At 45.8% G+C, this 115,343-nt stretch carries 104 protein-coding genes and 1 tRNA gene (2 of these 105 running past the window's edge); 52 read left to right on the top strand and 53 right to left on the bottom strand.

Translation table 11 applies throughout. The annotated features are described in order from the left end of the window. From FRZ54_RS04490 to FRZ54_RS04480, 3 genes are all read left to right on the top strand, one after another. A protein-coding gene (locus FRZ54_RS04490) for a sugar kinase (protein WP_147030449.1) crosses the window boundary here: on the top strand, positions 1-942 show its 3' portion. Its footprint begins 96 nt before the window's first position; only the last 942 of its 1,038 coding nucleotides appear in the window; the start codon falls outside the window, past its left edge; the stop codon is at positions 940-942. Between the two features lie 92 nt (positions 943-1,034). Next, positions 1,035-1,700: a beta/alpha barrel domain-containing protein gene (locus FRZ54_RS04485; RefSeq protein WP_147030448.1), complete on the top strand. Its 666-nt coding sequence runs from the start codon at positions 1,035-1,037 to the stop codon at positions 1,698-1,700. After that, on the top strand, positions 1,697-2,995 hold the full coding sequence (locus FRZ54_RS04480; RefSeq protein ID WP_147030447.1) for an MFS transporter: 1,299 nt from the start codon (positions 1,697-1,699) through the stop codon (positions 2,993-2,995). Before FRZ54_RS04485 ends, FRZ54_RS04480 begins: the two co-directional genes overlap by 4 nt. Here the strand turns inward: FRZ54_RS04480 and FRZ54_RS04475 are convergent. Beyond that, complete coding sequence (locus tag FRZ54_RS04475) at positions 2,992-3,468, bottom strand: OsmC family protein (RefSeq protein ID WP_147030446.1); 477 nt, start codon at positions 3,466-3,468, stop codon at positions 2,992-2,994. The genes FRZ54_RS04480 and FRZ54_RS04475 overlap by 4 nt on opposite strands. Before the next feature lie 134 nt (positions 3,469-3,602). Here FRZ54_RS04475 and FRZ54_RS04470 point away from each other — a divergent pair, with 134 nt between their 5' ends. From FRZ54_RS04470 to FRZ54_RS04415, 12 genes are all read left to right on the top strand, one after another. After that, the gene (locus tag FRZ54_RS04470) at positions 3,603-6,590 is read left to right on the top strand and encodes a ligand-binding sensor domain-containing protein (RefSeq protein WP_147030445.1); all 2,988 of its coding nucleotides are present in this window, start codon (positions 3,603-3,605) and stop codon (positions 6,588-6,590) included. Positions 6,591-6,602: 12 nt separating this feature from the next. Further along, the gene (locus FRZ54_RS04465; RefSeq protein WP_147030444.1) at positions 6,603-7,229 is read left to right on the top strand and encodes a response regulator; all 627 of its coding nucleotides are present in this window, start codon (positions 6,603-6,605) and stop codon (positions 7,227-7,229) included. 20 nt (positions 7,230-7,249) lie between these two features. Then, on the top strand, positions 7,250-8,422 hold the full coding sequence (locus tag FRZ54_RS04460; protein WP_147030443.1) for a serine hydrolase domain-containing protein: 1,173 nt from the start codon (positions 7,250-7,252) through the stop codon (positions 8,420-8,422). Between the two features lie 103 nt (positions 8,423-8,525). Next, the gene (locus FRZ54_RS04455) at positions 8,526-9,395 is read left to right on the top strand and encodes a helix-turn-helix transcriptional regulator (RefSeq protein WP_147030442.1); all 870 of its coding nucleotides are present in this window, start codon (positions 8,526-8,528) and stop codon (positions 9,393-9,395) included. A gap of 82 nt (positions 9,396-9,477) precedes the next feature. Then, positions 9,478-9,549, top strand: a tRNA-Glu gene (locus tag FRZ54_RS04450). Between the two features lie 132 nt (positions 9,550-9,681). After that, positions 9,682-11,028, top strand: coding sequence for a sigma-54-dependent transcriptional regulator (locus FRZ54_RS04445; protein WP_147030441.1), 1,347 nt, complete (start codon positions 9,682-9,684; stop codon positions 11,026-11,028). 263 nt (positions 11,029-11,291) lie between these two features. Beyond that, complete coding sequence (kdpF, locus tag FRZ54_RS24935) at positions 11,292-11,369, top strand: K(+)-transporting ATPase subunit F (protein WP_147034412.1); 78 nt, start codon at positions 11,292-11,294, stop codon at positions 11,367-11,369. Positions 11,370-11,381: 12 nt separating this feature from the next. Next, positions 11,382-13,082, top strand: a complete 1,701-nt coding sequence (kdpA, locus tag FRZ54_RS04435; RefSeq protein ID WP_147030440.1) for a potassium-transporting ATPase subunit KdpA — start codon at positions 11,382-11,384, stop codon at positions 13,080-13,082. A 54-nt stretch (positions 13,083-13,136) separates the two neighbouring features. After that, a complete protein-coding gene (gene kdpB, locus FRZ54_RS04430) occupies positions 13,137-15,167 on the top strand; it encodes a potassium-transporting ATPase subunit KdpB (protein WP_147030439.1) in 2,031 nt (676 codons plus the stop codon). A gap of 19 nt (positions 15,168-15,186) precedes the next feature. Further along, a complete protein-coding gene (locus FRZ54_RS04425) occupies positions 15,187-15,753 on the top strand; it encodes a K(+)-transporting ATPase subunit C (protein ID WP_147030438.1) in 567 nt (188 codons plus the stop codon). Positions 15,754-15,846: 93 nt separating this feature from the next. Then, a complete protein-coding gene (locus FRZ54_RS04420) occupies positions 15,847-16,995 on the top strand; it encodes a sensor protein KdpD (protein WP_394348461.1) in 1,149 nt (382 codons plus the stop codon). After that, complete coding sequence (locus FRZ54_RS04415; protein WP_147030436.1) at positions 16,992-18,704, top strand: HAMP domain-containing sensor histidine kinase; 1,713 nt, start codon at positions 16,992-16,994, stop codon at positions 18,702-18,704. Before FRZ54_RS04420 ends, FRZ54_RS04415 begins: the two co-directional genes overlap by 4 nt. Before the next feature lie 30 nt (positions 18,705-18,734). Here the strand turns inward: FRZ54_RS04415 and FRZ54_RS04410 are convergent, their stop codons facing one another. Then, positions 18,735-19,859 carry an acyltransferase family protein gene (locus FRZ54_RS04410; protein WP_147030435.1) on the bottom strand — a complete coding sequence of 375 codons (1,125 nt, stop codon included), beginning with the start codon at positions 19,857-19,859 and terminating at the stop codon, positions 18,735-18,737. Between the two features lie 164 nt (positions 19,860-20,023). Here FRZ54_RS04410 and FRZ54_RS04405 point away from each other — a divergent pair, with 164 nt between their 5' ends. Beyond that, the gene (locus FRZ54_RS04405) at positions 20,024-21,316 is read left to right on the top strand and encodes an MFS transporter (RefSeq protein WP_147030434.1); all 1,293 of its coding nucleotides are present in this window, start codon (positions 20,024-20,026) and stop codon (positions 21,314-21,316) included. Between the two features lie 104 nt (positions 21,317-21,420). After that, the gene (locus FRZ54_RS04400) at positions 21,421-22,743 is read left to right on the top strand and encodes a TIGR00341 family protein (protein ID WP_147030433.1); all 1,323 of its coding nucleotides are present in this window, start codon (positions 21,421-21,423) and stop codon (positions 22,741-22,743) included. 21 nt (positions 22,744-22,764) lie between these two features. On the opposite strand, the gene FRZ54_RS04395 is transcribed toward FRZ54_RS04400, so the two are convergent. Further along, positions 22,765-23,535 (bottom strand): M90 family metallopeptidase, encoded by a 771-nt coding sequence (locus tag FRZ54_RS04395; protein WP_147030432.1) that lies wholly within the window; start codon positions 23,533-23,535, stop codon positions 22,765-22,767. A gap of 186 nt (positions 23,536-23,721) precedes the next feature. Here FRZ54_RS04395 and FRZ54_RS04390 point away from each other — a divergent pair, with 186 nt between their 5' ends. Continuing rightward, on the top strand, positions 23,722-24,987 hold the full coding sequence (locus tag FRZ54_RS04390; protein ID WP_147030431.1) for an NAD(P)/FAD-dependent oxidoreductase: 1,266 nt from the start codon (positions 23,722-23,724) through the stop codon (positions 24,985-24,987). A gap of 10 nt (positions 24,988-24,997) precedes the next feature. Here the strand turns inward: FRZ54_RS04390 and FRZ54_RS04385 are convergent, their stop codons facing one another. Genes FRZ54_RS04385 through FRZ54_RS04370 form a run of 4 tightly spaced genes read right to left on the bottom strand, consistent with a single transcriptional unit; the run spans position 24,998 to position 29,397 of the window. After that, on the bottom strand, positions 24,998-26,254 hold the full coding sequence (locus FRZ54_RS04385) for a serine hydrolase domain-containing protein (protein ID WP_147030430.1): 1,257 nt from the start codon (positions 26,252-26,254) through the stop codon (positions 24,998-25,000). Positions 26,255-26,257: 3 nt separating this feature from the next. Continuing rightward, positions 26,258-26,740 (bottom strand): GNAT family N-acetyltransferase, encoded by a 483-nt coding sequence (locus FRZ54_RS04380; protein WP_147030429.1) that lies wholly within the window; start codon positions 26,738-26,740, stop codon positions 26,258-26,260. Further along, positions 26,730-28,190, bottom strand: coding sequence for a sodium:solute symporter (locus FRZ54_RS04375; protein ID WP_147030428.1), 1,461 nt, complete (start codon positions 28,188-28,190; stop codon positions 26,730-26,732). Before FRZ54_RS04375 ends, FRZ54_RS04380 begins: the two co-directional genes overlap by 11 nt. Before the next feature lie 58 nt (positions 28,191-28,248). Next, entirely contained in the window at positions 28,249-29,397 is a 1,149-nt protein-coding gene (locus FRZ54_RS04370; RefSeq protein WP_147030427.1) for a histidine decarboxylase, read from the bottom strand. 165 nt (positions 29,398-29,562) lie between these two features. Here FRZ54_RS04370 and FRZ54_RS04365 point away from each other — a divergent pair, with 165 nt between their 5' ends. Beyond that, entirely contained in the window at positions 29,563-30,207 is a 645-nt protein-coding gene (locus FRZ54_RS04365) for an START domain-containing protein (RefSeq protein WP_147030426.1), read from the top strand. 9 nt (positions 30,208-30,216) lie between these two features. Here the strand turns inward: FRZ54_RS04365 and FRZ54_RS04360 are convergent, their stop codons facing one another. Then, a complete protein-coding gene (locus tag FRZ54_RS04360) occupies positions 30,217-32,172 on the bottom strand; it encodes a sensor histidine kinase (RefSeq protein WP_147030425.1) in 1,956 nt (651 codons plus the stop codon). 378 nt (positions 32,173-32,550) lie between these two features. Here FRZ54_RS04360 and FRZ54_RS04355 point away from each other — a divergent pair, with 378 nt between their 5' ends. Next, entirely contained in the window at positions 32,551-32,919 is a 369-nt protein-coding gene (locus FRZ54_RS04355) for a response regulator (RefSeq protein WP_147030424.1), read from the top strand. A 23-nt stretch (positions 32,920-32,942) separates the two neighbouring features. On the opposite strand, the gene FRZ54_RS04350 is transcribed toward FRZ54_RS04355, so the two are convergent. Next, positions 32,943-33,719 (bottom strand): NUDIX hydrolase, encoded by a 777-nt coding sequence (locus FRZ54_RS04350; protein ID WP_147030423.1) that lies wholly within the window; start codon positions 33,717-33,719, stop codon positions 32,943-32,945. A gap of 154 nt (positions 33,720-33,873) precedes the next feature. On the opposite strand from FRZ54_RS04350, the gene FRZ54_RS04345 reads away from it, so the two are divergent. From FRZ54_RS04345 to FRZ54_RS04335, 3 genes are all read left to right on the top strand, one after another. Continuing rightward, positions 33,874-35,820, top strand: a complete 1,947-nt coding sequence (locus FRZ54_RS04345) for a glycoside hydrolase family 3 protein (RefSeq protein WP_228462620.1) — start codon at positions 33,874-33,876, stop codon at positions 35,818-35,820. A gap of 52 nt (positions 35,821-35,872) precedes the next feature. Next, the gene (locus FRZ54_RS04340) at positions 35,873-36,247 is read left to right on the top strand and encodes a hypothetical protein (protein WP_147030422.1); all 375 of its coding nucleotides are present in this window, start codon (positions 35,873-35,875) and stop codon (positions 36,245-36,247) included. Between the two features lie 165 nt (positions 36,248-36,412). After that, positions 36,413-36,862 (top strand): pyridoxamine 5'-phosphate oxidase family protein, encoded by a 450-nt coding sequence (locus FRZ54_RS04335; protein WP_147030421.1) that lies wholly within the window; start codon positions 36,413-36,415, stop codon positions 36,860-36,862. Between the two features lie 106 nt (positions 36,863-36,968). On the opposite strand, the gene FRZ54_RS04330 is transcribed toward FRZ54_RS04335, so the two are convergent. Further along, complete coding sequence (locus FRZ54_RS04330; RefSeq protein WP_147030420.1) at positions 36,969-37,577, bottom strand: GIN domain-containing protein; 609 nt, start codon at positions 37,575-37,577, stop codon at positions 36,969-36,971. Between the two features lie 336 nt (positions 37,578-37,913). Between FRZ54_RS04330 and FRZ54_RS04325 the strand changes: the two genes are divergently transcribed. After that, positions 37,914-38,990, top strand: a complete 1,077-nt coding sequence (locus FRZ54_RS04325) for a Vgb family protein (protein WP_228462619.1) — start codon at positions 37,914-37,916, stop codon at positions 38,988-38,990. Positions 38,991-39,172: 182 nt separating this feature from the next. Here the strand turns inward: FRZ54_RS04325 and FRZ54_RS04320 are convergent, their stop codons facing one another. Beyond that, a complete protein-coding gene (locus FRZ54_RS04320; protein ID WP_147030419.1) occupies positions 39,173-40,678 on the bottom strand; it encodes a lipase maturation factor family protein in 1,506 nt (501 codons plus the stop codon). Between the two features lie 154 nt (positions 40,679-40,832). Between FRZ54_RS04320 and FRZ54_RS04315 the strand changes: the two genes are divergently transcribed. After that, entirely contained in the window at positions 40,833-41,276 is a 444-nt protein-coding gene (locus FRZ54_RS04315) for a DUF1569 domain-containing protein (protein ID WP_147030418.1), read from the top strand. Between the two features lie 3 nt (positions 41,277-41,279). Here the strand turns inward: FRZ54_RS04315 and FRZ54_RS04310 are convergent, their stop codons facing one another. Continuing rightward, positions 41,280-41,702: a TIGR03067 domain-containing protein gene (locus tag FRZ54_RS04310; RefSeq protein WP_147030417.1), complete on the bottom strand. Its 423-nt coding sequence runs from the start codon at positions 41,700-41,702 to the stop codon at positions 41,280-41,282. 194 nt (positions 41,703-41,896) lie between these two features. Between FRZ54_RS04310 and FRZ54_RS04305 the strand changes: the two genes are divergently transcribed. Beyond that, positions 41,897-43,159: a PQQ-dependent sugar dehydrogenase gene (locus tag FRZ54_RS04305; protein WP_147030416.1), complete on the top strand. Its 1,263-nt coding sequence runs from the start codon at positions 41,897-41,899 to the stop codon at positions 43,157-43,159. Between the two features lie 13 nt (positions 43,160-43,172). On the opposite strand, the gene FRZ54_RS04300 is transcribed toward FRZ54_RS04305, so the two are convergent. From FRZ54_RS04300 to FRZ54_RS04290, 3 genes are all read right to left on the bottom strand, one after another. Next, complete coding sequence (locus FRZ54_RS04300) at positions 43,173-44,486, bottom strand: BamA/TamA family outer membrane protein (RefSeq protein ID WP_147030415.1); 1,314 nt, start codon at positions 44,484-44,486, stop codon at positions 43,173-43,175. A 193-nt stretch (positions 44,487-44,679) separates the two neighbouring features. After that, positions 44,680-45,219, bottom strand: a complete 540-nt coding sequence (locus FRZ54_RS04295) for a right-handed parallel beta-helix repeat-containing protein (RefSeq protein ID WP_147030414.1) — start codon at positions 45,217-45,219, stop codon at positions 44,680-44,682. Positions 45,220-45,415: 196 nt separating this feature from the next. Then, positions 45,416-47,041 (bottom strand): GH35 family beta-galactosidase, encoded by a 1,626-nt coding sequence (locus tag FRZ54_RS04290; protein WP_147030413.1) that lies wholly within the window; start codon positions 47,039-47,041, stop codon positions 45,416-45,418. Between the two features lie 178 nt (positions 47,042-47,219). Here FRZ54_RS04290 and FRZ54_RS04285 point away from each other — a divergent pair, with 178 nt between their 5' ends. Continuing rightward, positions 47,220-47,750 (top strand): DinB family protein, encoded by a 531-nt coding sequence (locus tag FRZ54_RS04285; RefSeq protein WP_147030412.1) that lies wholly within the window; start codon positions 47,220-47,222, stop codon positions 47,748-47,750. Between the two features lie 16 nt (positions 47,751-47,766). Here FRZ54_RS04285 and FRZ54_RS04280 read toward each other — a convergent pair whose 3' ends face one another. The 3 genes from FRZ54_RS04280 to FRZ54_RS04270 form a co-directional block, all read right to left on the bottom strand. Then, positions 47,767-48,387, bottom strand: a complete 621-nt coding sequence (locus tag FRZ54_RS04280; RefSeq protein WP_147030411.1) for a hypothetical protein — start codon at positions 48,385-48,387, stop codon at positions 47,767-47,769. Positions 48,388-48,579: 192 nt separating this feature from the next. After that, entirely contained in the window at positions 48,580-49,179 is a 600-nt protein-coding gene (locus FRZ54_RS04275; protein ID WP_147030410.1) for a hypothetical protein, read from the bottom strand. Positions 49,180-49,445: 266 nt separating this feature from the next. Further along, positions 49,446-51,233 (bottom strand): glycoside hydrolase family 2 protein, encoded by a 1,788-nt coding sequence (locus tag FRZ54_RS04270; protein ID WP_228462618.1) that lies wholly within the window; start codon positions 51,231-51,233, stop codon positions 49,446-49,448. A 100-nt stretch (positions 51,234-51,333) separates the two neighbouring features. Here FRZ54_RS04270 and xth point away from each other — a divergent pair, with 100 nt between their 5' ends. Continuing rightward, positions 51,334-52,107, top strand: coding sequence for an exodeoxyribonuclease III (gene xth, locus FRZ54_RS04265; RefSeq protein ID WP_147030409.1), 774 nt, complete (start codon positions 51,334-51,336; stop codon positions 52,105-52,107). On the opposite strand, the gene FRZ54_RS04260 is transcribed toward xth, so the two are convergent. Further along, on the bottom strand, positions 52,104-52,793 hold the full coding sequence (locus tag FRZ54_RS04260) for a GNAT family N-acetyltransferase (protein WP_147030408.1): 690 nt from the start codon (positions 52,791-52,793) through the stop codon (positions 52,104-52,106). The two genes, xth and FRZ54_RS04260, sit on opposite strands and share 4 nt — an antisense overlap. Positions 52,794-53,026: 233 nt before the next feature. Between FRZ54_RS04260 and FRZ54_RS04255 the strand changes: the two genes are divergently transcribed. Continuing rightward, positions 53,027-53,866: a universal stress protein gene (locus tag FRZ54_RS04255; protein ID WP_147030407.1), complete on the top strand. Its 840-nt coding sequence runs from the start codon at positions 53,027-53,029 to the stop codon at positions 53,864-53,866. Positions 53,867-54,019: 153 nt separating this feature from the next. Next, positions 54,020-54,643, top strand: a complete 624-nt coding sequence (locus FRZ54_RS04250) for a response regulator transcription factor (RefSeq protein ID WP_147030406.1) — start codon at positions 54,020-54,022, stop codon at positions 54,641-54,643. Positions 54,644-55,036: 393 nt separating this feature from the next. On the opposite strand, the gene FRZ54_RS04245 is transcribed toward FRZ54_RS04250, so the two are convergent. Together FRZ54_RS04245 and FRZ54_RS04240 are read right to left on the bottom strand one after the other, a co-directional pair. After that, entirely contained in the window at positions 55,037-55,927 is an 891-nt protein-coding gene (locus FRZ54_RS04245; RefSeq protein WP_147030405.1) for a helix-turn-helix domain-containing protein, read from the bottom strand. A 79-nt stretch (positions 55,928-56,006) separates the two neighbouring features. Continuing rightward, the gene (locus FRZ54_RS04240) at positions 56,007-56,825 is read right to left on the bottom strand and encodes an SDR family NAD(P)-dependent oxidoreductase (protein WP_147030404.1); all 819 of its coding nucleotides are present in this window, start codon (positions 56,823-56,825) and stop codon (positions 56,007-56,009) included. A 181-nt stretch (positions 56,826-57,006) separates the two neighbouring features. On the opposite strand from FRZ54_RS04240, the gene FRZ54_RS04235 reads away from it, so the two are divergent. Then, positions 57,007-57,843 carry a 3-keto-disaccharide hydrolase gene (locus FRZ54_RS04235; protein WP_147030403.1) on the top strand — a complete coding sequence of 279 codons (837 nt, stop codon included), beginning with the start codon at positions 57,007-57,009 and terminating at the stop codon, positions 57,841-57,843. Between the two features lie 3 nt (positions 57,844-57,846). Here FRZ54_RS04235 and tsaA read toward each other — a convergent pair whose 3' ends face one another. The 5 genes from tsaA to pafA form a co-directional block, all read right to left on the bottom strand. After that, positions 57,847-58,251, bottom strand: coding sequence for a tRNA (N6-threonylcarbamoyladenosine(37)-N6)-methyltransferase TrmO (tsaA, locus tag FRZ54_RS04230; RefSeq protein ID WP_147030402.1), 405 nt, complete (start codon positions 58,249-58,251; stop codon positions 57,847-57,849). A gap of 118 nt (positions 58,252-58,369) precedes the next feature. Next, positions 58,370-59,524 carry a DUF6515 family protein gene (locus FRZ54_RS04225; RefSeq protein ID WP_147030401.1) on the bottom strand — a complete coding sequence of 385 codons (1,155 nt, stop codon included), beginning with the start codon at positions 59,522-59,524 and terminating at the stop codon, positions 58,370-58,372. A 270-nt stretch (positions 59,525-59,794) separates the two neighbouring features. After that, positions 59,795-60,364, bottom strand: coding sequence for a thiamine diphosphokinase (locus FRZ54_RS04220; protein ID WP_147030400.1), 570 nt, complete (start codon positions 60,362-60,364; stop codon positions 59,795-59,797). Positions 60,365-60,471: 107 nt separating this feature from the next. Continuing rightward, complete coding sequence (locus FRZ54_RS04215) at positions 60,472-61,095, bottom strand: thiamine phosphate synthase (RefSeq protein ID WP_147030399.1); 624 nt, start codon at positions 61,093-61,095, stop codon at positions 60,472-60,474. 82 nt (positions 61,096-61,177) lie between these two features. Continuing rightward, entirely contained in the window at positions 61,178-62,878 is a 1,701-nt protein-coding gene (gene pafA, locus FRZ54_RS04210) for an alkaline phosphatase PafA (protein WP_147030398.1), read from the bottom strand. A gap of 143 nt (positions 62,879-63,021) precedes the next feature. On the opposite strand from pafA, the gene FRZ54_RS04205 reads away from it, so the two are divergent. Next, on the top strand, positions 63,022-64,029 hold the full coding sequence (locus FRZ54_RS04205; RefSeq protein ID WP_147030397.1) for a dipeptide epimerase: 1,008 nt from the start codon (positions 63,022-63,024) through the stop codon (positions 64,027-64,029). Positions 64,030-64,044: 15 nt separating this feature from the next. Here the strand turns inward: FRZ54_RS04205 and FRZ54_RS04200 are convergent, their stop codons facing one another. The 6 genes from FRZ54_RS04200 to FRZ54_RS04180 are packed head-to-tail and all read right to left on the bottom strand — an operon-like array spanning position 64,045 to position 66,190. Continuing rightward, the gene (locus FRZ54_RS04200) at positions 64,045-64,356 is read right to left on the bottom strand and encodes a hypothetical protein (protein ID WP_147030396.1); all 312 of its coding nucleotides are present in this window, start codon (positions 64,354-64,356) and stop codon (positions 64,045-64,047) included. Between the two features lie 11 nt (positions 64,357-64,367). Next, positions 64,368-64,526: a hypothetical protein gene (locus FRZ54_RS24330; protein WP_187359740.1), complete on the bottom strand. Its 159-nt coding sequence runs from the start codon at positions 64,524-64,526 to the stop codon at positions 64,368-64,370. 2 nt (positions 64,527-64,528) lie between these two features. Beyond that, positions 64,529-64,756, bottom strand: coding sequence for a hypothetical protein (locus FRZ54_RS04195; RefSeq protein ID WP_147030395.1), 228 nt, complete (start codon positions 64,754-64,756; stop codon positions 64,529-64,531). 7 nt (positions 64,757-64,763) lie between these two features. Further along, positions 64,764-65,669 carry a prohibitin family protein gene (locus FRZ54_RS04190; protein ID WP_147030394.1) on the bottom strand — a complete coding sequence of 302 codons (906 nt, stop codon included), beginning with the start codon at positions 65,667-65,669 and terminating at the stop codon, positions 64,764-64,766. Between the two features lie 11 nt (positions 65,670-65,680). Next, a complete protein-coding gene (locus FRZ54_RS04185) occupies positions 65,681-65,869 on the bottom strand; it encodes a DUF6358 family protein (RefSeq protein ID WP_147030393.1) in 189 nt (62 codons plus the stop codon). A gap of 3 nt (positions 65,870-65,872) precedes the next feature. Then, the gene (locus tag FRZ54_RS04180; RefSeq protein ID WP_147030392.1) at positions 65,873-66,190 is read right to left on the bottom strand and encodes a rhodanese-like domain-containing protein; all 318 of its coding nucleotides are present in this window, start codon (positions 66,188-66,190) and stop codon (positions 65,873-65,875) included. Positions 66,191-66,487: 297 nt separating this feature from the next. On the opposite strand from FRZ54_RS04180, the gene FRZ54_RS04175 reads away from it, so the two are divergent. From FRZ54_RS04175 to FRZ54_RS04160, 4 genes are all read left to right on the top strand, one after another. Beyond that, on the top strand, positions 66,488-67,606 hold the full coding sequence (locus tag FRZ54_RS04175; protein WP_147030391.1) for a DUF4407 domain-containing protein: 1,119 nt from the start codon (positions 66,488-66,490) through the stop codon (positions 67,604-67,606). A 127-nt stretch (positions 67,607-67,733) separates the two neighbouring features. Continuing rightward, complete coding sequence (locus FRZ54_RS04170) at positions 67,734-69,611, top strand: M61 family metallopeptidase (protein ID WP_147030390.1); 1,878 nt, start codon at positions 67,734-67,736, stop codon at positions 69,609-69,611. Then, the gene (locus tag FRZ54_RS04165) at positions 69,608-70,909 is read left to right on the top strand and encodes a M20/M25/M40 family metallo-hydrolase (RefSeq protein ID WP_147030389.1); all 1,302 of its coding nucleotides are present in this window, start codon (positions 69,608-69,610) and stop codon (positions 70,907-70,909) included. Before FRZ54_RS04170 ends, FRZ54_RS04165 begins: the two co-directional genes overlap by 4 nt. Before the next feature lie 103 nt (positions 70,910-71,012). Next, entirely contained in the window at positions 71,013-71,456 is a 444-nt protein-coding gene (locus FRZ54_RS04160; protein ID WP_147030388.1) for a hypothetical protein, read from the top strand. A 16-nt stretch (positions 71,457-71,472) separates the two neighbouring features. On the opposite strand, the gene FRZ54_RS04155 is transcribed toward FRZ54_RS04160, so the two are convergent. Both FRZ54_RS04155 and FRZ54_RS04150 read right to left on the bottom strand, forming a co-directional pair. After that, positions 71,473-71,967 (bottom strand): GNAT family N-acetyltransferase, encoded by a 495-nt coding sequence (locus tag FRZ54_RS04155; protein WP_147030387.1) that lies wholly within the window; start codon positions 71,965-71,967, stop codon positions 71,473-71,475. 53 nt (positions 71,968-72,020) lie between these two features. Next, entirely contained in the window at positions 72,021-73,301 is a 1,281-nt protein-coding gene (locus FRZ54_RS04150) for a replication-associated recombination protein A (protein ID WP_147030386.1), read from the bottom strand. 66 nt (positions 73,302-73,367) lie between these two features. Between FRZ54_RS04150 and FRZ54_RS04145 the strand changes: the two genes are divergently transcribed. Next, entirely contained in the window at positions 73,368-74,018 is a 651-nt protein-coding gene (locus FRZ54_RS04145) for a DNA-3-methyladenine glycosylase family protein (RefSeq protein ID WP_147030385.1), read from the top strand. Between the two features lie 26 nt (positions 74,019-74,044). Here the strand turns inward: FRZ54_RS04145 and cphA are convergent, their stop codons facing one another. Continuing rightward, positions 74,045-76,672 (bottom strand): cyanophycin synthetase, encoded by a 2,628-nt coding sequence (gene cphA, locus FRZ54_RS04140; protein ID WP_147030384.1) that lies wholly within the window; start codon positions 76,670-76,672, stop codon positions 74,045-74,047. A 199-nt stretch (positions 76,673-76,871) separates the two neighbouring features. Here cphA and FRZ54_RS04135 point away from each other — a divergent pair, with 199 nt between their 5' ends. The 8 genes from FRZ54_RS04135 (at position 76,872) to FRZ54_RS04100 (ending at position 87,538) form a co-directional block, all read left to right on the top strand. Next, positions 76,872-77,792: a cyanophycinase gene (locus tag FRZ54_RS04135; RefSeq protein WP_147030383.1), complete on the top strand. Its 921-nt coding sequence runs from the start codon at positions 76,872-76,874 to the stop codon at positions 77,790-77,792. 59 nt (positions 77,793-77,851) lie between these two features. Beyond that, a complete protein-coding gene (locus FRZ54_RS04130) occupies positions 77,852-78,694 on the top strand; it encodes an isoaspartyl peptidase/L-asparaginase (RefSeq protein ID WP_147030382.1) in 843 nt (280 codons plus the stop codon). Between the two features lie 198 nt (positions 78,695-78,892). Continuing rightward, positions 78,893-79,510, top strand: coding sequence for a tetratricopeptide repeat protein (locus tag FRZ54_RS04125; protein ID WP_147030381.1), 618 nt, complete (start codon positions 78,893-78,895; stop codon positions 79,508-79,510). Positions 79,511-79,685: 175 nt separating this feature from the next. Next, positions 79,686-81,836: a carboxy terminal-processing peptidase gene (locus FRZ54_RS04120; RefSeq protein ID WP_147030380.1), complete on the top strand. Its 2,151-nt coding sequence runs from the start codon at positions 79,686-79,688 to the stop codon at positions 81,834-81,836. A gap of 88 nt (positions 81,837-81,924) precedes the next feature. After that, on the top strand, positions 81,925-82,968 hold the full coding sequence (locus FRZ54_RS04115) for a ligase-associated DNA damage response exonuclease (RefSeq protein ID WP_147030379.1): 1,044 nt from the start codon (positions 81,925-81,927) through the stop codon (positions 82,966-82,968). Continuing rightward, positions 82,965-84,581, top strand: a complete 1,617-nt coding sequence (locus tag FRZ54_RS04110; protein WP_147030378.1) for an ATP-dependent DNA ligase — start codon at positions 82,965-82,967, stop codon at positions 84,579-84,581. The genes FRZ54_RS04115 and FRZ54_RS04110 overlap by 4 nt, the downstream gene beginning before the upstream one ends. A gap of 65 nt (positions 84,582-84,646) precedes the next feature. Continuing rightward, positions 84,647-86,761 carry a prolyl oligopeptidase family serine peptidase gene (locus FRZ54_RS04105; protein ID WP_147030377.1) on the top strand — a complete coding sequence of 705 codons (2,115 nt, stop codon included), beginning with the start codon at positions 84,647-84,649 and terminating at the stop codon, positions 86,759-86,761. Then, positions 86,762-87,538, top strand: coding sequence for a GDSL-type esterase/lipase family protein (locus FRZ54_RS04100; RefSeq protein WP_228462617.1), 777 nt, complete (start codon positions 86,762-86,764; stop codon positions 87,536-87,538). Positions 87,539-87,581: 43 nt separating this feature from the next. On the opposite strand, the gene FRZ54_RS04095 is transcribed toward FRZ54_RS04100, so the two are convergent. The 5 genes from FRZ54_RS04095 to thrA all read right to left on the bottom strand — a co-directional run bounded on the left by FRZ54_RS04095 (position 87,582) and on the right by thrA (position 94,837). Next, positions 87,582-88,085 carry a hypothetical protein gene (locus FRZ54_RS04095; protein ID WP_147030376.1) on the bottom strand — a complete coding sequence of 168 codons (504 nt, stop codon included), beginning with the start codon at positions 88,083-88,085 and terminating at the stop codon, positions 87,582-87,584. Positions 88,086-88,197: 112 nt separating this feature from the next. Then, positions 88,198-89,931 carry a S41 family peptidase gene (locus FRZ54_RS04090; protein ID WP_147030375.1) on the bottom strand — a complete coding sequence of 578 codons (1,734 nt, stop codon included), beginning with the start codon at positions 89,929-89,931 and terminating at the stop codon, positions 88,198-88,200. Between the two features lie 126 nt (positions 89,932-90,057). After that, positions 90,058-91,368, bottom strand: coding sequence for a threonine synthase (gene thrC, locus FRZ54_RS04085; protein ID WP_147030374.1), 1,311 nt, complete (start codon positions 91,366-91,368; stop codon positions 90,058-90,060). An 81-nt stretch (positions 91,369-91,449) separates the two neighbouring features. Then, positions 91,450-92,385, bottom strand: coding sequence for a homoserine kinase (locus tag FRZ54_RS04080; protein WP_147030373.1), 936 nt, complete (start codon positions 92,383-92,385; stop codon positions 91,450-91,452). 1 nt (position 92,386) lies between these two features. After that, a complete protein-coding gene (thrA, locus tag FRZ54_RS04075) occupies positions 92,387-94,837 on the bottom strand; it encodes a bifunctional aspartate kinase/homoserine dehydrogenase I (protein WP_147030372.1) in 2,451 nt (816 codons plus the stop codon). Between the two features lie 278 nt (positions 94,838-95,115). Between thrA and rsgA the strand changes: the two genes are divergently transcribed. The 3 genes from rsgA (at position 95,116) to FRZ54_RS04060 (ending at position 96,960) form a co-directional block, all read left to right on the top strand. Continuing rightward, on the top strand, positions 95,116-96,036 hold the full coding sequence (rsgA, locus tag FRZ54_RS04070) for a ribosome small subunit-dependent GTPase A (RefSeq protein WP_147030371.1): 921 nt from the start codon (positions 95,116-95,118) through the stop codon (positions 96,034-96,036). Between the two features lie 66 nt (positions 96,037-96,102). Continuing rightward, a complete protein-coding gene (gene dtd / locus FRZ54_RS04065) occupies positions 96,103-96,561 on the top strand; it encodes a D-aminoacyl-tRNA deacylase (protein WP_147030370.1) in 459 nt (152 codons plus the stop codon). A gap of 72 nt (positions 96,562-96,633) precedes the next feature. Beyond that, entirely contained in the window at positions 96,634-96,960 is a 327-nt protein-coding gene (locus tag FRZ54_RS04060) for a nucleotide pyrophosphohydrolase (RefSeq protein ID WP_147030369.1), read from the top strand. Here FRZ54_RS04060 and FRZ54_RS04055 read toward each other — a convergent pair whose 3' ends face one another. The 3 genes from FRZ54_RS04055 to FRZ54_RS04045 all read right to left on the bottom strand — a co-directional run bounded on the left by FRZ54_RS04055 (position 96,961) and on the right by FRZ54_RS04045 (position 99,840). Continuing rightward, positions 96,961-97,677 (bottom strand): 2-phosphosulfolactate phosphatase, encoded by a 717-nt coding sequence (locus FRZ54_RS04055; protein WP_147030368.1) that lies wholly within the window; start codon positions 97,675-97,677, stop codon positions 96,961-96,963. It lies immediately after the preceding gene. A gap of 69 nt (positions 97,678-97,746) precedes the next feature. Then, positions 97,747-98,826, bottom strand: a complete 1,080-nt coding sequence (gcvT, locus tag FRZ54_RS04050) for a glycine cleavage system aminomethyltransferase GcvT (protein ID WP_147030367.1) — start codon at positions 98,824-98,826, stop codon at positions 97,747-97,749. A 90-nt stretch (positions 98,827-98,916) separates the two neighbouring features. Then, the gene (locus FRZ54_RS04045; RefSeq protein ID WP_147030366.1) at positions 98,917-99,840 is read right to left on the bottom strand and encodes a glycoside hydrolase family 16 protein; all 924 of its coding nucleotides are present in this window, start codon (positions 99,838-99,840) and stop codon (positions 98,917-98,919) included. A gap of 184 nt (positions 99,841-100,024) precedes the next feature. Between FRZ54_RS04045 and FRZ54_RS04040 the strand changes: the two genes are divergently transcribed. Next, positions 100,025-100,219, top strand: a complete 195-nt coding sequence (locus tag FRZ54_RS04040; RefSeq protein WP_147030365.1) for a hypothetical protein — start codon at positions 100,025-100,027, stop codon at positions 100,217-100,219. 240 nt (positions 100,220-100,459) lie between these two features. Here FRZ54_RS04040 and FRZ54_RS04035 read toward each other — a convergent pair whose 3' ends face one another. The 7 genes from FRZ54_RS04035 to FRZ54_RS04005 all read right to left on the bottom strand — a co-directional run bounded on the left by FRZ54_RS04035 (position 100,460) and on the right by FRZ54_RS04005 (position 108,173). Further along, the gene (locus FRZ54_RS04035) at positions 100,460-101,656 is read right to left on the bottom strand and encodes a glycosyltransferase family 4 protein (protein ID WP_147030364.1); all 1,197 of its coding nucleotides are present in this window, start codon (positions 101,654-101,656) and stop codon (positions 100,460-100,462) included. 58 nt (positions 101,657-101,714) lie between these two features. Continuing rightward, positions 101,715-102,311 (bottom strand): ribonuclease HII, encoded by a 597-nt coding sequence (locus tag FRZ54_RS04030; protein ID WP_147030363.1) that lies wholly within the window; start codon positions 102,309-102,311, stop codon positions 101,715-101,717. A 60-nt stretch (positions 102,312-102,371) separates the two neighbouring features. Further along, a complete protein-coding gene (locus FRZ54_RS04025) occupies positions 102,372-103,610 on the bottom strand; it encodes a PP2C family protein-serine/threonine phosphatase (RefSeq protein ID WP_147030362.1) in 1,239 nt (412 codons plus the stop codon). A 39-nt stretch (positions 103,611-103,649) separates the two neighbouring features. Beyond that, positions 103,650-104,861, bottom strand: coding sequence for an ABC transporter permease (locus FRZ54_RS04020; protein WP_147030361.1), 1,212 nt, complete (start codon positions 104,859-104,861; stop codon positions 103,650-103,652). A 90-nt stretch (positions 104,862-104,951) separates the two neighbouring features. Beyond that, positions 104,952-106,082, bottom strand: coding sequence for a glycosyltransferase family 2 protein (locus tag FRZ54_RS04015; RefSeq protein WP_147030360.1), 1,131 nt, complete (start codon positions 106,080-106,082; stop codon positions 104,952-104,954). Continuing rightward, positions 106,066-107,037, bottom strand: coding sequence for a hypothetical protein (locus tag FRZ54_RS04010; RefSeq protein WP_147030359.1), 972 nt, complete (start codon positions 107,035-107,037; stop codon positions 106,066-106,068). The genes FRZ54_RS04015 and FRZ54_RS04010 overlap by 17 nt, the downstream gene beginning before the upstream one ends. Before the next feature lie 290 nt (positions 107,038-107,327). Further along, positions 107,328-108,173 (bottom strand): dienelactone hydrolase family protein, encoded by an 846-nt coding sequence (locus tag FRZ54_RS04005; protein WP_147030358.1) that lies wholly within the window; start codon positions 108,171-108,173, stop codon positions 107,328-107,330. A gap of 124 nt (positions 108,174-108,297) precedes the next feature. On the opposite strand from FRZ54_RS04005, the gene FRZ54_RS04000 reads away from it, so the two are divergent. Beyond that, entirely contained in the window at positions 108,298-108,978 is a 681-nt protein-coding gene (locus FRZ54_RS04000) for a hypothetical protein (RefSeq protein WP_147030357.1), read from the top strand. Between the two features lie 2 nt (positions 108,979-108,980). On the opposite strand, the gene FRZ54_RS03995 is transcribed toward FRZ54_RS04000, so the two are convergent. From FRZ54_RS03995 to dapF, 3 genes are all read right to left on the bottom strand, one after another. Next, positions 108,981-111,875: a DEAD/DEAH box helicase gene (locus tag FRZ54_RS03995; protein WP_147030356.1), complete on the bottom strand. Its 2,895-nt coding sequence runs from the start codon at positions 111,873-111,875 to the stop codon at positions 108,981-108,983. 105 nt (positions 111,876-111,980) lie between these two features. After that, positions 111,981-112,514 (bottom strand): O-acetyl-ADP-ribose deacetylase, encoded by a 534-nt coding sequence (locus tag FRZ54_RS03990; RefSeq protein WP_147030355.1) that lies wholly within the window; start codon positions 112,512-112,514, stop codon positions 111,981-111,983. Positions 112,515-112,573: 59 nt separating this feature from the next. Next, positions 112,574-113,359: a diaminopimelate epimerase gene (dapF, locus tag FRZ54_RS03985; RefSeq protein ID WP_147030354.1), complete on the bottom strand. Its 786-nt coding sequence runs from the start codon at positions 113,357-113,359 to the stop codon at positions 112,574-112,576. 200 nt (positions 113,360-113,559) lie between these two features. On the opposite strand from dapF, the gene FRZ54_RS03980 reads away from it, so the two are divergent. After that, positions 113,560-115,125: a Do family serine endopeptidase gene (locus FRZ54_RS03980; RefSeq protein WP_187359739.1), complete on the top strand. Its 1,566-nt coding sequence runs from the start codon at positions 113,560-113,562 to the stop codon at positions 115,123-115,125. Between the two features lie 150 nt (positions 115,126-115,275). Next, positions 115,276-115,343, top strand: partial view of a DUF2911 domain-containing protein gene (locus FRZ54_RS03975; RefSeq protein WP_147030352.1) — the 5' end (the start) only. It continues 778 nt past the right edge of the window; only the first 68 of its 846 coding nucleotides appear in the window; the start codon lies at positions 115,276-115,278; its stop codon lies beyond the right edge, outside the window.

Below are 115,343 nucleotides of genomic sequence, written 5' to 3'. Positions count from 1 at the left end.
CTGAAGGATAACCAGCTCCCGTTTTTTATAGCAGGGGCCGAATTGAATGCGGCTACTGCGTTAGCTTTATGGGATGTACCGACCAGGTATGTTACTGCGTTGCCGGATAATGGCATGGCCAGGCAGATCGTCCGGTTTGTGGAGCAACAGGGTATCAAAATGTCGGTGAACTACCGGGGTAGCCGGATAGGCCTGTATTTTTTAACGAAAGGAAAGGACCTGAAGAACGATGCCCTGATATACGACCGTGCCCATTCTGCGTTTTCGGAACTGAAACCCGGTATGATCGATTGGGAGAAGGAATTTGAAGGGGTAAGCTGGTTCGACTTCAGTGCGATATGCCCCGCCATCAGCCATAATATTGCCGATGTTTGCGAGGAGGCTTTGCGGATAGCCTCACAAAAAAACATTACCATCTCGGTCGACCTGAACTACCGGTCCAAACTTTGGAAATATGGAAAGGGGGCAGCCGAGATTATGCCCCGGCTGGTACAATACTGCGACCTGGTGATGGGCAACGTTTGGGCCGTGGAAGCTTTGCTGGGCATCCGTGTTGCTCCGGATATACATGAATCGGGACAGCGAAGCATTTACCTGAAGGAAGCGCTTAAAACATCCGAGGAAATTATCAAACAATACCCCAGGTGTAAGGCTGTTGCCAATACCTTCCGGTTTGACAGTGAAGGTGAGGTAGACTATTATGCGGCGCTTTATACCGGCGGCGAATTTTACAGCTCAAAAGAATACAGCGCATCACATATCATCAATAAAGTTGGCAGTGGCGATTGCTTTATGGCAGGCTTGATATATGGGTTTTACCAGCATTGGGACCCGGAACAAACGCTTGAGTATGCCACTGCGGCGGCGTTTGAAAAGCTATTTATAGAGAGTGATGTTACTAATAGAACAGTTAATGATATAATGAAAAAGTTAGGTGGTTGATCGGGTTGTCCCGATAGTTATCGGGAGGTTTATTAAGTTAAAGGCTAACTCAATCAACTTGATCCAACTCAGTCAACTTAATCAACGCAAAAATGAAAAATAAACAGGCAGTACTCGGCAGCATTATCAAACAGGGTATGCTCCCCTTGTTTTTTTACGAGGATGGGGAAGTTAGTCTCCAGATCGTGCGCACTTTGTATAAGGCAGGCGTGCGGGTAATGGAATATACCAATCGCGCGAAGGAGGCTTTTGAAAATTTCAAAATGCTAAAAGCGGCGGTCGATAAAGAGATGCCTGATTTCTATTTCGGTATAGGTACCATAAAAACCAAAGCAGATGCTATAAAATACATTGAAGCAGGCGCTGATTTTATCGTGGCCCCCACCATTAACCCCGAGGTTGGCGAAGTAGCCAACCGGCACGGCGGTTTGTGGATACCCGGCTGTATGACGCCGACCGAGATCCACCTGGCGCAGGAACACGGCGCGGCTCTTATCAAAATATTCCCTGCCAATGTACTTGGGCCGGGTTTTGTATCGGCGGTAACGGATGTTTTCAGGGGGCAATTGTTTATGCCGACCGGCGGTGTGGAGTTGAATAAAGAGAACATCAGCGGCTGGTTTAAAGCAGGCGTTTGCGCAGTGGGTATGGGCAGCAAACTTATCACCAGGCAGATATTGCAAAATAAATTGTACGACCAGTTATACGCCGATACGGTAACGGCTTTGGCACTGGTTCAATCATCCAGGCAGCTATGAATGAAAAACCAGGGAACTACCGATGGGTCATATGCGCACTGATCTTCTTCGCTACGACGATCAACTACCTCGACAGGGCCGTTATCAGCCTGCTGAAGTCGGACCTGACCAGGGATTTCCATTGGAACGACGGGGACTACGCCAATATCGAGATCGCCTTTAAGGTGGCCTACTCTATCGGGTTGCTATTTGCCGGGCGATTGATAGATAAGCTGGGAACGAAAATGGGTTATTTTTTCTCCACCTTTTTATGGAGCGTTTCGGCGGTTTTTCATGCTTTGGCAAACAGCACTTTGGGGTTTGGGATAGTACGTTTCGCTTTAGGTTTAAGCGAAGCAGGTAATTTCCCTGCAGCTATCAAAACAGTGGCCGAATGGTTCCCTAAAAAGGACAGGGCACTAGCAACAGGTATATTCAATACCGGTGCAGGCGTTGGCGCTATTGTCGCCCCGCTTACGGTACCGTTTATTGCTGTGGCCTGGGGCTGGCGCTGGGCATTCATTATCACGGGTTCGATCGGGTTTGTCTGGCTTGCTTTATGGTTATGGCTTTATGAGATACCGGCTCGCCAGAAGCGTGTTACGCAAGCAGAACTGGATTATATTAACAGCGATGCGGATGAAAAAGCCAATGCCGACAAGCTGAATCAAAAAATATCATGGGCCAAACTGCTCAGTTACAAACAGACCTGGGCATTTTCTATCGGAAAATTCCTGACCGATCCTATCTGGTGGTTCTATCTTTTCTGGCTGCCCGACTTTTTGGAAAGCCAATACGGACTGAAAATGACGGGCGTTGCGGCACCCGTTGCCTTAGTTTACCTGATGGCCACGGTTGGCAGTATCTACGGAGGTTACCTGCCCAAAAGCCTGATCGAGAAAAAATGGCCGGTGTTCAAAGCGCGAAAAACGTCCATGCTCATTTATGCCTTCGCGGTGGTGCCTATTATCTTCGCCCAAATACTGGGCAGCATTAACATGTGGCTGGCGGTTATCATCATTGGTTTGGCTGCGTCTGCCCACCAGGCCTGGAGCGCCAATATTTTCACTACCGTGTCGGATATGTTCCCCAAAAGAACTGTCGGTTCGGTAACGGGTATTGGCGGGATGTTTGGTTCCGTCGGCAGCGTGTTTTTGGTGTTATTCGTGCAGAAAAATATGTTCGTGTATTACCGCGCCATACACCATATCGAGATAGCGTATTACATCATGTTTTTTGTTTGTGGTGGCGCTTATTTACTGGCATGGTGCATTATGCACTTTTTGGTGCCGAAGATGAAGCCAGTGGATATTTAATCACCCTCTACTACACAAGTCGGCGTGTGCTTTACCGGAAAATTAACCGAATTGGCAATAAAACACAGTTGACTCGCTTTGTGATGCAATTCATTCGCTTTGGCTACCATAGCGGCATCTTTTACGGTAACTACAGGGTTCAGCACTACCTCGGTAAAATGCCCGCCGCCACCGGGCGTTTCGGCCATGGTGCCCGTTGCATGGTCAATATAACCGGTTACCACCACGCCGTTCATCACGCAAACATGAAGGTACGACAACATGTGGCAGGTAGATAAGGCACTTACCAAAAACTCTTCGGGATTATACCTCGTTTTATCGCCACGGAACGCAGGGTCGGATGAACCAGGAATTTCGATCTTGTTTTCAGCCCGGATGATGTGGTTTCGGTCGTAGGCGCGGTAATCGCTGGTGCCTGTGCCCCGGTTTCCTGTCCAGGTTATGGTTAAATTATAGGTGTGCGATCTTTCCATTTGCAATTTTAGCGATATTTTAACTTACTTAGTTCAGCATCAACTGATGAATCACCCTTAAAGGGTGACATTTTTGTTCATTAAATAAACGTAATTTGATATTGGATTTAAAAAAACGGGCCGTAAACCAATACATGTTAAAAATATTGAGGGGAAATTGTTACCGGGATAAAGCATCGGGTGTCCTGCGCCTGTCTTGCCTGATCGCTTTTATCCTGGCGAATACGGTTTGCTTTGCTCAAAAATATACCTTCACCCATTACGATATCCAGGATGGCCTCATCCAGTCGCAGGTGAACGATCTTACCCTCGATCAGCAGCACCGGCTTTGGATAGCCACGCTCGGTGGCGCATGCCGCTTCGATGGTAAGGAGTTCATATCTTTTTCCCGGCAAAACGGTATGCCTACAAATTTTGTAAACGTGGTTCTTTCTGCCAGGAACAACGATGTTTGGTTCGGTACGCAAAGCGGGCTCGTCAGAATGACCGGCAGGAAAATGACCGTTATCAAACTGCCGGGCAACCAGGAAAACAAGCGGGTCAGAAATATTGTGCAGGATGGCAATGGGAAGGTATGGGCCATTATCGGCGGACGCCTGTTCAGCATAGCCGGCGATAAAGCCCAACAGCATTGGGTACAGGATACTATCAGGAGGCTGTTGACCACCATTGCGGTTGATAAGACGGGGCGATTGTATGCCTCCGTTTACCGCAAAGGTCTTTTCCTGCTTGATGGCGGTAAATGGACCAATATTACTGATTACCCTGCGGACGACAAATCCTTCGTTGTATCGAAAATAGTTTTTGACCGGGCAATTGAGCACAAGATATACCTGCAAACTTATACCACGCTGTTTACTGTAGAGGATGGTGAACTAATGCCTTTTGAAAGTAAAGCGATATCATCCATTAAATCGTACTTGTTATGTTTAACCCAGGACGTTAATAACAACTTCTGGATCGGAACCAGCAGCGGAGTTTACTTCCTTGAGAACCACCAGCTGATACATTTCACCGCGCAGAACGGGTTGTCGGACAACGCCGTTTCCGATATTTACAACGACGCTGATAATAACCTTTGGTTTGCCACCCAGGGCAATGGGCTTTATAAATATGAGGGCGACTGGTTTATTACGTTTGACAGGTCGCAGGGCATGCCTTTTAACGAAGTGGTGATGGGTATCGTCAAAGATAAAAAGGGCGGGGTCCTGTTAGGTATCGACGGAGGCGGGCTGATGCGCTATGACGGTAAAAAATTGTACCCGGTAGAGCTGCCGGGAAAAGAGCCCGCCCTGATGCGGATACAGGCACTATATTGTGATAGCAATGGCACTTTGTGGATAGGTACGCATGAAGGCCTTTGGACCTACGACAACAAAACCGTAAAAGAGATAAAAGAGGTTTCAAATTACGCCATCAACGGTATTGCCGAAGATAGCAGCGGCGTGATATGGGTAACCACGGCGGGCGGTTGTTTTTATTACCAGAAAGGGCAATTGTTTCATGTAGCCAATTATTATCGTTTTTCATCGGCTATCGCTACCCTCGGGCGCGATTCGGTGATGGTGGGCACTAATGATGGTATCGCACTTATCGTAAATAAGGAAGTAGTAAAAGGCTTTGCTGTGAACGAAGTGAAGACCTCGGCGGTTTTCTGCATACTTAAATACCGCAATTACCTGGTATTCGGTACCGACGACCGCGGCATATTTGCCTGGGACCGCACCACCGGCAGAGTGAAAAATTATGGCGTAAAGGATGGCCTTAATTCAAATACAATTTACAGCCTGGTAGCCGATGAAAATGGCGTGATATGGGCCGGCACGGGCAGGGGTGTCAACAAATTATCATTCGACAGGAAAAAGAACCTGTTTGCACTTACCGGCAATGGCAGCCCAAAATCACTGATACTGGAATCGAACCAGAACGCAAGCTTATATACCGATCACAAAGTTTGGATAGGTACCACGAAGGGCGCTATTATTTATGATGTCAATTCAAAACAGGAACGGGTAGCGCCCCCGCATGTAATTATACAGTCGGCCAGGATGGTTCCCAAAGAGGGTGCAGCAAACGGTTGGCTGAACAGTGTGTTGTTGAAGGATGGTGCGATCCTGTCGCACGGCCAGAACCACCTGGCTATATGGTTCCGGGGTGTCGACCTCCGTGACCCTAACGGCATATCGTACCGTTACAAATTAAAGGGACTTGACACCAACTATTCGACCCCGATCACAAACGACGTGGTCGATTATCCTTCGTTACCTGCCGGAAAATACACTTTCCAGGTGATAGCGGTTTCGTCCGGCGGCATACGCTCGGCAAATACCGCGAGTTTTTCGTTCACTATCACACCGGCATTTTATCAAACAGTTTGGTTCAGGGTGGCGGGGATAGCATTCTTTATCCTGATCGGTTTCATTATTCAAAACTACAGGCACCGCGTCAAGGTAAACAGGCAGCGCATGATAGAGGCCACTAAGCGCGAGGAGAGTCTCAAAATAAGGCAGCAAACGGCCGAGGATTTCCACGACGAATTGGGTAATAAGCTAACCCGCATTACCGTGCTTTCGGAGATATTGGATACCAAAATGGACGTAACCCAGGCCGATCAAAAGAAACTGCTGGAACAGATCAAACAAAATGCTTCTTCGCTTTATAATGGTACTAAAGATATCCTTTGGGCGCTTGACCCGCAAAGCGATAATCTTTACGAAATATTGAACCATATTAAAGATTTTGGCAGCGAACTGTTCCTGGATACGCCTGTTCAGTTTGAGTTTACCGGGATAGAGGAATCGCTGAATGAGGTAAAGCTGCCAATGGAGTACAGCAGGAATATCCCAATGATATTTAAAGAACTGCTGAACAATATACTGAAACATGCGCACGCCACCCGTGTAATACTTAACCTGGATGATGTACAAAAAGACGAGATGCGCCTGACGCTTAAGGATAATGGCTGCGGTTTTTCCATGAACGGTTCGCCAAAAGGGCAGGGCATCAATAATATCATTACCCGCACCAGGCGGATCGGCGGCGAAATAAATATTTCATCGGAGAAGGGACACGGTACGTTAGTTGATCTGAAGATCAGGATAAATAATGCAATAACACATTAAAACCAGGCAGATATGGGCAGGGATATCAGGATAGTAATTATTGAGGACGACGAGATCATTCGTGAAGGGTACGCTTTGCTGATCGGGCAGAGCGAGGGTTATACTGTAGTGCGAAGCTATGCATCGTTTGATGACGCGGTAAAAACAATAGGTGACGATTCGCCGGACGTTATCCTGCTTGATATCGAACTTCCCGGCACAAATGGCATACAGGCCATCCCGAAGCTAAAGAAAATGCTGCCGCATGCTTATATCCTGATATTGACCGTCTACGAGTCCGAGAAGACAATATTCGATGCTCTCGCCAACGGGGCATCGGGCTACCTGACCAAAAACACGGCCCCTTCCAAGATCGTTGAATCCATCCGCGAAGTTAAAGACGGCGGCGGCCCTATGAGTGTCAATATCGCCCGCATGGTCATCAAATCGTTCCAGCGAAACCAGGAATCTCCCCTGTCAAAACGGGAAACGCAAATACTGGAACAAATTGCCGATGGTAAGAGTCGCAGCCAGGTAGCAAAAGACCTTTTTATTGACCTTGAAACCGTGCGCAGTCATATCAAAAACATCTACCTCAAACTCGATGTCAACTCGCGGGCCGATGCTATAAAAACGGCTAAAGAAAACAAGTTGATTTAGTAAAAAATCACCTCAAGTCTATGATCAAACCTAAGTACATATCGAAAGCGGGGCTTTTATTTGCCTTTATCTTCTTTTCATTTGCGACGTTCGCACAAAACACGGCACTGCAACAGAAACTACAGGCTAAGCTCGACTCGCTTTGCATAGCAGGAAAATTTCCCGGACTTAATGCCGGAATTGTTCTGCCCGACAATACTGTAATCGCGATTGCATCGGGTATGGCCGATTCCACCCGTCACGTACTCATGACAACTGACAGCTACATGATGCAGGGCAGCGTTGGCAAAACCTATGTCTCGGCGATTGCCATGCAGCTGATCAAAGAAGGGAGGTTTAGCCTAGACGATAAGATCTCCAAATACCTCGGCCATTACCAATGGTTCAAACGTTTGCCCAATGCCGAAGATATCACCATAAAAATGCTGATGAATCACACCAGCGGCATTATGCGTTACGAGTTTAAAGAGGCTTTTACAAAGGACCTGACCGCCAATCCCGGCAAAGTGTGGAAACCTGAGGAGGAATTAGCCTATGTATTTGATGAGAAAGCACCGTTCAAAGCAGGTGAAGGCTGGGATTACGCTGATACCAATTACATCGTGCTGGCTATGATCATGGAGCAGGTGACGGGTAAAAAATATTATGATATGCTGCAACATCGAATTTTAAAGCCATTTCATTTAACACAAACAAAACCTTCGGATAAAAGAAATTTGAAAGGCCTGGTACAAGGCTATGCCGGTAAGAATAACGATTTTGGTGGTCGCAGCGAAGTAATAGCTGATAACGGCGAATTTATTATTAATCCCCAATTTGAGTGGACCGGTGGCGGCATCTATTCCACAACTAAAGACCTCGCCAAATGGGGGAAAATGCTTTATGAAGGCAAGGCGTTCGATCCGGCTATGTTACCTGTTATGGAAGATGGCGTATTGGCAAGGATGCTGGGTCAGAATACTAAATACGGCCTGGGCGTTATCATCAGGCAATCGGCTAAATATGGGATAAGCTACGGGCACAGCGGTTTCTTTCCCGGGTACATGACCGAGATGTGTTATTTCCCCAAATACAAAATAGCCTTTGCGGTGCAGACTAACACGAGCGACTACCGCATTATGAAAGTGTCGGTAATGAAGGTGTTGATGGAACTGGCAAAAACAACATTTGAAGAGCTGCCCAAAACCGATTAAGCCCCAAAATCACGTATTTAATTGATAAATCCCCCCATTGGGGTGATAGTATGCTAAAATCACCTTAGTAAATTGTGCTGAGCATATTCATCATCCTATTGACATGGAATACACCAAGATACTCGATAACCGAAATAAGATTACAAGTCATTATAATTGGAAATCATCGCCTGAAAGCACTACCAGTTTCACTATGCGTTTTGTATTCGGCGGCAGCGAAATATGCAGCATTGGCAGGCGACGTCTATCACTGCAGCACGATTCATTTATTGTGCTGAATAAAGGTACCCAGTTTACCGCAAATAGTGAAACCGATACTTTTGTGAATGCTTTTTTTATCAGTTTTGATGATGATTTTTTAAATGAATTTAACAACCTGCTGGCACCGAAGGACAAAATATTCGGAGGCAAATATGATAGGGAAAGCCCGCTGCAATCGGAATTGATAGAAACCGTGTATCCCCTGAGGCCGGAAATGAAGCAGGCAGTTCTGACACTGAAAGAATACCTGGACAATGGCGGCGATGATGACGATGTGCTAAGCGAATACCTGTGCAAGTGCCTGCTAAACTATTACAGGATATATAAGGAAGAGATACTGAACAAAGCAAAAAAACTCAATTTCCTGCATTACAGCACCAGGATAGAGATATTAAGACGCCTGAACCTGGCAAAGGAGTACCTGTATGCTAATTACAACCGCAACGTTAACCTTGATAACCTGGCCGATCATGCCTGTTTATCCGTCAATCACTTGTTGCGCACATTCAAACTGGCTTATAACCAGTCGCCGCACCAGTTCCTGATACAATTGCGCCTGCAACGCGCCCAATTACTGCTAACCAAAACCGAATACCCCGTATATGAGATCGTCAACATGGTCGGTTTTAAGTGCACCAGCTCATTTATACGGCTTTTCAGGACACGCTACAAAACCACCCCGCTCAAATACCGCAACGTTCTGGCCGCCTGAGCTAATTTACTGTCAATTTTTACTTTTCAGGGATTGTCATATTCACCAATCTTGCTATATTTGCGCCCACGTTTGAAAGAACGGCCCGTTCGTCTAGGGGTTAGGACGCAAGATTTTCATTCTTGAAACAGGGGTTCGATTCCCCTACGGGCTACTGGAGACTAAAAACAAAACCCTTGTAAGTATCTCTCTTACAAGGGTTTTGTTTTTATGGTTTAAGTTGCTGCTATCAAAATGGCTAAAATCTAATGTAACAGCGTAAATTTTCTTCACTTTTGCTTTCGATATGCAAAAAGGTAAACTGCTGATCATTGACGACGAGGAGCGGCTACGCGGTCTGCTAGCCCGTATTCTTCAACTGGAAGGGTACGAAGTGGTTACTGCGTCGACGGCAAAAGAAGGCCTAAAAAAAATCCAGCATGAACCGGTGAACGTAGTGCTAAGCGATGTAAAGCTGCCCGACATCAATGGCATCGAACTTACTAGCCAGATCAAAAGCACATGGCCCGCTACTGAGGTCATTGTCTTAACAGCTTTCGGTACCATAAACGATGGCGTGAAAGCAATCAAACTCGGTGCCTTTGATTACATCACCAAAGGCGATGACAACGAAAAGATCATCCCGCTGGTAAGCAAGGCGATGGATAAAGCCTTATTGCAACAGCGGGTGCAGGAGCTGGAGAGCAAGCTGAACGACAAATTTGGTTTTGACCGCATAATAGGTAATTCGGCAGCGATAAAGGAAGTGATATCTCTGGCCCAAAAGGTCGCGCTTACGGACACCACCGTTTTACTGCTTGGTGAAACCGGCACCGGTAAGGAGGTATTTGCCGAAGCCATACACCAGGCCAGCAGCCGCAAAAATAAGCCTTTCGTTGCGGTTAATTGCAGCGCATTTACAAAAGAATTGTTGGAGAGCGAGCTTTTTGGTCACAAGGCCGGCGCTTTTACAGGGGCAGCAAAAGATAAAAAAGGCCTGTTTGAAGAGGCAAACGGTGGTACCATTTTCCTGGACGAAATGGGTGAGCTTGATCTTGAGTTACAAGCGAAATTATTACGTGTACTGGAGTCGCAACAGTTTTTGAAAGTAGGCGACACCAAACCCACACAGGTGAACGTGCGCATACTCGCTGCCACCAACCGCGACCTGCAGGCTGAGATCGAAAGTAATCATTTCCGATCCGACTTGTTTTACCGGCTGTCGGTTTTCCAGATCGTATTGCCGGCTCTGCGCGAGCGAAAAAATGACATACCGCTACTGGCCGCCCATTTCGTTCAATATTTTGCCGCAAAGGTGAAGAAACAGGTTACCGGCATGTCGAGCGGGTTTATTGAAAAACTTGCGGCTTACAACTGGCCCGGCAATATCAGGGAGCTAAAAAATGTGATAGAACGCGCTGTGATATTATGCGACGGCAACGAACTGGATGAAAGACTGCTGCCGAACGATATACTTCATACGCAGCCATCCCGTCCAAATTTGCTTTCTGCATTTGACCTTTCTTCGGTAGAAAAGCTCCACATACAACGTGTACTGAACCATACAAACGGCAACCGCACCGAAGCCGCCCGGCTTTTAAATATCGGCGTAGCCACCTTGTACCGAAAACTGAAAGAGTACGGGCTCGAATAAACTTTCTCATTTTGATAATACCCTATCAAAATGATAGGATCTGCATTTACAAATTTTACTCCAAACTGAGCGTAAAACCGTCTTCGCTTTATCTAATCTGTGTTTTTAAAAAATGCTCGGCCCCGGGCATCATTTTGGTAAATATCCTGAAAAATAAATAAGGATATGGATATTCTTCAAACGGTACTTTATGTACTGGTCTTCATCGCCCTCTTCTGGCTTCTGTTCAAATCAGTCAATTATTTCGAAAAAATCTAAAACAAATGATACCATTATTCATCGTAGCCATCGCCGTGTTTATCTACATGGTTTATGTGCTTTTAAACCCGGAAAAATTTTAATAATTAAAAACTATGAACACTGAATTATTTGGCGTCGTTTTAATGTATGCACTGGTAATGGTTTTGGCCATACCGCTCGGGCGTTACATTGGTAAAGTTTTCAGCAATGAGAAAACATGGCTGGATAAATTGTTTGACCCATTCGATAAAATTATTTTTAAACTGAGCGGCATTGACCCTTCAAAAGGAATGAACTGGAAACAGCACCTATCCGCATTGCTTGCTATCAATCTGCTTTGGATGTTCATTTGCATGTTTGTGTTAATGGACATGAGCTGGCTGCCTCTTAATCCGGATGGCAATCCTTCCATGAGCGCCGACCTGGCTTTTAATACAACGGTGAGCTTTGTTACCAATACCAATTTGCAACACTATTCCGGAGAAACAGGACTTTCATATTTAGGCCAGCTGGTCTTAATGTTATGGCAATTTATAAGTGCCGCAACAGGTATTGCTATTTGCGCGGCAGTATTTATGGCCATGAAAGAAAGAACAACGGATAAACTGGGAAACTTTTATAATTTTTTTGTACGCAGTAGCACCCGCATCTTATTGCCTTTAGCTTGTTTGGTGGCGCTGATTCTGCTTTTTAATGGCTCGCCAATGACCTTTCGGGGTAAAGATACCGTCCTAACTTTACAAGGTGATACTGCGCATATAAGCCGCGGCCCGGTAGCTGCATTTGTAGCCATTAAACAATTGGGAACAAACGGCGGTGGATTCTTCGGGCCCAATTCGGCGCATCCTTTGGAAAACCCCAACTACCTGACCAATGTTGTTGAGACGGTTAGTATTTTTCTTATTCCTATCGCAATGGTCTTCGCACTTGGATATGTCTTAAAAAGAAGAAAATTGGCCTGGGTAATATATGGAGTAATGACAGTGGGATTTCTCAGTTTAGTTATCCCATCTATTTACTACGAGATGAGCGGTAACCATGCCATTGAAAAAATGGGGGTCATGCAAAACACGGGCAGTATGGAAGGTAAGGAGGTCCGTTTTGGCCCTGCTGCCTCTGCGTATTGGGCAATCAATACAACAGTTACCAGCAATGGCTCTGTGAACGCCATGCATGATAGCATGACCCCGCTTACCGGCATGTTTGCTTTGCTGGGTATGATGATCAATTGCTTTTATGGCGGTGTTGGGGTTGGTTTCCTGAACTTTTATATATTCATCATTATCGCCGTTTTCATTAGCGGCCTGATGGTGGGACGAACGCCCGAATTCTTAGGCAAAAAGATTGAAGCGAAAGAAATGAAAATCGCGTTGATCATCGCCTTGTTGCACCCGCTCCTCATTTTAGCCGGCACTGCCATTGCCAGTCATTTATATGCACATAATCCGACGGCCTACGCGGCCTGGCTCAATAATCCGGGGTTTCATGGTTTCAGCGAAATGCTATACGAGTTCACTTCATCATCTGCTAATAACGGCAGCGGTTTTGAAGGCCTGGGCGACAACACGCCGTTTTGGAACACGGCATGCGGCATAGTGATGATCCTGGGCAGATACTTGCCGATCATTGGCCCTGTTGCTATAGCCGGCCTCTTAGCGACCAAAAAGCATATTCCCGAAAGCGTCGGAACGCTTAAAACAGATACAGGCACATTTGGCGTGATGGTATTTGCGGTAATCATTATCGTTGCTGCGCTGTCATTTTTCCCTGCCCTGGCTTTGGGCCCGATAGCCGAACACCTTTCATTAAGATAAACCCCAGCCACTCCTCTCCAATTGGAGAGAGCACTAAAAAGAAATATTAAGAAAATGAAATCAACTCAAAACACATTATTCCAGGGCGACCAGGTAAAAGATGCACTAAAGCAAGCCTTTGTCAAACTGAGCCCCCGCATATTGGTACGCAACCCGGTAATGTTCACCGTGGAGATAGGTACGGCGGTTATGTTCATAGTAACCATTTTCTCGCTCACCAATTCAGCGCAGGGCGGCTTTGGCTACAATTTTACCATCTTTTTGGTACTGTTGCTTACCGTGTTGTTTGCTAATTTTGCCGAAGCCATAGCTGAAGCCAGGGGCAAGGCGCAGGCCGAGAGCTTGCGCAAAACCCGCGAGGAAACACCCGCACGTGTTTTGGTCGACGGCGTTGAAAAAAGGGTGATGTCATCCGCGTTAAGAAAAGGTGACGTGTTTTTTTGCGAAGCCGGCGACACTATACCTACCGACGGTGAGATCGTCGAAGGCATTGCGACGATTGACGAATCGGCCATTACCGGCGAATCGGCACCGGTTATCCGCGAGGCCGGCGGCGATAAATCATCTGTTACCGGTGGTACCAAAGTATTGTCCGACCGTATTAAGGTGGTGGTAACCACTCAGCCGGGCGAAAGCTTTTTGGATAAGATGATAGCACTGGTTGAAGGTGCGTCAAGGCAGAAAACGCCTAACGAGATCGCTCTAACTATCCTTTTGGCTGGATTTACATTGGTTTTCGTTATTGTATGTGTAACCTTAAAACCGTTCGCCGATTACGCCAATACCCCTATAACCATAGCAGCATTTATCTCACTGTTTGTGTGTTTGATCCCGACAACTATCGGTGGCCTGCTTTCGGCCATCGGTATTGCGGGAATGGACAGGGCATTGCGCGCCAACGTGATCACCAAATCGGGCAAAGCTGTTGAAACCGCAGGCGATCTGGACACCCTATTGTTAGACAAGACCGGGACAATAACCATAGGTAACCGCAAAGCCACGAACTTCTGGCCTGCAAACGGCGTTAGCGAGACTGAATTCAGCAAAGCCTGTGTATTGAGTTCGCTGGCTGACGAAACACCTGAAGGAAAATCGATAGTGGAACTTGCAGAGCAAGGTCCCGGTAAATTAACTTTCAAGGCGCCGGACAAGGCCGTATTCATTAAATTCACTGCCGAGACCCGTTCAAGCGGCTTGGACACTCCTGATGGTGTACGTATCCGTAAGGGAGCGTTCGACTCCATCCGTAATATGGTGATCAAAGCCGGGAGCGCCTTTCCTGCTGAAACAGAGGAGCGCGTGAAAACTATCTCATCTAATGGCGGCACGCCTCTGGTTGTATCACAGAACGAAAAAGTGCTGGGTGTGATAGAACTGCAGGATATTATCAAAACCGGCATCTACGAACGTTTTGAGCGCCTGCGCAAAATGGGTGTAAAAACCGTGATGGTTACCGGTGATAATCCGCTGACCGCCAAATTTATTGCTGAAAAAGCCGGTGTGGATGATTTTATCGCGGAAGCGAAACCAGAAGATAAAATGAATTATATCAAAGCTGAACAACAGGGCGGCAAGTTGGTTGCCATGATGGGCGACGGTACCAATGACGCTCCGGCACTGGCCCAGGCTGATGTTGGTGTAGCGATGAATAGCGGCACCCAGGCAGCTAAGGAGGCAGGCAATATGGTCGACCTGGATAACGACCCAACCAAGCTTATTGAGATAGTGGAAATTGGCAAGCAATTGCTGATGACACGCGGTACACTTACCACTTTTTCCATTGCAAACGACGTGGCTAAATATTTTGCTATTGTTCCGGCTTTGTTCATGGTTTCTATACCATCGCTGGCTGCACTCAATATCATGGGCCTGCATAGCCCGCAATCGGCTATACTGTCGGCAGTGATCTTTAACGCCATCATCATCCCGTTGCTGATACCATTGGCATTACGCGGTGTTGAATACAAACCTATCGGAGCAAGCGCATTGCTGCGCCGCAACCTGCTCATCTATGGTTTAGGCGGTGTGTTGGTGCCATTTATTGGTATTAAACTGATCGACCTTGTGGTAGCATTATTTGTTTAACAACTTAAATATCATTAAGATGAAAGCTTACTTATTAACATCAATAAAATTAACCCTTATCCTGTTAGTCATATTTGCAGGACTGTACCCGCTCGCGATTGCTGGTATCGGAAAGTTAGCACCCGGAAAAGGTGATGGAGAAACACTGAGCTACAAGGGCCGGGTAGTCGGCTTTACCAATGTGGGCCAGAAATTTACAAAGGATCAGTACTTCTGGTCGCGCCCATCGGCTGTAGATTATAATGCAGCCGGCTCCGGCGGTTCAAACAAAGGGCCAACTAACCCTGATTACCTGAACAAAGACGTACAGGGTCGTATCGATACTTTTTTGAAGCACAACCCAACGGTTAAAAAAGAAGATATCCCGGCCGAGCTGGTTACTGCATCGGGTAGCGGTTTAGATCCCGACCTGTCGCCTGCGGGCGCTAAAATACAGGCTGCACGTGTGGCCAAAGCACGCGGTCTGTCAGAACACCAGGTGCTGGCCCTGGTTGACACGCACACCGAAAAACCTTTGCTTGGATTGTTCGGCCCGGCAAAAGTAAATGTGCTGAAGCTGAACATCGCATTGGATGAAATGAAATAATAAAAATGTCGTTTCGACGAGGGACAGGGAGAAACTTATAAAAGGGAACGACGAATTATGTAAGTTGTATAAGATTTCTCGCTATCGTTCGAAATGACACGGGTTTTTAAAATGAACGAAGAAAACAATAAAGAGTCGGTACAGCATTTTCTCGAGTTGATCAAAAAATCAAGGCGGGGAAAGTTTAAAATCTACATCGGCATGAGCGCCGGTGTAGGTAAAAGCTATCGCATGCTGATGGAGGCCCAGGCATTGATGCGGAATGGCATTGATGTGAAGATAGGCTATATCGAAACGCATAAACGCAAAGAAACCGAAGCATTGCTTGAGGGCTTGCCGGTTATACCCCGTCGTAAGTTGTTTTACAAAGGTAAAGAACTGGAGGAGATGGACCTGAAAGCCATCATCAGCCTTCGGCCCGAAGTTGTGATCGTCGATGAGCTGGCCCATTCCAATATTGAAGGAAGCAAAAATGAAAAACGTTGGCAGGATGTGATGGATATATTGAATGCGGGCATAAACGTGATCAGCGCGGTAAATATCCAGCATTTGGAAAGCATTAACGAAGAGGTGGAACGAATAACAGGGGCCACCATCAGCGAACGTATACCGGATAAGGTACTGCAAATGGCCGATGAGGTTGTAAACATCGACCTGACTGCTGACGAATTGATAGAAAGGCTAAAGGAGGGAAAGATATACGATGAAAAGAAAATACAAACGGCGCTGAGCAACTTTTTCCAGGCAGAGCGGATTTTGCAGTTGCGCGAACTGGCCCTGAAAGAAGTAGCCCATCAGCTTGAGCGAAAGATAGATACCGAGATCCCCAAGAATATCAAACTACGCCCCGAACTGTTCCTTGCCTGTATAAGCACCAACGACGATTCGGCCAAGATCATCATCCGCAAAACTGCCCGGCTGGCATCTTACTATCGTTCAAGGTGGTTTGTATTATATGTACAAACATCGCATGAAAGCGCTGATAAGATCAACCTGGCATCGCAGCGTCACCTGATCAATAATATGAAAAACGCCACGCAGATGGGCGCCGAGGTCCTGAAAATTAAAAGTGATAATATTGCCAAAACAATTTGGGAAACGGCTGATAAATACGACATTACTACCATTTGTATAGGCAAGCCGCGGTTCAAATTTTACCAGTTGGTAATGAAAACGGCGGTGTTTACCCAGTTGCTTAATAAGATGTCGAAAACGGATATAGATTTAGTAATACTATCATGACTATAAAAAATAAACTCCGCGCCGGCTTTGGCTTCCTCTTTTTGCTGGCGGTTATTTGCTGCGGATTGTCGATTTACTACCTGAGCCGGCTATCTGCCGACGCAAGCGTTATTTTGAAGGATAACTACATCACCCTGAAATATGCGCGCAACATTGGTAATGCTTTGGATCAGAATGAAACCGAGCTTAACAAACAACAAATAAAGATCATCGAAACAAACCTTGCCAGCCAGCAACGCAATATTACCGAAGCCGGCGAGCAGCAGCTAACAGATTCTCTTAGTTCCAAATATGAGCAACTTAAACAGGCAGGCAACGATGCGAGAAAACAGTCGGTACTGCGGGTACAGGTACGGCAATTACTATTTGGCATCATGCAGCTTAACATGACTGCTATAGAACACAAAAACGCCGTTGCAAAGGAAACAGCACGTAGTGCAACTATATTGGTGGCGCTTATCGGTTCGTTCCTGTTCCTGGTAGCTTTTAGTTTTATAATCAATTACCCCGGCTATATCGCCAACCCTATTCTTGAACTGACAGCGAGGATAAAAGAAATATCCCGTAAAAATTATCACCAGCGCCTCGAATTCAAATCAAACGACGAGTTCGGCGAACTAGCGCAGGCGTTTAACACGATGACCTATCAATTAAACGAATATGAGAACAGCAACCTTGCCAGCATCATGTTCGAAAAGAAGCGCATTGAGACCATCATCAACTCGATGCACGACGCCATTATCGGACTGGATGAAAAATCGTTCATCATATTTGTTAACGAGGTTGCTTGTACCCTGATCGGCATATCTGAATTAAACCTGATAGGCCGCTATGCCCCCGATGTTGCGCTTGAAAACGACCTGCTCCGTAATTTGCTGGTGACGGATCAGAACAAGATGAAGATATATGCCGATAACCGGGAGAGCTATTATTCGAAAGAGATTCTATCGGTTGATACCAGGAATAAAGTGATCGGCAAGGTGATCATTTTGAAGAACATTACCGAATACCAGCAGCTTGATGAGGCTAAAACAAATTTTATCGCTACCGTTTCGCACGAATTAAAGACGCCGATATCGTCCATCAAAATGAGCCTCAAATTACTGGAGGATGAACGGATAGGAGCAGTAAATTCCGAACAAAAGCAATTGCTCGAAAATATTGACGATGACACCCGCCGCTTACTCCAGATCACGGGCGAACTGCTGGATCTATCGCAGGTAGAAACCGGGAAACTGCACCTGAACTTTGGTAATGCACACCCCAAAAATATAGTGGACTATGCCGTAAAGGCGGTAAAGTTCACCGGTGAGCAAAAGCAGGTAAGCATCAGCGTGCAATGTGACGACAACCTGCCCGAAGTACGGGCCGACCTTGATAAAACAACCTGGGTGCTCATCAACCTGCTATCGAATGCTATTAAATATAGCCACGAAAAGTCGGTTGTCGACCTGGTGGTAAAGAAGGTAAAGAATGATGAAATAGAGTTCTCCGTCGCCGATCATGGGCAGGGTATAGAACACCAGTACCTCTCCCGGATATTTGAAAGGTACTTTAAAGTCCCTGGCTCTAAAGCCGATCAAACCGGCACCGGGCTTGGACTCGCGATCGCCAAAGACTTTATTGAGGCGCAATCAGGTAAAATTGGTGTCGAAAGTGACCTGGGCGAAGGCAGCCGGTTTTATTTTACACTGAAGAAAGCCGAATAACATGCCATTGAAAACAAATAGCTTTATCCATCAGGCATTGCCGAACTTTTTGGTGAGCCAACGCCTAATAGGTTCATCATAAAATTTAAGACAGGCATAAGCAAGGAGTATGCTTGCAATAACTAAGGCAAGGCCCACGAGCATTCCTTCAGTCCCCAACGGTATTTTATTATTTACCACCCAGGCGGTATAAATATAGATAAGCGGGTAATGCGTAATGTATAACGGGTAGGAGATATCGCCGAGGAACTTGCATATTCTTTCTGACCTTTTTGTATGCAGTACTCCCCCGGCCCCTATTGAAACGATAAGCGGGAACATAAGGATTACGCACGCTGCGTCGTAAATACCGTTCATCCACAGCGAGTGCTCGTCGCCTATGCGGGGTATGCTCAACACGATTATAATAAGCAGGCTGCACCACCAAAAAGCATTTTTTAAATGAATAAGCTTACCGATACGTGAAAGCAAAACCCCTGCAAAGAAGGGATAAAGGACCCTGGTAAAACCCACAAAAAGGCCGGGGCCGTTCAATGACCAACCGCCTATCAGGTCACCTTGCGGCCCGAAAAGCAGGTAGCCGATCATCATCAATGCCGCTAGCGAAATAAATACTGACAGCAACGGTTTGGAAAAGCGGCGCACGATAACAGCGTACAGTATGTTGGCAATATATTCAAAAAACAACGACCATGCCGGTCCGTCAAGCGGGTGCATTTCCTGCCACCCGCGTATATCCATCGAAATAGGGACAGGTATCAATGTGGCACCAACTACCATGAGTAACAACACCTGCCACACCGGCGTGCCGGCTATCAAGGGGAACGCCTGCGGACTGACCTGGAAATAAAAGAGCGCCGCCCCGATAACCGATCCCATTACCACCATTGGCTGCAGGCGTATGAGCCGGCGTTTATAAAAACCCCACTGCGTTAACTTGCCCCAGCGGTCATCATACGCATAGGCTACGACGAAACCAGATAACAGGAAAAAGAAATCGACAGCAAGATAGCCATGATTGATGATCTGTATAAAGCGGTTGCCGCCGGTAAAAGTTTCAAATACGTGAAAAATAATGACCAGCACAGAAGCTACGCCGCGAAGGCCGTCGAGGATAGGGTAATGCGGCTTGGTAGCCAATGAATTGTGACGCATAACGAGGGTTTACTCAGCCAATATAACGATAAAGTTTATTGATTTTCTAATGTGTCAAAAAAACGCAATAGACTTTCACATGAACCCCAAGATTGAATGATGGACTAATTAAACAGATTTTCACCGGAATAGGTTATGTTTGAAGCTGCTTTATTATAAACCGAATGCATCAAACCGATACTGCAAAAAACCCGGTGGGGCGTATACTTATAGCCAGCCTTATCGGGACGATGATCGAATATTTTGATTTCTATATTTATGCTACCGCCGCGGTGCTTGTATTCCCTAAACTTTTTTTCCCGACGGGTAATCCCACATCCGCCACGCTGGAATCGCTCGGTACATTCGCCCTGGCTTTTTTTGCCCGGCCACTGGGCGCAGCATTGTTTGGGCATTTCGGCGATCGTAAGGGTCGCAAGGCCACATTGGTGGCTGCGCTGATGACCATGGGTCCATCCACAGTGGCCATTGGGCTGCTTCCGGGTTATGGTTCTATAGGTATGGCGGCTCCCATCCTGTTATCGCTGTTTCGGTTCGGGCAGGGCCTGGGCCTGGGCGGCGAATGGGGAGGAGCTGTGTTGCTGGCAACTGAAAATGCTCCACCGGGCAAGAAGGCGTGGTACGGAATGTTCCCGCAACTGGGTGCGCCGTTGGGCTTTCTGCTTTCAAGCGCCACTTTTTTCACGCTAAGCAATACGATGAGTGATCAAGACTTTTTAAGTTTCGGCTGGCGAATACCTTTTATTGCCAGCGCAATATTGGTTGGTGTGGGATTGTACGTTCGTTTAAAAATATCTGAGACGCCTGATTTTGTTAAGATAATCGAAAAAAATGCGCGGGTTAAGCTGCCTGTGGCCGATGTATTTAAAAAACATACCCGGGCTATAATATTAGGCACGCTGGCCACCATGACCATGTTCCTGCTTTTTTACCTTATGACGGTGTTTACGCTGAGCTGGGGCACATCGGCCCTGCATTATTCGCGTACCGGTTTCCTTATCGCGCAAATGATCTCGGTACTGGCTTTTGGACTTGGCATCCCTATTTCATCTTTTCTTGCCGACAGGTACGGGCGCGGCCTTATCCTATTGCTGGCAACAGCTACGATATTTCTATTCGGCTTGTTCTTTTCTTCGTTGTTTAGTGCGGGTAACTGGCCGGTCACAGCTGGTTTCCTCGTGCTCGGTATGTTTTTAATGGGGCTCACTTACGGGCCTATCGGCACCGCGCTTGCGGGTATTTTCCCTGCATCGGTACGCTATACCGGCTCATCATTATGCTTTACCCTTGCGGGTATTTTAGGCGCATCGCTTACGCCGGCGCTAGCCACAAAACTGGCGACGGATTACGGTGTAAGCTATGTTGGTTACTATTTGTCGCTGGCGGCGGCCATAACTTTCCTGGCATTGCTGGCGGCCCGGCGGCTAATGAAAAACAACGATTTTATCCAGTCTTAGTTTCCGCCTAAAGGATAAAAGTTGGCGTTAGCAAACAGCCTGCAACACTACAGGAAACGTATAATCCTTTTAACTTCCGGATTGTTTCGTAAGTTAGTTTAAATATGAGGCATCTATTTTTAGTTATCAAACGGTTTTTAGGCATTCACTTTAATCTTCAAAAAGGTAAGGCGGACGAATCGGTCATCGTAGATAATATACGGAACAACACCGAGTTTACAGGTGTTAATTTGTGGGCGTTGATCTTTGCCATCTTTATCGCAAGCATAGGGCTCAATGTCAATTCGACCGCGGTAATAATAGGTGCCATGCTGATCTCTCCCATCATGGGTCCTGTAATGGGAATAGGGTTGGGTGTGGGTATTAACGAACTTCCGTTAGTTAAAAAGGGGGCCAAAAACCTACTGATAGCAACGGTTATCGGCATACTTGCTTCCACTATCTATTTTTTGATAAGCCCTCTTCACGATGCCAAATCGGAACTACTCGCCCGGACATCCCCATCGATATGGGATGTTTTCATTGCTTTTTTTGGCGGGGGCGCCGGCATGGTGGCTGCTTCGCGTACCGAAAAAAGCAACGTTATACCCGGAGTGGCCATAGCAACCGCCTTAATGCCACCGTTGTGTACAGCGGGGTTTGGCCTGGCAACCGGTAACTGGCTTTACTTTTTTGGCGCCATTTACCTCTACTTTATCAACAGTGTATTTATTGCAATAGCCACTTACCTGGTATCAAGGTATTTAAAAATGAAACGCCACCAGTTCGACGATACCGAGAATAAAAAAAAGGCTACTACCTATATCGTCATCATCGTTGTAATAACCATTATACCGAGCGTTTTCATGGCTTACCGCATTGTTCAGAAAAGCTTTTTTGAAACCAGCGCACAAAAATTTGTCGACGAGCAATTTGTTTATCCAAACACACAGGTTGTATCAAAAATATACCAGTACAAAGGCAAAGAGAAATTCATCGAAGTGCTTTTGATAGGCAACCAGTTGAATACAAAAACCATTGATTCGCTGAAAGGGAACTTAAAGAAATACGGCCTGGAGGGCGTCCGATTGATAGTGAGGCAGGGTTTGGATGCGCGGCACCAGGTCGATCTTTCACAGATCAAAGCAAGCATTCTCGAAGACGTTTTTAATAATATGCCGAAGCCTGATACAGTAAAAAAACCGATTGCGGCAGCTGTTAAAATTGACTCGGTTGTATTTAAAGAATTAAAAGTTTTATATCCGGGAATAAAATCTTTTGGAACAAATCAAACCATCGTTCAGAATGCCGACACTACCCGGCGTGATACGGTTACTATGGCCGTTATGGCTTTCAAAAAACGGGTCAGCAAAGCAGATGAACACAAATTACAAGAATGGCTCAGGACAAGGTATCAATCCGCTTCGCTTAAGCTGGTTGTTCAATAATAAAATAGCTAATCCTGTTGGTCAAGCAGGGTCTTGCCTGAACAAATTGCAGAGTTGCTCATAAATTTCAGGATGTTTATGCTTAAGCTGTTCGGGCTTTTCAAAGAAGTACTCTGCTGCAACCGCCAAAAATTCCGCCTCGCTGGTTAGTGCGTAAGGATTAATATCAGATTTCCCGGTCTGGATACGGTGCATTTCTTTGTGCATCATTTTAAGCCAGGGTATCACATATTCCCGCGTTATTAAATTTTCAATAATGCCGTCGGTTGCACCGTCCGATTTATCAAGCAGATGAACAAATTCGTGGATAGCGGTATTTCCTTTTCCTGACAAGCTGGAAAAACCTTTTTCGAGCGCCGCGCGCGCCAGGAGCATTTGCCCATTCATGAAGCCCGAACCAACCATTCCTAATATATTCCGATTTTCACCCTCAAAGCTGAAATCGTTGTCAAAGGTGTCGGGATATAAGATCACATTAGTCAGATTTTTATATTTCCAATCTCCAAAACCAAAAACGGTTATTATTGCACTCGACGCTATCAAAACACGGTCACTGTCGGTTATCGTTGTTCCCACTCCTTCAATATTAACATACTGCAAAAAATCGAGAACACATTTTTCAAATCTTAGCTTTTCTTGCTCATTCAGCTTTTGGTAATAGTCGACACGATCATTAAGTAATGACCGATAAGTTTCAATATTCGTTTCGTCGGACTCTATTTCATTCTTCTTTTTACGAAGAAGAAAAAATCCGATCAAAATAATTAACAGAAAAGCAAATAAAATATACATATCTATACATTCAAATGGCAACGCTGTAAGTGATTATTATCATTTATCATGCTGCCCGATATCATAACTTTTCTGCTGGGTTCAGGCTAAATTACCACCGAAAATACCGGTTAAAAATTTGTGCCAATTCCCAATAAATACGGAAAATCAATATTAGTGAACATTTATCTCTAAACTTAAAATATCATGTCGAAACCGCATATTTTAATCCTCGGCTGCAATTTTGCCGGACTTACTACTGCAAGATATATCCACGCCAGGGTAAAGGATAAAGCGACGATCACCATCATCGACCGTAAATCGCTGCTTACTTTTGTGCCAAATATTCCGCTCCAGGTCTTGGCGAACGTCAATCCGGCATTGGACCTGCAATTTAAGTATATGTCGTTTTTGGAGCGTGACGGAAGTGAATTTATACAGGCGGAAGTTATCACCATCGACGCGGATACCAACACCGTAGTTTATCAGCCAAACGAGCGTCCGGGCCACCCTGTCCGCGAGATCAGTTACGATTACCTGGTAATTGCATTGGGCAACCGGCTGGCTTATGATATGATAGATGGTTTCAATGAATACGGCCATAGCGTGACGGATGTTTTCCTGGGTAACCGTTTGAGAAACTATTTGCATAAGGATTACAAAGGCGGACCTATCGTGATTACTTCTGACATTTTTCACCAGGGCAAAAGCGATAAATTACCGGCTGGTTTGCCGGTGGCCCTTACTGCTTGCGAAGGTCCACCTGTTGAGTTATCATTTTCCATAGCCCACTGGCTCGAAAAAAACAAAAAAGGGAATGCGTCCACTATTTTCCTGTCGACACCGGCAAAAGTGATCGCTGAAGATGCAGGCGAAACCATTTTGAATCAATTATTACCAATGATGCAGGGAATGGGCTATAATTACAAGGCAAATACGCTGGGGATAAAAAAGGTTTATGATAATGGGATCGAATTTAATGATGGTACAACCCAGGAAGCTGAACTTGCTATTCTTTTCCCCGACTGGCAGGCACATTCGTTTTTGAAAAACTTACCATTTACCGACGATCAGGGCTTTGTGGTGACCGACCTGTATATGCGCAACCCCGACTATCCCAATATATTTGCGGTGGGCGACGCTGCCTCAATAACAGTACCCAAAATAGGGTCATTGGGCCACATGGAAGCGGAAGTGTTAGCCGATACACTGGGCCAGGAACTGGGTGCATTTGATGGAGAAGTAAAGCCGGTAGAATTTGAGATACTATGTATGGGCGATATGGGTGGAATAAAGGGGTTTTATATGCGCACAAATGAATGGTGGGGAGGGAAAGAGAGCCATTTAGAGATGGGTATAACGCCGCACGCTTTGAAAATGGGCTTTAAGCAAATGTATTACACCCTGGGCGGAAAAATACCACATTGGGGCTTACCTGTGAGCGAACTGGTTGGAGATAACACTATTATTTAAGGAAACGGGCCTATTCGGTATACTTCATAACAGCTTTAAACACCGCCGCACGGATGGGGTTTACATTGTAGTATTGCTTTCCGTCGATGAGTCCCATCTGCTCGCGGTTGATCAGTAATATAACTGATATTTTTTTGGATGGTACCACCGCTATGCTTGTACCGGTGAACCCAGTGTGGCCGAAGCTGCCTTCGGGGGCGTCTTTCATAAACGAATTTTCGGGGTCCATCATCCATCCCAGGCCGTTCTTAAACTTGTCTTTGGTCAGAAAGGTGCTGATAGTGTTTTCGCTGATGAATTGCTTACCATCAACCATTCCCTTGTTCATCAGCATATCTACCATTTTTTGCAGGTCGTCCACAGTTGAAAACAACCCCGCTGCCCCGGCTACACCCTTTTCTGCATACCAGGCGTTGCCATCGCTTACCTCGCCCTTTACCACGTAATGGCGCCAACCGTTCCACTGGTTATGCTTAATTTCCTTAAACTGAAAGCCTAGTGCCGGGTCGTAAACCATTCTTTTCTCGTAAGGGTTACCGGGCGAAGTTGCGGCTATTTTATAGTGCTGGTTTTTTTTGAGCGGGTTAAACATGGTGTGTCTCATCCCCAGCGGGATAAAAATATTTTGTTCTTCAAACTGGTCGAGCGGCAAACCGGAAACTTTTTCAATGATCTCGCCAAGCACGGTAAAACCCAAGTCGCTATAATGGCGCCCTTCGCCAACGGGAAAGGCAAGCGGTAGCTCGCCTATCAGCTTAAAGGTTTCCTGTTTGTTGTGGGCCCTGTAATACATCGGGTACCATTCGTAAATCCCGGCGGTGTGCGTAAGCAGGTTGCGAATAGTAATAGCCGCCTTGTCTGGCGTGCCGAATGCTTTTACATATTTGCTTACCGGGTCGTCAATATGTACCAGCCCCTTGTCGACCAATAACATCATCGAGGTTGTTGTGCCCACCATTTTGGTAAGCGACGCGATGTCAAAAAGATGCTCCGTGGTCATTTGTTCCGGCTGTGCCAGCGGCCGAAGCTCGTAATCAAGCTTTTGGGCATAGCCGTAAGCTTGTTTATAGATCACTTCGTCCCCCTTTTTAACTTCGATAACCGCACCGGGAATTTTGTTATCATTTACCTGGCTTTGGATAATGCTGTCGATCTGATGAATGAGTGTAATCCCGGGATTACCGGCCATCTGGGCGTTAGTAAAATTTGAAACACAGGTTAAACCTGTAAGGGTGATAAAAAAGAAAACTGTTTTAATTTTTAGCATGATCTATGATCCGGTTTTATAATCAACAATTGGCCCAACAGTCTTTCGCATTAAAAGTTCGGTAAACCCCTTTCTGACAAAATCCTTCAGTTCGCCAACCAATTCAAACCCAAATTTGGTATAAAGCCTTATAGCGTCTTTATTGAACGAACTGACGCAGATAAAAATATTGGGCGAATACTTCAAAATACGGCCCTCGCAAAATTCAAGAATTTTGGTTCCGTATCCAAGTCCCCTGTAAGCGGCACCGATGCAAATAGTTTGTATATATCCTTTAAATGTTCCCTGCGTTTGCATGATGACAAAGCCCATTATTTCGGCCTCATTTTTTAATACAAATACTTCCTTAAACTGGCCGTCAAATGCCTTGAGACACTGGTCGTAACCCAAACCCAATGTCTCCCAGGGATCGGATACAGCCATCATACCGGCGCAAATGGCAAAGTCATCCGGGTCCGACGTTAGCTGTATATTATCAGGCCGCATTGGTCTTCCTTTTTATAACTGTCAAAAATAAAATGGTAAGCAAAGCATTTACCAGGATGTTCATAAACCCAAGGTCAAATTGAAACTGTGCCATGAATAATAAATTCAAAAACAAGGTTATAGTTGCGGCACCAATGCAGGCCAAAGGAACCCATTTTTCTTTTAACCGGATGTCCGAAAACAGGCCGGTTAAATATATCCCTAAAATTGGTCCGTAAGTATACCCGGCTATTTTGAAAATGGTATTAATGATTGCCCCCTCGCTGCTCCAAAATGCCATCACAATTATAAACATAGCCCCATTGACCCCAAGCAGCACAGCATTTTTTATCTTATTTTTATCGGTAGGCGATTTACTTTCGATGTTCATGAAATCGTAACTGAACGCGGTTGTTAGCGCAGCAATACACGCATCTATACTGGCAAAGGTGGATGCCACAACACCAATAAAAAAAGCGACCGCGCCTATTTTCCCGAAGTAATTTAACGTGAGAAAGGGATACAAACCGTCAGTATCCATAAACTGCCCATTTTTTGCACTAAGGTGTATGCCGTGGCGTTCGGCAAACAGGTAAAGTAAAACCCCAAGGCCCAAAAATAGGGTTTGGGCGCCTGCAATAAAGAAACTAAAAGTCAATACATTTCTTTTAGCTCCGCTGACATTGTTGATGGTCAACGTTTTTTGCATCATGCTCTGGTCAAGCCCAACCAGCGCTACAGTGATCAGAACCCCCGAAATAAACTGCTTAAAAAAATTCGAGCCCGAATGGGCGTCCCAGTCAAATAACTTTGCATAGGGATGATGAACGATTGCGGCAATCATGCCTGCAAAGGACAGGCCAAGCGAGCTTTTGATAGTGATGATTGAAACTATCATTACGGTAATTAAAAATAGCGACTGCAGGGCATCCGTCCAGACTATGGTTTTGATGCCCGATTTGTTGGTGTACAACCAAATAAGCATCAATACAATAATTATGGTTAAAAAATAGGGGACATGCAATCCATCAAAAAAAGCATACTGTAAAATTTTAACGGACAAAAGCAATCGCAACGCAGCCCCAAACGACTGTGACACCAGGAAGAACAGGGAGCCGGTTTTATAAGTGACGTTGCCAAAACGGATATTGAGGTAAGTATAAATAGATACCAGTTTAAGCTTATAATAAATAGGCATTAGTACGAATGCAATAAAAAGGTAGCCCACAATGGTACCCAGGATAAACTGGAAATAATACAGGTTATTATTGCCGACATTGCCCGGAATGGAGACGAGTGAAACTGCCGAAATGCCCGATCCTATCATTCCGAATGCTACCAGGAACCAGGGAGATGACCTGTCGCCATCAAAAAAGCTGTTAGCCTTATTATGCCTTGATGTTAGCCGTGCAATAAGCATCAACAGTGCGAAATAGGCCAGGATGATAAAAAGGATCAATGACGCACTCATGCAAGCGGATTATAGTAACGGCTACCGGCTAAAGGTAGGAAAAATTAGAAAACGGGGTTCATTCAACGGGCACGCTACACCCTGTTTTGTGCAATGCCAGGTCAGCTACGAATGCGTCTATTTGACCTTTAGATATGCCAGGCATGCAAATGATATGCGCCCATTCCGGCCCGGAGGCCAGCTGCCATTTTTTTACAAGTCCGGTATCGGGTTTTGGTATATTGACGGTCAACGCAGAAGAGTTTCTCCACACCATTGGTTCGATTGGCCTTAACATCGCTTCAGCATAGGCTGCAACACCGAGGCAATCCATCGTACGCTGCCTCAGTCCTTCGATACCTAATTTGGTGATGGTATACCACAAGAACAAGGGCGTTAGCCCGTTTCGTGAGCCGGATATAGTTGTATCGAGCGAGCCTATATAATCAATGGACCTTGCAATGCGGTCGCGGTGATTTTTTTTAGCAATGATAATACCACATGGTATCGGCGATCCAAAAAATTTGTGCCCGCTGATAGCAATACTATCGGCGCCATCGGCAAAATCGAAAGCAGGCCTGGGTTCTACAAATGCGGCGTAACTTCCTGCGAGCGCCCCGTCGACATGAATATAATGATGCTGGATAGCCAGATCTTTAAATATGGTTTTCATTTTCCCGACGTCATCCCGTGCCTCGGTCATAGTGGTCCCTATATTGGCCAAAATGATCACTGGCATTTGCCTGTTTATGCTGATCGTTTTTTCAAGGTCCTCGTAATCTATCTCTCCGCTGGCTTGCGATCGGATAGCGATATTAGGCATATTCAGCAGGTGCAGATTTTTCTGCACACTATAATGGGTGGCTTCCGAATAATAAACTATAGCTTTGGGATACAACTCCCGGGCCAGGTACAAGCCGTAAAGGTTGCCTTCCGAGCCGCCGTTAGTTACATACCCCCACCAATTATCTTCTTCGGCCCTGAAAAGGCGTGAGAAGAAAGCAATCACCTCTTTTTCCAACTCCCGCGACCCTACGGTATAAGTTGAGGGGATGAAAGGATCGCCCACGTTGTTCATTGGATATTTCAGGAAAGGTAAAAGCTCGCTGTAATCAAAATCTTTTGATACTGGGTAACCTATAGTCATGGCCGATTTTGAACTGATCTCGTCCAGTAAATCTTTTAATACCAGGCTGGTGTTACTTGCGAATAATTGCTTTTCGGTCATGGTGGAAAATCCCGGACTTATGATACAAAATTACCTGGCCGTTCTTCAAAACCTGAGGAGTATCATCATGAATATAAATGATATTCGTCACACACAACCGGAAGCGCCGCAAAGTTTACATTGCGCCGAAATTTATTACGGCATTAACTTTTAGTTTTGACCGCTATGTATAAACGTATTACTCTGTTATTTTTATTGTTTGCAAATTTTTGTTTCGGCCAAAGTAACGATGGCTGGTCGCTGAAACAGGATAACGATGGCGTCAGGATATTTACCCGCGACGTTACCAATTCAAAGATCAAAGCCATAAAGGTTGAATGTGAACTGGATGCAACCTTATCGCAACTGGTTGCTGTTTTAATGGATGTTAAAACCAGCGAAGAGTGGCTGTATCACACTTCGTCAAATTATATAGTAAAGCAGGTATCTCCATCGGAAATGTATTATTATTCGATGGTAGTGATGCCTTGGCCCGTCAGTGATCGCGATTTTATTGCTCATCTCATCGTATCGCAGGATACGGCGACCAGGGTGGTAACCATTGATGCCCCCTGTGTTGCGGATATGGTACCCAAAAAAGATAAAGTAGTACGTGTCACCAATTCCACAGGCAGGTGGGTGCTATCGCCCATTGGCAAAGACAAGGTAAAGGTGGTTTATACGCTTCATGCCGATCCGGGGGGAAGCATACCTGCCTGGTTAACCAATATGTTCGCTACCACGGGGCCGTCGCAAAGCTTTAAAAAATTAAAGATCCATCTGCAAAAGCCTGTTTACAAAAAAGTAAAGTTGGATTATATCCGGAACTGATAAAACGTGTTATTTCATCGTCAGTTGTTCAACGGGGTTACTGACAGTAGTAGTTGCCGGCAGGTCGAACCAGAAGCTGGATCCCTTTCCTATCTCACTTTCCACACCGATGGTGCCGCCGTGCAGTTTTACGATTTCTGCCGACACGTAGAGCCCTATGCCGAAACCGGAAATAGTACGTGTGTTCGGATTTCCCGAGCGGTAAAACCGGTCAAATAAATGTAGTTTGTCTTCGTCGCTGATGCCTATGCCATGGTCGTCTATACGTACCAGTGCCCGCCCGTGCTCCCTGCGGCAATGCAGTGTTACCGGCTTTTCGCCGATAGAATATTTGACCGCATTACCTATTAAGTTGGCCAATACCTGTGCAATTTTTTCACGGTCGGCATTGATCTTTACCGGCAAAGAGTCGTTTAAACTGATCGGCTGTTTGCGATTGTTTACAGAAAGGTCGGCAATAACTTCACGGATCAGTTCGTCCAGTAAAAACTCTTCCTTGTTCAAAACCATTTTCCCGGCTTCGGATTGGGCGGCATTTAAAAAATCGCCGATCATGCGGGTCATTTTATTTACCTGGGTTTCGGCCCTTTCCAGCATACCCGAGATAGCCTGGTCTTCAAGCGGCTTCGCTTTCATATGCGCAAGCTGCACATAAGATTTCAACGAGGTCAACGGCGTTTTTAATTCGTGGCTGGCAACACTGATAAATTCATCTTTTTGCTGCTCCAATTCTTTTTGAGCGGTAATATCCATTACCGTACCAAGCATCCTGATGGCGGTCCCATTCTTGTCGCGCTGAGTTTCACCGTAAAATTGCAACCAGCGTATCCTGCCATTTTCTGCGAGTATCCTTGCTTTAAATTCTAACCGGCCCGAACGAACAGCTTTGGTAAAAGCAGTTTGGGCCATATCCACGTCGTCAGCATGAAGGCGGAACCATAGCGCTTTTGCATTTACCATTGGCTTGTTTGTGGCGTTAAGCAAATGCGCAAACTGGTCGGAGTAAGTAAGGGTGCCCATGTGCAAGTCGATGTCCCATACCCCCGACCCGGAAGCATGTACCGCGATCCTCAATTGTTCATGTGCCCCGCGCACCTCTTCGTCCAATCGGTTAAATAGTTGTATCAGGAAATAAACTACAGGCACACTCAGGATGATAGTAAGCAGGAACAGCACAAGCATATCCGACGCCGGCGCAATGGTACTGTTTTTCATCACAAACAGGTACATAGCCGCAAAAAGCGGCGCTGCGGCAAGGATATATCCCAGTAAATAGATCAGCAGGTTCTTTCGTGCTATGCGCCGGTACAACAACTTTATCCAGCCTTCGTCGGGTTCTAAAAGTATCGTGCCTACCGCAAGCAGCAACAAGGAAGCTGCCGTATGGAATGCGGGGCCTGCAACGCCCGACGAAAAATTAAAACCAAAAAAATGGAACAAGATACCCAGCAGCGAAATATAGATCAGTACAACCAGCGTGGTGCTGATAAACTGTGCCGTATAGTAACGCTTCGCCGAACTCAATAACAAAGCCGTTGAACTGAGTACGGTATATAAAGCCATCAGCAAGGGGGTACGGCCGGAATTTTCGACTTTCGCTTTATCGGCGTACACAGCATCAGGAAACCTGTCGATATGCAGGTTGACACCTGCGATATGTTCATAAATGATAACAAGTGCAAACAACAGGCTTACGGTAAGGAGTATGCGTGCGGCTTTCACCTGGCCCGAATGCAGCAAAGCAAGAGAAAGCCCCCCCAGGATTAATAAATGCGCGGTATTAACCGTCATATTAATGCCGTCGGACATGAAGGCTTTGAACGCGCTGATATCAAAACACCAGCCTATGAGTGCAAGTATCGCGATAGAAACGACAGTGCCCGCACACCATAGTGGTATGTTTTCCCATTTATCAACCTTTACCCGGTTGTTCTCAGGAGCGAAAAACGCTGTTTTTTTCTGCATGATACCCCAAATCCCCGCGTGTATTTACGGCGTCGGCGATCAACGGGTTACAATAAAAGGGAAATTATTTTAATTATCATAACAATATGCAGATAATCAGTTAATTAAAATTTTCTTTTAAAGCAACGATGGTAAGCTAAAGCAATGTATCCAGGGGGGTAATTTTCACCTGTTTTGATAGGGCACACGCAACTTGCCGGAGGATGTGCACTGTCTTAAAAAAACTCCAGTACTGTTTGCTTTTTTAGGGCTGCCGGCCGGAAATTTTCCCCATAAATCCAGGGAAACGGGCCAAAACAAAATCAAAAGCAATCCGGGACCTTTAACGGAACAATTGGTTCAATAATTGAATGGAGAAAATAAAGCCATTTTAATGATATGAAAAGCACAGTATTAATAGTTGAAGATGACCCGATCATCGGCGAGATGATCAGCATGATCATGGAAGAGCAGGGGTTGAATGTGATCAGCTTGGGCGATACCGGCCACGTACGCGAAAAGCTGCATAACAACGAGGCCGACCTGGTGATGCTTGACATAAAACTCGATGGCGAAAATGGCAAAGACATGTGCCGCTACATAAAACAACAGGATGATCTGAAACACATCCCGGTTATCTTCATTTCGGCGAGCCATGATATCGAACAGGCAAAGGAAATATGCGGTGCCGATGACTTTATCAGAAAACCATTCGATCTCGATCATATCATCGAAAAAGTAAACAAATATACCCGTGCAGTCGCGTAGTTATTTAATTACCGGTATTCATGCTAAACTAACACCAGCCCCTCGCTTAGTGCACCTTCGTACACCTCGTCATCAAATTTGTAATAGGTAGGCGAACGGTGGGCGCCGATATTCCGTTTTTCGTCAAGTTTGACGATCAATCCGAGCGATATTAGTTTGTTAGGGAAGTTGGAAGCATTGAGTTGCTTGCCCGACATGACCTCATAAAATTGCCTGATCTCCTTCAGTGTAAATTTCGCTGGCAGGAGGTTTTTGCCGATCGGGAAGTGATACAGGTGCATCCGCATGGTAAATAGTGCTTCGCGTACCATTTCGTCATGGTCGAAGCCCAGTGGTGGCAATTGATCTATGGAAAACCAGCGGCATTCGCTGGACAGAAAATCAGCTTTGGGGTTGGCGTTCACCATGTCTGTTATCGAATAAAAACCCACAGACGCCGTTTCCCCGGTCAGCCAGCTTTCTTCACTGATCCTGATGCCGGTAAGTTCTAAAAGTTTGTCGCCGTCAACCGACCGCGGGCTGTTTCTGCCGGGCTCGCCAAAAGTTTTGAATTGTTTCAGGAAAAGATTTTCGAGGCCAGCCCGTTCGGCTGTTATCCTTGCCGCCGCCCTGTCAAGGTTCTCGTCTTTCCGTACATAGCCGCCCGGCAGGCACCACTTGGTAAATACCTTATTTTTTACCAACAGCAATTGCAATTCGCCGCCGTGATAACCAAAAATGGCGCAATCCACGGTCAGGTTCGGTCGGTAATCGACATAGCCATTATGAAAAAAATCCTGAATTTCCTTTAAGGTTTCCATCTCCGGCGCTAAGAAAAAAATTATTTATTAAATTTTAATAAATGTATAAATAAAATTACATACCTTCATTTATTAGTTTTTAACAAATGAAAGGGTGGCGGCTTCAAAAAGTAATTCCCACTTCTTTTGAACCAATTAACCAAACTATTTCTGCATGAAGATCAATACTTTACTTATTTCCGCGGCCGGCGCCGGTGCGTTGCTGGCGGTACTTGCTTTTACAAAAAACCGGGTCGGCAACGGTTTGCCTCCGGAAGTTAACGCAAAATCCAGCCTGGTCAGGATGCAGGGTGATGTCGCTTACCGCGACCTGAACAAGAATGGCAAAATGGACATTTACGAGGATCCGAAACAGCCGGTTGAAAAGCGGGTACAGGACTTGTTAAAGCAAATGACACTGGAAGAAAAAGCCGGTATGATGTTTTACTCGCCAATACGTGTTAATGCCGATGGCACCATCGAAGACAAGCCGGCCTCGGGCTTGCTGGCAAGCTTATCGCCCGTTGGTGTCAACGAGATTGACAAGCATCATATAACACATTTTAACCTGTTTGTGGTTCCTGCGCCCGATACTTTGGCCATGTGGTACAACCGCATACAGCAGTACCAGGAAAAAACCCGTTTGGGTATCCCGCTTACCATCGCATCCGATCCGCGTAACCAGGGTGGTGCAGGGATATTCGCCATGTCGGCTAAGACGTTTTCGATGTGGCCCGACCCACTTGGTTTGGCTGCTGCCGGCGATGATAAGCTGACCGAAAAATTCGCCAACATTTCGCGGCAGGAATACCTGGCCACCGGCATACGCCAGGGCCTGCATCCGCAGGTGGATTTGGCAACCGAGCCACGCTGGCCACGCATAGCCGGTACCTTTGGAGAAGATGCCGCGCTTTCATCACGCATGGCCACTGCATACATCAAAGGTTACCAGGGCGAAAAGCTTGGGCCAAACAGCGTTGCCATGATGACCAAGCACTTCCCGGGTGGCGGTCCGCAGAAAGATGGTCTCGACCCGCACTTCAATTTTCAGAAAGGCGAGGTTTACCCGGGTAACAATTTCAAATACCATCTTATCCCCTTCGAAGCTGCCTTTAAAACCGGTACCGCCGCTATAATGCCCTATTACGGCGTTCCGATGGGGCAAAAAGATATACCCGAAGTGGGTTTTTCGTACAATAAAGCCATTATAACCGAACTGCTCCGCAAAAAATATCATTACGAAGGCGTTGTTTGTACCGACTGGGGCCTGGTGACAGATTCTAAGATCGGTCCGGTAAATTTCCCGGCAAGGGCCTGGGGTGTCGAAAACCTGAATACCGAGGAACGTGTGCAAAGGATCATCGATGCCGGCGTAGATCAGTTTGGCGGCGAGAACCTGCCCGACGTGATTGTAAAACTTGTGAAGGAAGGCAAAGTGGGCGAGAAACGTATCGATGAATCTATCGTACGGCTGCTGCGCCTCAAATTTCAGCTCGGCCTGTTTGACAACCCTTTTGTCGATGAGAAAAAGGCAGCTGAGATAGTCGGAAGCGCCGACTTTATGGCTGCAGGGCAGGACGCTATGCGCCGGTCGTTAACCCTGTTAAAAAACGACGCTCATACCTTACCCCTGGCACCAAACAAGCTGAAGATCTATGTTAAAAATGTCGATGCCAGACTGGCGGCGCAATACGGCACCGTAGTAACCGATCCGAAAGGAGCCGACATTGCCATCATCAGGCTGCAAACACCAAATTATCCGATCCCGGAAGCCAAAGGCAATTTTATTGCACAGATGTTCCACTGGGGTGATCTTGATTTTAAAGGCAAGCAATTGCAGGATATCCTCGATCTCGAGAAAACGGTTCCTACCGTAGTCGATATCTACATTGACCGCCCGGCGGTGATACCCGAGATAAGCGCGAATGCCAAAGCGTTGTTCGCCAGTTTCGGATCGAGCGACGCGGCGCTGCTGGAAGTTGTTTTTGGTAAATACAAGCCGCAGGGTCACCTCCCTATCGAGCTGCCATCGTCAATGGAAGCGGTGCGCAACCAAAAGGAAGATATGCCCTACGATTCAAAGGACCCGCTGTACAAATTCGGTGCCGGCCTAAGCTATTAAACTGATCTGCAAATATTAAACCCGATTTAGAAATCCAAACAAAAATTTAAACATGAAAAAAGTACTATTCTGTAACCTTATTGCCCTGGCGCTGGTAGCGGGGGCGGTAAAAGCAAATGCCCAGGCGGCGCCTAATTATTTTATCGGGAAATGGAGCGTCTTGTTAAAGGGCCTTCCGCAGGGCGATGCGCGTTTAAAGTTTAATATTGTCGATTCAGTAGGGCATTTGAAAGGTGTGATGATCGACACAACATCCAATACCGAAACGCCGCTGACCAATATCGAGCAGGAAAACGATAAAGTAACGCTTTATTTTACGGCGCAGGGTTACGATGTGAACCTGGTGTTGAACAAAAAAGACGACGACCACGCCACCGGCAGCCTGATGGGTATGTTCGATGCAGTTGCCGATCGCATCAAACCGTAACGGCCCACGGTTAGAATACGCAGCCCCGGCCCGAAAGGTGCCCGGGGCTTTTTGCTGGCGTGCCCGTCTTCACATTTTAACATGACTTGTGTCATTTTAACTGTTTTCAAAAACGCGCATCTTTACGATAAAAGGCACGAAACTTTAAAATTAAATTTTCAGAACATGTTAGGCGAACTGAGCGAACTACAAATGGAAACCCTGTTGAAGCAACAGGTTATCGGCAGGATAGCTTGCCAGGCCGATGGTGTCCCGTATATCGTCCCGATCAATTATTTCTATAACGGCACCCATATTTTCTTCCATTCTGCTATAGGGAAGAAAATCGAGATCATGCGCAAAAACCCAAAAGTATGCTTCTTGGTTGATGATATTAAAAGCGTATTTAAGTGGCAAAGCGTGATTGTGCTGGGCAAGTTTGAAGAGATAACCGATATGGCCGAAAAAGAAAGAGCCATGCAGGGGCTCATCCATCGCATTATGCCGTTCGCCGACAATCCGAAGGACCATCCGTCACACGGCATTGCCGAAAAAGAGGACGATATTGCTACCCGCCTCGAACTGGTTATTTTTAAGGTTATACCGATCAGTAAGACAGGTCGGTTTGAAAATTAAAGTATAAATTGCTCTCTTATCTTTTATCCAAACAAAAAAACGGGCCGGAGTTTTGTACTTCGGCCCATTGTATTATAGCGTAGGGGTATGATGAGTAAATGAGAGATCAAAGCGATGCAAAATCATAGTGATGAAAATGCCTGAACGGGGGTGGCTGTACTTTTTCGGTTACGCTTTCGGCGATAAAGGCCGTAGTGTTCAGATACGAAGAGTGGTCGAACCGTAAGATGCTGCTTTGCGCCGAACCGCTAAGGTTTGCGCCGGCATGGCCGGTTAAAGTAACGGATGTATTATAGGCTTCCATATCCAGTTGAGCAAAAGCGTTGTTGTGCAGATCTATCGTCAGATCAAGCGCCGAGAACTTACCGAACGACTTAACCTGTGCACCATCGAAGGCCGACAGTTTGGAAAGGTCGTTAACGGTTACCCAAACCACAAGTTTATCGGCTGCGTACGAGGTGATGCGCAATGCACCGTTTTGCTGCTGCACCAGGGCGTTATCGGCATAATAGTTATTGTACACGGTTACCTTGTCCTGGTTGCCGGTGGTAAGATAAAGCTGAACATTGCCGCGCACTTCTATTTGGTTGATGTTACTAACTTCGGTTAGCGTAGTGCTGATCTCCGTTTTGCTGCCTGTTACTGCTCTGGCGGAAAGGCTGATGCCGAATACTGTTGTGAGGGCGATTGCGGCGGTTAAGATTGTCTTTTTCATTGTCTTAATATTTTTGAGTTGTTTGTTGTTTTCAATGTCCAAAGCAACGGCTTATCTAACACTCCGCAAAACGAAATAGACCGCCATGCCACGGGTATAGACGAATGGAGCCTTCTAGTCAATAAATGGTAATTAATTGATTATAGCTTGTTTTAAACGTATTTATCGGCTAAAAACAATTGCTGGTCGGTAAACCCGGGGCTGCTGTCGATATATTGACCTGTGCGGCGAAAGATTAGTTAAATTTGTTTAAGATATAGCGCTTACCTGTTGACCGGTACAGAGCATGCCCCCAGCTAAGTAACAATTTATTTATCTCTTCAATCCTTGAATAACATGAGAACACCACCCTGCCATCGCTTTTTTAAAACAACCGTTGCCACTATATGGATACTGATTGCATTAACAGCAACCCAATGCACCGCCCAGCCAACGCCCAAACGTGCGTTGCTTGCGCTTTCAAAAGTTGATCACACGCTGGCCATTATCGATCCGGCATCGCTGAAAATTTTGGCGCGGGTGCCCGTCGGCCCCGATCCGCATGAGGTAATTGCTTCGGCCGATGGCAAAACAGCTTATGTTACTATTTACGGTGGCGGCAGCCTGCACGAATTGAGTGTGGTCGATCTTGCCGGTCAAAAGGCTTTACCCAGCATTGATACCAAACCTTTTATGGGCCCGCATGGGGTAACGTTTGCCGACGGTAAGCTTTGGTTTACTGCCGAAGGCACCAAAACCGTTGTCCGGTATGACCCGGCGACTGGCAAATTTGACTGGTGCATGGGAACCGGGCAGGACCGCACGCACATGATATACGTTACCGGCAATGGGAAAAAGGTATACACCACCAATGTATCGTCGGCAACGGTAAGCATTTTGACAGATAGTTTGATGAAACCACGTGGCTTTCAAAACGGGCCACCGCCGCCGAATGGTTCCGCGGGCGGGCCGCCACCAGCACGCGAAGAATGGGTACAAACCGTGATTCCTGTAGGCAAAGGTTCGGAAGGGTTTGATGTTTCACCGGACGGCAAGGAGTTGTGGACCGCAGGGGCCGGGGATGGGATAGTTACAGTGATCGATCTTGCTACCGAAAAAGTAACAACCAGTATTGACGCAAAGGTACAAGGCGCCAACCGTCTTGCTTTCACACCAGATGGCAAGCTTGTACTGATAAGCAGCCTGCGCGCCGGCGATCTGTTCATTTTCGATGCCGCGACGCGCAAGCAAATTAAGCAAGTAAGCACTGGTCATGGTGCCGCTGGTATTTTGGTGGATGATGACGGTTCGCGCGCTTTTATCGGTTGCACAGGCGATAATTATGTGGCCGTTGTTGATCTGAAGACCTTAACCATAAGCGGGCATATTGCGATAAAAGGAGCCGATGGTTTGGCATGGGCGACGAGGCCTTAGCGGGGTACAGAAATTCGTCTAACAAAGTATTTTCACATTTCAGATCCGTAATAAATCATGTTCACGAAAATGTGCAAAACGGGGTACTTTTCCCACTTCAACAAAATTTAAACAATTGGTTATGAGATAAATAACCGCAATTAAAGTTTAGCAAGCGACGTTAGCGTGAACACTTAGTGTATTTACTTTATCCAACCCTGGTAGCGCAGATATTTGATGAGTTGCGTGTTATTGGCTGAGAGTATGGGCAGCCATTCGCCCAATTGCTCACGCTCCCAGTAAAGGCCCTGCGGGTTGCCCGGCCTGGCAAATTTATAACGGTACAATACCGCGCGTATGCAACGCGGCGGTTTACCGGGGAACGGGTTAGAGGCAAACAGGCCTATGGCGCCGGGATCATTATGCAGCAGCTTCCAGGCCAGGTTGTAGGTCCATGGATATTGGTCGGAAGTCGACATGGCGGCAAACCACATTTGCCAGTCGAGGTGCGGCTGGTAGGGGGCTATTTGCGGAGGCCTTTTATTGAGCAATACAGGCAGGAATTTATAGACGTAAGGTTTCCAGTTGGCCTTATTGCCTGTAGTATCGTCGGCTGTTCCTTCGAAAACCACGTTCAGGCGCTGCTGCCCAACACTGCCGAAGGCGCCGTAAGTATTTACCAGGTCGAGCGGATCGAACGAGGTGTTCATCACCTGCCCGGGCGATAGCAAGTTAGCCACCGGCTCAATGCTTAGCAACGCGATGACAACAGCGACCACCCATGATGTAGTGAGCATGGGAATGGATTCTTCAGCGCTTTCAGCAACGACAGCAGCCTTGCGGACGAGCTGCCGGGGAAGTATCAGCGACCAAAAACCGTCATCAAAACAAGCCAGCGCCGGCACAATGGTGAGCCAGTTCAAAAAAGACAAATTGCCGCTGAAAATAAGTACGACTTGCAGCAACATAATAATAACCCCAGCAATATGACGCCCTATGCGGGGCCAAAAGATAAACCAGGGCGCCACCAGTTCGGCCAGCCAATTGAACCAGACGCCCATTTTGAGCATGATACGCGGCATGAAATGAAACCACCGGCTTAACGGACCGGGTATGGGTTGTGTTTCGAAGTGATAGTAAAGGGCGGTGCCATTGCGCCAAACCTTATCGCCGCGGAACTTAATAAGTCCCGATCCGAGCATAATGCGAAGGATAAGCCAGCGGAACAACACAATAACAATAAAGGGCGGCGCACGGCGTGGAAAGGGACGCATATCCAATAACGGACAAAGGAAAATAGCGAGGAATCCGGTTTCGGTCAATTGTATCTCCCAGCCATAGCCATACCAGTCCTGCCCGGCGTGAACAATGGACATATACAGGAACCAGAGCAGTCCCATCAATGGTGCATTGGTATAGCCGGCAATAGCAACGAGGGAAATTGCGAAGCCTGTCCAAGCAACCGTCAGTAGCGCTGTATCAGAGTGCCAGAGCCAAAAAACAGAGGGGAGGCGTACAAAGCCAGCCCCATTTGAGCCGAGCGCATCGCCGACCTGTTTGAAGTAGTTGCCAATTGGCAGCAGACCATTGGAACCTATCAGCGGAACCAACTGGTTAATGGCAACAAGAAAGGCAACTGCATACACTATGCCCAGCAAGCGAAGGATCATAAAGCGGGTGAGCCAGTAAGTGGGAGCGGCGTGTGGCATACAATACCTTTTATGAGATAACAAAATTAACGAAAAACGTTTGGCATAATCAGAGCGGGAATACTGGCGCATTCAGCCATGCAAGTTGTCATAATGCGGTCTCTTTTTGCCGGTATGAATATGTTAGTTTTGTTTGCAGGCACTATCTTTAAATATGAAAACCGTATTCGAGAAAACAACAAGAAACGAACTAATTCGCCGCATCAATAGGCTCAATGAAAATAGCGCGCGTCAATGGGGCAAAATGAATCTTTATCAAATGATGAAGCATTGTACGCTATGGGATGAGATGATATTTGGAGAAAAACAATATAAGCAGATGTTCCTGGGTCGCCTATTTGGGAAAATGGCACTGAAGAATATGCTAAAAGATGATAAGCCGGTGCGCCGGAACAGCCCTACGGTTCCCGGTTTTGTGGTTAGCGGGAACGGCGATTACCGGTCTGAAAAAGCTAAATGGATAAACCTGCTTAGTGCGTATGAAAATTTTTCAAATGATGCTTTCGTGCATCCCTTTTTCGGTAAAATGACCAAAGAGCAGGTAGGGCAGCTTGCCTACAAGCATATAGACCATCACCTGAGACAATTCAACACTTAGGCTTTATTTAGAAACTTCCTTTTTAAAAACGCAAAGAAAATATAAGGGCTTGCCCAGGGTATCAAATGCCCCGGGGTAGCCATCTCCTTTCAGGTTATAGCAAATGGCGAGTTGATCGTTCTCAAACTTGTAAATAGCCGCAAAATGTTTGCCTGTGTTTACCCCTTCTTTGCCATAAATATCCATTTTCCCATCACCGTATTTGACCACGCCTTTATCTACACTTTCGGCTGTAAAGGTGTAGGTGCTGTCGCTTATCACCAATGTTTGCCCCTCAAAGGTGGAAGGCGGCACTGTTTTACCGCCGAACTCCTCCTTAACAGGCAGCCAGGCACCATCGAGCTTACCGGATTGGATGCTTGTGTGCCTCAATTCGCCATAACCGGCACCGAAGAGAACCAGGGTGATAAAAATGATCGCTCGCATGTTCAGTTGATTTAAGTAATGTGTAATAAAAATAATGAATTGTTATCACGGATAAAACGAACTGTTAACTTTTGCTGATGGTCGAAAACACCGAAAATTTTTGTAGCCGAACTTTTACATCTGTATACTTCAATAACCAAAGTAATCAGCACATTTTTAATAGCTTTGCTTGTATCGACAACCCCATCCCAATCATGAATAAACTTTTTATTTTTTGCGTTTGCATAATTTCGGTTTTAACGAGCTGTAGTAACCCTAAACCCGGCGAAAGTAAAATCAACTCGCTACCTAAGGCAGACCTGAAACTTCCCGATGGTTTTTCAGCATCCATTGTTGCCGATTCCCTTGGTGCTTTGCGGCACCTTGCGGTAACCAGCCAGGGTGATATTTATGTCAAGTTAAATTCGCTTAAAGATGGAAAAGGAATTTACTTCCTGGCGGATACCAATCATGATGGCAGCATCGACAGGAAAATCGGCTTTGCAGGTTACCCCGGTACGGGTATCCTGATCAATAATGGAGAACTCTATTCATCTTCCAATAGCGGCGTGTTCAAATACAAGCTTGACGACAAAGGTATGGTGACCGATACAGGCAAACCAGAGGTAATTGTTAGCGGACTTGTAGATCGGGGGCGTGATAATTCCAAGTCGATAGCAATAGGTAGTAAGGGTGATCTTTTTGTAACAGTTGGATCATACAATGAAACCTGCCGCGAGAAGGATTCGGGAAAGGGGATACCTGGATGCCCGCTTTTAGATTCGGTGGGAGGTGTATGGAAATTCAAAACAAATAAAACCGATCAAAGCTATGGCGACGCTGTGCATTATACACGCGGGTTGAAAAACGTGGTAGGCATTGACTGGAACAACGCCACTAACTCCTTATTTGTAATGCAGCATGGCAGGGGGGCGTTCGATGATAAATTTCCCCAGTACTATACACCTAAGCAAAGTGCCGAATTACCTGCTGAGACTATGTATGAACTGCATGAGGGGGCCGACGCAGGCTGGCCATTTGTTTATTACGATCAGTTCCAAAAGAAAAAGATGCTTGCTCCTGAATACGGCGGCGATGGCAAGAAAGCTGTTCAAGGGAAATATCTTGACCCAATAGCTGCTTTTCCCGCACACTTAGGCCCCAATGACCTGTTATTTTATACCGGCAAAATGTTCCCTGAAAAATACCGGAATGGCGCATTTATTGTTTTTCACGGACAGTCGCCCCAATTGAAAAAAGGATACCTGGTAGCCTTTGTACCTTTTAAAAATGGCAAGCCTTCGGGAGAATGGGAAATATTTGCCGATAACTTTGCCGGTTTCGACCTGGCTAAACCGAATGGTGCTGCGCTCCGGTATCGTCCTATGGGCCTGGCGCAAGGTCCTGACGGCGCATTGTATGTTTCGGATGACTTAAAAGGGGCAATCTTTAAGATTACTTACCAGGGAAGCAAATAGCAATCGGATATATCTAAAAGGCCTCGTTCAGATTAAGAAAAAAACCTTTGCTGCCAAATTTACCCCAGGCATAGTCTAATGCCAGGTTAGTGCGGGTGGCTTTATTAAATAGTACACGCAAACCTGCGCCACCGCCCGGCTGAAATACCTGGAACAGCTTAGTGCCCTGCTCATCGTTGCCTGTTTGCATATTGCCAAAGACAACTCCGCTGATAAATTTATTGCTGAGGATTGGAAACCGGAGCTCAAGCTCCGTATCATTAAATTTGGTTCCTTTAAAATATTGCGAGGTATAACCCCTGCCACTGCGAAAAGTTCCGTCCCGCCCCGTACCGGGTAACTCTAAATAAGGTATGTTCCCGCTAAGCAAGTAGGAACCCCAGTTCCAAAATGCAATGACAAATTCGGGGCTTGATTGTGACAGGCTGAAATATTTGCGAAAATCTGTTGTAAGCTGCAGGGCGTTTTTTGTGCTACCTATCCAGGTTTGATTGGCCCGTATACCTGCATCAAAATAAATTCCCTTGTAGGCACGATTAGGATTATCGCGGGTGATATATTGCACATTGAAAAGAAAGCCATTTGCCGAATAACGGTCCTGTGGAAAGCTGTGCTCGCTATTATAAACGCCCGATGGGGTGGAATAACCAGTTGAATCTTTATTCTGGATATTACGCCTGATCTCGAACGACAGGCCGGCGCCAAGTAAGAGGTGTTTGGCCACCTCTTTATAAACCTTTTCCCGGATATTAAAATATATAGAATGAATGGCATAACCTTTATGCGTTGGATCAGCAAGGGTCGACTCTGCGGGGTTACCTGTCACCTGGCCGCGCCCTATGCCCAAACCATGATCGGGTGATACTGTTTTGGCTATCACGAAGTTACCCTGGTAGTTCCATTTGTTTCCGGGTGTAAATATGTTATGATTCAGGTAAAAATATATGATTCCCTTGGTTGTAATAGAAGCAGAGGTTGCGCCGGTTGAAAGCAATGTATTTGGATCGGTACCGAGTTTTCTTCCTGCAACAGCCTTTATGCCCAGTTGCCCGCCGATTGTTGGGTTTGCTGCAACATTTGGGACAACAGTTATGCCTAAACCTTTATGAAGCGTATCCGGCTTTTTATTGGGGTGAAGAATAACACGGAGGAGATCGCCAAAATCAAACTGCTTATTTACGTTATCGGCGATTTGCCGCTTCTTTATCTTGGATAAAGAATCTGCCTTTAGCGAATCAGGCAATACCGAAACCTGCGAAAGGGCAGTTCTCCGAACACCAATAAACATCAGCAATAGGATCGCTTTGCACCAAAATGCCTTTCTCATAGTTAGATTTAATCATCAAAGCAAATACCCGCTTCGAGTAGTTTTAAACCAGCAGATCAGAGAAAATGTTTTATAAGCAGGATTTAAAGCCAGAAATGGTTTATATCAATAAATAGCAAAGACGATGATTAAAAAATCAGGCCTCCATCTCAAAGGCGTCGGTTGTTTGTTATGATTATGTCGGACCAACCGATCATTGCATCAATTCGTTATCGATAGCACTGTTACTCGCGGCGTCTCTGATATTATTACTCAAGTTTTCAAATGCCGTCATCACGGGTTGAGGGCCCGGAAGATTTGTCATTTTGTTATTTTTTACCTGTACGCCCCTGCTGTTAAAGGCATACACGCAGGTTGCAACGTTGTCAATGTAACAACTGTCAACCACTATATTGCTGCATTGTGATAGGTTAACGGCAAACTTGCTGGAGTTAACCAATTTACATCGGGTAATGTGTATGTTATAGCAATTGATCAAGTCAATGCACGAAAGAGTACCGCCGTTTATCACATCGCCACTAATGGTTATGTCGTGTGCGCCGTTCAGCGAAATAGGTTGTGTAGTTTTATAATTTGTTTCAGCTGTTTTACTGGTCACATTTGCCATAGTAACCTGGCTGCTTTCTGGTTGTATCGGGCTATCTTTCTTACATGAAGAGATAAAAAATACACTTGTTAATGCTAAAGTTAGGGCAATACCTTTCCCTGCGAATCCTGCTACGTTCTTTGCCATTTCGAATATTTGTTATGTGTTTTATTAAATGATAAGTCTTATACGGGGCGGCTGCAGGGGTATTCTGTAACAGTTGCTATCAAAGCATTGTAGTAATTTGCGCTACGCGTCAATATTTTATATAAGCAAAAAGCCCCGGATCTTTCGATCCGGGGCTTTTGCCATTTTAGATGTAATAATTACAACACAATCTGACTTATCTTGTAACCAGCGTTATTTGCAGCACGCGGGGTTCGGTCCGAAAACTTGGGCCTCCCCAATCTGTCTCATCACCATTAAGGATTCGTAGCGGTTGGAATGTTCCGTTCTCATAGCTGCCCTCTTCTACCTTTAAATATTGCCAGGCTTTGCCGGAATTTATACCCGAAGGCTGGAAGGTGATATGGCACTGTGTGCCGATAACAATAAACTTGTTATTGTCTAACTGAATAATCATTGCTTTGCCCGTTGGCTCGGTGTTAGGCTTTATATCGCCCGAGTGGGTAGTGCCAAATGATATCACTGCCTGCCACGCGCCCAGGTCGATAGTTTGTTTCCCATGGTCCTCGCGTTCAACGACAGCTCTGATCTTCCCTTCAAATGCCCATTGGGCCAGTTCGCTCATCATAGGCGAAGCCGCGGCATATTCCTGTGCAAAAGGCGTAAGGCGTCCGGATGTTTCATCAATTAATTTCTCCTTGCCGTTGTCGTCAATTCCAAAAGGCGAGAAGCCTATACCACCCCGGGCTATCGCTTCATAAAGATATTTTACATTGTCGGCAACAAGAGCTGCCTCGGGTACAAAAAGCGGGTTATCCGGGCGATCATACAATTCAATAACTTTTAAAACCTTTTCGCTCCCCGAAAGATAAATATCCGGGGCAACCAGGTCTAATGCAGGCGCAGCAACTTTCCATATCGGGATCACATTATCGGTCGGTCCGCCACTTTCGTAATTAGTAGCGGGCGGATTGGTAAGCGGATCGCGTAAAGCCGCATTCGTATACATGGGCAATGGATATTCCGCTTTACCGGCAGCCGCAACCTGCCCTATAAAACGTGCTACCGACCAGGCATGAAAGTACTCGTCGGCCCTGTCGCCAAATACCTGTTGCCAGGTTCCGTTTTTTACCGCAGAAACATTCATTGCCTTCAGAAAGGCTGGTTTCAAAAGTTCCGGCGGCACACTACCCTCAAATAGCTTTTGTGCCGAAGCAGAATAATCTCGCACGCTTCCCCATGCACCTGATTCATTTTCCACCTGCACCAAGATCACTGTGTGGAGCTTGTCGGCCTCCTTCAAATAATGCATAACAGCGGTGAAGGCTTTAATATCGGCATCTAAGGTCTCCAGGGCGTGTGGCGAGGGGGAATCGACAGGCTGCCCGTTCCTGCCGGTGATATTAGGATATTTCGCCGCGTCGCGTTTCATCCACTGGGGCATATAATGGTTGCTGCCATTTTTCCATGTGGCAAACCATAGTAATACCAGGCGCACATCATGACTGCGCGCCTGAATCAGCAAAGTATCGATCAATGAAAAATCAAACTTTCCTGGCTGTGGCTCAATTTGTTCCCAATAAATAGGCACTTCAAGCGTATTAGCTTGCATTTCTTCAACGGCCCGCCATAATTGCGGCAGCATCCCCGGCCATGCGCTCGAGTTGTGCGCCTGGCCACCAAGGATCAAAAAGGGCTTTCCATCAACCAAAAGGGCGTGCCGACCATTCTTCTCTATGATCTTAGGAATAGGAACATCTGTTTGACCATAAACCGGGATCGCCTTCAAACAGGCTATCAGAACAATTATCAATAATGCCGGGCGTAACAGGGAATACTTCATAAGTAATAAATAAGCGGTAAAAATAAGACCGTACAAAATACTGTTTGCACCTTAATGTTTAAAAATATAGCATTATTGTAAATCGGGCCTATACAAGGTATAAAAATGTCGTTGCGGGCGTTCTATTTGCAAACCATTCCTTTTCAAATCCGTTCTGTAAAAATTAAAGCCACGCTCCATGAACGACATCTTGTTTGCAGCCGAATTTGCCAAAGAGCTTGAAGCAGAAGTTCCTTCAACCCTGAAATGTCTCGAACGCATCCCGCTTGAATTATCAGGCTGGAAACCGCACGAAAAATCAATGGAATTTGGCTACCTGGCTTTACTGGTGGCCGAGATACCGCTTTGGATTACACACATCATCAAAAAGTCGGAGATCGATTTCGCCACCTTTCAACACTATAAACCCACAAGTACACGGGATATGGTGAATCATTTTAAGCAAAATGTTGCAGAGGCAAAGGAAACCTTATTGTCTGTTAAGGACGGGGAACTTGGAGAATTGTTTTACCTAAAGGCAAATGGGCAGGTGCTTTTTAGCTCGTCGAAAAAGGAGAACGTGGAGTCGACCATCAATCATATGGTTCATCATCGAGGTCAGCTTACCGTTTATATGAGGCTGAATGATATTGCTGTTCCATCCATTTATGGGCCTTCCGCTGATGACAAAAGCTTTACGACGGATAGCCGCGGCGCCAAACAGCCCTGATATGCCTCCGCGTTTCTTACCTTTTGATGATCAGTTCAAATCTTTTGTTGCCAAACGAATTGGGATCTGCCTTGGATACTTTAAAAGTGTAGTCAGTGATGCGTAGATCCACACTATTATTAAGCAAATTGTCTTTCAGCCAGATATGAACATCATACGGGATTTTAATCTGAAAACTTAAGTCGAAAGTATATGTCCCATCGGTTTTCGCGTTAGCGTCCAGTCCGATCGACATTCCGGGGGAATAAGGTAAACTGTTAACTGCCAGGTCCGTTCCATCACTCGAAATGCTCGCCAGGCTTACCTGCCCGTTGCCGGTAAAATATTTACCGTCTTCCATAGCATCATAAGTCGTCGAAGATTTCTGCTTAAACATAAATAAGACCTCATCATAATTTGTGTTGTCTTCAATAAGTTTTAGCTTGAAACCCGCCATTTCGGGAATGGTATCAGTGGCAGCAGCAACCGGGGTGACTGGCGTTGATGTAGTCGAGGTTGATGTTGTTGACGTGGTAGATGACGATGCTGTAGTCGAAGTACCTGCCGGTTTACCCGGGGTAGCTACTGGTGCTATTGTTTCCTTTTTACAGGCAACCAAAGTGGATATTAATATTAAGGACAAAATTAACGTTTTCATCGATTAGGTGTTGTTGTGCAAATAGATAGGCAACTATAATGCCACAAAACAACAATATATTGATAATGAGGTGTTTACAAAAAGTCTTCTAAATTATACCGACTGATCATACCGGGGATTTCTTTCCCGGAAGTGTTGAGAATCAGTGTGTTATTTTGGGGAAAACAATCCCGGTTTACTAAAAATAATGACTTAATGAAGATTAATTGATTGCTGACCGTTGCCGGTTTTGATAACCAATTTAAAACGGCTGCTGCCGAATGTGTTTGTGTCGGCTTTCGTCAGATCAAACGGATAATTGCCGGTACGCAAATCAATACTATCCTTCAAATAGGTATCGCGAAGCCAAACTCTTTTATCGGCAGGAAAGCTTTTTTCATAACTTATCTTCAAAAGGTATTGACCGTCAGTTTTTGCGGCCACAAATAACGGGATGATTTTGCCGGGAGTGTATGGCAGGCGACTTATAGCCATTTCGGTGCCGTCGTCGCAAATGCTTGCAATGCTTACTTTCCCTCCACCGGCAAAATAGCGGGCGTCTTCCATTGGGTCGTACCCGGGGTTTGCGCTTTTGTAAAAAAGCAGCATGGTCTCGTCGGTATTAACGCTGTCTTTGGCTATTTGTATTTTCACGCCTGCGTTGGTTGCAAGCGTGTCGGGTATTTCAGTAGTTATTGGGTTCGAAGTGGGTACGGTTATGGGCGATGTTATTTTTTGCGGAGAAACCTTCGCAGCTTTCTTACAGGCTACAAAAGGAACTACGGCTATTAGCAGCAGGATGAATGGTTTCATTGGGTCAGGTGATTTGTGAATGGCTTTCTATTTCATGCTTTATATTTTAATCCATCATCACAATAGTCGTTATCGCCACCTGTAAGACAATTTTAATGCCATTTACATAATAAGCTGTAAATTAACAATATACGGACGTGTTCAAAAGTTAATTTTTCCCCACCCCGGGGCATTTCGGCATAAAAAAGGCCGACCTTGTGGTCGGCTTTTTTTATTTGTACCGCTGATGTTGGTTCCTTTTTGTCATTTAAGTAACCCTGCTTCGTTTAATGCGATCCGTCCTTCAACCCGTCATAATATGCTTTCATAATATACCAGGCTTTTTTCTTTTCGCCCTGGTCGGATAACAGGCCCTTGCGGTTCCAGCCCTTTTGATAGGTAGACTGCATACGGTAAGGCGACCGGAAGTCGGCCAGTACCCAGGGGCACACCCCTTGTAAAAACGGGATGGTGCCAAACATTTTTATTTGGTTGTGGTATATATTGGCCACATAGTCTTCGCTCCATGCACTGGCTTTAATGACGGTATCAGCCTTGTTGCCATAAACTGATTCGCCTCCAAATTCGGATATGATCATCGGTTTGTTAAAATCTGATACCCATTGCATCTTTTCAGGCTCGCCCGGCCAATCGGTATACCAGCCCATGTACTCATTCACGCCTATTACATCCAAATATTTCATTACAGAATCTTTCAATATCATTTTATCGCCTTGCCTGTTAACATTATTAAAAGCTGCCGTAACCAGGCGGCCGGGGTCGAGCATTTTTACTTCTTTCGCCAGTTCTATAAGTGTCTGGTCGCGCTCTTTAGATGGACTGGTTTCATTGGCAATGCTCCACAAAATAACGTTGCAGCGGTTCCTATCCCGCTTTATTACTTCCTTCAACATTTGCTCTGCTTTATCCTTTACTGTTGCATCGGCAAAATCTATCCCCTGGTACACTGGTACTTCCTCCCATACCATTATTCCTTTCTCTTCAGCGTATTTAATGGCGTATTCGTTATGTGGATAATGCACCAATCGGACAAAATTACATCCCAGTTCCTTTGCCCAATCGATCAGCGTTTTGGCGTCAGACTCCGACCAGGCCCGAGCTCCACGTTGCGGGATCTCCTCGTGAATATTTACCCCTCTTAAAAACACCGGCTTACCATTCAGCAATATTTTTGTTCCTTCTACTTTAATATTGCGGAATCCTATCCGATCGGCTACAGTATCGCCTTCGACGTTGAGTCTAATATCATACAATTTGGGTTGCTCAGGCGTCCACAGTTTGAGGCCTTTTTTTAGGTTAACACCAGCATAGCCCTTTTCATCCGTCACGAGTTTTTGATTAACCTTCAATTCAGGGATGCTCAATGAAATTAGCTTACCAGCAAGAGTGGTATCCAGTTTAACATACCCCGTAATGCGGCTGTTATCCTTTGGATCGAGCTGAATTTTGTAATCTTCCACAAATATCTGCCTCGTTTTTATAAGCTGCACATCGCGGGTTATACCGCCGTAATTGAACCAGTCGAAAAGCGAGCCTGGAATACCGTTTTTAACGCGCGCGCTATTTGCCCGAACGATAAGCGAGTTGCCTGTTTCTTTGATCAGATCCGTCACCTCGAACTGGAAAGGAGTGAAACCGCCCTCGTGATGCCCGAGTTTCTTTCCGTTGAAGTACACGTCGGCTATGTAATTAACTGCGCCAAAATGAATAAAGAACCGGCCATCTTTTGAGCCGGGACAATTGAACGTTTTCTTATACCATACCGAGCTTTCGAAATAGGTAAGTTCGGGCAACTGTGAGTTGAAATCGCCGGGCACGTACAGCGTGTTAGCGGGGCCGAAAGAGTACTCGACGAAATCAGTTTTCCCTTTGGGCCTGGCATCCTTATAGATTGCCCGCCAGCCTATCCCTACATCAAACGGATCGATAATGGTTTCCCATTTGCCATTTAACGAAGTGCCGCTTCTGCCATAAATGTTTATCATGGCAGTTTGCGCATGGGCTGCGCAACATAACAGCAGCAAGAGGGCAAACGGGGAAAACTTGTATCTCATAGTTTGGTTAAATTAATCATAATTTAAGAAAACATCGATATACACGAATTACGCTTATGATCATTTATTTCTAACTTAGTCTTTCTAAAAGTCACTTTTCATGAAAATAGCCACCTATAACGTAAACAGTGTAAATGCCCGGTTGCCGGTTTTGCTGCGCTGGCTGGATGAAGCGAGGCCCGATGTGGTTTGCCTGCAGGAATTGAAAGCTGTGCAGGAAAACTTTCCCGAGCAGGCTATTAACGATGCGGGCTATAGCGCCATTTGGCACGGACAAAAGGCATGGAACGGCGTGGCTATTTTGTCGCGCGGTGGCAATATCTCCGAACGGCGCAGGGTGTTGCCCGGCGACCCCACCGACGAGCACAGCAGGTACATTGAGGCGGAGGTAGACGGAATTGTGATCGGTTGCCTGTACCTGCCTAACGGCAATCCTGCTCCCGGACCAAAATTTGATTATAAGCTAAGCTGGATGGACCGGCTGATAACCCATGCAGCTGAACTGCTGTCGTCGGGCATGCCCGTTGTCCTAACCGGCGATTACAACGTTATCCCAACAGAACAGGATGTTTATAAGCCGGAAAATTGGATAAACGATGCCCTCTTTAGACCCGAGACCCGTGAAGCTTTTCAAACCCTGCTTAAACAAGGATGGACAGACGCTATACGAAAGCTGCACCCCAACGACAGAATTTATACCTATTATGATTTTTTCAGGAATGCATTTGGGAGAGACGCCGGTTTGCGTATCGATCATTTCCTGCTTAACCCTCAACTGGAAAGCCGCTTAAGAGCTGCCGGTGTGGACCGTCATGTACGTGGCTGGGAAAAGACAAGTGACCATGCGCCGGTATGGATGGAGTTGGAACACTAAGCTGATTGATCAGCTTTTTTCAGCACATAAAAATGCACTTCCCGTCGTGTAGCAAACCCCAGGCTCCCATAAACTTTTATAGCACGATGGTTATCGTAACGCACATGCAGAAACGGTGTTTCGCCTGCCTGGCGGATACGGTGTATTTGCTGTATCATTAATTGCTTTGCATAGCCTTTACCTGTATGATCCGGGTGAGTGCAAACAGCGCTTATTTCTGCATAGCCAGGCGGATGAAAACGTTGGCCTGTCATAGCAACCAGCTTATCTCCTTCAAATATACCATGATAGTGGCCAAAATCGATGGTACGTTCGGCGAAGGGCCCCGGATTGGTCAGTTTGGTAAGCTCCAGCATCAAGGGGACATGAGCCCTGGTTAAAGGAACAAGGTCAGCTGCAATATCTCCTGGTATTGCCGAGCCGTCATGTACCATCTGCAAACCGTGGATATAAGCAGCAACCTTCCATTGGCAGGGGAATTCCATTTCCACAGGGGTAACAAACAGGATGGTATCGCGGGGTAGCAGATCATAAAGCAGCAGGAAATTTTTCGGAGAATTCTCTCTCAACGCGGCAAATGGCGAAACCGCCTTATCAAAATACCGTGCCGAATCATTACCGCCAGTCAAATGCCTGTTAGCCGATGCCATTGCATTCCACGCAGGATTATCCAAAATGTGTTCCATCACGGGTCAAACTTAAAAAAAGCGATACTTAATCATAATAAAACATTAAAGCTGTCTGTCATTTGACAATAGGGATACACAAAATACCCAATTGCAAAACGATTTGATGACGATAGTCATTTATTGCATTGACGCTCATCACCGCTAATCAGCTTTTATTGACGGAAATTTATTGCAAGCAAAGTAGCTGGCTTATATGTTGAAAACGAAGTAAAAAATAAAAACGCAGGGTTATGAAAAAAATAAGCGCCGTATTCGATGGATTAAGGTTCTCGGAAGGAACGTTGCAATATGCTATTCAATTAGGCGAGGCCAGCAAAGCTTTACTTTCTGGCGTATTCCTGGAACCGTTCCATTACCATAGTTTCCACATGGGCGATATGATTGGCAGTCATGGCATATCGCCGGTTAAATTGAAGCACCTGCTTGCGGGGGATCAAGAGATCCGTCAAAAATCTGTACGCCATTTTGAAAATGCCTGCAAAAAAGCGCGGCTTAACTACGCTGTACACCGCGATGAGAATTTTGCGGTAAGCGAGGTAATTAAAGAAAGCGTTTACAGCGATCTCATATTGATCAGCAAGACCGAGACATTCAGCAATCTGGAGGAAGAACGTCCTACCCGGTTCGTCGCTGATCTGCTGGAAGGTACGCAATGCCCGGTGATGGTTGTTCCCGATACCCATAAGGAGTTAGCAAAAGTTGTACTGCTGTACGACGGTAAACCCTCTTCGGTGTTTGCCATAAAAATGTTCAACTATATGATGCCATGGATGAGAAACATTGAAACAGAGATCCTATCGGTCAGCGACCCCACCGATAAAGATGAACTACCCGAAGGTGTACTTATAAAGGAATTTGCCGACTGTCACTACCCCGGCGCTACTTACACCCTATTAAAAGGGAACCCGGAGCGGGAAATTATAAATTATCTGAAGCAAATACCGCAGAATATCCTGATAGTTTTGGGTGCATACAAACGGGGGTCGGTATCCCGGTGGTTTAAAACAAGCATGGCCGACATTTTGATGCAAGAGGTTGATATGCCTTTATTTATTGCGCATTATAAATAACACCGGCCGATGTTTTTGCGGACCTATTTACAGGGGTAAAACTATCCGGCACTTTTGGTTGCAAAAATTGGGTGTTTTCACGCTTTTATCATATTTCGTTTTTTTCTAACTTGGCCTTCCCCGCCTGCGAAATATTGAAAAACATCCTTACCTATGCTCATCAAACTCGGAATAATTGAAGACAGCTTATACCTGAGGGACATCTATGAAAAATTCTTCGCCAAGTGTGATGGTTTCGAGATCGTATTCTCACTGCCCGATTGGAAAAACCTTTACCAGGGAAAAAACGTTTCATCGCCTGATATTATCCTGCTCGACCTGGCGTTGCCCTCGGGCAACAGCCTGCAGTTCATCCACAAAATAAAACAGTTATTTCCGTATGCCCGCATCGTCGTGCTTTCCGGGATGGATGATCCGGAGAGCGCGCAAACAGCGTTGAAAAATGGAGCACAGGGATTCCTGCTGAAATCGAGCAGCATGGAGTTCATTAAAGATGCATTGGAGAAAACATACCAGGGCGGAACGCCACTTTCACCGGCAATAGTAAATCACTTAATTGAACTGAAGACACAGCAATCCGCGCCCGGCCATGACCATGGCCTTACTAAAAGGGAACTGGACCTTTGCAACCTTGTGATAACCGGGATGTCGAACAAAATGATAGCGGCAACCATGAATATTGCATTTTTCACAGTGAACCAGCATCTTAAACACATCTACAAAAAATTAAACATTAATTCTAAAGGTGAACTGATAGCTTACCTGATGAAATCGTAAGAAATACGCTTAGCGTATGCGACCGGTAATGCGGCATGGAACAAAGGAAAATTCCCGGGCCGTGTTTCTCTTCACTTGCCTGTCAACACCGAACACGGCACCGGGAAATATATTAGTAATTAGGGATCGTAAGTAAAAAACCCCGGGCGTATTTTCATTTACACTTCCATCTGCACCAAACACGGCGCCGGGGTATATATTAATAATCAGGGATCGTAAGGAAATTCCCCGGGGATGTTTTTTTCTCTCACTCCATCTCCAAACATCGGCCCGGGGAATATTAAACATATTGAATCATTTTATGCGTTCTTTTACGCAGGGCAGACACACCTGGTTAGTACCTAAAATGAGGTATATTTAACAACCGGGCGCAGTGATACCAGATATACCTAATTAGTTCATTAACCGTTTTTTAAACTGGTTCGGGCTTATGCCGACCTGTTTTTTAAACAAACGGGAGAAATATGGCAGGTTGTCAAATCCGAGCGCATAAGCTGTCTCGGCAATATTGTTATCAGATCCCTTGAGAAGATTCTTTGCCTCGGATACAAGGTAAATATGGATGAGTTCGATCGCGGTCTTCCCGGTTTCCTGCTTTAACAGATCGCTCAAATAATGCGGCGAAAGATTAAGTTCGCCGGCCATATACTTAACAGAAGGCAAGCCTTTTTCCTGCAGCAAATTCTTCTCAGAATAAGCCAGCAGAACATGGTTAAACCGCGATACCGTGTTGCCGATTGCTTCGTGCCGGTTTATGAACTGGCGTTTGTAAAAACGTTGGGCATATTTAAGGATAGAATCAATGTGGCCAAGCTCTATTTCGCGGCTGTACTCGTCCTGGTTATTATAGTATTCGGTTTTTATTTTATCGTAAAGCTCCCAAATGGTTTTTTCTTCAGCCGCTGACAGGTGCAGGGCCTCATTCACATCGTAATCAAAAAAGCTATACTTCTTTATGCCGTCAAATAAGGGATGCCCGTTCAAAAAATCCTCATGAAAAAAAATAAGAAACCCGTCTTCCTCCAGCTCCAGGTTTTTAAATTCGATGACCTGCCGTGGTTTTACAAACGACATGGACCCGGCATCATGATCGTACCGGGTGCGGCCGTACAGGAACTCGCCCGACTTTATCTTCTTAAACCCGATCATATAGAAATCGGTCGTAAATGCCCTGTTGCCAAGCGCGCAATTATTATTACAGCGCACCAGGCTAAGGAGGGGATTTTCGGGCGGTGCGAAACCATTATCGCGGCTCATTTCGCTTAAACTTTTATAATGTTTCATAGCTGGGAAATAAGGATAAATCTACGCCGATGCAGGCGTAGATTCAGTCATTTGATTTCAATAATAATCGCGTTAAAAATTATTTGCCGTGGGCGGCAACGGCAACATCGTTCCATTCTTCCCAGGTAGCCAGCCTGTTGGCATAAACCTGTTTTACCCACGGAAGGGCAACTTTACCAAGGAACAGCCTTGACGGCGGATTAGCGGTGTCAACAAGTTTCAGGATAGCGTCAACCGTAGCTTCAGGAATACCGAATGCATCATCGGTCAAACCCGCCTGGAATGCGGCCCTTACAGGTGCATACTCTTCCATTTGCTGTGTTTGCAATGCCGAGGCACCTGCCCAATCTGTTGCGAAACCATTTGGTTCAACCAAAGTGAGTTTGATCCCGAAATCTTTTACCTCGGCGGCAAGGGTTTCCGTAAGCCCTTCGACTGCGAATTTTGAGGCATTATAAACGCCTAAAATCGGCAGTGTAGCCACTCCTAATACACTTGACACCTGGATGATATGCCCATGTCTCTGTTTGCGCATTACCGGCAATACCGCCTGGGTTATCCATAGCAAGCCGAAAACGTTAGTCTCTATCTGCGCCCTGGCTTCCTGTTCGCTGGTTTCTTCGATAGTGCCGAACAGTCCATATCCCGCGTTATTGATCAGTACATCAATACTTCCGAAATGTTCAGCGGCTTTCTTCACTGCCGCGAAGTCCGCGGGCCTGTCGTTCACGTCCAATTGGATAGGAAGAACGGCATCGCCGTATTGGCTCGCCAGGTCGTTTAGCGAATTGATATCCCTTGCTGTAGCAGCTACCTGGTAACCTTGTTTTAAAAATGCTTCGGCCCAGATCTTACCAAATCCGCGTGAAGCGCCTGTGATGAATATTGTCTTTTTCATTGTTTTATAATTATAGGACAAAGGTATAATGCGGTAATCCGCGGCATTTATACAAAAGCGGCAACTACTGATACATTTTGCGGAACAAACTTTCGGATAGAGGCAAAAAGCGCCGAATAATATTGTTACACACCGGAGTTCCGGATAAGCCCTATCTTAGTTATATATTAAATCATCTGTTATGAAAAAAGCAGGATTGGCTCTCGCCATATTTTTTTGCGCCATCGCCCTGGCATTTACCACGACTGTAAAAAAAGATCACTGGAAATCCCTTTTCAACGGGAAGGACCTTAGCGGATGGGATACATACCTGGGCCCGCCTCTTGACGATGCCGGCAAGCCCGTCACCAACGAGCCCGTAAGTTTAAACAACGACCCTAAGCAGGTTTTCAGCGTAGTGAAGGACAACGGGGAAAATGTGATCCGGATTTCCGGCGAAGGGTGGGGGGCGATCATCAGCCATAAGGAATATGAGAATTACCATTTACAGCTACAGTTTAAATGGGGTGCGCTTAGCTGGGGACAAAAGAAGGGAAAGAAGAAGGACAGCGGACTGCTATATCATTCAGTGGGTAAATACGGGGCCGATTACGGCGCCTGGATGCGGGCGCAGGAGTTCCAGGTAGAAGAGGGCAACACGGGCGACTATTGGGGTTGTGCAGGTGGCATGGCCGATATTCCGGCTATAAAAAAATCAGAGACCGAATACATTTATGACAAGCTGGGCGCCATGTACACGTTTAGCCAGGAAAGTAAACAGGGGCGCCATTGCATTAAACAGGGCGATGCCGAAAAGCCATCGGGGCAATGGAATACGCTCGACCTATATTGTCATGGCGATACCAGCATGCACTTTGTAAACGGTAAGCTGATGATGGTATTGTATCATAACCGGCAGTTGGAGAAAGGACAGGAGTTGCCGCTTACCAAAGGAAAAATACAATTGCAATCGGAAGGAGCGGAATTATTCTATAGGCAGATCAGAGTACAGCCAATTGATAAATTGCCGGCGTTTTAACGATTAGTCCTTATACTTCCAGATATGTTTAATATCAATAACAGGTGTGCGGTCAAGTACTTCAATGCCGGAAATTTCTATTCTCCCATCCGTTGCTACCGATACAACTTTTACAGCGTGAATACCGATTGGATTTGGCCTGTCAGGCGACCGGGTGGAAAACACGCCGGTTAGCGCGGCGTTAGGGTCGTTGCGGGGCCGCAACTTCAGTACCGTGCGATCGGCCTTATCCAGCCAGGTAAACAATAGAATATCTGTCCCGGAACTAATGTTTTGTATACCCTCTGAATATTCAGGAAATATCTCAATCGACGCGCCTGGCGCATTCTCATCCTCCTGCCGTGGGCAATCGTCAAGGCTTTTTAGCGGGGAGTGTATCTTGCCAATGAATTTTATTGTTGGTTCCATAAAGTAAAAATATGGAGAGCGGGCAACCAGTGCATCATTTTTTCATCATAAAAAAGAGGGGCATCTTTACCTGATCGTAAAGACGCCCTTCTTAAATATCTGTAGATTGATGTACCGCTTATTGCTGGTCGTCGGGTTCGTCCGAAGGGGTACCAACAATTTTATACACTTTGTGCTTGTTTGCATCCAGCGTTTCCTGGTAGTAATAACCGTCCGGCGAAACATAGAATTTCTCGCCGTTGATTTTGATTGTTTTGCAATCCGGTGGCAGGGTTTCTACGATATCACCTACCTGGGGCAACTGTTGCTGACCATCTGCACCATCAACCTGGTCATTGGTATTCAACTCACCGTCCTTACCGGCTACCTGGTAACTAACTGTACCGTCGTCCTTGGTAATTGGCTCATAGTAAACCCCGTTTGCTTCGTAGTATTGCTGACCGTTGATCACAATAGATTGCGCGTTTGACGGCAATTCATTCACTTCGGCGCCAATTGGCGGCTCAACCACGGTGTATTCGTTATTATCATAACTGTAAAACAAGCCGTTGCTGTAGTAGTAAGGATAATCGTCGTAGTAAAACGAATAATATCCGTAAGGCAAAAACCCGATACTGAAGCCCAGACGTGGCGCATAATAGGTTCCATAATACCCATGATAATAATGGTAGTAGTGGTGCGTGCCCCAATAACCGGTAGCGTAAATACCTCGGCCGCCGGCACCTACTGCCGATCTGCCGCCCTGGCCCACATAACCACGGGTGCCTACAACGCTACCTGTACCCGGTGCTACATAACCGCGGTAACCTATTGAACCCGGGTTAGCCGAAGTTACACCGATACGGTTGGCCGGCCTGATGCCCTGGCTGTTAACGCGCGGAGGCGCAATGGCCACACGTGGGTTACTGATAGACGGATTATACCTGTTTGCCGTAGGACTGCTTACGGATGGACGGTAACCTCCGCTGTTAACGGACGGGCGATACCCTCCTGAATTACTAACGGAAGGCCTGTAACCTCCGGATGTGCCAACCGATGGACGGTACGAGCTGCCACTGTTACCAGTACTGCTGGTAGACGGGCGGAAGCTGCTGCCGCTGCTTGACGGGGCGGAGTGCGAACCACCGCCACCACCTCCACCGCCCGATGAGGACGGGGAAGAATGTGAGCCACCGCCGCCGGCGCCTCGCTGGGCGGATGCGGGCAAGGCTAAGAACAGGCCTAATAAGCCGCTTAGCGCAATGGCTGATAAATATTTATATTGACTTTTCATGCTGAATATTTTATAAGGTTATAGTGCTTTTAACACCATCGTATATTGTTAGACTAAAAAACTACTAAACGGTTTAATGTAATATTAAATTATTTTATCAATTATGTGGACGGCTAATTTACGTGATACTGTGACAGGTTTATGAATAATTGGTCCCAAAAATACCTCTTGTAAATGTAAATATAGCCATTCGGCTGCATACAACCAATAGACCTGAATTCGGGCCGGAGGGTTTAACGTGGAATACTGACGTAAAAGACTGTTTTGCATCTACAATTGTTCGGCAATAAATAGCATCGCCTGGTCGAATTTAAGGCTGAAAAAACCGTCGTTGGTAGTTTTGAAGCGGTGGTTTCCTATAGGTTCAAGCCCATTTATATGCAGTTCGTGCGGGTGCGTAAGCACCTCAACAAATTCGCCCGCAGGTTTCCATTTGCTGAATCCTGAATTTACCGGGTATATTTTGCGGTTATTATGGAATATCACCAGGTTGATCTTATCGGTAAAAAAAAGGTAATCTTTTAATTGCAGATCGTCCGTAATAATATTAACAGCGGGATAGCCGTTCGTAACAAGATATTTGAGTGCCGCTTCGGCCAGGGTATCACTTCCGGCGGACATTATTTTGATATCCCGCTGCATGGGTTTGTAGTTTTTCGGCGCGATGATCCAGTCTATTTTGATGCCGCTTTGATGCAGCAACGGGGCGGTTTGCTGCGTGGCTATCACCGTCGGGCTCCATTCCAGCAGTTGACCCAGCAATTCGGGCGAAAAATTACTGAGGCCCACCACCAGCAAGGCGGGCTCCTGTTTTTCGCGTACGATATGGTGCGAGGACACGGGGTTAGTGGTTTGGAGATTAGTTAAGTTGTGATTAGTTCTAAAACTGAAAAATAAGTAAATAGTTTGGTATTAGTGATTAGTTAATTGGTTATCAGTGATTAGTGTCAATATATCTTTTTATAAAACTGCCGCAGTGCTGTTGCCGGGTTGGGTGCAAGGTTTACAGCAGCGGAAACAGCTATACCGTACACTCCTGTTTCCAATAAAGGCTCGACATCTGTCAGTTGTACTCCGCCTACCGCTATTACCGGTATCTCAACGGGATGCTTTTGCAACTCCCGGTAACCCTGAAAACCCAACAATGGCTTGTCATTAGGTTTGGTGTCGGTATGAGCAAAGGGGCCATAGCCGCAATAATCTATCACACCGGTAGCCTGTACACGCAGCAAGCTTTCGATGTTAGTAGCCGATGTACCCAGCGTTTTGTCATCGCCGATATGTTTTCTGATGGATACCAGGTCGGCATCAAAATCCTCGATGTGCACTCCCTGGGCGTCAACCCGGTCGAGCAAGTGATAATGATTGGCCAGGATCAGCGTAGCACCCCAGTCGTCGCAAATCGCGGCTACTTCATTTATTTCCGCTATCAATTCAGGGTCCGTTTTCGTCAGGCAACGGTATTGTATCCAGTTGGCTCCTGCGCCGCAGGCAATATGCGCCTGGTCGGCATGGCTGCGGTTAGGTAAATTCTGCGTCAGGTAGTGGAATTTGGAGATGTATTTCTTCATAATGTAGTCCGAAAGACCGAAAGCCGGCAAATCAGGAAATTATTTGTTATAAAAGTTTTAAAAAGTCTTTCGGACTTCCGGTCTATTTAAGTGCCTCCGGTATCGGTTTGCCGATACATCCATTAGGCGCTTGTATATGTAATAACGCAGCAACGGTCGCCGCGATATCTGTCATGTGCGTTTCGCGGTTCAAGTGGCCATGTTGTATGCCCCAGCCCATAAACACTAGCGGTATATGCGCGTCGTAAGGGTTCCAGGTGCCGTGCGTGGTACCTGTTGGCCCGGCCTCGCTTCCGCTATGCCCCGTAAACCAGCCCGGTTCCAGGATTATCTGAATGGCTCCGCTGTGCACAGGGCTATAACCGTTTATAATGCGGATACGCAGTTCATCGGGGATATTGGCCGTTTTGGCATTTTTCATATCGATGGCATACGCTACCCCCGGCGATCTTTCCAAATACGCTATGCAATCCTTTTTAACGGCATCTTCGTCCAGTTTAGCATAGTTCATGTCCTTATAGTTGAAATTGACCTGGTAATTGGCCAGGCTAAGGACAAGCTTTTCAACTTTATATTTTTTTAACAGCAGTTTATTCAGGCTATCCTTTATTGCAGCGTCTTCCCAAACATTTGCCGGTATGCCGTGGTCGTTCAAAAAAGCCGTATTATGCGCTGCGCCATGGTCGGCGGTTAAAAACACGGTATAATTTCCTTTGCCCACTTTGGCGTCCAGGAAGGTGAAAAGCGAAGCAAAATCCCTGTCAAGTCTCAGGTAAACATCTTCGATCTCGACGGAATTTGGTCCGAACTGGTGCCCTACATAATCAGTCGAAGAAAAACTCACTGCCAAAAAATCGGTCACATCGTGCTGGCCAAGGTGCTCGCCGTTGATGGCTGCTACAGCCAGGTCAAGCGTCAGTGTATTACCGTAAGGAGTCGAACGGATCAAACCCAGACCGGTCTTTTTATATATAGAGGATGTTTTTACCGGGAAGGTCGGACTATCGGCACCGCTGAATTTCCCCTCGTACTTGCTATTGTCGGGCAGCGTTTGTACATAGGTATCAATAGGATAAAGCGTGTTCCAGTCAAGCTTCAAATAGGTCTCAGGCAGTTTTTGATCGTTAAAATCCTTTACCCATTGCGGCAGGTCGTTCATGTAATAGGTGCTGGTTATCCAGTTGCCACTTTTGTCGTCGAACCAATAGGCTGCGTTCGCGGTGTGACCGGCAGGCAGTATACCACCTCTATCCTTTAGTGCTATGCCGATCACCTTTGAGCGGAAATTGGTGGCCAGCCTCAATTCGTCGGTAACCGTAGTGGTTAGCAGGTTCCTCGGCGACATTTTCCCCGCGGCTGAAGTGCTCCCAACAGTTGCCACTGTGGTATCCTCGGTGCAGTATACCGATCGTCCCGTCGCCTGTATTATAAAATCATTCCCTGCAATACCGTGTATAGCCGGTACCGACCCGGTATAAACACAGGTATGGCCCGGTGCCGTAAATGTAGGAATGTAATCTATTAAAGTGTTATCGCAGCTAAAGCCATCATTCAAAAGACGCTTAAACCCATTGGCCTGGTAGCGGTCGTAAAACCGGTATAAATAATCCCACCTCATCTGGTCGACCACGATACCCACCACCAGCTTGGGGCGGGCAAGCGTGTCGGCAGCAGCGACGGTAATGGTATTATTGGCTACAGGCGTCTTTTTCTTTTTGCGTTGGGCCGATGTATTAACGGCAATAAGGGCGAGTAATAGTATGAGCAGGTATTTTATCTTCATCCCGGATTTTTTATGGCAAATATCAGCAATGCTAACAAAAATCAATGTGATATTTACGTTACGGCAATTTAAAGCGAACGTCACCATGTGGTTGACCCATTCACACGAAATTTTGCCGAAATATTTTAGCTTTGAGCTTTAACATGGAACTAACATACCGGCCCTTCGAACTCGAGCTAAAACATCCTTTTACCATTGCTAAATTCTCCCGCACGTCTACTCCTTTGATGCTGCTGGAGATCAAACATGAAGATTACACCGGTTACGGCGAAGCCTCGATGGTGCCCTATATGGGCGAGAGTCATCAAACAGCCGCTGAGTTTCTGACCAAAGTCGATATTACTCAATTCAAATATCCATTTGATTTTGGGTCGATCATTCATTATCTCGATAGCCTTGCCCCGGGAAATCCGGCGATCAAAGCGGCCATTGACATCGCTTTACACGATCTTGACGGTAAACTTCGGGGTAAACCCTGCTGGCAATTATTGGGCAGCAACCCGGCATTGATGCCTTTAACCAGCTATACCGTAGGCATCGATACTCCTGAAGTTTTGATACAAAAAGTGAAGGGGGCGGGAGATTGCCGCATCATCAAAGTAAAGCTTGGCCGCGACAGCGATAAAGAACTGATCAACACCATTCGTTCGGTTACCGGGCTGCCACTATATGTCGACGCCAACCAGGGCTGGACGGATTTGCGGCAAAGCCAGGATATGTGCCACTGGCTACAGGAGAAGGGCGTGGTACTAATAGAGCAACCTTTTGCTAAAACCGACCCGGCCAGCAATGCCTGGCTAAGCGAACGCAGCCCTATACCTATCATCGGCGACGAAGCCGTACAGCGTTTGGGGGATGTGGATAAAGCGAATGGAATTTACAATGGTATCAATATTAAGCTGATGAAATCAGCAGGAATGTACGAAGCACACCAGATGATCAAAAGGGCGAAAGAATTTGGCCTTAAAATATTGATCGGCTGTATGAGCGAGACCAGCTGCGCCACACTTGCCGCCGCTGCACTTGCCCCTCAATGCGACTGGGCCGATATTGACGGACCTTTCCTGGTGAGTAATAATCCTTTCAAAATGCCGGAGTTTAAGGATGGGAAATGGGTGTTGACAAGCGCGCCTGGTTTGGGCTTAAGCTGATCCGCTTCTGCAGTATTACCATGAATTTGACGGGGTAAAAAATAGGATGATGACAACGGCGGCCCCAATGAAATTAATGATGTAAGACAGGAATACATTAACAGCCATTTGCCTTGTTAACGGCCTTTTTAATTTAGATACACGTAAAAGTGTCCTTAAAAAAAGGTAAAGAGCCAATATAAAATAAATAAAAAAGGCAGGCAGATCTAACCCGGGACCCGCCAGGTTTGTTGGAGAAAGATGATGCGCGCCTACCAGCAATACCAACCCGATGATGTAGTAGATCAACAGGCTGGAGGGAGTATCGGCTTTCAGGATATTATTCAATGCTTACTATTCTATTTAGTTCGTTTTAAAGTGATTATCGGGCCGGTCGCGTTCTCGTCATAGTTTTCAGTTCGGTTCCCATCCGGGAATATCTGCCATTTGATGGTATTATTGTCTACAAAGAGCAGGAACCCTGTCAGCGTTGCTGACTGCCCACCTGAGATAAGCATGGTTATATCAAGTTTTGCCGGGTTTTTTGGCAGCCCGGTGACGTAGGTGTAAGGGGCATAGCTTTGCCATTGATAATTACAATTACCTTAGTGGTATCCAGGAATTGAATGGAGGCTTTAGTGCCCTGGCTGTCTGCGCCTTCCCATTTCCCAACCAGATCTTGATTTTTATATTGTGCAAAAACAACCGATGAAAAAAATAAGAAAATAATAGCAAAAATGTATTTCATATAACTCTTACTTATCACTCAGCATAATCGGATTCCCCTTGCCCCCGCCGATAATGATCACCTTGGCATTTGGCGATAAGGCGATTTCCTTTTGCGCCTTGATGCTTTCGTAGATGAGCTGCTTATCTGACAGCCCGGTCGAAAGTATTTTCTGGTAATCGGCTATACCCTGTGCTTCAACACGTTTACGGTCAGCCTCCTGCCGTTCTTTCTGCAACACAAATTGCATTTTCTGTGCGTCCTGTTCGGCATTGATCTTTGATTCGATACTTGCTTTTACCGACGCGGGCAGCGTAATATTGCGTACCAATATTTGCTGTAACAGCAGCCCATTTTTTGCAAAGCTTTGTTCGATAGTTTGATTTATGCGCTGCTGAAATTCCTGTCTTTTGGTCGAATACAGGTCGACGGCCTGGTAATTAACCGCGTTATCGCGTATGGCCGTCCTCGAAACCGGGCGCACTATTTTATCCTCATAATTCGGGCCGATATTTTGTAAGATAAAAGGCGCTTTTTCGGGATTAACCTTATAAAGAACCGAAAGGTCGATGGTCACTTCCAGGCCATCGGATGATAAAACCCTGATGGCATCGTCACCCGATTTTGTGCCTTCGTCGTTAACGCCGCTCATTGTATAGTTCTGTGTTTTGGTATCGAAAGTTGTTACCTCAACCAACGGATTCACAATATTAAGGCCGCTTTGAAGCACCCGGTTCTGCACCTTTCCAAACAGTGTTTGCACGCCGACCTCGCCCGCGCCAATCTGCTTGAACATAGATGCACCCAGCCCTAATAAAACAACAGCGACGCCGATGATCTGCACAAGACGTCCGTAATGGCTGGCCGGTTCGGGCGAGCGCTTGAGTACTATGCCGACAATAAGCACAATGACCCCTAAAATTGCGATAACCATGATTTTTTGATTTAAGGTTTGTTTTGCATGTTACGCACTTCTTTCATAAGGCGTATTTTCAGCACAACCAGCACCGCTCCTATAAAAACAGCGCCGGCTATATATTCGTAATGCTTCTTTTCAAAACCTGTATATATCAGCACAAGGCATATAAAAATGCCGATATTATACAAAACGTTAAGTGCCAGTTTTTTTGCCATAGCTTAATATACCTCGATGGATGGATCGATATCTTCAGCCCATGCCAGTATGCCCCCCTGCAGGTTGGCCAGGTTGGTAAAGCCAAACTGCTGCTCCAATTGCATAATAGCCGCGGCGCTGCGTCTTCCGCTGCGGCACATAACCACTACCGGTTTATCTTTAGCAACCTGGTCGGCCTCTATCAGTATTCCGCCAAGCGGTATCAGCTTACCGCCAAGGTTCGACATTTCATATTCAAAATCTTCACGAACATCGATCAATTGAAAATCCTCGTGACTATCCATCATTTCTTTTAGTTCCTGTACGCTTATTTCTTTCATTGCTTTATTAAATTTCAATCAAATGTAGCTTTTTATTGCATAACAAATTATTCAAGGGAATTGTAATGACCGGCAAATGATCTAACCGGATGTCAAATTGAAGATAATATTCCTGCCCGGGCAAAAATTCAAATCAAACCCTGATAAAAATTGTTACTGTTGGAAGCATTTCAATAATCGCGTTGTAACAAACAGTAGGTATCAGCGTTTTATATATGTTTGCAAAAAATTTGCATCCCGCTTATGATCGCATGAAAGATCAGCTATTCGTGTAATACAGCACTTTAAAATCAACAAATGAAAAAAATCACACGCTTTTTCTGGTTTTGTTCCGGGGCGCATATAGGCACATTAAAAAAATACCCTGTCGAGCATAATAAGTATGTCGGCATTGGGGCAACCATATTCTTCACAGCGCTGTTCGCTTCGCTTTCAGGTGGTTATGCCATGTATTTTGTATTTAACGGCAGCCCGTTTGCTGTTGGCTTTGCCATCCTTTTCGGTATGTTATGGGGGCTGGCAATCTTCAATATGGACCGCTACATCGTATCCAGCATCGACAAAGAAGGCACTACCAAACAACAGATCATACAGGCTTCGCCCCGCATCTTACTTGCCATCATGATCGGTATCGTTATCTCGCGACCGCTCGAGCTGAAAATATTCGATAAGGAGATTCGCCAGAAACTAAAATCAGCCTATTTAAAAGGTCAGAACCGCAAGATCGACACGCTCGAAAAAACTTATAATCAGAAATATGCGATGGAGCTCGGCAAAAAGTCCGACCTGAAAAAGGAAAAGGACTCGCTGGAGCAGGACATCAACCGTTCGCGTTCACAACTGAACCAGGAGGTTTTCGGCGATAAAACGGACCAAACGTCGGGTATCGTCGGTTACGGGCAATATGCCAAGCAAAAGCAACAGGTTTTACAGGAAAAAGAGGACCGCCTGAAAACGGTGACCGGCGACCTGGGTCAGATGGACGACTTCCTCAGTCGCCGAAAGGATTTTGAGGGTCTGAGCGATATCCGGTTATTTAATGCACATGAACTCGACAGCTTGTCCAACATCGCCGGCTTTTCCGACCGTAACTGGGCACTGGGACAGTTAACTTACAACGACAACGGCACCCGCGACCTGGATACTTATCTTGCGATATCCTTTATTGGTTACCTGTTCATCCTGTTCGAATGCCTGCCTGTTTTCGTCAAACTGATGTCGCCGAAAGGACCCTATGACGTAGCCATCAACAAAGTTTCCGAAGCGAATATCTATTACGCTGAAAAAGACAAGGAGCGCGACATGAAGATGACAGATAGCATTTACGACCATCACCTGGAAACCGATATTGAACGGCAAAAAAAGATCATCACGGCGCAATCCGACTACGATTTCGATCATCATAGCTACGATTAAAAAATGATTCAGCTATGAACGGATTGTAACGATTACGATTCTTATTCCTAAAAATCCCTGAATCGTATCTTAACCGCATTTTCTTTTACTGATTTAATAGTAATTTCAGCGCTGTTAATTCAGCATCATGAAAAAGTTTTATTTATTGGCGACTACCTTGCTGTTTGCATCTTGTTTGTCCGCACAGGTTGATAAGCCGCAAAAGGCTATTTTTTATTCCATATCGTTTCCAAACGCAGCCCACCACGAGGCGGAAATTGTGATTACCGTTCCACAGGCACCATCTGGAACCATCAAAGTGCGCATGAGCCGTTCGTCGGCAGGCAGGTACGCAACGCATGAATTTGGCAAGAATATTTACAATGTAAAAGCGGCGAATGTGGACGGCAGCCCTATCGAACTAAAACAGGTTGAAGGCGACCTGTACGAATTGGGCGATCACGGCGCAACTGTAAAAATAACTTATACGCTTTTCGGAAACTGGACCGACGGAACTTACACCGGCATCGACCCAAGCCATGCCCACCTGAATATGCCTGCCACCTTTATGTGGGTTGTGGGCCAGGATAAAAGACCGTTGCGGTTTGAATTTAACGACCTTGATAAATATGGCTGGAAAGTGGCCACACAGTTAAAGCACGAGGGCGATAATGTTTATTCGGCTCCAAATATGCAATATATGATGGACAGCCCCACCGAGCTTTCTGCCTATAAGGTTAGTAGCTGGGAGGTTAACAATAACGGCAAAAATGAAAAGATAAACCTATCCATACATTCGGACGACAGCCAAAGCGTTATCGACAATTTTGCTAAACAAGTGCAGCGTATGGTTTTAGAAGAAAAAGCCATTTTTGGCGAGCTGCCGGCTTATGATTATGGTGAATATACTTTCCTGGACGATGTTTATCCAACTAATTCGGGCGACGGCATGGAGCACCGCAACTCAACCTGTATCGTTCAGCCGGTTGCTAAAGTGGAAGGCTATGAAAGCCGGTTGCTTGGCACTTTTTCGCATGAGTATTTCCACAGTTGGAACGTTAAGCGCATTCGCCCCAAATCACTGGAACCATTCAATTTTGAGCACGCCGATATGAGCAGCGAGCTTTGGTTTGCCGAAGGCTTTACACAATATTACGGTGAACTGGTGCTCGAACGCGCAGGCTTTCGTACCGTGGACGAGTACACACGCACATTATCAGGTTTGATCAACCAGGTACTGAACACTCCCGGCGCGGCTAAATACCCGGCCACCCAGATGAGCCGTTACTCGGTTTTTGCAGATGCCGGTGTTTCTATCGACCCGAATAACCAGGCCAATATGTTCACCAGCTATTATACCTACGGCGGCGCCATCGCATTGGCATTGGATCTTCGCCTTCGCAGCGAGTTCAATACTACGCTTGATGATTTTATGCGGACTGTTTGGCTAAACCGCGGCAAGGTGATGAAGCCTTATGTAATTGCCGACCTGCAGAGCGACCTGGCCAAAGTGACCAACAATCCGAAGTTTGCAACCGATTTCTTTGCCAAATACATTTACGGCACCGAAAAAAATAATTACGAAGCCTTATTGGCGAAGGCCGGACTACTGCTTCAAAAAGCGCAGCCGGGTAAGGCATGGGCCGGGCCGCTAAGCTACGGTCGCAACCGTGGCCGGTCAGGCGAGGCCCGTACAACAGGCGACGAGGGTCTTGCCGTATCGGTAAGTATCGAGGGGACACCGATTTACAAAGCCGGGCTTGACGTTGGTGATATTATTTTAAAGGCGGACGGTAAAGATGTGAAAGATGCCCAGGCGTTTAACGATATTGTGGCCGGGAAAAAGATCGGTGATAAGATCGTTGTCAATTACCGGAACCGTACCGGCGATCACGAAGCAACCGTCACCCTCGAAGAAAATCCTGCGCTGGAAGTTGTTACCTTTGAAAAAGCAGGAAAAAGTATAACCAAAGAACAAACCGATTTCCGTAATAACTGGCTATCGACCAAAGTAAAATCACGATGAAAAAATTGAGCATAGTAATTGCCTTTATAGGCATTGCATCTTACAGCTTCGGCCAGGATGTTGACAAAATGATCAAGCAGGATGATGTGGAGCGTATCATCAAAACCCTTTCTGCAGATGATATGCAGGGGCGGGGTACGTTTACTCCCGGTATTGAAAAAGCGGCGCAATTTATCGAAGCGGAGTATAAAAATATCGGGCTGGTTCCTATGACCGGCAACACCGGTTACCGGCAAAATTTTACCATGGTAAAGACCGCGGTTACGAAAGCGGATGTTAGCATAAACGGTACTGCTATCGATCCTAAAAACATTGCGGCAAGCGGAGACGTATCTTACAATTGGACCAATTTAACCGATGCGGAAATAGTCAAGGTAACACCCGATAAGGACTTACGCACTGTGTTCATGAACACCCGCAGAAGCGGCAAAAGCACATTAGTGCTGGTTGATCCAAAATTCAGTGATATTTTCAGCAGGGTACAATCGCTTTACAGCAATGGCAGTGTATCATTTAAAAATAAACCAGTGAATGCGACAAAAGCCGTATTCGTACTGGGCACATTTGACGAGGTGAATTCGATATCGGTCAATTGCCAGGTTACGAGCAAGGAACTTCCCTTGTTTAATATTGCGGGCATTATTCCCGGCAAAACCAAACCTGACGAATTTGTGGTATTCTCGGGCCATTACGACCATTTGGGTATCGTAAAACCTGTGGGCCAGGATAGCATAGCCAATGGCGCCGATGATGATGCGTCGGGCACTACGGCCGTTATAAGCCTGGCGCGGTATTATAAAAAACTGAACAACAATGCCCGCACGCTGATATTTGTAGCTTTTACTGCTGAAGAGATAGGTGAATTCGGCTCGCAATATTTTGCTACGACGGTCGACCCGGATAAGGTTGTTGCCATGTTCAATATAGAAATGATCGGCAAGGCATCTAAATGGGGACAAAACTCCGCTTTCATCACCGGCTTTGAACGTTCAGATTTTGGCACCATCCTGCAAAAGAACCTGGAAGGCACCGCCTTTAAATTCTATCCCGATCCTTATCCTGACCAAAACTTGTTTTATCGCAGCGACAATGCTTCGCTGGCGGCCGTTGGCGTTCCGGCCCACACCATTTCAACCGACCAGATAGATGTTGATAAGCTTTATCATACGGTAAAAGACGAGTTCAGCTCGCTTGACGTGGCTAACATTACTTCTGCTATCCGCGCTATAGCATTAAGCTCGCGTACAATTGTAGCCGGAACGGATACACCGAAACGGGTGGAGAAACTGAAAAAATAAAATGTACAACCATTGCGGGCTTCGGTATTGCTATCGCGACATTGTGCTATGGGTTGTATATGATATCAGAGGGGAAAAGGTTGACTAAGATTAATTGAAATAGATGTTTACCGATATTGAACAGCAGACTCTGGATATAGATTGGTTTTTTACCAATTATGAGGATATTGGTTTTAGCGCTTCAGCCGGTGGCAAACTTCCCGGCTCAGTAGCCAAATCTGCTGCAAATCAAAACTTACTATCTGAATTTTTTGACGGCTTGCCTAAAACAACCGAGGCGATAATTAATCCTGAATTAAGTAAATTTATTACTGGCGGAATTGGTGATAATTACCTTAGATGCTTTGTGCTCATGGCTCAAAAAGGGCTTTTTGCATACGACAAAACAATAACAAATAATTTTTCAGATCCATATTATCATCTCGTAGCCATGCCAGTCAATCAACTTAAATTTGAAGAATTACCTGTTGAAGTAAAAGAGGTATTGAAATATTCGAAATACACCGGAGCTATGAACCCTGTTATCAATATTGATTTGGTTCAATAGCAAAAAAGTGCAGCACTTATAATTCCTTTCGCATCACATAATCGTTCATCCAATACTTTCCTATCGGGATATCTTCCTCATAAGCTATTACAAAACCCATTTTTTCATAAAAATTTTTCGCTTTGTTATGACGGTTCACATTCAGGTCGAGCGTATACTTCCCCGCATCCAGCGTTTTCTGTATAACGGCTTCTATCAATATTTTACCGTAACCTTTGCCCTGTGTTTCGGGCAGGCAATATAATTTGTGCAGTTTATAAATTTCAGCATCCTCTTCACGTGCGGAGTACCCCGCAAATGCTACAGGCTTGCCGTCTTCTTCCAGGATAAGATAGGATTGCGTATCATTTTCCAATTGCGATTTGATCTTCCCGACCGAGTAAATTTCACCCAACATAAAGCTGATTTGCTCCGAATCCAGCAATGGCCCATAGGTAGGCCACCAGGTTTTTTCAGCTAAATCGCGGATGGTTTCAACGTCATTTATGGTTGCAGTGCGGATAGTATACATGGTTCAAATATACGGAACACCCGTAGAGACGCATAATTATGCGTCTCTACAAATTAATATTTATACCTCTCTCCCCAAAGCTTTTTCAGCTTCTCCTTCGTCTCATGTTCTTTGGCATTGTTTCCTGGTTCATAAATTTTGGTGCCTTTAATGGCATCGGGCAGAAAATCGATATCAACAAAATTACCCTGGTAACTATGGGCATACTTATAATCCTTACCATAACCGATATTCTTCATCAGCCTGGTTGGCGCATTGCGCAAATGCAGGGGAACAGGCAGATCGCCAGTCTCGCGCACCAGGGCTATAGCCGCGCCAATAGCCGTTGTGGTCGAATTGCTTTTAGCAGATGTAGCCAGGTAAATTGCGGTTTGGGACAATATCAATTGCGATTCGGGCATACCGATAACATTAACCGCCTCAAAACACGATTGCGCCAGTAGCAATGCGTTCGGGTTAGCATTGCCTATATCTTCCGAAGCCAGTATCAACATACGGCGGGCGATAAATAAGGGATCTTCGCCGCCAACTATCATCCGCGCCAGCCAGTAAACCGCCCCATTCGGGTCGCTGCCCCGCATGGATTTGATAAAGGCCGAAATAATGTCGTAATGCTGTTCGCCGGCTTTATCATACAGCGCCATATTTTGCTGTACATGTTCCAGCACGATATCATTGGTGATGGTTATTTTCTTCCCCTCAAAAGCATTGACCAACAGTTCGAAAATATTCAGCAGTTTACGGGCATCGCCGCCGGAAAGGCGAAGCAGAGCCTCATGTTCCTTAATATCGATCTTTTTGCTTTTCAGTACAACATCTTCTTTCATGGCCTTGGTCAGCAGGCTCAAAAGGTCATCTTCCTCCAGCGATTGCAAAATATAAACCTGGCATCGCGACAGCAAAGCCGATATCACCTCGAATGATGGATTTTCTGTCGTAGCGCCTATCAGTGTAACTATACCACGCTCTACTGCGCCCAATAACGAGTCCTGCTGCGATTTGGAAAAGCGATGAATTTCGTCAATAAATAAAACCGGCAATGTTTCGCCCTGCTCTTTTAACAGCGATGCTTTTTCAATCACCTCCCGGACATCCTTTACTCCGGAATTGATAGCGCTTAACGAAAAGAACGGCCTGAACAAGGTTTGCGAAATGATATAGGCCAGCGTGGTCTTGCCAACTCCCGGTGGTCCCCAGAATATCATGGAAGGCAGCGAACCGGATTCGATGGCTTTGCGCAACACGGCGCCCTGCCCGACCAAGTGCTTCTGACCGACATAATCGTCCAGTGTTTTGGGGCGCATGCGCTCGGCTAATGGCGGCAGGTTATTCATTATGGTAAAATTCGGAATTTAAATTTCAAATCCTAAAGAATTTAGTAATTTCGGTGATATTTATCTATGATCCAACAATACACTCCAACAAACTATAAGTCGATTTGTGACGAACTGGCTGCCACCGATGCTGATCTTAAGCAAATAATTGATACTTACGGCTACCCTCCATTCTGGTCTAGGACCAATACTTTTGAATCATTGGTTCATATCATTTTGGAACAGCAGGTTTCACTGGCTTCTGCTCTATCGGCACTGAATAAACTAAGAGAACGCGCACAGGAAATTACCCCTGCGCGGATATTGTTACTGACAGACGAGGAAATGCGCGCTTGTTATGTAAGCCGCCAAAAAAACAGCTACATCAAATACCTGGCAGAGGCGCTTTTAAGCGGGCAGCTGAATTTAGACGATTTCCCTTCAATGACGGACGACGAGGTCCGCACCAAGCTGACCGCCCTTAAAGGTATCGGCAACTGGACGGCGGATGTGCACCTGATGTTCGCATTACAAAGGGTCGATATTTTTCCTATAGGCGACCTGGCCGCGGTCAATGCCCTGAAACGCGTAAAGCGACTGCCGGCAGAAATCACCCGGGAACAAATGCTGGAGATCACCAAACAATGGGCGCCTTATCGTACCCTCGCGGCTATGTTACTATGGCATTTTTATTTGAGTTCCCCCCGGCCCCCTAAAGGGGGAGGCCGGCAATCTTAATTACTCCCCTTTAAGGGGCCGGGGGCTTATACATTAAACAATCCGTTCCGCTCCTGCTCCTGGTAATTCTGAACCGTTTCGATAGCGTTATCAATCACATCACTTAAGGCTACAATAAACGTACCCGGTTTGGCCATGCTCATGGCGTACTTAATCGCTTCAACTTCTTTCGGCACAATTTCGAATTGTTTATCCGGGTCGACCGAGTGGATACCTTCTATCAACAGGTTCAAAATATTTTCTTCGGTTCGTCCGCGCAGGTGTTTTTCCTGCCGAAGAATAATATAATCGAACATTTCTGCTGATAGCTTACCTATTTCGCGGATATCCTCGTCGCGCCTGTCGCCGGTGCCGGCAATGATGCCGATCTTCAACGGCGAATCAATATGGCTCAAAAACGCCTTGATGCCATTGAATCCATCCGGGTTATGCGCAAAGTCGATCATGAACCGGAAGTCCTTAAACTCGAAGATGTTCATCCTGCCCGGGGTCTGTGCCGCCGACGGTATAAAGGTTTGCAGCGAGGTTTGTATGTCCTCGGTCTTGAAGCCCCAAAGGAAAGTGGCCAGCGTGGCTGCCATCACGTTCTGTATCATAAAAGGCACCGTTCCGCCGAAAGTCAGTGGTATCAGGATGGTTCGCTGAACGCGTATTTTCCAGTCGCCTTTTTGTATGGTCACAAAACCGTTCTCACAGATACAGGCAATACCACCCTTTTTGCAATGCGATCTGATAACCGGGTTATTTTCGTCCATGCTGAAATAAGCCACGTTGCATTCAGCCTTCCGGCCAATTTTTACGCAATAGTCATTATCTGCATTCAGTACTGCCCAGCCGTCTTTTTTTATGGAATTGGTTACCACGCTTTTCACCCTTGCCAGGTCGTCAAGCGTATTAATGTCCGCCAAACCCAAATGATCTTCCTGGATGTTGGTGATAATGCCGATGTCGCATTGTCCAAAACCTAACCCTGCGCGTAAAATGCCGCCCCGAGCCGTTTCCAATACTGCGAACTCAACCGTTGGGTCCTTCAAAATAAACTCGGCGCTTACCGGTCCGGTGGTATCGCCCTTCATCATCATATTGTTCTGCACGTAGATACCGTCCGAGGTAGTAAAGCCTACCCTGAAGCCGTTGTTCTTTACGATATGTGCAATAAGCCGCGTAGTAGTGGTTTTCCCATTGGTGCCGGTAATAGCGATTATCGGTATCCTTGCCGATTTGCCAGGAGGGTAAAGCATATCGATCACATGCCCGGCTACGTTTCGCGGCAGACCCTCGCTGGGCGCAATGTGCATCCTGAAACCCGGCGCCGCATTCACCTCCAGAATCACGCCTCCCGTATCAGTCAGCGGTTCGGTCAGATTTTCGGCCATAATGTCAATACCGCATATATCCAGGCCGATGATCTTGGATATCCGCTCACAGATGAAAACATTCTGCGGGTGTACATGATCGGTCACATCTACGGAGGTTCCACCGGTGCTCAGGTTGGCGGTCGACTTTACGAATACTTTTTCACCTTTTTTCGGAACAGTTTCCAGGGTATAGCCCTTTTTATCCAGCAGGTCGAGCGTGTCACGATCCACACTGATCAGCGTCAACACATTCTCGTGCCCATAACCCCGGCGCGGATCGGTATTTTCCAGGTCGATCAGTTGTTGTATGGTCGAATGTCCATCACCCTTCACATGGGCCGGATCGCGCAGCGCGGCCGCCACCATTTTATTATCGATTACCAGTACCCGAAAATCGTACCCGGTTACAAAACGTTCAACGATAACCCTCCTCGATATTTTCGCAGCGTGTTCGTAAGCAGCAATAGCATCTTCTTTTGTCCGGATATTTATGGAAATTCCGCGCCCATGGTTTCCGTCCAATGGTTTAAAAACAAGGGGGAAACCCACCTTGCGTATCGCTTCGTCAACGCCTTCGGCAGATGAAATGGTAATGCCTTTTGCCACCGGAATTGCCTGCTCCAGCAGCATACGTTTGGTTTCGTCTTTATTACTAGCAATATCTACCGCTATCGAGCTGGTCTTTTCCGTCATGGTAGCGCGGAAACGTACCTGGTTTTTGCCGTAGCCAAGCTGTACCAGCGACTGATTGTTCAGCCTGATCCACGGAATATCCCGCGATATAGCCTCATCCACTATTGACCCTGTGCTTGGCCCAAGTCGGGTGTTTTCCCGTATCTCGCGCATTTGCTGTATATCGTATTCCAGGTTGTAATCTTCGCCTTTTATCAATGCTTCCACAATACGGACGGCCGCTTCCGCCGCATAAATGCCAACCTTTTCTTCTAAATAAGTAAACACCACATTGTAGACCCCGGTAGTTTTCGTCTCGCGCGTGCGGCCGAAACCAGTATCCATGCCAGCAAGCGATTGTATCTCTAAAGCAATATGTTCAACCACATGGCCCATCCAGGTTCCGGCTATTACCCGCTGAAAAAATCCGCCGGGTACGCCGGGCGAGCAACGATGCGAATACAAGGTCGGCATCATTTTTTCCATCCTTTCCAAAAACCCCTCGATTTTGTTCGTAGGCTTATGCTCCATCTCCTCCAGGTTCAGGCGCATTTGTATCAGTTTTTTACGGTTTGTGCTCCAGATATTTGGTCCGCGCAACACCTGTATATTTTCAATTTTCATAGAGTATTTTTGATGATTTTTTAGGGGTTCAATTTTCAATAAAGCTATAAAACTTCGTATCGTAATAAAAGTTTTCGGTTAAAAACTGCCAACATGTTTAAATTTAACTGCATACCTTTGAATTCCTTTTTACTTAATTTGCAACCATACCCCCGGGCGACCGTTCCGGGATTAATTTATTTACTAAAAAACATCCGCTATGGTAAATCCCAAAGGAAAATTAGTGATAATCGGAGGCGCTGTCGACCTGGGCACCAACATCAGCTCGCAGGAACATATAATTCAGCCCGACCATCTCAAATTTTTTGACCGGGGCATACTCAAACGCATTATAACCGAATCGGCCCATCATGAAGGTTCGGTAGTTGAAGTTGTCACCACCGCTTCGCAGATACCTGAATTGGTGGGCGCTGAATATGTAAAAGCCTTTGGCCAACTGAACGTACCCAAAGTTGGCACCATCCATATTAAGAGCCGCGAAGACGCTACGCATAAACCTTACCTCGACCGTATACGCAAGGCCGATGTAGTGGTATTTACCGGTGGCGACCAGCTGCGATTAAGCTCTATTTTCGGCGGAACTGAATTTTTGCAGATACTGAAGAGCCGTTATCAAAACCAGGATTTCATTATAGCAGGCACATCGGCCGGGGCGGCAGCAGCGTCGGCCCACATGATCTACCGCGGGCAGAGCAATGAGGCTTTAATTAAAGGCGAGGTACAGATAACCGCGGGACTTGGCTTTATCGATTCTGTTATTATCGATACTCATTTTGTACAGCGCGGCCGCATCGGCAGGTTAATGTACGCTGTGGCCAGCAATCCGGGCATATTAGGTATAGGGCTGGGTGAAGATGCAGGATTACTGATTACAGAAGGAACAATGATGGAGGCTATCGGCTCTGGTTTGATCATTTTAGTAGATGGCAAAAACCTGGTGGAAACCAATATTTACGACGTTGAACTTGGTTCGCCGGTGTCAATCGAAAACCTGAAATTGCACGTCATGTCGATATATGATAAGTACGATCTGCACCAGCATAAACTCTATATCAAAAAAGTTGTTAAGGTTGAAGAAGGGGTATTTATACGCGGCCAGGATACGGATTTGAAAAATTAGTCGTTAACTTTGGATATCATTTCCCCTAATATTTCATCTTATCTTAAAAAAAACGGCTCATGAAGTTGATAATTCATGGAGGCTTTTTTAGCGAATCGAAGACTAACCAGGAGGTTAAACAAGCTAAACAGGCGGCATTAAGGGAAATTGTGAAGCTGGGCCACAGGTACCTGGAAACCCATAACGCGATTGAAACCGTAGTTTACACGGTTTGCCTGCTGGAGGACTGCGACCTGTTTAATGCAGGCACGGGTTCGCAGATACAAAGCGACGGTAAGATAAGGATGAGCGCTTCGCTGATGGACGGCAAAACCATGGAGTTTTCTGGGGTGATCAATATCGAAAATGTCAAAAACCCCATTTGCGTGGCCGAAAAGCTTCTGCGCCGGCCAGATAAGGTTTTAGCCGGAAAAGGCGCCCGCGAGTTTGCGCGCCAGCAAGGTATCCCGCACTACGACCCCGAAATACCCCAGCGGAGGCACGAATACGAAAAGAAACTGAGCGATTCCATACGCCTGGGTACGGTTGGCTGCGTGGCGCTTGACTTTTATGGCGACCTGGCAGCAGGAACCTCGACAGGGGGTAAAGGCTTTGAAATACCCGGCAGGGTAAGCGACTCAGCAACAGCTGCAGGAAATTATGTGAACCAGTACGCAGGCATATCTTGTACCGGAGTAGGCGAGGATATTGTGGCCGGTGCCGTGGCCCCAAAAATTGTTACCCGGGTAACGGATGGCATGTCGCTGCAAATGGCAACTGCAAAAACGCTGAACGAAATGAAATCGTTCGATGGTTTTGCAGGTGTTATCGGCATCTCGGCAAAAGGCGAAACCTATCATGCCGATACCCATCCCTATATGGTTTGGGCCGCTTATGATAACGGCATCGAAGTATTTTCCTGAAAGCGGTTGCGGAAAGCTGGCATCCCCGCTATTAATAAAAACTGTGCACTTCCCGCAAAATCTTTACAGTTCAGCTATAAACTAACCTAAACAAATAACCGTTGTAACCCGTATAAATACAACAATTTATAATTTAACGAATTATCGTTATTTTAGCGAGCTAAATAATTATTTAAACTATTCAGAGGGAGAGATTTAATGCGCTATAAATTAATTATTTTATTTTCTGTCTTCAGCCTTTCGGCATCGGCACAATTCCTGCATATCTCCTTCAAAAAGAAAAAACACCCCATATTACGGAACATACCGCAAATAAAAGACCGGTCCCTGTGTCACGTTAGCGAACGCCAGGTAGTCTTACTTACCGAAGTAAAGCCGTATCAATATGATGAAAGCTGGTTCAGCATGCAGGCCCGCGAAAAAGTATTGCTCAAAACCGTTAAACACAATATGAGCTGGCGAATATATAATGTGGCCAGTTACAATTTTAGCGACCTGGCGGAGTTATATATCAAAATGCACCGGTTTTCGGAGGCGAAATGGTACCTGCTGCAAAGCAATAACCTTTCGCGCGGGCAAAACGACGACAGGCTGACCATTGACAACCTGCTTGACCTGGCCATAGTGAAAGAACGCCTCGGTGACCTCCCATCGGCACGCGCCGATCTGAATGAGGCACACGATATGGCACAGGCAAAAGGAATGAAGGATAAAATGGACGAGATAAATAAAATGATACCCATGCTCGGCCAGAATAAAGCCTTCATCGCAAACAGGTATGCCGAAACACCCGACGCTGCTGCTAAAGATTTGTAAAATTGTTTAAACTTTACTTCAACTAAATTATTCTAGCAAACAATAATTTGTAATATTGTTATCCTGATAAGGAGGCAGCTTTACACTGTCTCTTTTTATTTAGAACAGAAAAAACTTATAATTAGAAGAAGTGTTGGTATTTAACTATAGTCCCGATTTGAATAAAGTAAAAGATATGTTTAAGAAAGTATATATTTTGTTGCTTTTGGGCGCCGCGCTGGCGTGCAAAGCCTCGCCTAAACAGCATCCGATGGTAAAGGTTGCCGGTTCCAACGATCTGACACCGGATGCACAGCAAAGCACGGTATGCCGCTATGTAGCCGACCTGATAACCGAATACAACTATAAAAAGGTTAGCCTGAATGATTCTATCTCGCAGGTGATCTATAATCGTTATATCAAAGAACTTGACGAGAATCACAATTACCTTTTAGCCTCGGACCTGCAGGATTTCTCAAAATTCAAAACGGTACTGGATGACGACCTGAAAGACGGTAACCTGAACGATGTGTTCTACATGTTCAATGTTTACCAGAAAAGGTATAACGACCGCATTAAATATTCACTGGCTCAGCTGGACAAAAATTTTGATTTCACCAGCAACGACCGTTTTACTTATGACCGCGACAGCTCAAACTTTTTCGCATCGCAGGCCGAAAGTGATAAAGCCTGGACAGAGCGCGTAAAATACGATCTGCTAAACCTGAAGCTTACAGGGAACGATGCCGCAAAAAATAAAGAAACGTTGCGCAAGCGTTACGAAAACCTGTTGTCGCAATCCAACAAACTGAACAACCAGGATGTGTTCCAGATTTTTATGGACGCATTTACAAATGCTATCGATCCGCATACCAACTATTTCAGCCCGGCAAACGCGGCCAATTTTAATATCGAGATGTCGCGTTCGCTCGAAGGGATCGGAGCTACGCTTTTGAGCGAAAATGAATATGTTACCATCAAAACCATTGTACCGGGTGGCCCGGCTGACAAAAGTCACCAGATATCTCCTGAAGACCGGATAGTTGGCGTTGCACAGGGGAAAACAGGAGAGTTCCAAAACGTGATAGGCTGGCGTATTGACAATGCTATTGCCCTGATACGCGGCACTAAAGGTACCATTGTTCGTTTGGAGATATTACCGAAAGGCAGCAATGTGGCCAGCAAACCCAAGGTTGTTGAAATGGTGCGCGAAAAGATCATCCTTAAAGATCAGTCGGCCAAACAGGAAATACGCACCTATAATTCCAACGGAAAAACAGTGAAGATCGGTGTTATATCCATTCCCGCGTTTTATATCGACTACAATGACTATAAATCGGGCAACCCGAATTATAAGAGCACAACACGCGATGTAAAACTGATACTGGATACGCTTAAGCGCGAGAACGTGGACGGAGTGGTTATCGACCTGCGTGAAAACGGTGGGGGTTCGTTATTGGAAGCAGTTGACCTGAGTGGCCTTTTCATCAAATCGGGCCCGGTTGTGCAGGTGCGCAATCCTAACGACCAGATAGAAGCAGATAACGATGAGGACCCAACCATTTCGTACAGCGGCCCTATGGCAGTGCTGGTGGATCGTTTTAGTGCGTCGGCATCCGAGATATTCGCCGGCGCTATGCAGGACTACGGCCGCGCGCTGATCATTGGTACACAAACCTACGGCAAGGGTACCGTTCAGAATGCTATCGACCTCGACAGGATAATTAAGCCATCGGCAACCGACAAACTGTCCCAGTCGGCGTCAAACAAAAAGCCGATTGCTCCGGGTAGCCAAAGCAAGTACGGGCAGCTTAACCTGACGATCGCGAAATTTTATCGGATCAGCGGCAACTCGACCCAGCATAAGGGCGTTACGCCGGACATCAAGTTCCCTTCACTTATCCCGTTGAATAAATATGGTGAAGATACTGAACCATCTGCATTGCCATTTGATGTGATTGCCAAGAGCGATTATACCCGTGTTGGCGATTTTTCGGGTGTGACACCAAAATTGATACAACTGCACGATCAGCGCATGGCAGGCAGCGCAAGCTATAAATTACTGATGCAGGATATCGCCGATTTCCAGAAGCATGACAGCGAGAAAAGTGTTTCGTTGAACGAGCAGGAACTTAAAAAACAACGTGATGCCGACGAGCAAAAATCGTTCGAGCGGGACAATGAAAAACGTGTGGCCCTGGGTTTAAAGCCATTGAAAAAAGGTGAGGCAAAACCCCGTAACGAGGATCTTGACTTCCTGAAAATAGAAGCGGGGCAGATACTGACCGATTATATCAACCTTGGCAGCAAGTATACCAACACACTTGTACCGCCAAGCCAGCAGTAAAGAAAATAGCACATCTGTTTGAAATATCCCGGCGTGCCGGGATATTTTTGTTTAAAACCATTTGCAACGCTGAAGGTTATTAAACCACATGCCAAAAAAACCATTGCTCGAATTTACCGACAGCGGTATTTACTGTAGCCAGGGAAGGTTTTATATCGACCCCTGGAAACCTGTTGATGATGCGGTGATAACCCACGCACATTCGGACCATGCCTATTGGGGGCACAAGCATTACCTGGCGCACCACTTATCAAAACAGGTATTGCTTTACCGTTTAGGCGACATCAATTTGCAGACAGTTGAATATGGCGAAAAGGTGAAGAAAAACGGTGTCGAAATATCCCTGTTCCCGGCGGGTCACGTTATAGGCTCGGCGCAAATAAAAGTGGAGTACCAGGGCGAGGTTTGGGTTGTTTCGGGCGATTATAAAGTGGAGAATGACGGCATATCCACGCCATTCGAGCCGGTAAAATGCCATCATTTTATATCCGAATGCACCTTCGGGATGCCTGTTTATAAGTGGAAACCGCAGGTGAAAACATTTGAAGATGTTAATTCGTGGTGGCGCACTAATTTGGATAACGGCGTGGCAACCGTATTGGTTGGGTATTCATTAGGTAAGGCACAACGCATCCTGCAAAACCTCGACCTGTTTAACGGAAATGTGTACACTCACGGGGTTATCGAAAATACAAACCAGGCATTGCGCGCAAACGGTGTAAAGTTAAATCCTACGATACGCATAACACCCGAGACACCGCGCGATGAAATAAGAAAAGGTATTGTGCTGGCGCCTCCGTCGTCGGTAGGCACGCCCTGGATGCGAAAATTCGGGCCGTATAGTTTTGGTTATTGTTCGGGATGGATGGCCATACGTGGCGCAAAACGTCGCCGCGCTGCCGATCGGGGGTTTGTGTTGTCTGATCATGCCGATTGGGATGGCCTTATTGCTGCGATAGATGCCACAGGCTGTGAAAAAGTTTATCTTACCCATGGGTATACCGCTTCCTTTTCCCGCTATCTGAACGAGATCGGTTTTGATGCGCACGAGGTGCATACGCTTTATGGCAACGAGGAACAGGAAGCCACTGAACAATTACCAGGGAGCGGCGAGGAGGCAGGTAAATCATGAAAGCCTTCGCTCAACTCTTTCTCTCACTCGATGAAACCAATAAAACCAATGAAAAGGTAAAGGTTTTAAAAGATTACTTTAATAATGTACCCGATACCGATAAAATGCACATGCTCGCGCTTTTTACCGGGCGCAAACCAAAGAGGCAGATCAATTCAACACTCATTCGCGCCTGGGCGATGGAGGTATCCAATATCCCGGTTTGGCTGTTCGAAGAAAGTTACCAGGTAGTGGGCGACCTGGCCGAAACCATGTCGCTGCTAATGCCGGAGGGGAGTGAGGGAAGCGACAGATCGCTTACCGAATGGATAGCCGAGATCAACACCCTTGGCGATAAGACCGAAGGACAAAAGAAACTATGGCTAATTGATTCGTGGGCGATGCTGAATACACAGGAACGCTTTGTGTTTAATAAAATACTCACGGGTGGCTTCCGTGTGGGGGTTTCGCAAAACCTCGTCATCAAGGCCTTGTCAGAAGTTTCGGGGCTGGACGCTGCAACACTTACCCATCGCATAATGGGTAGCTGGCAACCGGAAACGTATTTATATAAACAATTGATACAGGACCAGGATGCGACGGACGATATATCCCGGCCTTACCCGTTCTTTTTGGCCTACCCCATACAGGAAACTTCTGAAAAACAACGCTCGGTTGAGGAATTGCAAGGTGCATTGGGCGATGCCGCAAACTGGCAGGCCGAGTGGAAATGGGATGGTATACGCGCACAAATGATCAAGCGCGCCGGCAAAATATTTATCTGGAGCCGTGGCGAGGACCTGGCAACGGAAAAATTTCCCGAGCTACATCCTTTCCTGGATGCATTGCCTGATGGAACAGTTTTGGATGGGGAGATACTTAGTTTCAGAAATGGCTTGCCGCTGCCATTTAATGTGTTGCAAACCCGCATTGGCCGGAAAAACCTGAGCAAGAAAATACTGGAGGAGAGCCCGGTGGCAGTCATCGCATACGATTGCGTAGAATATAATGGTGAAGATATCCGCCATAAAAGCCAGTCGGAACGAAGGGAAATACTCGAGCAATTGCAGGCCGAAACACCGCACCCGGAGATATTCCGGTTGTCGGTACTGGTCAATTTTAACAGCTGGGATGAACTGGCGGAGCGTCGCGATGAGTCGCGTGCCATGGTTGCCGAAGGCGTTATGCTGAAACGCAAAAGCGCCGCTTACCAGGTAGGTCGTCGTCGTGGCGATTGGTGGAAATGGAAGATCGATCCGTTATCGGTAGATGCTGTTATGATCTATGCGCAAAAAGGGCACGGCCGCCGCGCTGACCTGTACACTGATTATACTTTTGCAGTCTGGGACGGTGATAAGCTGGTCCCTTTTGCTAAAGCTTATTCAGGGCTTACCGATGCGGAGATCAATAAAGTCGATCACTTCGTCAAACGTAATACGCTGGAAAAATTCGGTCCCGTACGTACAGTAAAGCCCGAACTGGTGTTCGAGATCGGCTTTGAAGGTATTAACCGTTCAACCCGGCATAAATCGGGTGTAGCATTGCGTTTCCCTCGCATCCTGCGCTGGCGGCATGACAAGCCTAAGGAAGAGGCTGACACTATTGAATCTTTGAAAGCGCTGCTGGGCGATTAAACAACCTTTATCCTTTTACCTTTCCCCTCAAAATACTATCTTGGTTTTTCATTAGCCCTGCTGCCATGAAGAAACTGACATTATTTATACTGACCGTTTTATCGGCCAGTTATACTTTTGCACAAATGATCATCAAAAAGCTTCCCTACCCGAATACCAAAAAAGTTGATACTGTAAACACCTATTTTGGCACCGAAGTGCCCGACCCTTACCGCTGGCTCGAAGATGACCAGGCTGCCGACACCAAGCAATGGGTGAAAGACGAAAACAAAGTCACTTATGATTACCTGGGGCAGATCCCGTTTCGCGATTCGATAAAAAAGCGCCTGGAAACTCTATGGAACTACGAAAAATACAGTGCACCATTTAAGGAAGGCAAATACACGTATTTTTATAAAAACGATGGTCTGCAGGCGCAATCTGTTCTTTGGCGGCAGGTGGGTGATGGTACACCGGAAGTGTTTCTCGACCCCAATAAATTTTCCGTTGACGGTACCACATCGTTACAGGGCATCGATTTTACCAAAGATGGCAGCCTGGCTGCTTACCAGATATCCGAAGCGGGTTCGGACTGGCGCAAGGTGATCGTCATCAAAACTGATGACAAAGCCCAGGTAGGCGATACCCTGCGCGACCTGAAATTTACCGGTATAGCATGGAAGGGAAACGAGGGTTTTTACTACAGCACCTACGATAAGCCAAAAAAAGGCAGCCAGCTATCGGGGATGACGCAATATCATAAACTATTCTATCACCAGATGGGAAGCCCGCAAACCCAGGATAAATTGATATTCGGCGGCGAGCAAACGCCGCGACGATACATAGGCGCTTACGTCACGGAAGATCAGCGGTTTCTTGTTATATCCGCCGCAAACAGCACCACCGGGAACGAACTTTACATACAGGATCTTAGTAAACCAGGGAGCGAAATTGTGAACGTTGTCAATAATTTCGATAACGATCACAGCGTGATCGATAACGTTGGCAGCAAGCTCTACATACTTACCAACTTATATCAGCCCAATCATAAAATTGTAACCGTAGATGCATCCGACCCTAAGCCGATCCATTGGAAGGACCTGATACCCGCAACGAAAAATGTGCTGACCGTATCGACCGGCGGAGGAAAAATATTTGCCGAGTATCTGAAGGATGCTGCCTCGCTGGTGCTGCAATATGCTATGAACGGAAAACTGGAACGGACCATTGAATTGCCGGCTATAGGCACGGCGGCAGGCTTCGGCACGAAGAAGGAAGAAAAGGAAACCTATTACACATTTACCAATTACGTTTACCCGCCTACTATTTTTAAGTATGATATTGCCACCGGGCAGTCGACCGTATTTAAAAAATCAGGGGTTCAATTTGATCCGACTCAATATGGGTCCAAACAGGTTTTTTACAGGTCGAAGGACGGCACGAAAATACCAATGATCATAACCTATAAGAAAGGCCTGGTTATGAACGGCAAAAACCCAACACTGCTTTATGCTTACGGCGGATTCAATATTAGCCTTACCCCGGCCTTTAGTACATCGAATATCATCCTGCTTGAACATGGCGGTATTTACGCGGTACCAAACCTGCGCGGTGGTGGCGAATATGGTGAAACATGGCATCGCGCCGGAACAAAGTTGCATAAGCAAAACGTTTTCGACGATTTTATTGCTGCGGCGGAATACCTGGAAAAAAATAAATATACATCGAAAGATTACCTTGCGATTTCAGGCGGATCGAACGGTGGTTTGCTCGTTGGGGCAGTAATGACGCAGCGGCCCGACCTTTGCAAGGTAGCCTTTCCGGCGGTTGGCGTGATGGATATGCTTCGCTACAATAAATTCACTGCAGGCGCTGGTTGGGCCTATGATTACGGAACCGCTGAAGACAATAAAGAAATGTTTGAGTACCTGTACAAGTACTCGCCATACCATGCCTTAAAGCCCGGCAATTACCCGGCTACCATGGTTACGACCGCCGACCATGACGACCGCGTAGTACCAGCGCATTCTTTTAAATTCGGTGCCAGGTTACAGGAATACCAAAAAGGCACGGCGCCTGTATTGATCCGTATCGAAACCAAAGCGGGGCATGGTGCGGGACAGTCGACCGAACAGATCATCAGCGGGCAGACCGATAAATGGGCGTTCATGTTCCAGAATATGGGATTAGATTGGAAGTAGATGATGACCAGTAGAAGAAGCGTTATTTTAGGCGGGCTGATGCTTTTGAGCAGCCTGGATCTGTATGCGCAAAGCAAAGAGATCAATATTGTTTACATCGGCGACAGTATAACCCAAGGCGTACAGTTGGCCGATCCCGTTACACAGGCCCCGCCCGCCACCGCGAGTATGAATTTACAGCACCGCGAAGGCATCGCTACCGTAAATTTCTCCAACCAGGGTCGGAGCGGATTTACTACAGTAGACTTTCTGCCGCCAGGCGAAACATTCAAACATGTAGAAGTGGCCGCAAGCGAGCTGGCACAAAAGCCCGGTCTGTTGATATTCTCAATCATGCTCGGTACAAACGATAGCGCCATAACCGGGCCGAACGGTGCACCGGTTTCACCAGAAAACTACTTCGGCAATTTGAAAAGCATCATAGATAAACTGCTAAACGATTACCCGGAGAGCAAAATACTGCTCCATTACCCTACATGGTATAGCCCCAATACATATAATGGTGCACAATACTTGCAACAGGGACTCGACCGGCTGCAAAGCTATTTCCCACAATTAAGGAAATTGGTCAAATACTACGCGGCAGCTAACCCAGGCAAGGTTTTTATAGGCGATAAAAAGGCTTTCGGCTATTTTAAAAAGAATGCCCTTACAGACCTGATACCGGAAAATGGTCATCGCGGAACTTTTCACCTTCATCCAAACGTCAAAGGCGCCGCTGCGCTTGGTTCATATTGGGCAAATGCCATTTATAAGTTGGCAATGGCTTCCAAATAAAAGAGCCTCCAAAATGAGGCTCTTTATGTCTAAGAATATCTGATTAATGGTGCCCATGGCCGTGACCACCGCCACCGCCGTGACCACGTCCGCGATCTTCATGTCCGTCGCGACCGCGATGGTTGCCATTGTCGTGCCAGTGATCGCGGTATTTCTCTTCGTGGCTATCGCGTATAATAACCTGGTCCCTGCGACCACGATAGTTAGCATATCTTTCCCTGTAAACTACATTGCGTCTCCACGGGCGTGGTTCGTTAATAACAACTTTGTAGCCATGGTAAAGGTCATAATCGCGATATGCTGGAGGCAAGTAAGCGCGTCTTATCCAAACACCGCCATTTAAATATATATACTGATGGGCCGGAACATCATAGTATACCCCAATATCGGGCATGTAGTAATAGTCTGCACGGTCATAACCTACAGGTCCCCAGTCGGGCTGGCTGCCAATATTTATTCCGACACTTAAATGTACCTGGGCATCGGCTTGTTTCGCAAATACGCAGCTTATTAGGATGGCTGCTGTAAAAATTAGCTTTTTCATCATTTGTATGTTTAGGTAGTTAAGACAATTATTTATCTATAAGGTTTAGAATTTTTTTTCTGCTGCACAAAAAAGGGCGCCAGCGGCACCCTTTGCAAGTTTTTTCTTTGGTAATTTATTCATCACTTTCTTTATCCCTATCCTCGGCTGCCTTTTTGGATACCATAGCGAATTGAGGTTTTCCTATTACTTTATAGTCGCCATCGCCTTTTAGTATCGATGCGACCTGGTTGCGGTCCTGCATGGTTTTTACGGCTTGCGCCAATTCTTTGTCATGATTGAAATTGGCTTCATATCGTCCTTTTTCGTAATAGTAACGCGAAGCGATCTCATTCTCCAGCACCTGTTTTATCTCTTCCTTGTTTTGCTGCAGGTCGTTTTTCTTGATCTCCTGCATTTTTGTTTTCAACGCATCATATTCAGCCTGGATACTACTGAACTGCTTTTCCTTTGTAGCCTCATCTTTCAGGCTGTTAACCATTTTCTCGCTTATCGTGGTATAGCTGTAGTTCTTATTGGTCAGATACTTTACAAAGTCATTATAGTCAGCATCCGATAGGTGAAACGATTTGGCATCGGGAATGGCATTGTGGGTGTTCCGGTACTGGTTGGCGTAGTCGAACACGAGTAATTTGGATACGATGGATTGCGTAATGTTAGCAAAACGTTCCTGTTTGATGAATACGTCCGGGTATATGCCGCTTCCATCATAAACCGAACGGCCGTCTTTCGTCTTAAACTCGTGAATAGCCGAGTCCGCAACCTTCACTACGGTACCGTCGGCCTTGCGGTGGGTATAATCTATCTCCTGTATACAACGGCCCGAAGGAATGTAGTATTTGGCAATGGTAATTTTAACCAGGCTGTTATAGGGCAGGTTAAAGGTTTGTTGTACAAGCCCTTTTCCATAGCTGCGCTGCCCGATGATGACCGCACGGTCGAGGTCCTGCAACGATCCTGCAACGATCTCTGACGCCGAGGCGGAGCGCCCGTTCACCAAAACAACTAATGGCAGGTTTGGCTCGATCGGCGAGTTTTGGGTACTGTAAGTGAAATTTTTGTCTTTTATCTTTCCTTTTTGCGACACGATCTCGGTGTTTTTAGGAACGAACAGGTTGACGATCTTTACGGCCTCCTGTAAGATGCCGCCTCCATTCGAACGGAGATCAAGGATGATGCCGTTAGGATTGTTCTTTTTGATCTCGGTCAATGCATGTGTTACCTCATCGGCAGAGTTCTCCAGGAATTTGTCGAGTTTGATATATCCCATGTTACCATCTACCATGCCGTAGTAAGAAACGTTAGGCTGTTTTATCTCGTCGCGTACCAACTGTTTATCTACTGCCGCAGCACCGCCTCTTTTCAACGTAAGTTTAATAGTGGCGCCTTTTGCACCTTTTAAAAGTGCACTTACCTCGTCGTTATTTTTGCCAGTCAGGTCCACGTCGTTTATCTTCATCAGGCGGTCGCCGGGGCGTATATCAGCTTTTTGTGCCGGAAAACCTTCAAATACATCCGAAATAAACACTTTTCCTTCGCGTGCAAATATTCCCGCGCCAATACCACCGTATTGCGTGCTTACGTAGTGTAGCTTGTAATCTTCAATTTCCGATTCGGGTACAAATTCGGTATAAGGGTCCAGGCCGTCGAGCATAGCGTCGAGGCCCGTTTTGATCATCTTTGAGGAATTAATATCATCTACGTAGTTGATATTAACTTCCTTATATGCAGAGGCAAAAACATCCAGGTTTTTAGAAATTTGGAACAGGTCGTCGTTAAACCCAAAAAGCCCCGTCGCCAGCACAACCAACCCCGTGCCCCAGGCCCATTTTCTATAATTCTTTTTCATCACAACAGCGCTTTATTTCAGTCAGTAAAAGACAATAAAAATAGTATAAGATTTTGAAATAGAAGAGGTAAGCTTATCGAATATTACGTAAAAATTATATTCGTTTACTTAAAACCGTAAAAATTACTATTTATTATTGAGCAGGTATCTTTTAAAACTTTCAAAATCATTAGCCAACGATGCTGCCTGCCTTTGCCTGCCCTCCAGTTCTTTGACCTGTGCTGGTATTACGATTTCGCGCGAAATATGTTTAGGTAATACATCAGGAAATTTGCAGGGATGCGCGGTTGATAAGAATACTCCGGCTATTTTCCCTGTAGGCTGATCCTGCTGCCAGTCTTTCAGGGCCTGCCACGCAATGGCGGTATGCGGGCAAACGATATAATGGTAACTGCTGTATATCTTTTCTATCGCCTCTGAAGTTTCGGCATCCGTGTAACTATAGCCGGTTATCATCTCGGGTAATTGCTCCGGATCGTCTCTGAACATATCCTGTATCCGCACCCAATTGCTCGGGTTGCCCACATCCATAGCGTTAGAAATAGTTTGAACAGATGGTTTGGGCTCATATACGCCTGATCTTAAGAACTCAGGCACCGTATCGTTGGCATTGGTCGCTGCGATAAAATGCTCAACCGGCAGCCCCATTTTCCATGCCAATACTCCTGCACCAAGGTTACCAAAGTTACCGCTTGGTACCGAGAAGACAACTTTGCTTTTGCCTTCCTTCAATAATTGTGCATAAGCGTTGAAATAGTAAAATGTCTGCGGTATCAGCCGGGCTATGTTGATAGAGTTGGCAGATGTCAGCCTGAATTCTTTATTCAATTCCGCATCGGTAAAGGCCTGTTTCACCAGCGCCTGGCAATCATCAAAAGTGCCGTCCACCTCAATGGCCCGCACATTTTGCCCGTTAGTGGTAAGCTGCAGTTCCTGTATGCCGCTCACCTTTCCTTTGGGATAGAGAATGGTAACCCTCGTTCCGGGAACACCTAAAAAGCCAAGCGCCACAGCACCACCTGTGTCGCCCGAAGTAGCTACGAGCACATCGAGGGTTTTTTCGCCATCTTTCAAAAAATAGCTCATAACACGGCTCATGAATCGCGCTCCAAAATCCTTGAAGGCCAGCGAGGGCCCATGGAAAAGCTCGAGCACGTACACATTCTCTTCCAACTCAACTATGGGTGCATAAAAGTTAATGGCATCCGCAATAATATCTTTCAGGTCATTTTCGGGTATAGCATCAGCAAGCAGATTTTTTGCCACGTGAAATGCGATCTCTGGGAGGGTATAGCTGTCCAGGTTATTCAGAAAATGATCATCAAGGCGTGGGATGGCAACAGGCATGTAAAGACCCTTATCCTGTGGCATGCTATTGAATACGGCTTCTTTGAAGGAAACCTGGTGATTGGTATTGTTGGTGCTGTATAATTTCATTCTTCTATTTCGGATTTCGAATGTTCAATTTCGAATTTTTGTTATTTAAGCCCTCTCCCTTGGAGAGGGTTGGGTGAGGCTTTAATCAATAACTCTTGGCCCTGCATCATTAATTGTCGATACATAAGTGTTCGAGTTAATCTTGATAGATGTTAAATGTGCCTGCAGTTTTTGGGTGATCTTTTTAGCAGTTTCTTCGTCCCTGGTAAAAGAAAACACTGATGGACCGGAACCTGATATACCAAAGCTTACTGCGCCCATTTCCATGGCCATTTCGCGCATTTTGTAAAAATCAGGTATCAGCATGGAACGTACCGGTTCAACCAAAATATCCTTCATACTGCGACCAATCAGGTCTATGTCGTTCATAAACAATCCGCTTACCAGGCCGGCTATATTACCCCATTGCGTTACGGCGTCCTTCATCTGTATCTTGTTGCGGATGATCTGCCTGGCCTCGCGGGTGGGCACATCCACATCAGGGAACACGATGGCGCAATACAATCCTTTCGGGTGCGGCAGTTTGATCACGTCCAATGGGTCGTAGCTGCGTATCAAAACAAAGCCGCCAAGCAATGCCGGTGCAACATTATCCGCATGCCCATGTCCGCACGCCATCTCTTCACCTTTGCGGGCAAAGGGTAACAACTGTGAAGCATTGGTTCTATCTTCCAATAATGTCTTCGCTGCAAACAGACCTGCCACGGTGCTGGCCGAACTTGACCCCAACCCGCTCCCTATTGGCATTTTTTTGTTCAATTCAATATCAAAGCCGACATCATTTCGGCCAATATGTTTCAGGTAATGCTCGACACTTACACTTACCGTATTCTTCTTCGGATCGAGCGGCAACCTGCCGTTGTCGCCGGTGATCTTGCTGATGGTAATGCCTGGCTTATCAGTCAGCCGCATAATTACTTCGTCACCGGGTTCATTTACGGCAAAACCCAGCACATCAAAACCACATACCACGTTCGCGACAGTTGCCGGGGCAAAAACTTTTATAGATTCTTTCATATTAGTTGGCCCCCACATTTATCAGGTCAGCAAATACGCCCGCGGCGGTTACTTCGGCGCCGGCGCCCGGGCCTTTAACTACTAATGGCCTGTCCTTGTAGCGATCAGTGGTGAAAGAAATAATATTATCGCTTCCCGACATCATATAAAACGGATGATTTTCATCCACCAATTGCAGGGTGATAGAAGCTTTACCGTCTTCCAGCTTGCCGATGTAACGTAAGGCTTTTCCTTCTGCTTCCGCCTGCTGTTTCATGATGGTAAAGTAAGCGTCCTCTTCCTGCAATGCCTTGTAAAAATCATCAACGGTTGCAGCCTCCAGGCAGCTTTTAGGCAGCATGCTTTCAATGTGTACATCAGTTGCTTCCATTTCATAACCTGCGTCGCGGGCCAGTATCAGCATTTTGCGCATAAAGTCGGTTCCCTTCAGGTCGTCGCGCGGATCGGGTTCGGTATAACCTTTGTCCTGGGCCAGCTTAACCACGTCGTGAAAATTTGCACTGCCCTTGAAGTGGTTGAAAATAAAAGAGATAGTTCCTGAAAGTATCGCCTCGATCCGCTTCACCCGGTCACCACTGCTCATCAGATCCTTTAGTGTACGGATGATCGGCAAACCAGCACCCACGTTCGTCTCATAAAAAAAGTCGACCCCATGCTGGCGCGCCGTGTCCCTGAACATCCTATACTGATCATAAGAAGCCGAATTTCCTATCTTATTACAGGTAACCACTGAAATGTTTGACTTAAAAATATCCTCGTAAAATTTAATCGGCTGCGGGCTCGCCGTGTTATCAATAAACACGCAGTTAGGCAGGTTCATCTCCTTCATTTGTGCAATAAAACCAGCCAGGTCGGCCTTTTGGTTCGAGGCTTGCAGTTCATCCTGCCATTTATCCAGTGACAAGCCGTCGGCATTAAAAAGCATTTTCCGGGTATTGCTAATGCCGGCGATTTTTACCTGTATGCCATTATTGATCTGCAAATGTTCGCTATGCTCATTCAGTTGCCTGAAAAGTGTTGTGCCTATATTGCCGGTGCCCAGGCAAAAAGCATGCAGCGTTTTATTAAGCTGAACAAAAAAGGCATCATGTACCGCGTTCAGCGCTTTAGCCAGGTCGGGTTTTGAAATGATGACCGAGATATTATATTCCGACGAACCCTGCGCTATAGCCCTTACATTGACCCCATTCCTGCCCAGCGCATGGAACAACTTTCCGGAAATGCCCGGGGTTTGTTTCATGTTCTCACCAACGATGGCTAAAATTGCCAGTTCCTTTTCTATTTCCGGCTGCTCCAGTTTGTTTGCCAGAAGTTCAAGCTCGAACTCCTGCCCAATAACGCGCCTGGCCTTTTCGGAATCCGCGGGGCTAACCGCGAAGGTGATGCTATGCTCGGAAGACGACTGTGTTATGAGAATAATATTGATCTGCTCGCGTGCCAGCAGCGAAAACAATCGCCCGCTGAAACCTGATTTACCCACCATGCCGCTGCCTTCCACGTTGATGATGCTGATATCGTTGATTGATGATATCCCCTTTATCGGCAGGTTTGAAGGCTTGCAATGATGCTGGATTACAGTGCCTTCAAAATCAACATCGAACGTATTTTTTATGACGATAGGGATCTGTTTCATAAAAGCAGGTATCATGGTTGGCGGATAAATAACCTTTGCACCAAAATAAGATAGTTCCATCGCCTCAGTATAAGTCAGCTCAGGCAACGAGAAAGCCTTTTTCACCATGCGCGGGTCGGCGGTCATCATGCCGTTCACATCCGTCCATATCTGTATCTCGCTGGCATTTAAAGCCGAACCAAATATCGCAGCGGTATAGTCGCTGCCGCCACGACCAAGTGTGGTGATCTGGTTTGCATCATTCGATGCTATAAATCCGGTAACAAACAGCATCTTGCCGGGGTTCTCATTTATAAAACCCTTAATCAGCAATTCCGTCAATTCCATATTCACTTTGGCATTGCCGAATTCATTATCGGTTTTGATCAGTTCGGAAGCATCCACAAACAACGATTCAGGAAAGTATTGGGCTGCCATTTTGCTGATCATCAGCGTCGAACAACGTTCGCCATAGCTCAATATCAGGTCGCGGGTTTTGGGGGTCAGTTCACGGAGCGTGGAAACCCCTTGCAGCAATTCTTCCAGGTGATTGAAATTGATCTTCAACCGGGTGAAGGCCGGGTTTTGATGCTGAACGGCGAGCAATGTTCGCACCATTTCAAAATGGCGGGTTTCCAATTCAGCTAACTGAGCGGTAAAGTCTTCGCCGTTTGCCGCTTTTTCGGCCATGGCCGACAGCAGGTTGGTAACGCCGCTCATGGCCGACAGGACCACCACCGGTTTCTCGCCGGAACCGTGTTCCTTTTTTAAAATATCGATAACGGTGCCAATACTTTGCGCCGAACCGACGGAGGTGCCTCCGAATTTTAGAATTTTCATTATGCTATTAAATAAAAAGCGCCTTCCCCTGTTGGAGGAAGGCGCTCTGCTGGTTTCTTGCTATTGTTTACACCATACAATCATCTTCCTCCAGGTATAGTCCCTGTAGTAGTTGTGGTTGTTGTTATGGTGCTGTTAATTATCATTTCTGTAATGCCTGTAAAGTAAGTAGATATTTTTTTAATATGCAAATGGTATTTTCTGAATTTATACGCATTTATTAATATGGAAGTTCGCGAAGTTTATTCACTGCCAAATTTGATACCTTTGCAGCCTCAATGGAAGGTCTCATAACTAAATCGACAGGCAGCTGGTACCAGGTGAAAACACCCGGCGGGCAGCGCTTCGACTGCCGTATAAAGGGCATCTTTCGTACCAAAGGCATAACAACCACCAACCCCATTGCCGTAGGCGATAATGTTGATTTTGAAATGGAACCTGAACAGGGTACCGGAGTAATAACCAAATTGCATCCGCGTAAAAATTATATCATCCGTAAGTCTATCAACCTATCCAAACAGGCGCAGATCATTGCGGCAAACCTCGACCAGGCTTTTTTGATCGTTACCCTGGCTTCGCCGCGTACCTCGCTTGGTTTTATCGATCGTTTTTTGGTAACAGCCGAGGCTTATGATATCCCGGCTTCGCTGGTTTTTAATAAGCTCGACCTGTTCAGCGATGAAGGATTGGAAATATTAGCTGATTACAAAAGTATTTATGAGAATATCGGCTATCCCTGTTACGAGGTATCGGCCTTACAGGGGACGAACATTGATGAACTAGCGGGACAAATAACGGGCAAGGTCACTCTATTTTCCGGGCACTCCGGCGTGGGTAAATCAAGCCTGATCAACGTCCTGCTTCCCGACCTGAAGCTGCGCACCACCGAAATATCCGAATGGCACGATAAAGGCATGCACACCACCACCTTCGCCGAAATGTTTGAGTTGCCACAAGGGGGATATATAATCGACACGCCCGGCATACGGGAATTGGGGGTTATCGACATTGAAAAAAACGAGCTCAGCCATTTCTTTCCCGAAATGCGCGCACGCCTGAACCAGTGCCGCTTCAACAGCTGCCGCCATATCAACGAGCCGGGCTGCGCTGTGATCAAAGCGGTTGAAAACGGTGAGATCGAGCTATCGCGCTATGAAAGCTATCTGAGCATTTATCATGGAAATGATACAAGGGCGTAGGCTGAAGTTCAATATCACTGGAAAAAATCTTTATTCTTGTGTCTTGATTCTTTACTGCTAAAATATATGCGCGCAATATTACAACGGGTAACACAGGCAGGCTGTACAGTCGATGGCAAAATAACCGGTGAGATAGGTACAGGTTTTTTGGTATTATTGGGCATTGAAGATGCCGATACAACCGAAGACCTGCAATGGCTGGCTCAAAAGATAGCATCAATGCGCGTATTTGGCGATGAGAACGGCCTGATGAATAAAGCATTAGCTGACGTTGATGGTGATATTTTGCTGATCTCCCAATTCACTTTATTTGCGGCCACCAAAAAGGGTAACAGACCCGGCTTTACCCGTGCTGCCCGGCCGGATAAAGCCATACCTATGTACGAGCAAATGATAAAAGAGCTTGAAAAGCTAACCGGCAAAAAAGTTGCCACCGGCATTTTTGGTGCGGATATGAAGATCAGTTTGCTAAATGATGGTCCTGTCACCATTATCATGGATACCAAAGACAAGGATAATCATTAATTTAGATGCAGTATCACTAAACATTTGAAGTATCAAGCTGCCAGCGCTACTACAACTGACACTTAAAAAGACATGACGATACAGGAAGCACAACAAACAGTCGACAATTGGATAAAAACAACCGGTATCCGTTATTTTAACGAGTTGACCAATACGGCCATTTTAATGGAAGAAGTGGGCGAAGTAGCCCGTATCATGGCCCGGCAATACGGCGAGCAATCGTTCAAAAAATCGGATACCGAAGTAAACCTGGCCGATGAAATGGCCGATGTGCTTTTTGTACTGATATGCCTGGCCAACCAGACCGGTATTGACCTGACTGAAGCATTAAAAAAAAATCTTCAAAAGAAAAACATTCGCGATGCGGAAAGGCATAAGAATAATGAGAAGTTGAAATAACTATTTTAGCTTAACCAACTTTTCACCCTGCAACACAGGGATGGCGGTAGTTATATCTATATTCAGGCAAAAGGCAATATCCTTTTCGATGCCCAGTTTTTTGAGGCGCTCGCTATGTGATGTTTTGGCTAAATAGCCGGACAGGTCGTTTTTGGCAATTTGATAAAGATCGTTGGCTGCAATGGCGGAATCATCCAAGATAAAGTCATTGCACTTTAATCGTTCAATAACCGCGCCGGCGAAAACCGTATCTTCAAGATTAAAGTTGTTCTTCCATCCGGCGCAAACGAGGAGGATGTTTTGGTTCTGCTGACCCAGCCAATTGCTTAAGGCGGTAAGATTGAAGAATGACCCGATGACGATTTTTTTAGCGCTGCGCGAGAGGTGCAAGGCGTGAGTTCCGTTGGTGGTGGTCAACACCACTGTTTTACCTGCTACTTTTTCTTTAGTGTACGAAAAAGGCGAATTTCCAAAATCAAAACCTGAAACCACCTCACCATTGCGCTCGGCAGCCAACAGGTAGTCAAGGCCTTTTTCACGATAGGCGGCGCATTCTTCTACTTCCGATACCGGGATTATAGCCACAGCCCCATTATCTATCCCATAACAAATAGAGGATGTGGCGCGGAAGATGTCGATGATAACGACGTTATACTCCTCAACCGCATAAAGCGGGATGAGGGCAGGAGAGAGGCAGACGTGCAGGTTGTTTGGCATTAGTCACTTGTCATTGGTCATTAGGGTTAATAGGGCGATCAGCAATGACTAATGCCCAATACCTAATAACTATTTATAAAACGGTGGCTTTACGATTTGCGCTTTTACCTGATTGTCGCGTATTTTGATAAATATCTCGCTTCCTTCTTTGGCAAATTCATTTTTTACGTAGCCCATGCCGATAGCTTTTTGCAACGAAGGCGATTGCGTGCCCGAGGTTACTTTGCCGATATTGTTACCATCAGCATCAACTATCTCGTAATCGTGACGGGGAATGCCGCGATCGATCATTTCAAAACCTACCAGTTTTTGTTTTATGCCTTCCTGTTTTTGCTGTTGGAGGGCGGCTGAATTGGTAAACTCCTTGCTGAATTTGGTTACCCAGCCCAATCCGGCTTCCAGCGGCGAAGTGGTATCGTCTATGTCATTCCCATAAAGGCAGAAACCCATTTCAAGGCGCAGGGTGTCTCTTGCACCCAAGCCTATCGGTTTAATACCAAATGGTTCGCCCGCTTTAAAAACGGCGTCCCAAATATGCTCAGCATTCTTATTATCAACATATATTTCGAAACCGCCGGCACCGGTATAACCTGTAGCCGATACAAGAACATTATCTACACCTGCAAATCTTCCTTTTTTGAAAGTATAGTATTCCATTGTTCCCAAATCGATATCTGTCAGGCTTTGTAATGCCTCAGCAGCTTTAGGGCCCTGTACAGCTAATAGTGATGTGCGGTCTGAAATATCTTTCATCTCAACATCACCTGTATTATATTTCGATATCCAGTTCCAGTCTTTTTCGATATTGGAGGCGTTAACAACCAGCATGTAGGTTTTCTCATCAATCCGATAAACCAGCAGGTCATCTACAATACCACCATCCTCGTTTGGCAAGCACGAATATTGAACTTTGCCATCGTATAATTTTGATGCGTCGTTACTGGTAACGCGCTGTATAAGATCAAGCGCCTGATCGCCCTTTAAAATAAATTCGCCCATATGGCTTACGTCAAATACCCCCACGCCTTTGCGCACTGTCTCGTGTTCGACGTTGATGCCGGCGTATTGCACAGGCATATTATAACCGGCAAAGGGCACCATTTTGGCGCCCAGCTCCGTATGTTTATGAGTTAAAGCTGTATTTTTCATACCTATTGATTGCCGACAAAAGTAATAATTTACTTGGTTGCAACCCGGCATGTACGATGTTTAACTTAAATTATTGGTATCGCTGCCCCGCTACTTATTGACAGAGGTAAAAACCTTTACATAATCAACATACATGGTGCCACCATGTATGTTAGCTTCGTTGATATTGCTGTAATACAGTCCACCTATCGGCAAGCTTAACGAGATATATTGCTGCTTGCCAAAAAGCTGTGAAACATAGCCCCCCTTTGTTTTAGATTCAACCAACTTACCGTCCAGGTATGAATTTAGGGAATTCTCCGTCCACTCCATCATATAAACATGGTAGCAAGCTGAAAGGTCTTCAGTTGTTGGATTATAAAGAATGCCGCCGGATACTGTATTTACGCCTGCAGTTGACCCATATGAATAATCTGTTGCGTATACTTTGGTATTATCGCCCTGTACTGCCATATAGTCCAGCTCGCCGGCAGTTGGCCATGCGCCGTGCCCATAACTGTAAAAAAGAGAACTCAAACCGTAGCCCGAAGCAATTTTTATACGTGCAACAATACGCACTTTGGGTGTACTGCTGTTTGCCGCGAAAGAAGCCCTGCTTACGATCCAGGCCGACGAGTAATTGAACGATTTGGTGGTGTCATTATTGATCGTTTTTGGTCCGGTAATATTTTCCTTTTTTGCGTCTATTTGCAACACACCACTCACAATGTGTGCGTTCGCAGGATTGTAAAGCTGTAGCTCTTTGATCATACCGCCATTCACGGCACCCCATTTGGACAGATCACCATCAAATTCTTCGTCAAAAGTTTTCACCCAGCCGTCGTTGGTCAGGTCTGTATCATTAAAGTCGTAATCGCAAGTTGCCGTTGCAGTGGTGGGATTGGTGTATTTACTGCCGGAAGTTTTCCCGATTGAGCCTGTGTCAGCCGGGCCGTCAAGTTTTTTACAACCATATATCATTGTTCCTGCTATCAGCATTGAAGCAATAAGGCTTATTTTGTTAATGTGTGCCATAAAGTATTTAATAAATTAATATTTAAATACTAATACCCTGTGAAAGAATAAATGTTTTAGGTATAAAATTATTTATCTGTCAATTAATTATAGATTATATATAATTTATTTAAAAGAAAAATTTCTGGAGTAATTCTGAATTATTCCTTAAGCTAAAACAAACGAAGACCGGGGGTGTTAACCGATGAAATTACTGCAAAACATGACCCTACCGATGTATCTAAGACAGGCCTTTGAAAAAACCGGCGACCTGCCCGAAAAAACAGTAGAGGATAGCTTAAGGCTGTTGCTCATTCTTGTCGGAAAGCAGGAGGTATCCAGGATAAAATACGATATATTAAAATCAATAAACGACGAAACCCCGTTGGTGAAAAACTAATAAAACGATTCACTTATGCCCTCCGTCGAAGCGTTTAGAAAAAGCATGTCAAAGCACTTGTGCGGAAAATATAACATGCCTGCACTTGTGATAGAAACAAAGGGCGTTATTACTGTTTTATGTTGTTGTAAAGAATTTACGGCTCAGCTAAAAACGCAAATGGAGCCGATGTTAAAAAAAAGATATAAAGGATTGAATGTAACCTTCATAACAGGGCACATCGATTTTATTTAGTTTAACTTACAACGACGCCCTATACAGGTTCACCAGGTTGTTGGTCACCTTGTCCACATCGTGCTGGTCCTCTATCAGCCTGCGTGCGTTTATACCCACTGCCTTACAATAGTCCTCGTCGGCAATACAACGCCTTATGGCTTTAAAAAACTCCTCCCTTGTATTAGCGATCAGGATATTTACGCCGTTCTTATAATTGATGCCCTCGGCCCCCAGCGAAGTGGAAATGATGCACTTCTGCATCGCCATCCCTTCTACAATTTTTACCCGCATACCCCCTCCCGATAAAAGCGGAACGATCATGATCGATTTGCTGTTCACAAATTCCAAAGCGTTATCCACCTCGCCCTGTATAAATATCTTCCCCAAAACTTCATACTCGTCAAACTCCTCGGGGATGTCGTTACCTGCTACGTAAAACTTTACACGCAGGTCGTCGTTGGCTATGTCGTTATGAAAAGCATGCAAAAACCATTCTATTCCTTCGCGGTTGGGCGTCCAGTCGAGCGAACCGAGAAAAAACAGGCTCGGAAATTCCGTTTTGCTGAAATCGGGTTTATAATGCGACATTTCTACCCCTACAGGCACTACCTCTACGGGTATCTTAGCGCCGTAAAGTAATAAAGTGCTTTTGTCCTGGGCAGTAAACACCGCTATCGCATCAAATTTGTTTATGCGTTCCGTCTCGTATTTCTTGATGCGCCGCGACATCAGCCTGAGGTATATCTTCTTAAACGGGTCGCTTTTTTGCTGGGCCAGCCTTTCCCATATCTGGTGCTCGATGTTATGCGCCCTGTATATCAGCTTTGATCTGCAATTTCTCCTTACGGAGTCGATATAAGGTGAAACGAACAACCCTTCGAACTGGATGATATCGTATTTGCCATCTATCACCTCATTGATCAGCAAGCGCTCAAAGTTCTGATTGTAATACCTGTCAATATTATACGCCTTTTTGTTGAACGTGGTAAGGAACCCATCCACCAGCGACATACTGGTATCAATTTCGTAATAACGATAGCTGATCTTGCTTAGTAGTTCGTCCGACTCTTCCTCTTCGTGCCGGTGTTTTTTGTCTTTTAACGACAGCAGGGAAATCTCATACCCCATATTTACCAACCCCCTTATGGTATTACATACCACAATGGGGTAGCCCCCATTTTGAGGGAACGGGACACGGTGTGTTAATATGAGAATTTTCAAGCGAACTTGCAGGTTTTAACAAATGTAAAGACGATAAAACCCTATTCAAAACATCTTTTCAGAAAATGCTCAGTTGCGGGTCGGTTACCTGGAAAGTTTTACGGTGATATGGCGTAAACCCTATTTTCAGTATCGTTTGACGATGTTTAATTGTGGGGTAGCCTTTATTGCTGTGCCAATCGTATTCGGGGTGTTCTTCCGCGATTTTTTTCATATAATCATCCCGGTAAGTTTTGGCCAGTACGGACGCCGCCGCTATGCTGAAGTATTTGCCGTCGCCCTCCACGATGCATTGGTGAGGAACCTCTTTATATTTATTGAACCGGTTACCGTCGATGATCAAAAACTGGGGAACCATAGATAGCTGTTCTATAGCCCGGTGCATGGCCAAAAAGGACGCGTTTAGTATATTGATCTTGTCAATCTCCTCGTTTGTTACCGAAGCTACAGCAAAAGCCAATGCTTTTTTTTGTATCTCATCCCTGAGTTTGTAACGGACGTCTTCGGAAAGCTGTTTTGAATCGTTGAGCAGTTTATGCTTGAATTTCGGAGGAAGGATTACTGCCGCGGCAAATACCGGTCCGGCAAGGCACCCACGCCCTGCTTCGTCACAACCCGCTTCCAAATACTCCTGCTGATACCGCGCTAATAGCATTCAGCAAAAATATAGCATTGTCAGGCGGTTTGAAAGATGTGTGGAAAATAGTTGGATAACTCAGAATATCCTGAGTGTAAGCAGGGTAATATCGTCAATTGGTTTCCCCTTAATGATGAGGTTCAAATGATCGAGCAGGGTTTGATTGAATTTATCGGGGGAAAGGTCGCCGTTATTGATTACAAATTCCAGTAATTTATCTTCATTCCACGATTTGGTTACCGGTATATCGTAATCCATCAGTCCGTCTGTGTAGTTAAATATCATGCTACCGGGGTCAACATCTACTTCACCCTGATTCAGGAACGGAAGCTCGTCGAAAGCGCCTATCATCGTCGTGCCCAGTTTAAGCGGCACGGCTTCCCCGTCGTGATAAAGAATGGATGGGTTGTGTCCCGCGTTGATGTAATTAAGCTTTCGCGTCTTTTCGTTGTATTTGGCCACAAACAGGGTGATAAAGCGTTCGCCCTTGGTATTCTTGAGCACGATCTGGTTAAGGCGCTCCACGATATTCGTAAGGTCTTCCTCCACAGCCGACCAGGCGCGTAAACTCGCCTGGAAGTTGGCCATCAGCAATGCAGCGGATATACCCTTGCCCGAAACATCAGCAACGCACCATAAAAACTCGTGTGCATTTATCCTGATAAAATCAAAATAATCCCCGCCTATGTTCTGATGCGGAAAATATTTAGCGCCTATCTCGACAGCCGTTTCTTTATGAAGCCGCATAGGAATAAGCATATTCTGCACCTCCTGGGCAAGCTCCATCTCGCGTTTGAAACGTTCCGATTCCATTCTTTCGCGGAACAGCCTCTTATTTTCAAGCGCCACCACTATCACGTTTATGAGCGTCTGAATAAAATTCAGGTCGTTGCTTAGCATCTCCTCTGTAGTGTTAAAATCACCGATCAGGGCATACGCTATGGCCTTGCTTTTTTGATGGAACGGAATAAAGTAATCGTATCTCTTCAGCAGGTTGTCTTCATGATTTGCCAATGAGGTAAGGCTCCTGGCTTTGCTTAATTTTCTACAGGCTTGGTATAATGATTTGGCGCTTTCTTCGTCTCCACCGTAGCTTGATATGCAAACAAAGGTTCCTTCATGCTCTATCAAAAAGCGCAGACGGCCCACCTGCAGGTAATTCTGCATGATCACTTCAAGCATCTGGATCAGTACAGGCGTTGAAATGTTTTTGTTGATGGCCCTTGTTACCTCAAGTAAAGAGTTTAGCTCGGACTGCCTCTTCAGAAGCAACCGGATCAATTCGTCTTCGCCTGAAATTTCTTCGATATTTTGCATTTCGGATAAGAAGATAGCCAAATTAATGAATTAATTTTTTTAAATCCGTGTACTTTGTGATTTAATATCAAAAGCATCCCTTAATCCAACGGTGACAAGATTAAATGCGTACACCATAAACATAATGGCCAAACCCGGCAAAATAGCCAGGAAAGGCGAGTTCATAATGATATACCCGTAATGCTCTTTTATCATGCTGCCCCAGGTAGGCATAGGCGGCTGCGCGCCAAAACCAAGAAAGCTCAACCCGGCTTCAAGCAATATAGCCGATGCAAAATTGGAGGACGCAAGTACCAGTATCGGTCCGATAATATTGGGCAGGATATGCCTGCGGATGATGCGCGCATTGTTAAATCCCATCGACCGGGCCGCCTCGATAAATTCCGTGTGTTTTAGGCTCAATACCTGCCCGCGCACCAGCCGGCCCACCTCGACCCACATCGACATGCCAACCGCTATAAATATCTGCCACAACCCTTTTCCCAATGCAAAAGAGATAGCAATTACCAGCAGCAGCGCCGGCAGTGCCCAAAGAATATTCATCACCCAGCTCAAGGAGGCATCTACCCAGCCGCCGAAATAGCCGGCGAGCGAGCCGACAACGATACCGAGCAACATACTGATGATAACCGATACAATTCCGACAGCCAGCGAAACGCGTGCGCCGAGTATAAGCCGGCTCAAAAGGTCGCGGCCATAGAGGTCGGTACCGAACCAATATTTCTTCTTTATGATATGGTGCGCCAGGAACTCTTCGCTGAACCTTTTATACAAAGCATTGCTTATAGTAAAGCTTACTATGGTGCCGTTGGGCCTGGTTATCGATACCAATCCGCCCGAATAAGCCGCTTTGCCACCGCTCACGACTTCAAAAAGATTAAAAGAAGCTTTTATGGGTTTATCTTCATCACCAACATATTCATCAGCATAAATAGAGTCTTTTACTAAATGATAACCGGTAATAGGAATATCCTTAAAAAACGCCGGCTGGCCATAAAGCATTTTAGTGAATATGTTAACGGTGTCCACGGGTTCGCTTTTACGGATACGAAGCATGGTAAATTCGGCGCCTGGTTTTTTAATACTCAATTGTATGGTCATGTTATTTGCCATGGGAGTTGAATCGGGCATTACCAAGTACCCAAGGATAGCTATGAGTATAGAAAGCAGGATAAAAACAAGTCCGGCAACAGCTATCTTATTGCGCTTAAACGCCTTCCAGGTGCGCTGCGATGGGGTTAGTTCGGCCAAGTGTTGTTCAGATCAGTTTGGCTAAATATCGCTTATTTTATAGCGAATGGCAAAGGCCTATTAACAAATGAATGTCATTTCCGCGAATGCTTACCTTACCATTCGTCCCTTCCACTCATACTGCCGGGTAGTACCCATTAAACCGATGTACACGAAATAAATAATATGAACCGGGATAAGAAGCAACAGTAATAAAACCAATCCCTGCCGTTTTAGAAAGGTAGTTATTGGTAGCAGGAATGCTACCTCAAAAAGATACTTTAGTAAAAACTGCGTTAAAAAAAGCTTCAGAAAAAAGATATTGTAAAAACTGAGCCCGGCGTTCACAAGTAACGATACATTGAACAGCCAAATACTTACCGCCAGCGCTACTATTCTTTTATCCTTGTATTTAACCGATTTGGAAGCCCAGCGGCGGCGCTGTTTCAGGAACGAGCGCAGCGTATGTTTTGCATGGGTATAAACTATGGCATCGCGTTGTTTTAAAAACCCGATACGCCCGGGATAACGCATGGCCACTTTTTGTAACAGCAACTCATCGTCGCCCGATGCAAGATCATCGATCCCTTTAAAACCGCCTACCTCGTAAAAAATGTCCTTACGGTAGGCCAGGTTGGCCCCGTTGCAAGTCGATGCCTTTCTATTTCCTATAAAAGATGCGCCCAGACCGATCAGGTAAGCGAATTCCAGCGTTTGCAGGTATTCAAATAAACTGCGTTCCTGGAAGTAAGATACCGGTGCCGAGATCATAACCAGGTCATTATTCTCGTAGTAACCCACAACCGACGATAACCATTTATTGCCCATCCTGCAATCGGCATCAGTAGCCACCATCAAGTCGCCGGTTGAAACACTTATAGCTGTAGCAATAGCTTTTTTCTTATAAGAGTTAAGCGGTTGATCCTCGTTCAGCTGCAATAGCTTAACACCCCTGCCGGCATAACTGCGTATGATGTCTGCTGTTGCATCTGTAGAGTGGTCATCGACAATAATGATCTCCGTCAGCTTTTTGGGGTAATCCTGGGCCAGCAGGTCGTCTATAGTAAGATTGATATTGTTTTCTTCGTTACGCGCTGCAATTAACACGGTTACTCTGGTCCTAAAAGTGCCATTATGTATAACCGGGCGCCTTAGGCTGGCCCATCCCTTAATAAAATAAACCAGCAGGGAAATATATACGCTGGTTAGTAATAGTGATATGGTACTAAGAAGAGCGGTCAAAGAATCTGAGTTTTAAAACGAATACGGAGCCTAAGATAGCAGGAACTATTAGGTTTATAAACCAAATAGATGAAACTGCTGCCATTACAGCTATGTTTTGATCAGTAATGTAGGCAAAAAAGGCCGAGGCGGTCATACTGCGCACGCCTACATCGAGTAAATCAAGTGAAGGCAGTGCCGATTGAACGAAGAACAGGATAAATACCATCATCATCATCGGGAAAACCGGCACCGAAGGTATTAGCAAATGAATGACCAGGAAATACTGGAAAGAAAACACAAAAAAACGCGTGAGGCAAAACCACATGATATTCAAAAGCTCGGTGGTGTGGTACCTTGCCATGATGTCAAAAAAACGGTGATATTTTTCCAGGAATTTTATGCGGTTAAGCAAAGTAACAAGCCACCCAATGTTAAAATAAAAAACGAGCAGCAGCGCCATGAAACCTAAAGCCGCCAGTGAAAGGGCAAGGGATATGGCAATGTTGATATTCAAATAAGTAAAGGCGAACCACATAAGCGCTGATAGCCCAAGTACATTGGTGATGACATTTTGCCCGAACGAGCCCACCGCCATGGCGAAAATGCCGTGTATGCGTTTGCGGTTTGGCAAAAACATTACTCTGCCGCCGTATTCGCCGATCCTGTTTGGCGTAAACACAGCCCAGGTAAGTCCGCAAAAAACAGCTTCAATGGCCTGCCACGTTGTTATGCTGACTAATTCGCGGGTGAGGTATTTCCATTTAAGCGACTCAAGTATCCAATTGATCAGCATCAACAGGAAAACACACGACATAACAAATATTGCCCTGTTACGGTCGATATTAGCGATCAGTGATTCAAACCGCCTTAAATTTTCGTTACTGTCTATCCGCCGGTAAATAAAAATAAAAGCCAAAACCAGGATAGCAGCTTTTAGCGAATACGAGAGCAGTCTTTTTGCGGAGGCGGTCAACCAGGTAAAATTTCTGCAATGTTACGAAAAGTTCGTGGCTGATGGTTCATAGTTCATTCAGGGAAATCGCTTTTAAAACGGGTCGCTCCTACGTAGCCATTCCATATTTTATTTTATTTTATAAAAGGTTAACATGGTTAACACAATTTCAGGTGTTTTAACATTTAAAGCGCTGATTATAAATACATTATGCTGGCATTTATAAAAAATGTGTTAACCATAAACTATCACCCCTTTCCATGCAAGGCGTAGCATTTCCCTGAATGAACCATGATCCACGAATTACAAACTCACTTCAGCCTCGGTTTTAAAAACGCCAGCGTCTTTGCGTAGGCATCTTTCGTAGCCTCGCTGTCGTATATCGGGTTGCTGGGGTTAGCAAAGCCGTGGTCGGCATTGTATTGATGTAATTCCAGCTTCTTTCCGGCAGCTTTCATATTCTCTGCAAATTTGGCTACAACCTTGGGGTTTATCCAGCCGTCCTTATTGGCAAAATTGCCCAGCACGTCGGCGTGCAGTGTTTTTAGTTTATTCACATCCTGTTCGGGCATACCGTAGTACATTACGCACGCCACGTCCTGGCTGCCGGCCATCAGGCTGGTTTGCAGGCTCCATCCGCCGCCAAAGCACCAACCAATGGTTGCAATATGCGCCTTTGGCCCAACATAAGCTATCGCTCCTTTAATAATAGTCTCGGCGCGGTCGTCTTTAACAGCCTGCATAAATTTACCCGCATCCTCACGCGTCGTTGCTACTTTACCATCATACAGGTCAAGATCGAGCACATTCACATCGCCCAGGTCGTTATATAATTTTTCTGATTCATGTTTTACAAAATCATTCAGCCCCCACCATTCATGCACAACCAACAGCCAGTTGTCTGTCGGTTTTTTAGCTTTTATCTCAAAGGCATTAGCTGTCTTTCCATCGGATGTTTTGTATGTAATAGCCTTGCCAATGCTGCTTTGGAAGTGATATGGTTTCGGGGTGGCGTGCGACATTACGAATTTCTTGTCGGACGCCAGCATGGCAAATTGTTTGGTGGCCGACGGCTTGGCGCAACAGGCCATTTTGCTTTGGCTGAACGCAGCTATACTGCAAAATGCCATAGCAGTTAAAAGGAAAATCTTTTTCATGATGATCTATAATTTTAATGACGATTTGGCGATTGGTGTTTGAACAACCAATATTAGGATTAAATTGTTTAGCTCACTGTAGCCGCAAAGTAAAATTACCTATATTGGCGATACAAAACCTGCTATGGAACCTGAATTTATCACTTACCAAAAATTCAATGATGCCGCCCTGGCCGCCGAACTTACAGCCATCCTGGATGGCAATCACATCGAATATTTGATACAGGAAGAAACTTCCGGTTTTGACCCTTCATTTGTTATGAGCAATGCCGCGGTTGATTATGCCGTCAAGATAAAAGGTAAAGACTTTGAGAAAGTAAACCAACTTTTGGTGGAAAATGAAGAGCGACGTCTCGATGAAGTAGATAAGGACTATTACCTGTTTACCTTTACGAACGACGAACTAATGGAAGTGATCACCAAAGCCGACGAATGGAGCGTATTTGACGTGGTGTTAGCCAGGAAAATATTAACGGACCGAGGAGACGAAATAACTAAGGAAAAACTGTCGGAGATCAGCGAGCATAGGATTGAAGATTTAAAAACGCCTGAGAAAAAGCAGACGATATGGATATTGGTCGGTTATGCGATAGCATTGAGTGGGATACTCCTCCCGATTTTTCTTATTTTCGTAGGAGTCTTTATCGGCTGGCATTTGTTCTCCTATAAAAAAACGTTACCAGACGGTGAACGGGTTTATGGTTACACCGAAAGAGACCGGTGGCATGGCAGATGCATCTTTTACCTGTCTATAGTTGTATTTTTAGCCAGCCTGATCTACCTGATATTTATTCGGAATACCTAAGATTATTTCAATATCTCTCTGATATCATCGGCTGAGAGCGATTTAATGAAGCTTTCTTCTGTCGTAATGAGTGATTGGGCAACCTTTAGCTTACGCTGCTGTAAGGCCAATATCTTCTCCTCAACAGAGTCCTTGGTGATGAATTTATAGATGAACACATTTTTGGTTTGCCCAATACGGTGCGTACGGTCGATGGCCTGCTGTTCAACCGCCGGGTTCCACCACGGATCGAGGATGAACACATAATCGGCCTCGGTCAGGTTAAGGCCCACGCCTCCGGCTTTGATAGAGATCAGGAACACCCTTGTTTTTTCATCCTCCTGGAAACGCTTTACTACATCGCCCCGGTTCTGCGTACTGCCATCAAGGTAAACGTAAGGTATGCCCTCCATATCAAAATGATTGCGGTAGATGGTCAGCTGTTTTACAAATTGCGAGAAGATCAAAACCTTATGTCCCCCCTCCAGTACGTTGGCCAGTGTATGCACCACGTTCTCAAACTTGCCCGAATCACCCTCATATTGATCGTCGATCATAGACGGGTGATTAGCTATCTGCCGCAATTTTATCAATCCCTGTAGCACCTGCATTTGCGCCTGTGCAAAGGTGCCGTCTTCCAGGCTTTTCAACAGCTCGTTACGGTATTCCGATTTCACCTTTTCGTACACGCTGGCCTGTTCATCACTCATCTTGCAATAAAACAGGTTCTCGGTCTTTGGCGGCAATTCGGTTGCCACCTGTTCTTTGGTACGGCGCAAAACAAACGGCTTTATCAGCGCTTGCAGCCTGCGTGCTTTTTCCTCATCCTTTTTCTTTTCAATAGGCGTTACAAATTCGTTCAGGAAGAATTGCTGGTTACCCAATAAGCCCGGGTTGATAAACGACATCTGTGTCCAAAGATCATTTACCGAATTCTCGACCGGGGTGCCGCTTAATATCAGCTTATACCTTGATTTAAGCTGCTTTACCGCCTGGTACGATTTGGATGACGGATTTTTAATGTTCTGGCTCTCATCCAGTATAATGTATTCAAAGAAGTATCCCGAAAGCAGGTCGATATCGATACGCGTGATGCCATAGGTGGTGATCACCACATCATAATTGGTAAACACCTCGGGCGATTTATACCTGAACGTTCCTGTATGCACCATCATCCGCAATTTGGGCGCAAATTTTTTAGCTTCGTTAAGCCAGTTGTAAATAAGCGACGTAGGCATAATAATAAGCGAAACGCTTTTGCTGTCTGCCGCCTCTATATTTTCCTTGTGCTTTTGTAATAAAGCGAGCGCTTGTATGGTTTTCCCCAGACCCATGTCATCGGCCAGGCAGCCCCCAAAATGGTACTGCTGCAAAAAATGGAACCAGTTAAAGCCTGCCTTTTGGTATGGCCTCAGGCTGCCTTTAAAGTGATGCGGCATACCGATGTCTCCAACATCTTCAAACTCGCTTAGCTTCTGAAGCTTTCTGCTCATCGTAACACCTGCCAGTTCGCCCTCCGCCAGCTCGTTTACAAGGCCAATATGGTGCCGGCGCAGTTTTATATCCTGGCTGCCTTCCGAAAAATGCAGCAGGTTACCGTATTGCGAGAACCACTTTTCGGGTATCACGGCTATTTCGCCGTTAGGCAGGGTAAATTCTTTTTTGTGATTGAGGATATGATTTTTTAGCTGAATAAAAGGTATACGGTAGGGTCCAAAATGCACCACCGCGTAAATATCGAACCAGTCGTTATTTTCTTTTACCTCGACATCTATCTTGCTGCTGCCGAAAAGATATTTCTTCTGCCCTTCGGGCTGTTCAATTTCAAACCCGGCAGTTATTAGCTGTTCGTGGTGTTGGTTAAGCCATTCAAATACCGACAGCGACTGGTCCGCTTCATCGTCGCAGCAGGTGACCTCAAGGTTTTGAAACAGGCTCGAAACAACCTGCAAGCCCTGGTCTTCCAGCAATTGCAGTTTTCCTTTTTCCCAGGTCGTAGAACGTTTAATGCGATGAAAAAGGTAATCATCGCCGTTGCGCTCCATCCTTACAGACACGTGCCTGCCGTCGCCGTAAGGGAAAATATAACCGGCATATCTGAAACAAAGCTGCAACTGCGATGTGCCGCCCTCCACGTATATCGGTTTTAAGATCGGCGTGGCCTCGTATTTTTCGGTATTGATGGTAAACCCCTCGGCATAAACATTGTGTTTCTCGATGAGCGGCGCCACAAACTTTTCGAAATACGGCAACTCCGAAGAGCGCGGTATGGCGATGTAACGTTTGTTCAGGAAAGGCTGCAGCTTTTTACCTTCAATTTCTTTATCAAAAAAGTACAGGGTATCGTCCAGCAACATCCAGGCGGGGTGGTTGCAAATGATCTCAGCGTTTTTGAACATAAACTCGATGCGCATCCCCTGGTACTTAATGGTAGGGAAGTACCTGATCTCGGTATCATCGCGCCTGAAATGGAACAGCACCGAAGCGGGCTCAGCGGCTATCTGCAATTTACGTTCGGCAGGGTAGCCCTCCTTACTCATCAGGTACACTTGTTTATTGTTCAGGAGCAACAGCGCCTCTGCCATCCTTTTTTCTACCTTAGGCCGGATAGCTTCAAAAAGCTGGTCGTTAAATACTTTGCTGAAAAACTCGAAAGGGCGGATGGGCTTTTTGTAAAACTTTTTTATAACATGCCCCTGCTCTATTTCTTCCAGCACCTTAACAAGTTTAAAATCTGTTTCATCAAGAAATTCGCTGAATTCTTTGGCCGTGTTTGAGAAAAGACGCTGGTAGGTGAGGGAAAATTCGCCGTTAGGGTTTAGCTGAACGATATGCGGCTCAAGCAAAAAGCCTAAATATTCATGCCTGCAAACGGCATAAATGATCTGGCATGGTTTTGAGCTATCGACGCGTAACATCCTTTATTAAAAAAATAAAGAGAAGTTACGATGAAGAAAAAATTCAAACCTAAACAGTTTTCTTATCAATTAAAAGGGGTTGGTATTAAATAATTGTTAACACCATTAATTACCACATTGATATGACAATAATTGTTCATAAATCGAATAATTCTCATCATCAAAACAAACGAAAATAACCTGACGTATCTGTTGATGCTTCGATATGATTTCTTTAATCGTTTTAATAGCGATCTCAGCGGCAATGTCCTTGGGAAAATGATAAATGCCCGTACTTATATTAGGAAACGCGATGGTTTCAACCTGGTTTTCAACCGCAAGTTTCAAACTGTTGCTATAGGCATTCGCAAGCAATTCATTAGCCTGTTTGTTGCTTTGGCTCCAAACAGGGCCAACAGTATGTATAACATATTTTGCGGGCATATTTCCGGCGGTGGTTATCACCGCCTCGCCAACTTTACAGCCGCCTTGCCTGTTTCTTATTTTGATGCATTCTTCAAGAATGGCCGGTCCGCCTGCCCGGTGTATCGCGCCATCCACGCCGCCGCCGCCCAATAGCGAAGTATTGGCAGCATTCACAATGGCATCCACCTGCATTTTGGTAATATCGCCTCTGAAAATATCGATCCGTCTGTTCATCCAGGAAATAACAGAAAGTTATAAGTGTTGGTTTTTCTGACAGTGGTCCCGTCAACAAACTATATTTCTACCTCTCCTTCAAACACCAACTTAGCGGGGCCTTCCAGGAAAATATGATCATAATGTGTGCCGTCTGTTTCGAAGCGGATATTGAGGTCGCCGCCCAACACCTTAATAGGGGTGTTTATTTTGCCGGTTTGATGATTCTTAGCCGCCATGGCTAATGCCACTGCGGTTACTCCTGTACCGCAGGCATAGGTTTCATCTTCCACACCGCGCTCAAAGGTCCTGACAAAATAGCCATTGCCCTCAGGTTCTACAAAATTGACGTTAATACCTTTCGCTTTATAGGTATCGTTATTTCGGATGGCATACCCATCATGGTATACGTCTTTATTTTTAAGACCACTTGCCATAGCGATATAATGCGGTGACCCTGTATTCAAAACATAAGCTTCCCCATCCCGGGCTATCTCGTTTACGTCGATCATCTGCAGGCTCACCCAATCGCCCGAGGCTGAAATTTTGGCATAGTGCGGGCCGTCAACTGCCAGGAAGTTCGTTTCGTCATCAATTATGCGCAGGAATTTGGCAAAAGCCACTATGCAGCGCCCCCCGTTACCGCACATGCTGCTGGGCTGCCCGTCGGCATTATAATACACCATCTCGAAATCATAACCGGGCTTATCCTGCAAAAACATCATACCATCGCCTCCGATGCCGAACCTCCGGTCGCACAACCGTGCTATCAGCGCCGGGTCGCTGTGATCGATGGTGTTGCTGCGGTTATCCACCAAAATAAAATCATTGCCCGCGCCCTGGTATTTATAAAACTTAATATTCACTTCAGCTGTTAAATAAATAACGTTTTTACAAAAGAAACAATAAGCCCTGACAAATTTTAAAGCGTATTGTCATTTTATTTAACAAAATTTAACACAATTACGCATAACTTACCATTGATTATAACGTCTATATGGTATTAAATTTGATCACTGTATCTTATCAGTGAATTAAACATAGTAAAAGAAAGGTGAATAATACAATGAAAAAGTTTGGTTTAACAGTACTAACCGCTTTCCTTGGCGGCGCCCTTGCGTTGGGCACATACAAGGTGGTCGAGCATCAATACTCGAGCAATATGAGTCTTGAAGATAAACAGAAAGTTTACTTTGCAAACAACCCTTTACCCCCGGCAAATTTGTCGTCAGCAGGTGAGGTTGACCTTACCGTAGCAGCGGCAGAAGTAACGCCTGCCGTAGTTTACATACGCACAACATACACCAACCAGGATAACTCGGGGCAGGACCAGATGCAGCAACTATTTGGCGACATGTTTGGCCAGCGCGCGGTACCACAGGGGCCCCAAATGGCCTCCGGTTCGGGTGTTATTATTTCGCCCGATGGCTATATCGTAACCAATAACCACGTGGTTGAAAAAGCTTCGAAAGTTGAAGTTGTTACCAATGACCACCGCCATTTTACAGCTAAAGTAGTAGGTACCGACCCCAATACCGACCTTGCCCTTATTAAGATAAGCGCAGACAATTTGCCTATCGTAAAATTCGGCAATTCTGATGCAGTTAAAGTAGGCGAATGGGTATTGGCAGTAGGCAATCCGTTCAGGCTGACCTCAACCGTTACCGCGGGTATCGTTAGCGCCAAAGGCCGCGGCATCGGTATCATCGGGAGTGAAAACCGCGAGCAGGATCAAATGACTCCATTCGGACGCATGCGCGGACAACGCCAAAGCGGCAAACAATTAAACACCGGCATCGAGTCATTTATACAAACTGATGCTGCCATTAACCCGGGCAACAGCGGCGGCGCATTGGTAAACGCCAATGGCGAACTTATCGGTATCAACTCGGCCATCGCTTCGCAAACAGGTTCGTATGAAGGTTATGGTTTCGCTATACCCATCAACCTGGCCAAAAAGGTCTTGGGCGATATTGAAAAATACGGCGCCGTTAAACGCGGGTATCTTGGCGTAAGCTTTAAAGAACTTGATGAGGATGCTGCCAATGCTTTACATATCGATAAAAATGTTGGCTTGTATATCGACGATGTAGCGGCTAACAGCGGCGCCGCACAAGCTGGTTTACAGCACGGCGATATTATAACCAAGGTAAACGGTAAAACAGTTTATGAGTCCTCCGATCTGCAGGAACCTGTTGCCCGCTTACAGCCCGGTGATAAAATAAACCTCACTGTATTACATGACGGCAGCGAAAGGAATGTGTCCGTTACATTAAAAGCGGATGCAGGCAACCTGGCCAGCCGTACGGTTATGAATAAATCGGCGGAGGAAATGTACAATAAACTGGGAGCGAGCTTTAAACCGCTTTCAGCCGATCAAAAAGCAAAATACCATGTAAATTCGGGTGTGGTTGTAACCCAGGTTCGCCCGGGGTTATTGTTCGACGATACGCAAATACCTGTTGGTTCTATCATAACCAGCATTAATAAACAACCAGTGAACAACTCGGATGACATCAGCAAAGCACTGGCTAATTCGAAAAAAGGCACCCTGCTTATCAGCGGTTATTACCCTGACGGCGGAAGCTTTAACAATATGTTTCAGCAGGGTGATCCCGGTGACGATCAGTAAGTATTAATAGTTTTGTAATAAGAAAACCTGGCTTATAGCCGGGTTTTTTTGTGATTGAACTTGTTCAACTTCACTTGTTTACATTGTCATTACCAACAGCATTTTATTTGATGATGATATAATGATAAATTAGACGCTGTAAAACCGATTATGAAGAAAATATATATTTATCTGACAGCGATGCTATTGGCATGCGCGTCACTAAGCAGCCATGCGCA

It is taken from the genome of Mucilaginibacter ginsenosidivorans (assembly GCF_007971025.1).
GTDB lineage: Bacteria > Bacteroidota > Bacteroidia > Sphingobacteriales > Sphingobacteriaceae > Mucilaginibacter > Mucilaginibacter ginsenosidivorans.
This window is presented reverse-complemented; position numbering and strand designations above follow the sequence as displayed.

What these genes read in the sequence shown, in the direction of transcription:
- FRZ54_RS04485 (WP_147030448.1), top strand. Translation starts at nt 1,035, where the DNA reads ATGAAAAATAAACAGGCAGTACTCGGCAGCATTATCAAACAGGGTATG.
- FRZ54_RS04480 (WP_147030447.1), top strand. Translation starts at nt 1,697, where the DNA reads ATGAATGAAAAACCAGGGAACTACCGATGGGTCATATGCGCACTGATC.
- FRZ54_RS04475 (WP_147030446.1), bottom strand. Translation starts at nt 3,468, where the DNA reads ATGGAAAGATCGCACACCTATAATTTAACCATAACCTGGACAGGAAAC.
- FRZ54_RS04470 (WP_147030445.1), top strand. Translation starts at nt 3,603, where the DNA reads ATGTTAAAAATATTGAGGGGAAATTGTTACCGGGATAAAGCATCGGGT.
- FRZ54_RS04465 (WP_147030444.1), top strand. Translation starts at nt 6,603, where the DNA reads ATGGGCAGGGATATCAGGATAGTAATTATTGAGGACGACGAGATCATT.
- FRZ54_RS04460 (WP_147030443.1), top strand. Translation starts at nt 7,250, where the DNA reads ATGATCAAACCTAAGTACATATCGAAAGCGGGGCTTTTATTTGCCTTT.
- FRZ54_RS04455 (WP_147030442.1), top strand. Translation starts at nt 8,526, where the DNA reads ATGGAATACACCAAGATACTCGATAACCGAAATAAGATTACAAGTCAT.
- FRZ54_RS04445 (WP_147030441.1), top strand. Translation starts at nt 9,682, where the DNA reads ATGCAAAAAGGTAAACTGCTGATCATTGACGACGAGGAGCGGCTACGC.
- kdpF (WP_147034412.1), top strand. Translation starts at nt 11,292, where the DNA reads ATGATACCATTATTCATCGTAGCCATCGCCGTGTTTATCTACATGGTT.
- kdpA (WP_147030440.1), top strand. Translation starts at nt 11,382, where the DNA reads ATGAACACTGAATTATTTGGCGTCGTTTTAATGTATGCACTGGTAATG.
- kdpB (WP_147030439.1), top strand. Translation starts at nt 13,137, where the DNA reads ATGAAATCAACTCAAAACACATTATTCCAGGGCGACCAGGTAAAAGAT.
- FRZ54_RS04425 (WP_147030438.1), top strand. Translation starts at nt 15,187, where the DNA reads ATGAAAGCTTACTTATTAACATCAATAAAATTAACCCTTATCCTGTTA.
- FRZ54_RS04420 (WP_394348461.1), top strand. Translation starts at nt 15,847, where the DNA reads ATGACACGGGTTTTTAAAATGAACGAAGAAAACAATAAAGAGTCGGTA.
- FRZ54_RS04415 (WP_147030436.1), top strand. Translation starts at nt 16,992, where the DNA reads ATGACTATAAAAAATAAACTCCGCGCCGGCTTTGGCTTCCTCTTTTTG.
- FRZ54_RS04410 (WP_147030435.1), bottom strand. Translation starts at nt 19,859, where the DNA reads ATGCGTCACAATTCATTGGCTACCAAGCCGCATTACCCTATCCTCGAC.
- FRZ54_RS04405 (WP_147030434.1), top strand. Translation starts at nt 20,024, where the DNA reads ATGCATCAAACCGATACTGCAAAAAACCCGGTGGGGCGTATACTTATA.
- FRZ54_RS04400 (WP_147030433.1), top strand. Translation starts at nt 21,421, where the DNA reads ATGAGGCATCTATTTTTAGTTATCAAACGGTTTTTAGGCATTCACTTT.
- FRZ54_RS04395 (WP_147030432.1), bottom strand. Translation starts at nt 23,535, where the DNA reads ATGTATATTTTATTTGCTTTTCTGTTAATTATTTTGATCGGATTTTTT.
- FRZ54_RS04390 (WP_147030431.1), top strand. Translation starts at nt 23,722, where the DNA reads ATGTCGAAACCGCATATTTTAATCCTCGGCTGCAATTTTGCCGGACTT.
- FRZ54_RS04385 (WP_147030430.1), bottom strand. Translation starts at nt 26,254, where the DNA reads ATGCTAAAAATTAAAACAGTTTTCTTTTTTATCACCCTTACAGGTTTA.
- FRZ54_RS04380 (WP_147030429.1), bottom strand. Translation starts at nt 26,740, where the DNA reads ATGCGGCCTGATAATATACAGCTAACGTCGGACCCGGATGACTTTGCC.
- FRZ54_RS04375 (WP_147030428.1), bottom strand. Translation starts at nt 28,190, where the DNA reads ATGAGTGCGTCATTGATCCTTTTTATCATCCTGGCCTATTTCGCACTG.
- FRZ54_RS04370 (WP_147030427.1), bottom strand. Translation starts at nt 29,397, where the DNA reads ATGACCGAAAAGCAATTATTCGCAAGTAACACCAGCCTGGTATTAAAA.
- FRZ54_RS04365 (WP_147030426.1), top strand. Translation starts at nt 29,563, where the DNA reads ATGTATAAACGTATTACTCTGTTATTTTTATTGTTTGCAAATTTTTGT.
- FRZ54_RS04360 (WP_147030425.1), bottom strand. Translation starts at nt 32,172, where the DNA reads ATGCAGAAAAAAACAGCGTTTTTCGCTCCTGAGAACAACCGGGTAAAG.
- FRZ54_RS04355 (WP_147030424.1), top strand. Translation starts at nt 32,551, where the DNA reads ATGAAAAGCACAGTATTAATAGTTGAAGATGACCCGATCATCGGCGAG.
- FRZ54_RS04350 (WP_147030423.1), bottom strand. Translation starts at nt 33,719, where the DNA reads ATGGAAACCTTAAAGGAAATTCAGGATTTTTTTCATAATGGCTATGTC.
- FRZ54_RS04345 (WP_228462620.1), top strand. Translation starts at nt 33,874, where the DNA reads ATGAAGATCAATACTTTACTTATTTCCGCGGCCGGCGCCGGTGCGTTG.
- FRZ54_RS04340 (WP_147030422.1), top strand. Translation starts at nt 35,873, where the DNA reads ATGAAAAAAGTACTATTCTGTAACCTTATTGCCCTGGCGCTGGTAGCG.
- FRZ54_RS04335 (WP_147030421.1), top strand. Translation starts at nt 36,413, where the DNA reads ATGTTAGGCGAACTGAGCGAACTACAAATGGAAACCCTGTTGAAGCAA.
- FRZ54_RS04330 (WP_147030420.1), bottom strand. Translation starts at nt 37,577, where the DNA reads ATGAAAAAGACAATCTTAACCGCCGCAATCGCCCTCACAACAGTATTC.
- FRZ54_RS04325 (WP_228462619.1), top strand. Translation starts at nt 37,914, where the DNA reads ATGAGAACACCACCCTGCCATCGCTTTTTTAAAACAACCGTTGCCACT.
- FRZ54_RS04320 (WP_147030419.1), bottom strand. Translation starts at nt 40,678, where the DNA reads ATGCCACACGCCGCTCCCACTTACTGGCTCACCCGCTTTATGATCCTT.
- FRZ54_RS04315 (WP_147030418.1), top strand. Translation starts at nt 40,833, where the DNA reads ATGAAAACCGTATTCGAGAAAACAACAAGAAACGAACTAATTCGCCGC.
- FRZ54_RS04310 (WP_147030417.1), bottom strand. Translation starts at nt 41,702, where the DNA reads ATGCGAGCGATCATTTTTATCACCCTGGTTCTCTTCGGTGCCGGTTAT.
- FRZ54_RS04305 (WP_147030416.1), top strand. Translation starts at nt 41,897, where the DNA reads ATGAATAAACTTTTTATTTTTTGCGTTTGCATAATTTCGGTTTTAACG.
- FRZ54_RS04300 (WP_147030415.1), bottom strand. Translation starts at nt 44,486, where the DNA reads ATGAGAAAGGCATTTTGGTGCAAAGCGATCCTATTGCTGATGTTTATT.
- FRZ54_RS04295 (WP_147030414.1), bottom strand. Translation starts at nt 45,219, where the DNA reads ATGGCAAAGAACGTAGCAGGATTCGCAGGGAAAGGTATTGCCCTAACT.
- FRZ54_RS04290 (WP_147030413.1), bottom strand. Translation starts at nt 47,041, where the DNA reads ATGAAGTATTCCCTGTTACGCCCGGCATTATTGATAATTGTTCTGATA.
- FRZ54_RS04285 (WP_147030412.1), top strand. Translation starts at nt 47,220, where the DNA reads ATGAACGACATCTTGTTTGCAGCCGAATTTGCCAAAGAGCTTGAAGCA.
- FRZ54_RS04280 (WP_147030411.1), bottom strand. Translation starts at nt 48,387, where the DNA reads ATGAAAACGTTAATTTTGTCCTTAATATTAATATCCACTTTGGTTGCC.
- FRZ54_RS04275 (WP_147030410.1), bottom strand. Translation starts at nt 49,179, where the DNA reads ATGAAACCATTCATCCTGCTGCTAATAGCCGTAGTTCCTTTTGTAGCC.
- FRZ54_RS04270 (WP_228462618.1), bottom strand. Translation starts at nt 51,233, where the DNA reads ATGAGATACAAGTTTTCCCCGTTTGCCCTCTTGCTGCTGTTATGTTGC.
- xth (WP_147030409.1), top strand. Translation starts at nt 51,334, where the DNA reads ATGAAAATAGCCACCTATAACGTAAACAGTGTAAATGCCCGGTTGCCG.
- FRZ54_RS04260 (WP_147030408.1), bottom strand. Translation starts at nt 52,793, where the DNA reads ATGGAACACATTTTGGATAATCCTGCGTGGAATGCAATGGCATCGGCT.
- FRZ54_RS04255 (WP_147030407.1), top strand. Translation starts at nt 53,027, where the DNA reads ATGAAAAAAATAAGCGCCGTATTCGATGGATTAAGGTTCTCGGAAGGA.
- FRZ54_RS04250 (WP_147030406.1), top strand. Translation starts at nt 54,020, where the DNA reads ATGCTCATCAAACTCGGAATAATTGAAGACAGCTTATACCTGAGGGAC.
- FRZ54_RS04245 (WP_147030405.1), bottom strand. Translation starts at nt 55,927, where the DNA reads ATGAAACATTATAAAAGTTTAAGCGAAATGAGCCGCGATAATGGTTTC.
- FRZ54_RS04240 (WP_147030404.1), bottom strand. Translation starts at nt 56,825, where the DNA reads ATGAAAAAGACAATATTCATCACAGGCGCTTCACGCGGATTTGGTAAG.
- FRZ54_RS04235 (WP_147030403.1), top strand. Translation starts at nt 57,007, where the DNA reads ATGAAAAAAGCAGGATTGGCTCTCGCCATATTTTTTTGCGCCATCGCC.
- tsaA (WP_147030402.1), bottom strand. Translation starts at nt 58,251, where the DNA reads ATGGAACCAACAATAAAATTCATTGGCAAGATACACTCCCCGCTAAAA.
- FRZ54_RS04225 (WP_147030401.1), bottom strand. Translation starts at nt 59,524, where the DNA reads ATGAAAAGTCAATATAAATATTTATCAGCCATTGCGCTAAGCGGCTTA.
- FRZ54_RS04215 (WP_147030399.1), bottom strand. Translation starts at nt 61,095, where the DNA reads ATGAAGAAATACATCTCCAAATTCCACTACCTGACGCAGAATTTACCT.
- pafA (WP_147030398.1), bottom strand. Translation starts at nt 62,878, where the DNA reads ATGAAGATAAAATACCTGCTCATACTATTACTCGCCCTTATTGCCGTT.
- FRZ54_RS04205 (WP_147030397.1), top strand. Translation starts at nt 63,022, where the DNA reads ATGGAACTAACATACCGGCCCTTCGAACTCGAGCTAAAACATCCTTTT.
- FRZ54_RS24330 (WP_187359740.1), bottom strand. Translation starts at nt 64,526, where the DNA reads ATGCTTATCTCAGGTGGGCAGTCAGCAACGCTGACAGGGTTCCTGCTC.
- FRZ54_RS04195 (WP_147030395.1), bottom strand. Translation starts at nt 64,756, where the DNA reads ATGAAATACATTTTTGCTATTATTTTCTTATTTTTTTCATCGGTTGTT.
- FRZ54_RS04190 (WP_147030394.1), bottom strand. Translation starts at nt 65,669, where the DNA reads ATGGTTATCGCAATTTTAGGGGTCATTGTGCTTATTGTCGGCATAGTA.
- FRZ54_RS04185 (WP_147030393.1), bottom strand. Translation starts at nt 65,869, where the DNA reads ATGGCAAAAAAACTGGCACTTAACGTTTTGTATAATATCGGCATTTTT.
- FRZ54_RS04180 (WP_147030392.1), bottom strand. Translation starts at nt 66,190, where the DNA reads ATGAAAGAAATAAGCGTACAGGAACTAAAAGAAATGATGGATAGTCAC.
- FRZ54_RS04175 (WP_147030391.1), top strand. Translation starts at nt 66,488, where the DNA reads ATGAAAAAAATCACACGCTTTTTCTGGTTTTGTTCCGGGGCGCATATA.
- FRZ54_RS04170 (WP_147030390.1), top strand. Translation starts at nt 67,734, where the DNA reads ATGAAAAAGTTTTATTTATTGGCGACTACCTTGCTGTTTGCATCTTGT.
- FRZ54_RS04165 (WP_147030389.1), top strand. Translation starts at nt 69,608, where the DNA reads ATGAAAAAATTGAGCATAGTAATTGCCTTTATAGGCATTGCATCTTAC.
- FRZ54_RS04160 (WP_147030388.1), top strand. Translation starts at nt 71,013, where the DNA reads ATGTTTACCGATATTGAACAGCAGACTCTGGATATAGATTGGTTTTTT.
- FRZ54_RS04155 (WP_147030387.1), bottom strand. Translation starts at nt 71,967, where the DNA reads ATGTATACTATCCGCACTGCAACCATAAATGACGTTGAAACCATCCGC.
- FRZ54_RS04150 (WP_147030386.1), bottom strand. Translation starts at nt 73,301, where the DNA reads ATGAATAACCTGCCGCCATTAGCCGAGCGCATGCGCCCCAAAACACTG.
- FRZ54_RS04145 (WP_147030385.1), top strand. Translation starts at nt 73,368, where the DNA reads ATGATCCAACAATACACTCCAACAAACTATAAGTCGATTTGTGACGAA.
- cphA (WP_147030384.1), bottom strand. Translation starts at nt 76,672, where the DNA reads ATGAAAATTGAAAATATACAGGTGTTGCGCGGACCAAATATCTGGAGC.
- FRZ54_RS04135 (WP_147030383.1), top strand. Translation starts at nt 76,872, where the DNA reads ATGGTAAATCCCAAAGGAAAATTAGTGATAATCGGAGGCGCTGTCGAC.
- FRZ54_RS04130 (WP_147030382.1), top strand. Translation starts at nt 77,852, where the DNA reads ATGAAGTTGATAATTCATGGAGGCTTTTTTAGCGAATCGAAGACTAAC.
- FRZ54_RS04125 (WP_147030381.1), top strand. Translation starts at nt 78,893, where the DNA reads ATGCGCTATAAATTAATTATTTTATTTTCTGTCTTCAGCCTTTCGGCA.
- FRZ54_RS04120 (WP_147030380.1), top strand. Translation starts at nt 79,686, where the DNA reads ATGTTTAAGAAAGTATATATTTTGTTGCTTTTGGGCGCCGCGCTGGCG.
- FRZ54_RS04115 (WP_147030379.1), top strand. Translation starts at nt 81,925, where the DNA reads ATGCCAAAAAAACCATTGCTCGAATTTACCGACAGCGGTATTTACTGT.
- FRZ54_RS04110 (WP_147030378.1), top strand. Translation starts at nt 82,965, where the DNA reads ATGAAAGCCTTCGCTCAACTCTTTCTCTCACTCGATGAAACCAATAAA.
- FRZ54_RS04105 (WP_147030377.1), top strand. Translation starts at nt 84,647, where the DNA reads ATGAAGAAACTGACATTATTTATACTGACCGTTTTATCGGCCAGTTAT.
- FRZ54_RS04100 (WP_228462617.1), top strand. Translation starts at nt 86,762, where the DNA reads ATGATGACCAGTAGAAGAAGCGTTATTTTAGGCGGGCTGATGCTTTTG.
- FRZ54_RS04095 (WP_147030376.1), bottom strand. Translation starts at nt 88,085, where the DNA reads ATGATGAAAAAGCTAATTTTTACAGCAGCCATCCTAATAAGCTGCGTA.
- FRZ54_RS04090 (WP_147030375.1), bottom strand. Translation starts at nt 89,931, where the DNA reads ATGAAAAAGAATTATAGAAAATGGGCCTGGGGCACGGGGTTGGTTGTG.
- thrC (WP_147030374.1), bottom strand. Translation starts at nt 91,368, where the DNA reads ATGAAATTATACAGCACCAACAATACCAATCACCAGGTTTCCTTCAAA.
- FRZ54_RS04080 (WP_147030373.1), bottom strand. Translation starts at nt 92,385, where the DNA reads ATGAAAGAATCTATAAAAGTTTTTGCCCCGGCAACTGTCGCGAACGTG.
- thrA (WP_147030372.1), bottom strand. Translation starts at nt 94,837, where the DNA reads ATGAAAATTCTAAAATTCGGAGGCACCTCCGTCGGTTCGGCGCAAAGT.
- rsgA (WP_147030371.1), top strand. Translation starts at nt 95,116, where the DNA reads ATGGAAGGTCTCATAACTAAATCGACAGGCAGCTGGTACCAGGTGAAA.
- dtd (WP_147030370.1), top strand. Translation starts at nt 96,103, where the DNA reads ATGCGCGCAATATTACAACGGGTAACACAGGCAGGCTGTACAGTCGAT.
- FRZ54_RS04060 (WP_147030369.1), top strand. Translation starts at nt 96,634, where the DNA reads ATGACGATACAGGAAGCACAACAAACAGTCGACAATTGGATAAAAACA.
- FRZ54_RS04055 (WP_147030368.1), bottom strand. Translation starts at nt 97,677, where the DNA reads ATGCCAAACAACCTGCACGTCTGCCTCTCTCCTGCCCTCATCCCGCTT.
- gcvT (WP_147030367.1), bottom strand. Translation starts at nt 98,826, where the DNA reads ATGAAAAATACAGCTTTAACTCATAAACATACGGAGCTGGGCGCCAAA.
- FRZ54_RS04045 (WP_147030366.1), bottom strand. Translation starts at nt 99,840, where the DNA reads ATGGCACACATTAACAAAATAAGCCTTATTGCTTCAATGCTGATAGCA.
- FRZ54_RS04040 (WP_147030365.1), top strand. Translation starts at nt 100,025, where the DNA reads ATGAAATTACTGCAAAACATGACCCTACCGATGTATCTAAGACAGGCC.
- FRZ54_RS04030 (WP_147030363.1), bottom strand. Translation starts at nt 102,311, where the DNA reads ATGCTATTAGCGCGGTATCAGCAGGAGTATTTGGAAGCGGGTTGTGAC.
- FRZ54_RS04025 (WP_147030362.1), bottom strand. Translation starts at nt 103,610, where the DNA reads ATGCAAAATATCGAAGAAATTTCAGGCGAAGACGAATTGATCCGGTTG.
- FRZ54_RS04005 (WP_147030358.1), bottom strand. Translation starts at nt 108,173, where the DNA reads ATGAAAAAGATTTTCCTTTTAACTGCTATGGCATTTTGCAGTATAGCT.
- FRZ54_RS04000 (WP_147030357.1), top strand. Translation starts at nt 108,298, where the DNA reads ATGGAACCTGAATTTATCACTTACCAAAAATTCAATGATGCCGCCCTG.
- FRZ54_RS03995 (WP_147030356.1), bottom strand. Translation starts at nt 111,875, where the DNA reads ATGTTACGCGTCGATAGCTCAAAACCATGCCAGATCATTTATGCCGTT.
- FRZ54_RS03990 (WP_147030355.1), bottom strand. Translation starts at nt 112,514, where the DNA reads ATGAACAGACGGATCGATATTTTCAGAGGCGATATTACCAAAATGCAG.
- FRZ54_RS03980 (WP_187359739.1), top strand. Translation starts at nt 113,560, where the DNA reads ATGAAAAAGTTTGGTTTAACAGTACTAACCGCTTTCCTTGGCGGCGCC.